94 protein-coding genes (1 of these 94 cut by a window edge) are annotated in these 101,508 nt (G+C 54.7%); 44 read left to right on the top strand and 50 right to left on the bottom strand.

Translation table 11 applies throughout. The features are described from left to right. Both BUB13_RS11365 and BUB13_RS11360 read left to right on the top strand, forming a co-directional pair. Window positions 1-976, top strand: a 976-nt coding sequence (locus BUB13_RS11365) for an ammonia-forming cytochrome c nitrite reductase subunit c552 (RefSeq protein ID WP_139249363.1), incomplete at its 5' end; no start/stop codon positions are given. Between the two features lie 99 nt (window positions 977-1,075). Next, the gene (locus tag BUB13_RS11360) at window positions 1,076-1,987 is read left to right on the top strand and encodes an RluA family pseudouridine synthase (RefSeq protein WP_072908872.1); all 912 of its coding nucleotides are present in this window, start codon (window positions 1,076-1,078) and stop codon (window positions 1,985-1,987) included. Window positions 1,988-1,998: 11 nt separating this feature from the next. Here BUB13_RS11360 and BUB13_RS11355 read toward each other — a convergent pair whose 3' ends face one another. Together BUB13_RS11355 and BUB13_RS11350 are read right to left on the bottom strand one after the other, a co-directional pair. Beyond that, complete coding sequence (locus BUB13_RS11355) at window positions 1,999-2,523, bottom strand: hypothetical protein (RefSeq protein ID WP_072908871.1); 525 nt, start codon at window positions 2,521-2,523, stop codon at window positions 1,999-2,001. Next, window positions 2,520-3,182, bottom strand: coding sequence for an arylesterase (locus BUB13_RS11350; protein ID WP_072908870.1), 663 nt, complete (start codon window positions 3,180-3,182; stop codon window positions 2,520-2,522). The genes BUB13_RS11355 and BUB13_RS11350 overlap by 4 nt, the downstream gene beginning before the upstream one ends. Here BUB13_RS11350 and BUB13_RS11345 point away from each other — a divergent pair. The 3 genes from BUB13_RS11345 to BUB13_RS11335 are packed head-to-tail and all read left to right on the top strand — an operon-like array spanning window position 3,181 to window position 7,660. Beyond that, complete coding sequence (locus tag BUB13_RS11345; RefSeq protein ID WP_072908869.1) at window positions 3,181-3,870, top strand: ABC transporter ATP-binding protein; 690 nt, start codon at window positions 3,181-3,183, stop codon at window positions 3,868-3,870. The two genes, BUB13_RS11350 and BUB13_RS11345, sit on opposite strands and share 2 nt — an antisense overlap. After that, on the top strand, window positions 3,867-6,395 hold the full coding sequence (locus BUB13_RS11340; RefSeq protein WP_072908868.1) for an ABC transporter permease: 2,529 nt from the start codon (window positions 3,867-3,869) through the stop codon (window positions 6,393-6,395). Before BUB13_RS11345 ends, BUB13_RS11340 begins: the two co-directional genes overlap by 4 nt. 17 nt (window positions 6,396-6,412) lie before the next feature. After that, complete coding sequence (locus tag BUB13_RS11335) at window positions 6,413-7,660, top strand: DUF945 family protein (protein ID WP_072908867.1); 1,248 nt, start codon at window positions 6,413-6,415, stop codon at window positions 7,658-7,660. Here BUB13_RS11335 and BUB13_RS11330 read toward each other — a convergent pair whose 3' ends face one another. Further along, window positions 7,661-8,398, bottom strand: coding sequence for a hypothetical protein (locus tag BUB13_RS11330; RefSeq protein ID WP_072908866.1), 738 nt, complete (start codon window positions 8,396-8,398; stop codon window positions 7,661-7,663). 179 nt (window positions 8,399-8,577) lie between these two features. On the opposite strand from BUB13_RS11330, the gene BUB13_RS11325 reads away from it, so the two are divergent. Next, the gene (locus BUB13_RS11325) at window positions 8,578-9,621 is read left to right on the top strand and encodes a GGDEF domain-containing protein (protein WP_072908865.1); all 1,044 of its coding nucleotides are present in this window, start codon (window positions 8,578-8,580) and stop codon (window positions 9,619-9,621) included. Between the two features lie 2 nt (window positions 9,622-9,623). On the opposite strand, the gene BUB13_RS11320 is transcribed toward BUB13_RS11325, so the two are convergent. Next, complete coding sequence (locus tag BUB13_RS11320; protein ID WP_072908864.1) at window positions 9,624-10,367, bottom strand: SDR family NAD(P)-dependent oxidoreductase; 744 nt, start codon at window positions 10,365-10,367, stop codon at window positions 9,624-9,626. A 210-nt stretch (window positions 10,368-10,577) separates the two neighbouring features. On the opposite strand from BUB13_RS11320, the gene BUB13_RS11315 reads away from it, so the two are divergent. Next, window positions 10,578-11,084, top strand: coding sequence for a C40 family peptidase (locus BUB13_RS11315; RefSeq protein ID WP_072908863.1), 507 nt, complete (start codon window positions 10,578-10,580; stop codon window positions 11,082-11,084). Window positions 11,085-11,090: 6 nt separating this feature from the next. Here BUB13_RS11315 and BUB13_RS11310 read toward each other — a convergent pair whose 3' ends face one another. Both BUB13_RS11310 and BUB13_RS11305 read right to left on the bottom strand, forming a co-directional pair. Continuing rightward, window positions 11,091-11,906 carry a ZIP family metal transporter gene (locus BUB13_RS11310; RefSeq protein ID WP_072908862.1) on the bottom strand — a complete coding sequence of 272 codons (816 nt, stop codon included), beginning with the start codon at window positions 11,904-11,906 and terminating at the stop codon, window positions 11,091-11,093. A 128-nt stretch (window positions 11,907-12,034) separates the two neighbouring features. Continuing rightward, window positions 12,035-12,916: an ATP-binding protein gene (locus tag BUB13_RS11305; protein WP_072908861.1), complete on the bottom strand. Its 882-nt coding sequence runs from the start codon at window positions 12,914-12,916 to the stop codon at window positions 12,035-12,037. Between the two features lie 307 nt (window positions 12,917-13,223). On the opposite strand from BUB13_RS11305, the gene BUB13_RS11300 reads away from it, so the two are divergent. The 4 genes from BUB13_RS11300 (at window position 13,224) to BUB13_RS11285 (ending at window position 19,771) form a co-directional block, all read left to right on the top strand. Next, window positions 13,224-14,969 carry a sensor histidine kinase gene (locus tag BUB13_RS11300; protein WP_084092037.1) on the top strand — a complete coding sequence of 582 codons (1,746 nt, stop codon included), beginning with the start codon at window positions 13,224-13,226 and terminating at the stop codon, window positions 14,967-14,969. Then, complete coding sequence (locus BUB13_RS11295; protein WP_072908859.1) at window positions 14,962-16,332, top strand: sigma-54-dependent transcriptional regulator; 1,371 nt, start codon at window positions 14,962-14,964, stop codon at window positions 16,330-16,332. The genes BUB13_RS11300 and BUB13_RS11295 overlap by 8 nt, the downstream gene beginning before the upstream one ends. A gap of 207 nt (window positions 16,333-16,539) precedes the next feature. Next, on the top strand, window positions 16,540-17,565 hold the full coding sequence (locus tag BUB13_RS11290; RefSeq protein WP_139249362.1) for a TAXI family TRAP transporter solute-binding subunit: 1,026 nt from the start codon (window positions 16,540-16,542) through the stop codon (window positions 17,563-17,565). Between the two features lie 64 nt (window positions 17,566-17,629). Beyond that, complete coding sequence (locus BUB13_RS11285) at window positions 17,630-19,771, top strand: TRAP transporter permease (protein WP_084092035.1); 2,142 nt, start codon at window positions 17,630-17,632, stop codon at window positions 19,769-19,771. Window positions 19,772-19,861: 90 nt separating this feature from the next. Here BUB13_RS11285 and BUB13_RS11280 read toward each other — a convergent pair whose 3' ends face one another. Further along, a complete protein-coding gene (locus BUB13_RS11280) occupies window positions 19,862-20,434 on the bottom strand; it encodes a class I SAM-dependent methyltransferase (RefSeq protein WP_072908858.1) in 573 nt (190 codons plus the stop codon). A 177-nt stretch (window positions 20,435-20,611) separates the two neighbouring features. Between BUB13_RS11280 and BUB13_RS19060 the strand changes: the two genes are divergently transcribed. Continuing rightward, window positions 20,612-21,220, top strand: a complete 609-nt coding sequence (locus BUB13_RS19060; protein ID WP_072908857.1) for a hypothetical protein — start codon at window positions 20,612-20,614, stop codon at window positions 21,218-21,220. 18 nt (window positions 21,221-21,238) lie between these two features. Here the strand turns inward: BUB13_RS19060 and BUB13_RS11270 are convergent, their stop codons facing one another. The 7 genes from BUB13_RS11270 to BUB13_RS11240 form a co-directional block, all read right to left on the bottom strand. After that, a complete protein-coding gene (locus tag BUB13_RS11270; RefSeq protein ID WP_072908856.1) occupies window positions 21,239-22,105 on the bottom strand; it encodes a tetratricopeptide repeat protein in 867 nt (288 codons plus the stop codon). A gap of 165 nt (window positions 22,106-22,270) precedes the next feature. Beyond that, complete coding sequence (locus BUB13_RS11265) at window positions 22,271-23,716, bottom strand: DegQ family serine endoprotease (protein WP_072908855.1); 1,446 nt, start codon at window positions 23,714-23,716, stop codon at window positions 22,271-22,273. After that, window positions 23,713-24,135 carry a response regulator gene (locus tag BUB13_RS11260; protein ID WP_208610156.1) on the bottom strand — a complete coding sequence of 141 codons (423 nt, stop codon included), beginning with the start codon at window positions 24,133-24,135 and terminating at the stop codon, window positions 23,713-23,715. Before BUB13_RS11260 ends, BUB13_RS11265 begins: the two co-directional genes overlap by 4 nt. A gap of 413 nt (window positions 24,136-24,548) precedes the next feature. After that, window positions 24,549-25,913, bottom strand: a complete 1,365-nt coding sequence (locus BUB13_RS11255; RefSeq protein ID WP_072908853.1) for a sigma-54-dependent transcriptional regulator — start codon at window positions 25,911-25,913, stop codon at window positions 24,549-24,551. Between the two features lie 5 nt (window positions 25,914-25,918). Next, the gene (locus BUB13_RS11250; protein ID WP_072908852.1) at window positions 25,919-27,391 is read right to left on the bottom strand and encodes a sensor histidine kinase; all 1,473 of its coding nucleotides are present in this window, start codon (window positions 27,389-27,391) and stop codon (window positions 25,919-25,921) included. A 56-nt stretch (window positions 27,392-27,447) separates the two neighbouring features. Continuing rightward, window positions 27,448-28,356 carry a DMT family transporter gene (locus BUB13_RS11245; protein WP_072908851.1) on the bottom strand — a complete coding sequence of 303 codons (909 nt, stop codon included), beginning with the start codon at window positions 28,354-28,356 and terminating at the stop codon, window positions 27,448-27,450. Next, the gene (locus tag BUB13_RS11240; RefSeq protein ID WP_072908850.1) at window positions 28,353-29,066 is read right to left on the bottom strand and encodes a 16S rRNA (uracil(1498)-N(3))-methyltransferase; all 714 of its coding nucleotides are present in this window, start codon (window positions 29,064-29,066) and stop codon (window positions 28,353-28,355) included. The genes BUB13_RS11245 and BUB13_RS11240 overlap by 4 nt, the downstream gene beginning before the upstream one ends. A gap of 268 nt (window positions 29,067-29,334) precedes the next feature. On the opposite strand from BUB13_RS11240, the gene BUB13_RS11235 reads away from it, so the two are divergent. The 3 genes from BUB13_RS11235 to BUB13_RS11225 all read left to right on the top strand — a co-directional run bounded on the left by BUB13_RS11235 (window position 29,335) and on the right by BUB13_RS11225 (window position 33,161). Further along, a complete protein-coding gene (locus tag BUB13_RS11235) occupies window positions 29,335-30,312 on the top strand; it encodes an ABC transporter substrate-binding protein (protein ID WP_072908849.1) in 978 nt (325 codons plus the stop codon). 70 nt (window positions 30,313-30,382) lie between these two features. Further along, a complete protein-coding gene (locus tag BUB13_RS11230; RefSeq protein WP_072908848.1) occupies window positions 30,383-31,468 on the top strand; it encodes an ABC transporter ATP-binding protein in 1,086 nt (361 codons plus the stop codon). Between the two features lie 7 nt (window positions 31,469-31,475). Continuing rightward, on the top strand, window positions 31,476-33,161 hold the full coding sequence (locus BUB13_RS11225) for an ABC transporter permease (RefSeq protein ID WP_072908847.1): 1,686 nt from the start codon (window positions 31,476-31,478) through the stop codon (window positions 33,159-33,161). A 103-nt stretch (window positions 33,162-33,264) separates the two neighbouring features. Here the strand turns inward: BUB13_RS11225 and BUB13_RS11220 are convergent, their stop codons facing one another. The 3 genes from BUB13_RS11220 to BUB13_RS11210 form a co-directional block, all read right to left on the bottom strand. Beyond that, a complete protein-coding gene (locus BUB13_RS11220) occupies window positions 33,265-35,907 on the bottom strand; it encodes a cytochrome ubiquinol oxidase subunit I (RefSeq protein ID WP_072908846.1) in 2,643 nt (880 codons plus the stop codon). Continuing rightward, window positions 35,907-36,977, bottom strand: coding sequence for a hypothetical protein (locus BUB13_RS11215; RefSeq protein WP_072908845.1), 1,071 nt, complete (start codon window positions 36,975-36,977; stop codon window positions 35,907-35,909). The genes BUB13_RS11220 and BUB13_RS11215 overlap by 1 nt, the downstream gene beginning before the upstream one ends. A gap of 172 nt (window positions 36,978-37,149) precedes the next feature. After that, window positions 37,150-37,659: a Pycsar system effector family protein gene (locus BUB13_RS11210; protein ID WP_072908844.1), complete on the bottom strand. Its 510-nt coding sequence runs from the start codon at window positions 37,657-37,659 to the stop codon at window positions 37,150-37,152. 110 nt (window positions 37,660-37,769) lie between these two features. Between BUB13_RS11210 and ilvA the strand changes: the two genes are divergently transcribed. Further along, a complete protein-coding gene (ilvA, locus tag BUB13_RS11205) occupies window positions 37,770-38,981 on the top strand; it encodes a threonine ammonia-lyase (protein WP_072908843.1) in 1,212 nt (403 codons plus the stop codon). 76 nt (window positions 38,982-39,057) lie between these two features. Here the strand turns inward: ilvA and BUB13_RS11200 are convergent, their stop codons facing one another. Both BUB13_RS11200 and BUB13_RS11195 read right to left on the bottom strand, forming a co-directional pair. Beyond that, complete coding sequence (locus tag BUB13_RS11200; RefSeq protein ID WP_072908842.1) at window positions 39,058-39,633, bottom strand: cob(I)yrinic acid a,c-diamide adenosyltransferase; 576 nt, start codon at window positions 39,631-39,633, stop codon at window positions 39,058-39,060. Beyond that, window positions 39,630-39,848 carry a hypothetical protein gene (locus BUB13_RS11195; protein WP_139249361.1) on the bottom strand — a complete coding sequence of 73 codons (219 nt, stop codon included), beginning with the start codon at window positions 39,846-39,848 and terminating at the stop codon, window positions 39,630-39,632. Before BUB13_RS11195 ends, BUB13_RS11200 begins: the two co-directional genes overlap by 4 nt. Window positions 39,849-40,483: 635 nt before the next feature. Between BUB13_RS11195 and BUB13_RS11190 the strand changes: the two genes are divergently transcribed. From BUB13_RS11190 to BUB13_RS11180, 3 genes are all read left to right on the top strand, one after another. Further along, on the top strand, window positions 40,484-41,764 hold the full coding sequence (locus BUB13_RS11190) for an L-lactate MFS transporter (RefSeq protein ID WP_072908882.1): 1,281 nt from the start codon (window positions 40,484-40,486) through the stop codon (window positions 41,762-41,764). A gap of 224 nt (window positions 41,765-41,988) precedes the next feature. Next, the gene (locus BUB13_RS11185) at window positions 41,989-42,300 is read left to right on the top strand and encodes a hypothetical protein (RefSeq protein WP_072908840.1); all 312 of its coding nucleotides are present in this window, start codon (window positions 41,989-41,991) and stop codon (window positions 42,298-42,300) included. Between the two features lie 208 nt (window positions 42,301-42,508). After that, entirely contained in the window at window positions 42,509-42,916 is a 408-nt protein-coding gene (locus BUB13_RS11180; protein ID WP_072908839.1) for a rhodanese-like domain-containing protein, read from the top strand. A 153-nt stretch (window positions 42,917-43,069) separates the two neighbouring features. Here BUB13_RS11180 and BUB13_RS11175 read toward each other — a convergent pair whose 3' ends face one another. The 8 genes from BUB13_RS11175 to BUB13_RS11140 all read right to left on the bottom strand — a co-directional run bounded on the left by BUB13_RS11175 (window position 43,070) and on the right by BUB13_RS11140 (window position 51,845). Next, window positions 43,070-44,023 carry an FG-GAP repeat domain-containing protein gene (locus tag BUB13_RS11175; RefSeq protein WP_072908838.1) on the bottom strand — a complete coding sequence of 318 codons (954 nt, stop codon included), beginning with the start codon at window positions 44,021-44,023 and terminating at the stop codon, window positions 43,070-43,072. 312 nt (window positions 44,024-44,335) lie between these two features. Continuing rightward, window positions 44,336-44,728, bottom strand: coding sequence for a hypothetical protein (locus BUB13_RS11170; protein ID WP_139249360.1), 393 nt, complete (start codon window positions 44,726-44,728; stop codon window positions 44,336-44,338). A gap of 84 nt (window positions 44,729-44,812) precedes the next feature. Beyond that, window positions 44,813-45,412, bottom strand: coding sequence for an acetate uptake transporter (locus BUB13_RS11165; protein ID WP_072908836.1), 600 nt, complete (start codon window positions 45,410-45,412; stop codon window positions 44,813-44,815). A gap of 358 nt (window positions 45,413-45,770) precedes the next feature. Further along, window positions 45,771-47,135, bottom strand: coding sequence for a sigma-54-dependent transcriptional regulator (locus BUB13_RS11160; protein WP_072908835.1), 1,365 nt, complete (start codon window positions 47,133-47,135; stop codon window positions 45,771-45,773). Window positions 47,136-47,222: 87 nt separating this feature from the next. After that, the gene (locus BUB13_RS11155; RefSeq protein ID WP_072908881.1) at window positions 47,223-49,190 is read right to left on the bottom strand and encodes a cache domain-containing protein; all 1,968 of its coding nucleotides are present in this window, start codon (window positions 49,188-49,190) and stop codon (window positions 47,223-47,225) included. A gap of 117 nt (window positions 49,191-49,307) precedes the next feature. Continuing rightward, complete coding sequence (locus BUB13_RS11150) at window positions 49,308-50,699, bottom strand: dihydrolipoyl dehydrogenase family protein (RefSeq protein ID WP_072908834.1); 1,392 nt, start codon at window positions 50,697-50,699, stop codon at window positions 49,308-49,310. A gap of 53 nt (window positions 50,700-50,752) precedes the next feature. Beyond that, complete coding sequence (locus BUB13_RS11145) at window positions 50,753-51,103, bottom strand: hypothetical protein (protein WP_072908833.1); 351 nt, start codon at window positions 51,101-51,103, stop codon at window positions 50,753-50,755. Window positions 51,104-51,209: 106 nt separating this feature from the next. Beyond that, window positions 51,210-51,845 carry a LysE family translocator gene (locus tag BUB13_RS11140; RefSeq protein ID WP_072908832.1) on the bottom strand — a complete coding sequence of 212 codons (636 nt, stop codon included), beginning with the start codon at window positions 51,843-51,845 and terminating at the stop codon, window positions 51,210-51,212. A gap of 389 nt (window positions 51,846-52,234) precedes the next feature. Between BUB13_RS11140 and thiM the strand changes: the two genes are divergently transcribed. Beyond that, window positions 52,235-53,044, top strand: a complete 810-nt coding sequence (gene thiM, locus BUB13_RS11135) for a hydroxyethylthiazole kinase (protein WP_072908831.1) — start codon at window positions 52,235-52,237, stop codon at window positions 53,042-53,044. Further along, a complete protein-coding gene (gene thiE / locus BUB13_RS11130) occupies window positions 53,041-53,667 on the top strand; it encodes a thiamine phosphate synthase (RefSeq protein WP_072908830.1) in 627 nt (208 codons plus the stop codon). Before thiM ends, thiE begins: the two co-directional genes overlap by 4 nt. 99 nt (window positions 53,668-53,766) lie before the next feature. Here the strand turns inward: thiE and BUB13_RS11125 are convergent, their stop codons facing one another. Further along, on the bottom strand, window positions 53,767-54,462 hold the full coding sequence (locus BUB13_RS11125) for a response regulator (protein WP_072908829.1): 696 nt from the start codon (window positions 54,460-54,462) through the stop codon (window positions 53,767-53,769). 414 nt (window positions 54,463-54,876) lie between these two features. Between BUB13_RS11125 and BUB13_RS11120 the strand changes: the two genes are divergently transcribed. From BUB13_RS11120 to BUB13_RS11110, 3 genes are read left to right on the top strand one after another with little or no spacing between them, the layout of a single operon-like run. Continuing rightward, window positions 54,877-56,319, top strand: a complete 1,443-nt coding sequence (locus BUB13_RS11120) for a sensor domain-containing diguanylate cyclase (RefSeq protein WP_072908828.1) — start codon at window positions 54,877-54,879, stop codon at window positions 56,317-56,319. Between the two features lie 36 nt (window positions 56,320-56,355). After that, window positions 56,356-57,228 carry a ribosome biogenesis GTPase YlqF gene (ylqF, locus tag BUB13_RS11115; protein ID WP_072908827.1) on the top strand — a complete coding sequence of 291 codons (873 nt, stop codon included), beginning with the start codon at window positions 56,356-56,358 and terminating at the stop codon, window positions 57,226-57,228. Continuing rightward, window positions 57,225-57,560 (top strand): RNA recognition motif domain-containing protein, encoded by a 336-nt coding sequence (locus BUB13_RS11110; RefSeq protein WP_072908826.1) that lies wholly within the window; start codon window positions 57,225-57,227, stop codon window positions 57,558-57,560. The genes ylqF and BUB13_RS11110 overlap by 4 nt, the downstream gene beginning before the upstream one ends. Here BUB13_RS11110 and BUB13_RS11105 read toward each other — a convergent pair whose 3' ends face one another. Further along, window positions 57,561-58,094 carry a TrmH family RNA methyltransferase gene (locus BUB13_RS11105; RefSeq protein ID WP_072908825.1) on the bottom strand — a complete coding sequence of 178 codons (534 nt, stop codon included), beginning with the start codon at window positions 58,092-58,094 and terminating at the stop codon, window positions 57,561-57,563. A 192-nt stretch (window positions 58,095-58,286) separates the two neighbouring features. Here BUB13_RS11105 and BUB13_RS11100 point away from each other — a divergent pair, with 192 nt between their 5' ends. Beyond that, window positions 58,287-58,700, top strand: coding sequence for a response regulator (locus BUB13_RS11100; RefSeq protein WP_072908824.1), 414 nt, complete (start codon window positions 58,287-58,289; stop codon window positions 58,698-58,700). A 245-nt stretch (window positions 58,701-58,945) separates the two neighbouring features. Further along, the gene (locus BUB13_RS11095; protein ID WP_072908823.1) at window positions 58,946-59,344 is read left to right on the top strand and encodes a tautomerase family protein; all 399 of its coding nucleotides are present in this window, start codon (window positions 58,946-58,948) and stop codon (window positions 59,342-59,344) included. Between the two features lie 7 nt (window positions 59,345-59,351). Here the strand turns inward: BUB13_RS11095 and BUB13_RS11090 are convergent, their stop codons facing one another. After that, entirely contained in the window at window positions 59,352-59,795 is a 444-nt protein-coding gene (locus BUB13_RS11090; protein ID WP_072908822.1) for an NUDIX domain-containing protein, read from the bottom strand. Between the two features lie 181 nt (window positions 59,796-59,976). Between BUB13_RS11090 and BUB13_RS11085 the strand changes: the two genes are divergently transcribed. The 4 genes from BUB13_RS11085 to BUB13_RS11070 all read left to right on the top strand — a co-directional run bounded on the left by BUB13_RS11085 (window position 59,977) and on the right by BUB13_RS11070 (window position 64,240). Then, on the top strand, window positions 59,977-61,146 hold the full coding sequence (locus BUB13_RS11085; protein WP_072908821.1) for an aldo/keto reductase: 1,170 nt from the start codon (window positions 59,977-59,979) through the stop codon (window positions 61,144-61,146). A 15-nt stretch (window positions 61,147-61,161) separates the two neighbouring features. Further along, window positions 61,162-61,563: a phage holin family protein gene (locus tag BUB13_RS11080; protein ID WP_072908820.1), complete on the top strand. Its 402-nt coding sequence runs from the start codon at window positions 61,162-61,164 to the stop codon at window positions 61,561-61,563. Window positions 61,564-61,684: 121 nt separating this feature from the next. Then, window positions 61,685-62,608: an FAD-dependent thymidylate synthase gene (gene thyX / locus BUB13_RS11075; RefSeq protein ID WP_072908819.1), complete on the top strand. Its 924-nt coding sequence runs from the start codon at window positions 61,685-61,687 to the stop codon at window positions 62,606-62,608. 330 nt (window positions 62,609-62,938) lie between these two features. Next, a complete protein-coding gene (locus tag BUB13_RS11070) occupies window positions 62,939-64,240 on the top strand; it encodes a DEAD/DEAH box helicase (RefSeq protein ID WP_072908818.1) in 1,302 nt (433 codons plus the stop codon). Between the two features lie 61 nt (window positions 64,241-64,301). On the opposite strand, the gene BUB13_RS11065 is transcribed toward BUB13_RS11070, so the two are convergent. From BUB13_RS11065 to BUB13_RS11045, 5 genes are all read right to left on the bottom strand, one after another. After that, the gene (locus BUB13_RS11065) at window positions 64,302-64,883 is read right to left on the bottom strand and encodes a flavodoxin family protein (protein WP_072908817.1); all 582 of its coding nucleotides are present in this window, start codon (window positions 64,881-64,883) and stop codon (window positions 64,302-64,304) included. Window positions 64,884-64,965: 82 nt separating this feature from the next. Continuing rightward, window positions 64,966-65,985: a glycine betaine/L-proline ABC transporter substrate-binding protein ProX gene (gene proX, locus BUB13_RS11060; protein ID WP_072908816.1), complete on the bottom strand. Its 1,020-nt coding sequence runs from the start codon at window positions 65,983-65,985 to the stop codon at window positions 64,966-64,968. A gap of 35 nt (window positions 65,986-66,020) precedes the next feature. After that, entirely contained in the window at window positions 66,021-66,860 is an 840-nt protein-coding gene (locus BUB13_RS11055; RefSeq protein ID WP_072908815.1) for an ABC transporter permease, read from the bottom strand. Beyond that, complete coding sequence (gene proV, locus BUB13_RS11050; protein ID WP_072908814.1) at window positions 66,860-68,107, bottom strand: glycine betaine/L-proline ABC transporter ATP-binding protein ProV; 1,248 nt, start codon at window positions 68,105-68,107, stop codon at window positions 66,860-66,862. The genes BUB13_RS11055 and proV overlap by 1 nt, the downstream gene beginning before the upstream one ends. 437 nt (window positions 68,108-68,544) lie before the next feature. Then, window positions 68,545-69,717, bottom strand: a complete 1,173-nt coding sequence (locus tag BUB13_RS11045) for an iron-containing alcohol dehydrogenase (RefSeq protein ID WP_072908813.1) — start codon at window positions 69,715-69,717, stop codon at window positions 68,545-68,547. A 186-nt stretch (window positions 69,718-69,903) separates the two neighbouring features. On the opposite strand from BUB13_RS11045, the gene BUB13_RS11040 reads away from it, so the two are divergent. The 6 genes from BUB13_RS11040 to BUB13_RS11015 all read left to right on the top strand — a co-directional run bounded on the left by BUB13_RS11040 (window position 69,904) and on the right by BUB13_RS11015 (window position 74,580). Next, window positions 69,904-70,785 carry an AraC family transcriptional regulator gene (locus BUB13_RS11040; protein WP_072908812.1) on the top strand — a complete coding sequence of 294 codons (882 nt, stop codon included), beginning with the start codon at window positions 69,904-69,906 and terminating at the stop codon, window positions 70,783-70,785. An 81-nt stretch (window positions 70,786-70,866) separates the two neighbouring features. Continuing rightward, on the top strand, window positions 70,867-71,307 hold the full coding sequence (locus BUB13_RS11035; RefSeq protein WP_072908811.1) for a MarR family winged helix-turn-helix transcriptional regulator: 441 nt from the start codon (window positions 70,867-70,869) through the stop codon (window positions 71,305-71,307). 10 nt (window positions 71,308-71,317) lie between these two features. Then, window positions 71,318-72,685 (top strand): dihydrolipoyl dehydrogenase family protein, encoded by a 1,368-nt coding sequence (locus BUB13_RS11030; RefSeq protein ID WP_072908810.1) that lies wholly within the window; start codon window positions 71,318-71,320, stop codon window positions 72,683-72,685. 129 nt (window positions 72,686-72,814) lie between these two features. Then, window positions 72,815-73,255 carry a MarR family winged helix-turn-helix transcriptional regulator gene (locus BUB13_RS11025; protein ID WP_072908809.1) on the top strand — a complete coding sequence of 147 codons (441 nt, stop codon included), beginning with the start codon at window positions 72,815-72,817 and terminating at the stop codon, window positions 73,253-73,255. Window positions 73,256-73,308: 53 nt separating this feature from the next. Continuing rightward, a complete protein-coding gene (locus tag BUB13_RS11020) occupies window positions 73,309-74,022 on the top strand; it encodes a pirin family protein (RefSeq protein ID WP_072908808.1) in 714 nt (237 codons plus the stop codon). Between the two features lie 18 nt (window positions 74,023-74,040). Continuing rightward, window positions 74,041-74,580, top strand: coding sequence for an NADPH-dependent FMN reductase (locus BUB13_RS11015; protein WP_072908807.1), 540 nt, complete (start codon window positions 74,041-74,043; stop codon window positions 74,578-74,580). A 41-nt stretch (window positions 74,581-74,621) separates the two neighbouring features. Here BUB13_RS11015 and BUB13_RS11010 read toward each other — a convergent pair whose 3' ends face one another. Continuing rightward, a complete protein-coding gene (locus tag BUB13_RS11010; protein WP_072908806.1) occupies window positions 74,622-75,284 on the bottom strand; it encodes an SDR family oxidoreductase in 663 nt (220 codons plus the stop codon). A gap of 180 nt (window positions 75,285-75,464) precedes the next feature. Here BUB13_RS11010 and pdxA point away from each other — a divergent pair, with 180 nt between their 5' ends. Together pdxA and uvrA are read left to right on the top strand one after the other, a co-directional pair. Beyond that, window positions 75,465-76,463 carry a 4-hydroxythreonine-4-phosphate dehydrogenase PdxA gene (gene pdxA, locus BUB13_RS11005; protein ID WP_167366814.1) on the top strand — a complete coding sequence of 333 codons (999 nt, stop codon included), beginning with the start codon at window positions 75,465-75,467 and terminating at the stop codon, window positions 76,461-76,463. Window positions 76,464-76,623: 160 nt separating this feature from the next. Beyond that, window positions 76,624-79,434, top strand: coding sequence for an excinuclease ABC subunit UvrA (uvrA, locus tag BUB13_RS11000; RefSeq protein ID WP_072908804.1), 2,811 nt, complete (start codon window positions 76,624-76,626; stop codon window positions 79,432-79,434). Between the two features lie 21 nt (window positions 79,435-79,455). Here the strand turns inward: uvrA and BUB13_RS10995 are convergent, their stop codons facing one another. Further along, complete coding sequence (locus tag BUB13_RS10995) at window positions 79,456-79,863, bottom strand: hypothetical protein (protein ID WP_072908803.1); 408 nt, start codon at window positions 79,861-79,863, stop codon at window positions 79,456-79,458. A 255-nt stretch (window positions 79,864-80,118) separates the two neighbouring features. Between BUB13_RS10995 and BUB13_RS10990 the strand changes: the two genes are divergently transcribed. From BUB13_RS10990 to BUB13_RS10980, 3 genes are all read left to right on the top strand, one after another. Next, a complete protein-coding gene (locus tag BUB13_RS10990) occupies window positions 80,119-80,763 on the top strand; it encodes a PspA/IM30 family protein (protein ID WP_072908802.1) in 645 nt (214 codons plus the stop codon). A 25-nt stretch (window positions 80,764-80,788) separates the two neighbouring features. Continuing rightward, entirely contained in the window at window positions 80,789-82,141 is a 1,353-nt protein-coding gene (locus BUB13_RS10985) for a hypothetical protein (RefSeq protein ID WP_072908801.1), read from the top strand. A 307-nt stretch (window positions 82,142-82,448) separates the two neighbouring features. Beyond that, window positions 82,449-82,841 (top strand): PEGA domain-containing protein, encoded by a 393-nt coding sequence (locus BUB13_RS10980; RefSeq protein ID WP_072908800.1) that lies wholly within the window; start codon window positions 82,449-82,451, stop codon window positions 82,839-82,841. Window positions 82,842-82,935: 94 nt separating this feature from the next. On the opposite strand, the gene BUB13_RS10975 is transcribed toward BUB13_RS10980, so the two are convergent. Further along, window positions 82,936-83,388 carry a hypothetical protein gene (locus BUB13_RS10975; protein ID WP_072908799.1) on the bottom strand — a complete coding sequence of 151 codons (453 nt, stop codon included), beginning with the start codon at window positions 83,386-83,388 and terminating at the stop codon, window positions 82,936-82,938. 158 nt (window positions 83,389-83,546) lie between these two features. On the opposite strand from BUB13_RS10975, the gene BUB13_RS10970 reads away from it, so the two are divergent. From BUB13_RS10970 to BUB13_RS10960, 3 genes are all read left to right on the top strand, one after another. Next, window positions 83,547-83,879, top strand: coding sequence for a hypothetical protein (locus tag BUB13_RS10970; protein WP_072908798.1), 333 nt, complete (start codon window positions 83,547-83,549; stop codon window positions 83,877-83,879). Between the two features lie 120 nt (window positions 83,880-83,999). Next, window positions 84,000-85,418: a cardiolipin synthase gene (gene cls, locus BUB13_RS10965; protein WP_072908797.1), complete on the top strand. Its 1,419-nt coding sequence runs from the start codon at window positions 84,000-84,002 to the stop codon at window positions 85,416-85,418. Window positions 85,419-85,425: 7 nt separating this feature from the next. After that, window positions 85,426-85,584, top strand: a complete 159-nt coding sequence (locus tag BUB13_RS10960; RefSeq protein ID WP_072908796.1) for a bacterioferritin-associated ferredoxin — start codon at window positions 85,426-85,428, stop codon at window positions 85,582-85,584. 61 nt (window positions 85,585-85,645) lie between these two features. Here BUB13_RS10960 and BUB13_RS10955 read toward each other — a convergent pair whose 3' ends face one another. The 12 genes from BUB13_RS10955 to BUB13_RS10900 form a co-directional block, all read right to left on the bottom strand. Further along, window positions 85,646-88,234: a hybrid sensor histidine kinase/response regulator gene (locus tag BUB13_RS10955; RefSeq protein WP_072908795.1), complete on the bottom strand. Its 2,589-nt coding sequence runs from the start codon at window positions 88,232-88,234 to the stop codon at window positions 85,646-85,648. A 99-nt stretch (window positions 88,235-88,333) separates the two neighbouring features. Continuing rightward, complete coding sequence (locus tag BUB13_RS10950; protein WP_072908794.1) at window positions 88,334-89,404, bottom strand: protein-glutamate methylesterase/protein-glutamine glutaminase; 1,071 nt, start codon at window positions 89,402-89,404, stop codon at window positions 88,334-88,336. A 14-nt stretch (window positions 89,405-89,418) separates the two neighbouring features. Beyond that, window positions 89,419-89,820 carry a response regulator gene (locus BUB13_RS10945; RefSeq protein WP_072908793.1) on the bottom strand — a complete coding sequence of 134 codons (402 nt, stop codon included), beginning with the start codon at window positions 89,818-89,820 and terminating at the stop codon, window positions 89,419-89,421. Window positions 89,821-89,841: 21 nt separating this feature from the next. Further along, complete coding sequence (locus BUB13_RS10940; protein WP_072908792.1) at window positions 89,842-93,198, bottom strand: response regulator; 3,357 nt, start codon at window positions 93,196-93,198, stop codon at window positions 89,842-89,844. 24 nt (window positions 93,199-93,222) lie between these two features. Further along, complete coding sequence (locus tag BUB13_RS10935; RefSeq protein ID WP_072908791.1) at window positions 93,223-93,711, bottom strand: chemotaxis protein CheD; 489 nt, start codon at window positions 93,709-93,711, stop codon at window positions 93,223-93,225. After that, window positions 93,708-94,547: a CheR family methyltransferase gene (locus BUB13_RS10930; RefSeq protein ID WP_072908879.1), complete on the bottom strand. Its 840-nt coding sequence runs from the start codon at window positions 94,545-94,547 to the stop codon at window positions 93,708-93,710. The genes BUB13_RS10935 and BUB13_RS10930 overlap by 4 nt, the downstream gene beginning before the upstream one ends. 67 nt (window positions 94,548-94,614) lie before the next feature. Beyond that, window positions 94,615-96,654: a methyl-accepting chemotaxis protein gene (locus BUB13_RS10925; RefSeq protein WP_072908790.1), complete on the bottom strand. Its 2,040-nt coding sequence runs from the start codon at window positions 96,652-96,654 to the stop codon at window positions 94,615-94,617. A gap of 172 nt (window positions 96,655-96,826) precedes the next feature. Continuing rightward, the gene (locus BUB13_RS10920; RefSeq protein ID WP_072908789.1) at window positions 96,827-97,312 is read right to left on the bottom strand and encodes a chemotaxis protein CheW; all 486 of its coding nucleotides are present in this window, start codon (window positions 97,310-97,312) and stop codon (window positions 96,827-96,829) included. A 43-nt stretch (window positions 97,313-97,355) separates the two neighbouring features. After that, window positions 97,356-99,488 (bottom strand): chemotaxis protein CheA, encoded by a 2,133-nt coding sequence (locus tag BUB13_RS10915; RefSeq protein WP_072908788.1) that lies wholly within the window; start codon window positions 99,486-99,488, stop codon window positions 97,356-97,358. A gap of 11 nt (window positions 99,489-99,499) precedes the next feature. Continuing rightward, entirely contained in the window at window positions 99,500-99,859 is a 360-nt protein-coding gene (locus BUB13_RS10910) for an STAS domain-containing protein (protein ID WP_072908787.1), read from the bottom strand. Window positions 99,860-99,889: 30 nt separating this feature from the next. Next, the gene (locus BUB13_RS10905; protein WP_072908786.1) at window positions 99,890-100,252 is read right to left on the bottom strand and encodes a response regulator; all 363 of its coding nucleotides are present in this window, start codon (window positions 100,250-100,252) and stop codon (window positions 99,890-99,892) included. 29 nt (window positions 100,253-100,281) lie between these two features. Beyond that, on the bottom strand, window positions 100,282-101,508 hold the 3' portion of the coding sequence (locus BUB13_RS10900; RefSeq protein WP_139249359.1) for a coiled-coil domain-containing protein. The gene runs 918 nt beyond the window's last position; the window shows 1,227 of its 2,145 coding nt (coding positions 919-2,145); the start codon falls outside the window, past its right edge; its stop codon occupies window positions 100,282-100,284.

Here is a 101,508-nt window from a genome sequence, read left to right as displayed (position 1 = left end):
CGTCACCCGCGATTATCTGAAGCGCGCGCTTGATGCCGAAGGCAGCATGCCGTTCGCCGATGCGACCCATCAGGAGATGCGTTCCCTGGTCTGTGCCCAGTGTCATTCCGAGTACTACTTCAAAAAGACCCCATGGACCGACGCCAACGGTCAGGAGCAGACTGCTGCCGTGGTCACCTTCCCGTGGAACAATGGTTTCTCCGCTGAAGATATCGAGAAGTACTACGATGAGCGCAGCTTTGTCGACTGGACCCACAAAGTCAGCAAGACCCCGATGCTGAAAGCTCAGCACCCCGGCTACGAAACCTTCATCACCGGTGCCCACGGTAAAGCCGGTCTGGCCTGTGCCGACTGCCATATGCCGTACGTTCGTGAAGGCGGCGTCAAGTACTCCAACCACAACGTCGGCAGCCCGCTCAAGGACATCGCCAACACCTGCCTGAACTGCCACAGTGGTACCGAGGAAGAGTTCAAGAAGACTGTTGAAGACAAGCTGGCACGGAAAGATGAACTGCACAAGAAAGCCACTCAGGTTATCGCCAAAGCTCACCTGGAAGCTGGCAAAGCCCTGGAACTGGGCGCGACTGACGAAGAAATGAAGGCGGCCCAGACCGATATCCGTCATGCCCAGTGGCGTTGGGACTACTCGATCGCTGCCCACGGTTCTTTCTTCCACGCACCAGAAGAGACCCTGCGTGTGCTCGGCAGTGCAATTGAAAAGGGCCAGGAAGCACGTATCAAGCTTCGCACCCTGCTCGCCAAGTACGGTGCTGCTGATTTCGAAGCACCTGACTTTTCGACCAAGGAAAAAGCACAAGCCGTTATCGGCCTGCCGTTCGACAAGCTGGTTGACGACAAGAACCAGTTCCTCAAAGGCCTGAAGCAGGAGTGGTTCCAGGAAGGTCTGGAAAAGGGAATCTACGATCCGAAGAGTCGTGAAGGCATGACTCTGAAGGTCTCCTACCCGACCAACTAAAGATTCAGCGATAGCTGATCTGTTTCCGGCCCTGTTCACTGCGATGAGCAGGGCCTTTTTCTTGTTGCTGCATCACCGGCAAAAGCCTATCTTCTGCGTATGCCCATCTTTAACGTCGATAAGAAAGATAGCGACTCTTCCCTGCTGGAATTTCTGCAGCAGCAGATACCTGCTGCACCCCTGTCATACCTGCGGCAAATGGTAAAAAAGGGAAAAGTCAGCAACCACTCCGGTTTGCTGACGCTGGATTCTCCGCTGAGTGTCGGTGATGGCATCCGCCTGCCAGATAGCGGTCGCCTGCAGGAATTTCTTTCAACACCCCCAAGTGAACAGACGCCGTTGCAGATCCTCTATGAAACAAGAGAGATTCTTGTGGTGGACAAGCCGGCCGGGCTGGCGATCCACAGCAGCGTTGGCCATGAAACCGACAACCTCACCACGCGCGCCGGGCAGTTGCTGAAACAGCGTGGCTCGAAATTCAGCATCGCTCCCGTGCACAGGCTCGATCTGGGAACCTCCGGTCCGGTGTTGTTCGGCAAAGGGAAAAAAGCTTGCGCCGAGTTGGGGCAACTGTTCATGCGCCATGAGGTGGAGAAATACTACCTGGCGTTGGTTGCGGGAAAAACCAGCGGCAGCGGTCGGTTGGAGTCTGTGGTGAAAGCGAAGGGGAAAAAGAAACTTGCCAGCACGGAATTTCGCGCCCTTGCCAGAAACGAACAGGCATCCCTGCTGGAGTTGCGTCTGCATACTGGTCGCCAGCATCAGATCCGACAGCAACTGGCGCAACAGAAGCATCCACTGTTCGGCGACCAGCGTTACCACGGCCCCTGCCCACAAGAGCTGCCACGCATGTTCCTGCACAGCTGCTGTCTCGCTTTTGTCGACCCTTTCAGCGGGGCGCCGATCAGCATCAAGTCGCCTTTGCCGGATGAGCTGGAAGCGTTTCTGGTACAGGTTGGGCTAGGTGCAGAAGATAAAGGTGATGGGGGGAAGGCAGAACGCGGCTGCTGAGTTTCCAATTCTCATCGGGTTTTATTTAAAATACGGTCTGCCTGTTCCGGAAAGTTTTTCTTTAAGCATTCTGGGCAAATTGAGTGGGTAAAATCTGCAGAGGTTCGATCAGAAATAAATACTTCAAGAGGTTGCCAGGATGCCTGGTTTTTCGGGTCGCTGTTTTGACTCCGCATCTTTTTGCATGAAGAGCAGATGGGCAATAATCCGCTTAGAGTGTTTTTCGCTTCGATCAGCATTTTGGTTTGAATGCGATTGCTGATAAGGACAAATACGGCGCCCCCAAAGAAGACAACACCAACAAACAATTCACCCAAAATATTTATTCTACTGATAAATGAGATTGCAACGATCCCATATCCCAGCAGGAAAAAAAGCATGAGGCCCTGCAGCAGATGAATCTTTTTTGTCAGGGGCAGTTGTTTGTTTTCCGGCAAAAAAGGAATCATTACCAGCAGCTTTCTTGATTCCCACAGACTGAGTCCCATGATGATCCCCCCGATGATGATCATGGCCGCGCTAAAAAAGTGAGTCATTTTTTCCCTTTATTTTTCCCTTTATTTTTTTCCGGGGCAATCTCTTCCAGCACTTCTTCCAGCAATGGCAGCATTTTATCGACTATCACATTGACCCCGATCATTGTCGGGTGAATGCCGTCCGGCTGGTTCAGCTCGGGAATTCCAGCGACACCATCGAGGAAAAATGGATAAAGCGGCACCTGATGTTGCTGTGCAAGCTCAGGGTAGATGCTGTCAAAGCTGTTATAATAGGCCTCGCCCAGGTTGCGCGGGGCTTTCATCCCGGCCAGCACAGCACGGATATTCTTCTGCTTCAGCCGGTGCAGGATGGTATCGAGATTCTGCCGGGTCTGGATCGGTTGCAGGCCGCGCAGGGCATCGTTGGCTCCCAGCTCGATGATCACCAGGTCGGGTTGGTCGGTCAGCGCCCAGTCGAGCCGGCTCAGGCCGCCGAAGCTGGTGTCGCCGGAGACCCCGGCGTTGAACACTTTAACTTTGTGCCCACGCCCCTGCAGGGCGATCTCCAGTTGCGCGGGGAAGGCGGCCTGTTGCGGCAGCCCGTAGCCGGCGGTTAAACTGTCACCGAGGACGACAATCCGTATCGGCGTGGTTTCCGCCCGCAGCGGATTCAGCCCGCAGCATAAAAACAGCAAAAGCAGTAAAGAAGGAGCTTTCATGATCGATCCGATTGTTGAGGTTGCAGATCTACAACTCAGTTTAGTTGGCGGCGCCGGCCCGGTCAATATCCTGCGTGGCGTCGACCTGCAGGTTGCCGCTGGCGAAACCTTGAGCATCGTCGGGCCTTCGGGGGCTGGGAAAACCAGTCTGCTGATGGTGCTCTCCGGTCTGGAACAGGCCGATGCGGGGAGGGTGAAAATTGCCGGAACCGACTTGCGGCAGCTGGATGAGGATGGCCTGGCCCGTTTCCGTCGCAGGCAGGTCGGTATCGTCTTTCAATCCTTTCACCTGGTGCCGACCATGACGGCGTTGGAAAATGTCGCTCTTCCGCTGGAATTCGCTGGCGTCGATGACGCCCTGCAGCAGGCTCATCAGGCGCTTACTGCTGTTGGCCTGGAGCAGCGGCTGCAGCATTTCCCCGGTCAGCTTTCCGGTGGTGAGCAGCAGCGGGTCGCTTTGGCGCGGGCCTTTGTCGCCAAACCGAAGCTGATTCTGGCTGACGAGCCGACCGGGAACCTGGATGGCGAAACGGGCGAAAAGGTGATGGAGCTGTTGTTCGGGCTACAGCACGAATTCGGTACCACCCTGGTTCTGGTGACTCATGATCCGAAGCTGGCCGGTCGTTGTCAGAGAACAATTCAGATGATCGACGGTTGTCTGCAACCTGTTGACGGGATGGTCGCGTGAGTCGGTTCGCTTTTTTACCGCAGGCGCTGCGCCTGGTGCGTCGTGAACTGCGTGGTGGACTGCGCGGTTTCGGCGTTTTTCTCGCCTGCCTGTTTCTCGGGGTCTTTGCCATCAGCGCCATTGGCAGCTTCAGTGCGGCCGCCCGGTCCGGGCTGCTGGCGGATGCCGGGGCGCTGCTCGGTGGCGACCTAGAGATCCGGTTGTCGCAGCGTTCGCTGACGGATGAACAGCGTGCTTTCATTGAGCAATTCGGGCTACTTTCCAGTGTGCTGGAAATGCGCACCATGGCGACGGCGGTGGCAACACAGCAGAGTGCCCTGGTCGAGCTGAAAGCGGTCGATGGCGCATATCCGCTTTACGGCGAGCTGCCGATTGTGCCGGAGCAAAAGTCTGAGACTGCTCTGGCCGGTGCGGGGGTGCGTTTTGGCGCACTGGTCGAACAGAGCTTTTTACAGCGTTTCGCGATCGCAGTTGGCGATCGTGTGAAGGTCGGCGCGGCAGAATTTACGGTTCGCGGCATATTGCAGAACGAACCGGATCGCACCGTGCGCGCATTTCATCTCGGACCTCGGTTGCTGGTCAGTCAAGCCGCTTTGCGGGCAACTGATCTGCTGCAACCGGGCAGCCTGGTGACCTACCGATATCGCCTGAAACTGCCCGATCGGGAGCAGGTTGAAGCTGTCAGCAGCGCGTTGCAGCAACGCTTTCCCGATGCCGGCTGGCGGTTACGGGATTGGCGTAAAGCAGCGCCGCGGGTGAGATTTTTTCTCGATCGGATGAGCACAAACCTGACCTTGCTCGGTCTCTGCGCCCTGCTGGTCGGGGGGCTCGGCGTGTCGGGTGCGGTGCGCGGTTATCTCAACGGCAAGCTGGAGCATATTGCCACCATGAAATGCCTCGGTGCGTCCAGTCGGGTGGTTTTTACTGCGTACCTGCTGCAGGTTCTGCTGCTCGGTTTTGTCGGCTCCTCTCTTGGCCTTCTGCTTGGTGCGGCTGTGCCCTGGCTGATTGCCCGTTTTGCCGGCAACCTGTTGCCGATCCCGCTGCAGGCCGGTTTTTATCCCCAGGTGTTGCTGGTTTCTGCTCTGTTCGGCCTGTTGATCGCGCTGCTTTTTTCTCTTAAAGAACTGGGAATCGCTCGCCGCGTGCCGCCGGCGATGCTGTTTCGTGGCTATGTCGACAGCGGGCGCAAAAATCCGGGGAGGACTATCTGGCTGGCGGTCGCTGCCAGTGGACTGGCGTTGGCGCTGGTCGCGCTGTTCAGCAGTAGCGACAAGCAACTGGCGGGCTGGTTTATCCTCGGTGCGGCGATCTGTTTTCTCCTGTTCCGCGTGCTGGCAACGCTGGTCATTCGGCTCGTTGCGAAACTGCCGCAGCCGGGAAATCCACGCGTGCGTCTGGCTTTGGCGAATATCAAGCGGCCGGGCGCACCGGCGGTCAGCATCATTTTTTCACTCGGCCTGGGATTGACGGCACTGGTGATGATTGCTCTGGTGCAGGCCAACCTGAACGATATGGTGCGGGATAATATTCCGGCCGATGCGCCCGACTTTTTCCTGCTCGATATTCAGCCGCAGCAGGTTGCTGCTATGGAGGGGAAAATTGCAGAATTTCCTGGTGCTCGGTTGGAGCGTTCACCGACCCTGCGCGGGCGTATAACTTTTATCGACGGGGTTTCGGTGGCGGACGCAACGATCGCGCCGAATGTCCGCTGGGCGGTACGAGGCGACCGCTTTTTCAGTTACAGCGGTACGTTGCCATCTGGGACCGTCTTGACGGCAGGGGAATGGTGGCCGGAGGATTACAGCGGGCCACCGCTGCTCTCGCTCACGGCAGATCTGGCTGAGGGTTTTGGAGTCGGCCTCGGTGACAGCATCAGCGTCAATATTCTTGGTCGTGAGGTGACGGCAGAGATTGCCAATATTCGCGAGGTCGACTGGTCGACTCTGCAGCTCAACTTCGCCCTGCTGTTCGCCCCCGGCTTGCTGGAGAGCGCACCACAGACACACCTGGCCGCCGTGCATCTGCCGGACGGTGTTGAAGAGCAGTACTATCGTAGGGTGACGACTGAGTTTCCGAATATCTCCCTGATCAGCACGGCTGAAGTGCTGAAAAACGTTTCCCTGACTCTTGGACGCATCGGTGCTGCTTTTCAGGGAATGGCGGCGGTGGCTTTGCTGACCGGGTTCTTGGTGCTGGCCGGGGCGGTTTCCGCCGATCAGCACCGGCGGATTCAGGATGCTGTCATTTTCAAGGTTTGTGGCGCGACGCGGCGTGATATCCTGACGACCTTTGCCGCGGAATTCGCCCTGCTCGGTTTGATCGCCGGAATGATCAGCGCCCTGACTGGTGGCTTGGCCGCTTTTGCTATTTTGCGTGGCCCGCTCGATGTGCCTTTCAGTCCTCACCCGGAAGTGATCCTGCTAACCCTGGCGGCGGGGATCGGGCTGACCCTGCTGCTTGGCCTGAGCGGAACCTGGAAAGCTTTGGGTAAGCGGCCCGCAGGTTATCTGCGTCATGACTAGATGTGCTTGGAGTTCGCATGAGAAAAGTTGTTTCTGCCCTGCTGATATTGACCCTGATCCTGTTGTTTGCAGCTACTTACGTTTGCAGCAGTAAAACGGAAACTGTTTTTGCAGAGCAGGTGGCCGAGATCAATCAACTGTATCCCGGTTTAATAAAGCTCGAGTTGAGCGATTATCAGCGTGGATTTTTGTTATCGACGGCCAGGACCCGGGTCGATCTGCGGGGAGAGCAGCTTGAGCTATCTCACCAGATTCGCCATCTTCCCTGGAAAGTGCAGATTTACACCAGCTTCTCTGAAGGCTCCGAGTTAGCCGAAAGGCCGCAGCTGCAGACCGATGTTAGCCTGCAGGGCGCGGTTGAAAGCCGGCTGGGGCTGCCACTGCTTGCTGTTGCCGCTGATGACACGGAAGTACGGCTGGAGGGCTTGCAATTCTCTTGTCGTTTGCAGCCGGGTTTGACCGATGGCGATGTCAGCCTGCAGTTGACCGAGTTGACACTGATTGAGCGGGGCAACGGTGAGTTGCATTTGGGTGACCTGGATTTACAATCGACCATCAGCGATCAGCAGGGTTTGATGATCGGCGCAGGCAAGATGTCCCTCGGCTCCTTGCAGGTGCAGGCGGAAGAGCAGAGCTTTGCCCTCGAAGGGGTGCGGTATACAGTTGAAAACACGCTGCAGGGCGAGGCGGTTGCAGGTGCCTTCGAGCTTTCCCTGGACAGACTGCAACTTGCGGATGAGGAGTTCAACAACGGGCGCTTGCGGATGAGGATCGCCGGGCTCGATGCAGAGACCTTGCGAGAGATGCAGCAGAGTGCGCGGGACCTGCAGCAGCAGTTCGCTTCCGGGCAGAGCGATCCACTGATGTTGCAATTGCAGCTTTTTGCTCTTTACGGACAACTGTTTCAGCAGGGCCTGATACTCTCGATCGAACAACTGGAACTGCAAAGCGATGAGGGTGCTGCCACTGGTAAAGGCGAGTTTGCCCTGGCACAGGGAGATGTGTCCGGGCTGATGGCATTCGAGCAGTTGAACGGAGATTTCCAGCTGCAGCTGGATCAGACTTTTTTCAGCGCCGGATTCCGTATGCTTGATCGCCTGCAGAGCTCTGTGGTGCGCAACCGGGCGGTTCTTAACGAGCAGGCAGAACAGTTGGCTGGAGCGTTTGTGCAGAAAGGCATTTTGCAGCAGACGGATAGCGGCTATCGTCTCGATTTCGCCGTCAGGCAGGGGCAGCCACTGTTGAACGGTCAGGTTCTGAGGTAGTTAAATCGATAGGCTGAGCGATTTGTCGGAGTAAAGTCCGTAGCCTTTGCTTTCTGGTCGCTGGTAAAAGATTGCCCGGCGGCCGTTCTCATCAACTTCGACGGCACCGACTTTAACGCTGATGACCAAGTTGAGTTTGTCCCAGTCGAGGGCGGATTCGTCCGCTGGCCGGCTGAAGTCGAGCTTGATCCGACCATGGTTGATCTGGTAACGGCCGTGGTTCGTAATTTCATCGACCAGCAACTGGTTCTGTTTGCCGACTTTCACCAGTACCGACTCGAAGCACATCAGGTATTCCGCCAACTCTTCAACGAAAACCGGGAACATGTTGGTCTCGCTGGTCATATCGAGACCACTGACGAAGTTTGGGGTCTCGCTGCGGTGCTGCAGTTGCCGGACGATGTCATCGATGCTGTCGAGGGGAACTTTCAGTTGCAGCAGCAGCGAAATCAGCTCAGCTTCTGCGAGCGCCAGCCCGATGTCGAGCAGCTCTTGATTGACGGTATTGAAATCGACCCGGCTGATATCTTCACTGCTCCGGAGTTTTTCGATCAGCTCACGCATGGCGGTAAAACGCCTGCGGGCAGGAGCCGGCTGTTCATGTTTCCTGGGTTGCTGGCCGGGGTAGCCTTCGTGGCGGTCCTGTTGTGGATCGATGCGCGGATAGGGGGTGACCGGTGCAACTTCGCGATGCGGATCACCTCGCCTGTAAGTAACTCTTTTGACTTCTTCCAACATATTCTGACCCTCCGTGGTATAGCTGTTCCCGTCAATGGGACGTTTTCTTTGGGTCTCTTATCGACAGTGTTGGCGAAAAAGTTTAATGAATCAAGTATTTATTGCTTGTGATGATTGACTTCTCGCGCGCCCCCGCTTAAATTAGTAAAGCTAAATGTAAAGGACGCTGTGGACCGGTCATGACTGCTGAGCACGTAAATCTGGTCGAATCGGGGCGGCTCTCGGACGAGCTGGAAACCCTGATCGACATCGGCAAGGCTTTGACTTCACACCTGGAGCTGGAAGATGTTTACCGGGTGGTGATGGATAAAGTCGGGAATTTGCTGCGCCCGCAGGCTTGGTCATTGCTGATTCTGGATGAAGGCAGCAACGAACTCTGTTTCGAAATCGCCATTTCTCCGGCGTCCGGAGAGATGGTCGGAACCCGGCTGAATGCGGACGAGGGGGTGCCCGGCTGGGTGGTCGCCACCGGGATGCCTTTGCTGGTCCCGGATGTGAGCAAAGAGCCACGCTTCTCCAGCCGCAGCGACGAACAGGTCGGCTTTGAAACCCAATCGGTCCTCTGTGTCCCGCTCGTTTCGAACAACCGTATTATCGGCGTTATCCAACTGCTCAATGGTGTCGGGCAGAGTCAGTTCACCGAGCAGGATCAGCGCATTCTTGCCACCATCGCCGATTTCACTGCCATCGCCATTGAAAACTCGCGGCTGCATCAGCAGGTCAGCAGTTTAACGATTACGGATGATCTGACCGGTCTCTATAACGCGCGTCACTTCCAGACCCTGTGCGATTACGAGATGGAACGGGCCAGCCGTTACGGAAACGAACTGTCGATGGTGTTCCTCGACCTCGATCATTTCAAACAGGTGAATGATACCTACGGCCATCTGACTGGCAGTCGCTTGCTCAAAGAGGTCGGGGCGCTGTTCAAAAAGGTGATTCGGGTCGTCGATCATGCGGCCCGCTACGGCGGCGACGAGTTTGTCTTTCTGCTCCCATCGACCAGCAAGAAGGGGGCTCTTGCCATGGCGCAAAACCTGCTCGATACCCTGCGTAGCACCGAGTTTAAGTCGGATTGTGGCCAGGCGATGAAAATTACCGCCAGTCTCGGTGTTGCCACCTACCCAACCAATGCCTACTGCATTCAGGAACTGATCAAACTGGCCGATGAATCGATGTACGAGGTGAAGCGCGGTACTCGCAACAACGTCATCAGCGCTTGACCTCAAATATCTCGATTCACCGCCAAGTGTCCCCATGACTGGTCAAGGCACATCGCCTCCATGTGGTTGATGTTGACGTGTGGTGGAAGGTTGGCGAGCCACCAGATCATCTCGGCGATATCTTCCGGACGGAGCGGTTCGGTTCCCTTGTAAACCTGACTCGCTTTTTCCGTATCCCCTTTAAAGCGAACATTGGAGAATTCGCTCTCTGCCATTCCGGGAGCGAGGGTCGTCACCTTGACCTTTTTCCCCAGCAGGTCAGCCCGCAGGTTGCGGCCGAACTGTTCGACAAAAGCCTTGGTGCCACCGTAAACATTACCGCCGGGGTAAGGCCAGCGGCCGGCTGTCGAACCGATGTTGATGATCTGACCGCTGTTGCGTTCAACCATCTGTGGCAAGATGGCACGAGTGGCGTAAATCACCCCTTTGATGTTGGTTTCAACCATGTTTTCCCAGTCGTCCGGGTTGACCTCCCAGGCCGGTTCCAGCCCCAGCGCCAGTCCGGCGTTGTTCAGCAGCAGGTCGATATTCTCCAGTGTCCCCAGTTTGGCAAAGATCTGTTCACGATCCTGCATGTCGAGGGTGATGATGTCACGAACGGCATCGCCGAGTTCGGTTTGCAGCTGTTGCAGTCGCTCGCTGCGGCGACCGGTGAGAACCAGTTGCCAGCCTTCGGCGGCGAAACGACGAGCAGTGGCTTCTCCAAAGCCGGATGTGGCTCCGGTGATCAGGATGGTTTTTGACATATTGGACTCCATTATTCGGTAGCAGTTCAGCGATCTATGCGCCGTTTTTTGTCAATTTACTGCTCGATCCGGCAAATTTTGCAGATTCGAAACCTGTTATCTTCTCAGAGTTTTTTTCTAACCTATTGAAATTATGTAAAAGCAAAAAGAGATTGTCAATGGAACAAAATTTGCTTTTGCTAATAATAGTCGTTCGATTGGAGGTGACAGATGCTTTTTATCCGCTGCAGCCTGTTTTTTGTTGTCCTTTTGCTGCTGTCCGCATGCGCCGGTCATCAAACCGTGCAGCAGTTCGATCGGCCGTCTGTTGTTTCTACCACCGCGTCAGCTCCAGAGTTGAACACAGCGCCTCCGAAGCCACTAACGGTCATTGCAACCGCGCGCCGCATGCTCGGAACTCCGTACCGTTACGGGGGCGCTGATCCCCGCGGGTTCGATTGCAGTGGGCTGGTGTCCTATGCTTACCGCAGTGTCGGCATCCGCGTACCGCGGACCTCAAGCGAGCAGTTCCGTCAGGCCGAGCCGGTCAAAGCGAAAAACCTGAAGTCAGGCGACCTGCTGTTTTTCCGTCTCTCCCCGCCAAAAGTTTCACATGTTGCCATTTATGATGGCGACGGGCGGTTCATTCACGCACCCTCTTCCGGCAAGCGGGTGAGTTACGCCTCTCTTGAGAATCCTTACTGGCGCCAGCATCTGGTTGGTGCCGGCCGTTTCTGATCGCGATCAGCCGAGCGATACGTCAAGCAGCATCATCACGGAAAAGCCGATCATCGTCGCCATGGTAACCAGGTCAATATTCGCCTGAACCCGCTGCGATTCGGGAATCAACTCTTCGACGACGACGAAAATCATCGCGCCGGCGGCAAAACAGAGGGCGTAGGGCAGAACCGGTTGCATCGTCAGAACGAAAACCGCACCTAAAACACCGAAAATCGGTTCCACGATGCCGGATGCCTGTCCCATCAGGAAGCTCTTATGGCGGCTGAGCCCTTCACGACGAAGTGGCATCGAAACCGCTGTCCCTTCCGGGAAGTTCTGAATGCCGATGCCGATAGCTAGGGCGATTGCCCCACCGATGGTGGCAGATGGTAGATCCGCGCCGACGGCTCCGAAGGCGACACCAACGGCTAAGCCTTCTGGGGCGTTATGCATAGTAATCGCGACCACCAGCAAGGTGCTACGCTGCCAAGAGGTTTTCACCCCTTCGCTCTGTTCCATTTTCAGCCCCGGGTGTAGGTGGGGGAGAAATTTATCAGTCAAACGCATGAAAATGCCGCCGCCGAGAAAACCGATAACCGCTGTCAACCAGGGAATCTGACCCATTTGCTCGGCCATTTCAATGCCGGGGTTCAGTAGTGACCAGAAACTGGCAGCGATCATGACGCCGGCAGCGAAACCGAGAGTGGCGTCAAGATGTTTTGGGTTGATTTCATTTTTGACATAAACAGCTGCAGCACCGGCAGCCGTCATCGCCCAGGTGAAGAGCGTGCCAAGCAATGCCTGCGTGACCGGGCTGAGTTGCAGAAAGGCATCAATCATCGGTAATCCTCCTGAAATCTACTTCAATTTATCTTTGGGCAAAGAATACCGAAAATGTAGCATAAATTTTAGGCGGCGGGCGCAGCAGATAAAAAAAGAGGCCGGGGGTCTTAACCGGCCTCTTGTTGTTATTTCATCAGGTATTTACCGACCCAGTTCTTGGAAAACTGGTAAGCGGTGCGACCGCAGCGCTTGCTTTTCTGATGGCTCCATTTGATCGCGGCCTGCTGCAGATCGTCACTCCAGGGGACCGGGCGACCCAATTCTTTGCTCCACCTTTCGACGCAGAGCTTGACCGCCTCGAGATAGCGCTCCTGGCTAAAAACGTGGAAGGGAACCCAGAGGCCGAAGCGATCTGACAGCGAGCTCTTCTCTTCCTGAATTTCACTCTGCTGCAGTTCGCCTTTGACGTATTTACCGCCCAGGTGGTCACCGTCGTACTCCGGCAGCAGGTAGCGGCGGTTACTGGTGACGTAAATCAGTACATTGTCAGGTGCCGAGTAAACAGATCCGTCCAGTGCGCTTTTCAGCATCTTGTAAGCCAGCTCACCCGTCTCGAAAGTCAGGTCGTCACAGAGCAGGATGAAGCGGTAGGGCTCCTCTTCGATGGCGGCGAAGATTTCCGACAGGTAGATCAGATCTTCTTTTTCCACCTGGATGATGCGCAGCCCCTGGTCGCCATACTCGTTCAGCAACGCCTTGACGATGGATGATTTTCCGGTACCGCGCGACCCCCACAGCAGGGCGTTGTTCGCAGGCAGCCCCTGCAGGAATTGCCGGGTGTTGTTGACCATGATCTCTTTCTGCTCTTCGACGCCGAGCAACTCTTCCAGCCGGGTGTTGTCGGTCACCTTGACCGGTTCAAGATAGCCGGAAAAGGAATGGCGGCGCCAGTTGGCGGCGTGACATTTCGACCAGTCGACCGGTTTGCTGGCACGCGGCAACAACATCTCCACCGAGCCGAGAACACGCTCCAGCTGGGCAACAACTTCAGGTTTCAGGTTCATCATCATCTTTCTCCTTCACAGGGTACAGATATACTTAAGCGACAAAAGTCGGGAAACGAACTGCAAATAATCTGGCTGAGGGGTGTCACAACGCGAAAGGCGGGACCTGCCGGACAATCATGCAAATTTCTGAATCGACTGTATACGCCAGAACAGCGTTTGCTGTCAAATTCCCATCCTGTAAAGCGGGAGGAATAATGATATTTCCCTGTATGGGCAATCAATTTGCATTGGGGGATAGAAGTAATATACAAATCGACTAACGAATAAAAGGAGGACGGCCATCAAACAGGTCAAGCCGCTGTGGCTTTTGTTTATCGTTATTCTGATCGCTGTTGGCTGTGTCTGGCAGGCGGTGAGCTGGTCCTATCGTGCGGAGCTGGTCAAATTACAGCAAACCGGCGAAGAACGGTTGGCTCTTTATACCGGAACCCTGAACAGCTTGTTGACCCGGATGGAGAACCTGCCCTACGTGATGGCGCATAATGATGCGGTGGCCCGGCTGTTGCTGCATCAGGACAATCTCGATCAGCTTAACCGTGACCTTGAATCCCTCAACTATTGGGCCGGGACCGATTCGCTCTACGTGATGGATAACGAAGGCAACATTGTTGCCTCCAGTACCTGGCGTGAACCGGTGAACCTGATCGGCAGCAACTACGCCTTCCGGCCCTATTTCAACTCGGCGAAAGAAGGCGAGCAGGGGCGCCTCTTTGCTATCGGGCTGGAATCGAATCAACCCGGCCTCTTCATGTCTCACGGGGTTTTTCGTGAAGGACGCTTCCTTGGCGTGGTGGTGGTTGAGGCAGCACTCGACCCGCTGATCGAAGATTGGCGCGAAGGCGGCGAAAACCTGCTGATCAGCGATGCCAACGATGTCGTCATCCTGGCCAGCAACAGTGCCTGGACATTTACCAGCCTGAAGCCGCTCGACCCGGAACAGCGGGCCCTGCTCAGTTCCAGCCTGCTTTACAGCGATCAACCGCTCAGCCAGACGCCGTTGGAGTTTGGCATAGAGCTGGAAGAGGGTGGTCGACTGGTGCGTGCCGACAATAACCGTTACCTGATGGTGTCACAACAGAATCCGCAACTGGGCTGGACTCTGTCCTACCTGGCGCCTTTGACCGGGGTTGTTCAACAGACCAGGTCGGTTTTGATTATCGGTACCGTGCTGGCCTTACTGGTGTTGGCGGTGGCGATGTACAGCCGTGAACGGCGACAGAAGAAACTGTCGCGAAAAAAACTGAAAGAGGCGGAGATCATCAAACAGATCAACCTGCGCTTGCAGGAGGAGATCGAAGAGCACCGTCGCACCGAACAGGCGCTGCGTGATGCCCAGACAGAGCTGGTGCAGAGCAGTAAGCTCGCTGCTGTCGGCCAGATGGCGGCCGGCATTGTCCACGAGCTGAACCAGCCGATCGCGGCCATCCGTACCCACGCTGCCAGCGGGCGCTTATTGCTTGAGCGTGAGCAGCCGGAGAAGTTGCGGGAAACACTGGCAGCGGTGACTCGGATCACTGAGCATATGGCTTCGATCACGGCACAGTTGAAAATTTTCGCCCGCAAGGTACCGAAGAAAAAGGAAAAAGTGCTGGTCGAGAACTGTCTCGACGCAGCCATGAACATGTTGCAGCCGCTGCTCGATGAAGCTGATGTCCGGTTGCAAAAACAGATTTGCGATGAACCGCTTTACATCCGTGGCAGCCAGGTGCAGCTGGAGCAGGTTCTGGTCAACCTGGTTCGCAACGGTGTCGACGCTATGCAGCAGAGCGCGGACAAAAGTCTGCAGATTGTCCTCAAACGCAAAGAGCAACGACTGGAACTGCAGGTTCTCGACAGCGGCAGTGGTATCGCTGAAGAACATCTGGATGAGCTGTTCAACCCTTTTTTCACGACCAAAGAGGTCGGTCAGGGGATGGGGCTTGGGCTGTCGATCTGCTACCGTATCGTTAGCGATCTGGGTGGCAGTATCCGCGCAGAGAATAATCCGCAAGGCGGGGCTATTTTCAGCGTCAGTCTGCCGCTGATTGAAGAAACAGGAGCAAAAGATGACTGATTCCCTCGGCCGGGTCTGCCTGGTTGATGACGATGCCGACCTGCGGGCCGCAACGGCCCAGTGGCTGGAACTGGCCGGATATCAGGTCGATACTTATGCCGACGCACCCAGCGCCCTGGCCCGACTCGATGCCGGGATGGAGGGGGTGGTGGTGAGCGATGTGCGCATGCCGAAGATGGACGGCATGGAGTTTCTCGCCCGGGTCAGTGCCCTCGACAGGGATCTGCCGCTGGTGCTGATCACCGCTCACGGTGATGTGCAGATGGCAGTCAAGGCGATGCGACAGGGGGCCTACGATTTCATCGAGAAACCGTTCGAGCCGGAGCAGCTGCTCGAGGTCCTGCAGCGGGCCAGTGAAAAGCGTCGGCTGGTGATGGAAAATCGTGAGCTGCGCCGTCGTTTGAGCGCCGGACCGGCCATCGAGCAACACCTCATCGGCAACAGCCCGGTGATGCGACGGCTGCAGCAGGAAATTCTCGATGTTGCCGATACCAAGGCACCGGTCCTGATCGTTGGCGAAACAGGAACAGGCAAAGAAGTGGTCGCCCAGTGCCTGCATCAGTTCGGCAAACGTAAGCAGGGCAAGTTCGTGCCGGTGCATTGTGGTGCGATCCCGGAAAACATGGTGGAAAGTGAGCTGTTCGGTCACGAGCGGGGCGCTTTCACCGGGGCCGATCGGCGACGGATCGGACGACTGGAATATGCCAAAGGCGGCAGCCTGTTTCTCGATGAGATAGGGACCATGCCGCTGGCTGCACAGGTCAAACTGTTGCGCGCGTTGCAGGAGCGGGAGATCGTTCGCCTCGGCAGCAACGAGTCGCTCGCGATCGATGTCCGTCTGATCAGCGCCACCAACCGTGACCTGCTGGCTGAATGCGCTAAAAAGACTTTCCGCGAAGATCTCTACTACCGGGTCAACGTTATCGAGCTGAAGGTGCCGCCGCTGCGGGAACGGGAAGAAGACATCCTGCTGCTGTTCGATTACTTCTCGGCCCAGGCCGCAGAAAGCTATCAGCGCAATCTTGAACCCTTGCCGACTGGTGATGTCAGCCTGCTACTGAGTCACAACTGGCCCGGCAACGTGCGCGAACTGAAGAACATCGCCGAGCGCTTTGTTCTTTCCTCCCTGCCGATTTCAGAACGGCTTGCAACGCTGATCGGGGGCAGCAGCGAAGCTTTTCAGTCACCGGAGAACAGCTCGTTGCAGGAGAAGTTACGTCACTACGAGCGCACGTTGCTGGAACAATCACTGGCCCGGCACAAAGGAGAGATACAGGCTGTGATGGAAGAATTGCAGCTGCCGCGTCGTACCCTGAACGAAAAGATGACCCGCTACGATCTCGACCGCAAAGATTTCGCCTAGTACGTTGCCTGCCCGCTGAATCGGCAAGATCTTGCCGATTCAGCGGGAAATGATCGGCAAATATCTGCCGGTTCCGTCCTGCTGAAAAACGAAGAACCCCGTTTTATTCATTTTTCTTCTGCTGGCATGCTCCTTGCCACTTATCCGCAGTAAAGAGCGAAAATTTTCATCAACCGCTGGATAACTCAAATCTTCGAGGAGGAACTGATGCTGCGTTTCAAAAAAATCATGTTTGCTTTGGTCGCTGTCGGCCTGATCATGGGCACTTTCACCATGCCATCGGCGCAGGCTGCCGAAGAGCGGAACTACCTGATGGCCACTGCCTCAACCGGTGGCACCTTCTACCCGGTCGGTGTTGCCCTCTCGACCCTGGTCAAAGTCAAGCTGCAGCCGAAGCAGAAAATCGCCATGTCGGCGATCAACTCGGCTGGCTCCGGTGAAAACGTCAAGCTGCTGCGCGATAACGAAGTTCAGTTCGCCATTCTCCAGGGCCTCTATGGCGACTACGCCTGGAACGGCACCGGTCCGATCAAGAACGACGGCCCACAGAAGAACCTGCGCTCGGTCACCATGCTCTGGCAGAACGTCGAGCATTACGCCGTGCTGAAGAAGTTTGCCAAAACCGGTACCGTCAGCGACCTGGTGGCGATGAAAGGCGAGGCAATGTCGATGGGTAAGAAGAACTCCGGCACCCTCGGTTCCAACACCGTCATCCTGAAAAACCTCGGCGTCGACATCGACAAAGACTACGACCTGATTCATGTTGGCTACGGTCCGACCGCCGATGCCTTGCAGAACGGTCAGATTTCCGGTTTCGGTATTCCGGCAGGTGTCCCGGCCAGCGCCGTGACCAAGGCCGTTGCCAACCTCGGTGACGATATGGTTATCCTCGATTTTACCGATGAGCAATTGCAAAAAGCCGATGCCGGTAAAAACCTCTGGACCCGTTACGTTATTCCGGCCGGGACCTATCCGAGTCAGAAAAAAGACATCAACACCATCGCCCAGCCGAACTTCCTCGCTGCCCGTGCCGACCTGGATGAAGAAGCCGTTTACCTGATCACCAAGACCATCTACGAGAACCTGCCGTTCCTCAACGCGATCCACGGTGCGACCAAAGTGATGGCGATTGAAAAAGCGATTTCCGGCCTGCCGATGCCGCTGCATCCGGGTGCTGCCAAGTACTACAAGGAAGTTGGCATTCAGATTCCTGAGCGTCTGATCGCCAAGTAAGGTTGCACAGTTTTTCCCGCGGCCGACCGAAACCGGTCGGCCGCACATCGTCAGGAGTCGAGCGATGAATGCATCAGAAAATGAAAGCCGGACAGAAACCAGTCGCCTGCTCATGGTGCTCGGGATCGGCGTTGCCGTCATGCATATCTGGTTCAACGTGGTTACCGTGCTGCCGAGCCTGTGGCAGAACTCCCTGCACTTTGCCGGTTTCGCCCTGATTGCGGCGCTGGTTTATCCCTTGCGCAACAACCCGACTCTGCCCTGGAAAGTTCTCGATATGGCACTCGGCGTTCTTGCTGCCGGGTCGGCGGTCTACCTGATTGCGATGGAAGATGCGATCTACGAACGCGGCGTGACCCTGGCTCCGGCCGAGTGGGTTGCCGGGATTATTCTCATCCTCTGTGCTCTCGAGTTCACCCGCCGCGCCGCTGGCTGGTTCATCCCGGTGCTGATCATCATCGCTCTGAGTTATGTTGCCTGGTGGGGCAAACTTGTCGGTGGTGTTTTCAAGTTCGCTGGATTAAGCCTGGAAACCATCCTCTTCCGCAGTGTTTATGGTGACGATGCCATGTTCGGCACCATCGCCAGCATTTCTTCGACCTACGTTTTCATGTTCATCCTGTTCGGCGCATTTCTGCTGCGTTCCGGTGCTGGTGAATTCGTTATCGACCTGGCCCGCGCCGTCGCCGGGCGGATGGTCGGTGGCCCCGGCCTGGTGGCGGTTATGTCCTCCGGCCTGATGGGAACCATCTCCGGTTCCGCCATCGCCAACACCGCCTCGACCGGTGTCATCACCATTCCGCTGATGAAGCGGGCGGGGTTCCCGGCCAAGTTTGCCGCCGGGGTGGAAGCGGCAGCGTCGACCGGTGGCCAGCTGATGCCGCCGATCATGGGTGCCGGTGCTTTCGTTATGGCCACCTACACGCAGATTTCCTACAACACTATAGTGCTGGTCAGTATCCTGCCGGCGATCCTCTACTTTGCCACTGTCGCCTTTTTTGTTCGCATCGAAGCCAAGCGCAGCCATGTCCACGCGCTTGACGGCGAAAAGGTTTCTGCGCTTGAGGTGCTGAAAAAAGGTGGCATCGTCTTTCTGCTGCCGATCGGCGTGCTGATCGCGCTGCTGATTTACGGATTCACACCGACCTACGCTGCAGGTCTGAGTATCGTTTCGGTGGTGGTTGCTTCCTGGTTCTCGCCGAACAAGATGGGGCTCAAAGCGATTGTTGAAGCGATGGTGCTCGGTGCCCGTAACATGGTCATGACGGCCATCCTGCTTTGCGCAGTTGGTTTGATCGTCAACGTCATCGCCACTGCCGGTGTCGGCAACACCTTCTCGATGATGATTACCGAGTGGGCCGGTAGTAGTATGCTGATCGCCATTATCCTGATTGCGCTGGCATCGCTGGTGCTCGGCATGGGCCTGCCAGTGACCGCAGCCTATATCGTTCTCGGTACTCTTTCCGCGCCGGCACTGCACGCCCTGATCGCTGACGGCATGCTGGTCGATGCCCTGGCGGCCGGCCAGATCCCGGAAGCGGCGAAGGCGTTGTTCATGATTGCCGCGCCGGACAAACTGGCAGAGATCGGTAACCCGATGACCGTCGAAGCAGCGCGGGCCATCATCAACGCGATTCCGATCGATATGGCCGGGATGGTGCGAGAAGCTGTCATCAGCTCGCACGACATGACTTTCGCCCTGCTTTCGGCGCACCTGATCGTTTTCTGGCTGAGCCAGGATTCCAACGTTACGCCACCGGTCGCGCTGGCTGCTTTTACTGGTGCTGCCATCGCCGGAACCAAACCGATGGAGACCGGAATCCAGTCGTGGAAGGTTGCTAAAGGCCTGTATATTGTCCCGCTGCTGTTTGCCTATACCTCGTTGGTTGGCGGCGCCTGGAGTGAAGTTTTCACGATTTTCTTCTTCGCCCTGTTCGGCCTCTATGCGTTCACGGCTGCTTTGCAGGGGTTCATGGAAACAAAGCTCAGTTGGCCTTTGCGACTGCTGTCGCTTGCTTGTGCTGCCGCGCTGCTCTGCCCGGTTTCAGTGATCATTCACATTGCTGGCCTTGCTGTGCTGGCGGTGCTTTTCACCCTCAACTTCAAAGCATCTCGGCGGAAGAGTCGCGAGGGGGTCAATCTGCAGACAAAAGGCGTGCAAATGATGGCAACTTCGATGGCTGCACAAAACGGAGAAAATCAATAAAAAACAGAACCGCGCCGTTCGTTTGATAACGGGCGGCGCGGTTGCAGGTGAACGCGGCAAAAGATCTTTTCACTTTCAGCTGGCAACTGATCAGTCTTTTTGTCCCACAAGCAGAAAGTGTTTCGCCAGATCGTCACAGACCCTGAGTTGCTTGAAGCCAGTTTTTTGCAGCTGATTTTTAACCTCTTCTGTTGTGCAGCGGATCTCTTCCGGTGGCCCCTCGGGCATACCCTGTTTTTTCCAGTCGACGATAAAGATTTCCCCGCCCGGTTTCAGCAGGCGATAAGCCTCGTGTAACGACTTCTCCGGTTGCTCCAGTTCGTGGTGCAGGTTGATCATGAAAAGCAGGTCTGCTGCAGCCCCGGCCAGAGGAATTCGGTCTTCGTCAGTTTTTACCGGAATAATCGCAGGGTACTTGGGGGCCACGTTTTCCTGCATCCAGTCGATCATGGTGGCGGACAGGTCACATGCGTAGATACTGTCCGGCTTACAGTGCTGCAGAAATGCGATGCAGAAAAAAGCCGTACCTGCACCGATTTCTATCAGTGTTCGTGGGTTTTTATTGATAAGCCTGTTACTGATTATCTGTGGAGGAATATCCTTCAAGCGCTGCGGGTTGTTCAGCTTCTGCAGTTTTTTTGCATCAAATTTTCGATTACTCATACCTTATATCTTTCCGGTAAATGGACGTATATATTAGCTGCTTAACATGTGCAGAGGAGGGAGTCAATTCGCAGCAGTATGTTTTGATTTCTAGGGTTTGAATAAATTAATTCTTCAAAATCAAGCAGTTGCTCGCATCAAGATGTTGTGTTTAAATGATCGAATGGAGGTGTAATTATGATGAGCTTACGCAAAATATTTTGTCTGTTTCTTTTCGCTCTATTCGTTCTAGCGCCATACTCGCTTAGCTTCGATACCGGAAAGCTGGTCACAGCAGATGCCTTTGCCAAGGGCGGCAATGGCAATGGTAACGGTAACGGAAATGGTGGTGGCAATGGCAACGGGGTAGGGAATAGTAATGGCCACTCACATGGGCCTTCGCACGGTAATGGCTTAGGCGCAGCAAAAGAGAGCGGCTCGCTGGGTAAAGCCGAAAAAAACATTGCAAGCGCGAGCAAATTAGGACGCTTGAACGCAGCGCATGCGTCTGCAACCGCACGAGCTAACGCTTCACCGAACTCCGCTGTTGGACGTATTGCCGCATATGAAGCAGCTGTTTATGGTCGGATGGATGCACAAAGCCAACTGGAGGCATTGCAGAGTGATCCCTCGACTCCACAAGCGGAGCTCGACGCTGCCTTGACAGCTGTCGAAGTTGCCGTTCAGGCTGAAATGGAAACTCTTGCTGCAGCAGCAAACAAAGATGTTGATCAGGATGTTGCCCAAGCCGTTAATGACCTGTTGGGGATAGACGAAGGAACCGAAGAAGCGGCAGCCGCTCTGTAGTGCTCAAAGTATGTCGGTTTATTTTTTGCCGCGCAGCTGTTCCATTGTTTCATTGAGGGAACTGCTGTGCGGCATTTTGTTTTTTATCCGGTAGTTTTTCAGTGCATTTTGCGTTTTCGGACCATCTTCTCCGTCTTCAGTTCCTGCGGAAAAGCCACGAAAGTTCAGCATCGTTTGCAGGTAACGAATTTTGGGAGTAAGGAATAGCCCGTCCAGGTCTTTGCGTGAGGTTTTCAGGAACAGGTTCTCCCCGATTTTTATCGATTGACCAGAGAAGTTTTCTGTCTGTCGCAGGGCTTTGGCGGCCAGCTTATTGCCGGATAGTTCAGACCTTTTCAGCCAATGCCAGGCTTCCGATAGATTCTTTTTGCCACCGATCCCTTTACTGAAAAGCGCTGCGAGTAAAAGCTGCCCTTCGGCATGTCCTGCCCACGCTGCTTGTTCGAGCCAGTAGCGCCCCCATACAGTCTCTTTTTCAGTGCCGGTGCCATTCAGGAAAGCCTGGGCCAGTTGATATTGCGCCCGAGCGTGTCCTTTGTTCGCGGCACGTTCCAGCCAGGCAACGGCCGCGGGTTGATCCTGCAGTGTTCCCCTGCCAACGAGAAGCCCCATTGCCAACATGTACTGGGCATCAACATGTCCAGCTGCAGCCGCCTTTTTGAAATACCCATGAGCCCGCCACTTATCCCAGGTCCATTTAGCGCTGGTACTGTAGTGTAGACCCAACTGGTACTGACTCTCGGCATCACCAGAGGCAGATTTGCCCTCAAGTTGCTGCAGGTATCTCTGCTCAGGGCCGTGTCCTTGCTGAATTGCACAGCCTGAAAGTAGAAGCAGCAGAAGCCAAACAAGCGGTGAAGGAAATTTATATTGTACCGATTTCACTCTCTTCCTTTGAAGCGATAATTCGATTCTATATTTTAGCCTGAAAAGAGAACAAAAAAAGGGGAACCCTGCTGTGGTTCCCCGGATTTGAGCGTTGGAGGTAACGTTCATGGAATGCTGTGGAACTCCGCCGCCGCTGAGCAGAACGGCGACGGAGCCGGTAGATTAGTCGCTCAGTTTGAGCGCCAGATAACGACTGGCGTCTCCTTGCCGCACAAGCAGCAGAACAGTCTTCTTTTCCGATTCCTTGATCAGCTTTTTCACCTGGTGAGCCTCAGAGACAGGCTTGCGGTTGACCTCTTCGATCAGGTCGCCTCGCTTGATTCCAGCACGAGCGGCGATCGAGTCTGCTTCTACCGCGGTGACCAGAACACCTTTGGCCCCTTCGTAGCCGAACTGTTCGGCCAGGTCATCAGTCAGCTTTTGCAGGCTCATGCCCAGTTTCGGCAGTTTGTCTGCACTGACCGGCTGACCTTTTTCGTCGGTTTCCAGCGAGCCGATTGTGACCTTGACGGTTTTCTTCTTGCCATCCCGCAGAATCAGCAGTTTGACATCCGTGCCGGGGCGAGTCAGCGCGATCGTGTTACGGAACTTGGCAACCTTGTTTACCGTTTCTCCGTTCAACTTGAGGATGACATCCCCCTGCTCCAGTCCTGCTTTTTCCGCCGGTGAGTCCTCTATCACCTGTGCGACGAGGATGCCGTCGGTCTGTTCAAGATCGAAAGAATCGGCCAGGTCCTGATCGATATCCTGTATGTAAACACCGAGCCGACCGCGGGTGACGCTGCCATGCTCAACCAGTTGCTCACGGATGTTTTTCACCATGTTGATCGGAATGGCGAAGCCTATGCCCATGTAGCCGCCGCTGCGGCTGAAGATAGCGGTATTCATGCCGATCGCTTCACCGTCGAGATTGACTAAGGGGCCGCCGGAATTGCCGGGGTTGATCGCTGCGTCGGTCTGGATAAAGTTTTCATAGTCGGTCAGGCCAATGCCACTACGCCCCTTGGCACTGACGATTCCAGCTGTCAGCGTGTGAGAAAGGCCAAACGGGTTACCGAATGCCAGCACCCAGTCGCCGACTTCCATCTTGTCGGAGTCGCCCAGTGGAATGAAGGGTAGCTTCTCATCCGCTTCGATTTTGATCAAAGCGACATCGGTTGGCGGATCGGTACCTATGGTCTTGGCTGTGAATTCGCGACCGTCAAGCAGCTGTACAGTGACCTTGTCGGCATCGCCAACGACATGGTTATTGGTCATGATATAGCCGTCGGCGGAGATGATAAAACCGGATCCCTGCCCCATCGACTGGCGTTTTTTCGTCTGGCCATGCGGGTTCTGTTTCGGGCTTGGTTGGCCGAAGAAACGGCGGAAGAATTCATCGCCAAAAGGCGAGTTGCCGAACGGGTTGTTCATCTGCTGCTGCTCGACCTCTTTTTCTACCTGGATATACACAACGGCAGGAGAGACTTGCTTGGCGACACTGCGAAAAGCCTTGCCTGACTCGCGCAGGGCGGAGATACCTTCATCCTGTGCCAGCAACGTTGTTCCGCCGGCGGTGACAAGCAGCAGGGAAGCAAAAAATAATAAAAGCAGTTTAGAGAGTTTCATTTTTCGACTCCTGTGGTTTGGGAAGTTTTGGGATTGCGGAGGCTGGTGTCCTGCACAAGTTCGATCATTTTGTCGAGATCAAAGGGTTTGTCGATTGTCGCGGCTGCGCCCAGGCTTCTTGCCTGTTCGTGAGTTTTACGGTCGCCGAATGCAGTCATGCAGATAAAGGGAGTTTGATGCCGCTTTTCCAATTGAGTCTCGAGGACCTCCAGGCCAGTGAGTGCGGGCATGCGCAGATCGCTGATGATCAGGTCGAAGGGATCGCCTTCTTCCAATCGCTCCAGCAGATCGAGACCATTGGTACAGCAGGTGACCAGGTAACCGGCACGGGTCAGGGCAAAATCGAGAAGTTCGCGTAGCGCTTCGTCATCCTCAGCAAGCAGGATGTGTGGATGAGTGTCGAGACAGACAGCTTCCATCAAAATTTTCTCCATTGGTTATGGTTTTACAATTTCTCTTTCGCAACCAGCGTGCCAATTTACGATTCAGAAAAATCGCAGATTTAGGGCATTTCTGCTTGGGGCAAAGTGCCACTATGGGGCAAAATGCCCCGAATCAATAACTGTGTTTTTCATTCCAGGAAGACTGTGGGATTGCTTGGGGTGGGAAATAAGAAAGCGGGGAACCCTGCTGAAGTTCCCCGCTTTCATGCGTTGGAGGTAACGCCCACTCGTTGAACCCCGACTTGTCGCTGAGCAGGACGGCAAGTCAGGATTGCTTGTTGACACTATTAATTAGCAATCAGCGTGCCAAGATGGTTTTGCGTGAAATCAGGGAGTTAGGGCGTGTCAAAATGGGGCATTTGACCACAATGGGGCAAATTGCCCCGTTATTAGTGTTTCAATTTGCGATAAAGGGTTTTCCGGTCGACGCCGAGAGCTTTGGCGGCCAGAGTGCGATTGCCGTCGAGCTGGTCAAGGACCTGATGGATGTAGCGGCGTTCCATCTCCTCCAAGGGTAAAATAGCGCCCGGCTCGACCAGCCTGGCAGGCAGCGGGGCGTCACCGGCCGGGTGACGGACCTGTTCCGGCAGGTCCTCGACGGTGAGCAGATCATGGACGCTCAGTGCCAGCGCCCGTTCGATGACATTGTGCAGCTCACGGACGTTGCCGGGCCAGTGATAATTGAGCAGGCAGGCCGCAGCTGGTTGAGCCAGCCCGGTGACCGATTTTCCGAGCTGCTGGCTGAGTTGACGGACAAAAGCGAGGGCCAGCAGGAGAATATCGTTGCCCCGCTCGCGCAGCGGCGGCAGGTGCAGGTTGATGACGTTGAGACGGTAATAAAGGTCGCTACGGAACCTCTGCTGTTCTACCGCTTCGTCGAGGTCACGGTGGCTGGCGGCCACCACCCGCACATCGCAGTCGATCTCCTGCGCACCACCCAGTGGCCGGACCTTGTGATCCTCCAACACGCGCAGCAACTTGGGCTGCAACGCCAGCGGCATTTCGCCGATTTCATCGAGGAACAGGGTGCCACCACTCGCTTCGACGAACAGGCCTTTACGTGCTTCACGGGCATCGGTGAAGGCCCCGCGGACGTGGCCGAACAGCTCGCTTTCGAGCAGACTTTCCGGCAGCGCCGCGCAGTTAATCGCGACGAAGGGGCCGTCACTACGATTACTCTGGCGGTGCAGGGCGCGGGCAACCAGTTCCTTGCCGGTGCCGCTCTCGCCGCTGATCAGCACGGAGGTGTCGATACCGGCAATGCGGATAATCTGTTCTTTGATCTGTTTTAGTGCTGTGCTTTCACCCAGAAGTTCGTCATCAGGCTGCTGGCGCCGAACCTGATCCTTTAGCAGGCGGACTTTTTCCTGCAGGTGGCGATGCTGCAGCGCGCGGTTGAGAGAGATGCTGAGCAGATCGAGATCAACCGGCTTGGTGACAAAATCGTAAGCTCCGGCGCGCAGGGCGGCGATGGCGGTTTCCAGACTGCCGAACGCGGTCATGATCACGACCGGGAGATCGGGTCGGTTCTTCTGTAGCTCGGCACAGAAGTCGATACCGCTGGTCCCGGGCATATTCAGGTCGGTCAGCACGATATCGATCTCTTCTTTGTGCAGCAGTTCACGCGCGTCTTCGACTCGCAATGCGCTGTGCAGGCTGTGTCCACGCCGGCTCAAATCCTCGACGAGCAGTTCGCAGAGCGCCTGATCATCGTCGAGCACCAGTATTCGGCCTGGTAGTTTGCTATCGGTCATTATTCTTATGCCTCACTCTTTTCAAGCGGCAGATAAACTTTGAAACAGCTTCCTTCGTTTAACCTGCTGTCGACATCGATCCAGCCGCCATGTTCTTCGGCGATACCGTAGGCGATCGACAGTCCGAGGCCGGTTCCCTGACCGATCTCTTTGGTGGTGAAGAAAGGGTCAAAGATATGGTTCAGGTCTTCTTCGCTGATCCCGCTGCCCTGGTCGCTGACCTGGAGATAATACCAGGCACTGGCGGGCTCAACCGAGTCCGGCGGCTTGATGTCTTCAGCGACCCCGGCGATGAGTTTCAGCGTGCCGCCAGTTGCCATTGCTTGAATGCCATTGAGAGCCAGATTGAGCAGAACTTGCTGCAGCTGGCCTGGGTCGGCGCTGACGTTAAGTGGCTGTTCGGCTTCTTGCAGCAGGATCTCAACCTGATGTTCTTTGCGTGCCGGCTCAAGCAACGGCAGAACGCTGCGCAGAAGGTTGTTCAGTTCGACCTGCTGTTTGCGGGTTTCACCCCGCCGGGCAAAGCTGAGTAGTTGACGCATGATGCTGGTCATCCGCTCTGCCTGCTCACCGATAATTTTTGCCGAACGGGCAATATCTTCTGGAGGCAGGTCGGCGCTGCCGATCAATTTGGCGCGACCACTGATGACGTTGAGTGGGGTTCCCAGTTCGTGGGCCATGCCGGCGGAGAGTTTGCCGAGGGTCGCCAGCCGTTCGGTGTGACGCAGCTCTTCCAGTGCTTCAATTTTTTCCTGGGTGGCAGCCTGTTCTGCTGCTCTGGCCTCGGCCAGTTGGCCGCGCATCCGCTCGATGGTTTGACCCAGCTCGGAGAACTCATCGCCTCCCCCAAGAGTCAGGCTGGTGCTGAAATCTCCGGTTCCGATCCGTTCCGCCTGAGCATGAAGGCGGCGCATCGGTCGACCGACCCAGAAGCTACCTAGGGTGCCAACCAGCAACAGGCTGGTCACCACCATGGCGCCAACCACGATTGCTGAACGGCGCAAGCTTTCACTGACGTAGTCGTGCATTTCTTCCATTGATTCAGACAGCTCGATAGCGCCAACGCGTTTGCCGTTATCGATCAACAGGGGCAGGTAGGTGAGGAGGAAGTCGCGACCATCGCCTGAAGCCGCCAGCAAGGCAACAGTTTCCTCCTCGAAAAGTTCATCCAGCTTGTCGATCGGGACCCGTGGGCTGAAGGTGTCCGGAGTATCCTCTTCTATCCAGACCCAGCGGACCAGCATTTCACGATGGACCTGGTTGGCACGATTGACAAAGGCGATCGCTTCTCGCTCACCCCGCTGATGCCAGATCTCGGTGACCATGACACGGATGCTTTCACCCAAATGACGGGCTTCACGGCTGAGGCTTTTTTTCAGCTGTTCGCGCTCACGCTGGATCGAGAAGTAGCTGTAGATAGAGAAGATCAGCGCGACGCCGAGGAGAACAGCCAGGGTTATTTTAACGGTCAGGCGCATTCAGAAATCCTGGGATAAAGGTTGCGCATCTATCCTGCTGTGCAGTCCAGATCTTGTCAAGCCGTGGTTTTGTCGGGCCAGTTAAAGATCAGCAGTCCGCTGACGATCAGCAGAATGCCATACAGATGATAACCCTGAAACTGCTCGCCGAGAAAGATGATGGCCATCAGCGAAGCGAACAGTGGAATCAGGTTGATATACAAGCCAGCCTTGTTGACGCCGATCTGTTCAATCCCGCGGTTCCAGAAGAGGTAGGCGAGAATCGAAGGGCAGAGGCCGACGTAAAGCAGGCTGAACAGCACCTGCCGATTGAATTCCAGTGGTGCTGCGTAGCTTAGCTCCCAGAGGTACAGGGGGAAAAGGCTGACGACACCCACCATAAACGTCACCGTAAGGAAGCTTAACGGGTGAACCTGCGGACGTTTGCGCAGAAGCACAGAATAGAGGGCATAAAAGCAGACAGCCAGCAGCATCAACAGGTCGCCGGTGACGAAATTCAGTTGCTGAAGCCGTTCCAGATCGCCATGGAAAACAATGATGATGGCCCCGGCAATGCAGATATGCACGGCGATGAATTGCCGACGGCTGATCCTGTCCCGGTAAAACAGGTAGCTGAGTCCGACGATGATTGCTGGCATCACCGATTGGGTCAGCGCGATATTGAGCGCCGTGGTCGACTGTGCTGCGGTGTAAAGCAGGGTGTTGAACGACGAGATACCGAACAGGCTGATCAGCAGAGTGATCTGCCAATGTTGCCTGATCTGCGGTAAATCTCTAGCGACCTGTTTCCAGGTAAAGGGGGCAAGCATTGTCAGTGCCAGGGTCCAGCGCCAGAACGACATGGCAACAGGCGGAATCAGGTCTGCGATGCCCCGTGCCAGCACGGTGTTTCCGGCCCAGAAGAGCGGCGGCAAAAGCAACAGCAGGTAGGCGGCATTGAAATCCTTTTGCGAAAATAGTTTCATAGCGGCAGCAAGCGCGAGAGCAGGACAGGCACTGCTGTTTCGACCCGCAGGATCCGTTCACCAAGACTGAAAGCGGTAAAACCGCATTGCTGCAGTTTCTCGATTTCGTAAGGGATAAAGCCCCCTTCCGGGCCGATGGCGAGGGTTGTCGGTATGCTGGGTCCTAGTGGCTGGGCCGGTTCGCTGGTCGGATGGGCGACCAATGCCCGCGTTTCTGCGCAGAGTTGCGGCAGTTCGTCTTCGACAAAAGGTTTGAAGCGCTGGCGCAGGTGAACCTCCGGCAAAATGGTGTCACGGGCCTGTTCCAGTCCGAGCAGCAGATGTTCGCGTAGTTTCTCGGTGTGCAGTAGCGGACTCCCCCAGAAGCTTTTTTCCACCCGGTAGCTGTTGACCAGGTAGATCTGCTTGACGCCGAGAGAAGAGACCGATTGCAGGACCCGTTTAAGCATTTTCGGTCGCGGCAATGCCAGCAGCAGGGTGACGGCGAGGGGAGTCGGCGGATCGATAGTCAGCGCAATTTCAAGCTCAACCGCATCAGTATCGATGCGACGAACTTTACCGCTGCCGATCTTGCCGTTGAGCAGTCCGACGCGTAATTCCCGCCCGGCTTCCGCCTGATGCACACTGCGGATATGTTGCAGTCGGCGGCCGCTCAGGCGCACCAGGTTTTCAGCGATGAAATCTTTCTCTTCCAGCAGGATCAGGTTCATGCCGCGCAGTCTAGCCGGATTGAGAGTTCGGCGAAAGCATATTTTGTCGAATTTGTGGCCTGTTCTTCAGCTGCAAATCAGCAAAAGAAAGGCCTGCTTATTTTTGTCGGCAGCAAAACTTTACGCCCTCTTTTCTCCGGCAACTTATCTGTTAAACTGAATTTTATGCGCTCATATTGTTAGCCTGCTAATTCATTTATTGCCTTGCCACGAACATTTGCCTTCACCTGACGAGCAATTTATCGAGTCTCACGAAAGGAGATGCGTCATGAAGAAGTTGGTTGTTCTGTTGCTTGGTCTTGTCCTGCTTCCCGGTCTGTGTGCAACTGTGATGGCTGCGGAAAAAGTCAACCTGTATGCGAACATCACTGCGATCGAGCCGATCATGGCCGACTTTAATGCCGGTCAGAGCAGCGAGGAAGGGATTTATACCCGGATTTCGACATCCAAATACCTGGCCACGGTGCTGACCGAGTTTTCCGCGGGAAAACTGCGGGCAGATGTGCTCCAGGGACCGCTGCCGATCCTGCAGATGCTAAAGGAAAAAGGAGTGCTGGCCCCCTATAAATCATCCTCTGCCAGTGGCTATCCGTCTTGGGCGACGGAGGACGATACCATCGTCCAGTTCGGCATCGAATACGTTGCCCCGATTTACAACAAGGAACTGGTTAAGGCCGAAGATGTGCCGACCAGTTATATGGATCTGACCGATCCCAAATGGTACGACAAGATAGTCATGCCCGATCCGGCCTCCCACGCAACGACCATTTCCTGGCTGATCGGTCTGAAAGAGGCCAAAGTTTTTGGCGATGACGACGGCTGGATGAAGTTCATCAAGGGGCTGGCCGCCAACAGGCCGATGTTCGTTAAATCCTTTGGCCCGTCTCCGGCACCGATCGAAAGTGGAGAAAAACTGCTCGGCATTTCAATGCCGAAGTACATCATCACCAAGGCTCCGGCACCCCTTGCCTGGGCGCGCGTCGATACCCTGTTCGGCACGACCCGCGCCATGGCCTTGGCCGCCAAAGCTCCCAATCCGGCAGGTGGCAAGGTCTTCATCGATTACTGGTTGAGTAAAAAGGCGATGCAGCTGCTGGCCGACAAGGTTGGAGAATACGTTCTGACTCCCGGCGTTTATCCGCCGATTGAAGGGGTAGACAAGGTCAAGGTGCTGCCGATTCGTCAGCTTTCCGACGAGGAAATCCGCCACTGGGGTGACGAATTTCAGAAGATTTTCTATCAATAGTTTTTGCTGCCTGGCACCTGATTGCGGCCGGAGTCTCTTATTCGGTTCCGGCCGCTTGTCTTGAGGTCTTATGGAAATTCGTATTCAGGATCTGGTGAGGACGTACTCCTCCGAGGGGAAGCAGATCAAGGCTCTTGATCATGTCGATCTGACTATTCCCGCCAACCGCATTTTCACCCTGCTCGGTCCCAGCGGCTGTGGCAAGACAACGCTACTGCGCTGTATCGTCGGTCTTGAAGTTCCGGATGGCGGCGAGATCTACATCGGTGACGAGCTGGTCTGGTCGAAAGAGAAGAACATCTTCGTCCCGCCGGAACGGCGCGGTCTCGGCATGGTCTTTCAGACCTACGCCATCTGGCCGCACATGAACGTTTTCGACAATGTCGCCTACCCGCTGCAGACCCAGAAAATGGCAAAAGAGGAAATTCGGCGCAAGGTCGCAAAGGTACTAGATTTCGTTCAGCTGTCCGGATACGAGAACCGGCCGGCGACCAAGCTGAGCGGTGGCCAGCAGCAGCGCGTGGCCCTGGCCCGCGCCCTGGTGGCGGAGCCGAAGGTGATCCTGTTCGATGAGCCGCTCAGTAACCTCGATGCCAAGCTGCGCGAGGAGACGCGCAAGGAGCTGCGCAGCTTCCTCACCGAGCTGCAGATCACCGCCATCTATGTTACCCACGACCGGGTAGAGGCGCTGGCCCTGTCCGACCTGATCGCGGTTATGCGTTCCGGCAAGATCATCGAAATCAACGAACCGAAGAAGATCTATTTCAACTCGGACAGCCAGTTCGTCGCCGATTTCATCGGTCGGGCCAACCTGATTCGGGGAACCGTAGAAGAGCTCGACGGCGATCATGCGGTGTTCGCTTCAGAAATCGGTCCCGTCCGCGCTCTCAACAGCCAGCAGATTCCGCTCGGTCAGGAGGCTTTCCTGTGTGTGCGACCGGAATTCATCCGACTGGCAAAAGAACGGAAGGAGGAGCAAAACAGCTACAGCGGCAAGGTGGAAACGCTGATCTTTATCGGCGAGGCCTTTGAAGGGGAGATCCGCATCGGCGAGACGTTGCTGACAACCACCGTGGAACCGACCGCTGATTTCCGCGAAGGGGACAGCATCGCCGTTTCCTTCGATCCCGACCACTGTTTCCTGCTGGCATCATAGGCTCGCTATGTTTAAAAAACCGACCCTGACCACGACTCTGATTATCATCGTTGGTTTTCTGACCCTGTGTCCGGTCATCATGCTGCTGCTCGGCAGCTTTTCGAAGGACTTTGTCAGCTTCGGCCAGTTCACCACCAGTAAGTACATCGCCGCCTACACCGATCCCGATTTCGCCGACATCCTGGTCAACACGGTCATCTTTACCGTCGGTTCGGCGCTGCATGCGACCCTGCTCGCCCTGTTCCTGGCTTACGTCAATACCCGCACTGATCTGCCGTTCAAGTTCATATTCAAGATCATCTCGATCATTCCGATGATGATCCCGCACATTCTTTTTTCGGCCAGCTGGGTGCTGCTGCTCAACCCGAGCAACGGCATTCTCAACCGCCTGTTCATGAACCTGTTCGAGACGCGCGAAGCCCTGTTTAATATCTATTCGCTCAAAGGGATGATCCTGGTCGAGGGGTTGCTCGACCTGCCGATTGCCTACCTGATTATCGCCCCGGCGATGAGCGCCTTCGACGTCTCGCTGGAGGAGTCGTCGAAGGTCTGTGGCGCCTCCAACCTGCGCACTCTGTTCAAGGTGACCTTGCCGGTCCTGCGTCCCGCTATTCTCGCTTCGGCGATCCTGGTCATCGTCAGGAGCCTGGCTTCTTTCGCCGTTCCCTCGGTGGTCGGCATGCCGGGACGGATATACGTGCTCTCGACCCACATCTATCGCAACATCTCGAGCGGCTTTGCTGCCGACTACGGCCTTGCCGCGGCGATTGGCATGAGCGCCCTGGTGGCATCAATCACTCTGATCTATGTTTATCGCTACCTGACGGCGGAGAGTGGCAAATTCGTTACCATCTCCAGCCGTGGTTTCAAACCGACGCTGCTCCGGCTGAAGAAGTGGAAATATCCGCTGCTGGTCATCGTCGGCATTCTCTCTTTCGTTCTTATCCTGCTGCCGGTGCTGGTGCTTTTCTATATCTCGATGCTGCCCTACTCGATGCCGCCAAGCGCCCGCGCCTTCTCGCTGATGTCGTGGAACAATTGGATTGAGGTGCTGAACGACCCGATTTCCCTGCTGTCGCTGAAGAACAGCCTGTTCCTCGGCGTGGTCGGCGCGACCCTGGGAACGATCCTGTCGATCTTCGTCTCTTACGTCATCGTCAAGATCCGTACGACCGCCTCAGGGATCCTCGAATCGCTCAGTTTTCTTTCTTTCTCTTTTCCCGGCATTGTCATCGGCGTCGGTTTCATGTGGTTTTTCGTTCGCACCCCACTTTACGGCACCCTGACGGCCCTGATGATCGGCTACATCGCGACCTACCTGCCGTATGGCATTCGCCCACTTTCCAGCGCTTTTATCCAGATTCACAGCACCTTGGAGGAGTCCTCGCGAGTCTGCGGCGGTTCTCCATTCTACACCCTGCGCCGGGTGATCATTCCGCTGCTGATCCCCGGCATTGTTTCCGGTTGGATCCTGATGGCAAGCATGTTTCTGCGCGAGCTGACTCTGTCAGTGGTACTTTCGCGGCCCGGCACCGAGGTGCTGGCCGTGCAGATTCTGCGCTTTGCCGAGGACGGCCTTTGGGGCAGGTTGTCGGCCTTGGGCATCATTATGATTCTCATCTCATCGCTGCTGGTGATTATTGCGGCATTGCTGGGGAGCAGATTTTCCAAGCTGGAAGTGGTGGACAGGTAGGACTGTTGGCGGCGAGGTGAAAGTCTAGGCTGGCTGAACTGTTGAGATTTGGCATTTAAAAAGGCCCGACGCTTAAGTCGGCGTCGGGCCTTTTTGCTGTTTGCTACAGTCGTAACGAGTTCGGGTGATGCCCTTCGAACTCCGGTTGGACGGTGTGACAGGTGGTGCAGGGGTTGCCGATCGGGCGGTCGTTGCCCTGGTACTGCAGCGGCTGGATGCTGTCGCGGTTGGCCCCCAGTTTATTGTTGGTCGCCGGATAGACGGCGTGGGTGCTGCCGTGGCAGGCTTCGCACATCATTGCGCCCATCATGTCGTGGCGGTTGCGGAACAGTTCATCAGCACCGTCTGTCCAAGTGTTGAAGGCATCGACGGTCATGCCCATCTGGAAGTCCTCGTGGCAGTTGAGGCAATCCGGCATGTTGATCCAGGGGGTGCGGCCGTTGATCTGTTCCAGTGAGTCGACGTTGCGTGGTTTCAGTCCGGCCATCAGCCGGGCGGCCCCCTTTTTGCCCGCTTCCTGTTCCTTCTTCAACAGGCTGAGGGCGTGATCTTCCATGGTGCCGTGGCAGTTGGTGCAGTCCATGAACATCGAGTGATGGCTGCGGAAGCATTGGCTTGGGCCGTCCGGACGTGACGGGTGACAGGCAACGCAGGCGTCCATGCCTTCACGATCGGTGAGGAAGTTGGCATGCCAGCCGTGAATCGCTGCCGGGAAGTTAAGCAATTCCGGATTGCCTTCAGTGCCGAGGACCGGGTCGGCGTGGCAGGACTGACAGAGCATCGGTTGCCCGTTCTTTGCCCGCTCGACCAGGTTGGTGCCGCTGTTTTTGTCATGCGCTGCCAGCACGTCGAGGCTGGTATCATCAGTAAACCCGGCGACACCGGCAACCCGCCAGCCACCGCCGTGACAGTTTTTACAGCCCATTTCGGTCGAGGTGGGAGCGACTGTTTTCGTGGTTGCCAGGATTTCGCCACTGTCTTTGTCGACCGCAGTGACGGTGAAGATTGGGTACGGGTTGAAACTGCCATCCGACGGGTAAGGCACCACCGGAATCAGTGACGCTTCGTAGGCGCGTTTCTCTGCATCCAGATCGAGGGCACCGTTCAAACGTTTGCCACTGAGACCAACCCCGGGGCGCAACTCAGCGCCGAAAATTTCGTCAGCGAACTCCCAGAAGCGGACCTGTTTTTCCGGGAATTCGAAGCCTTTTTCCACCGCATAGCGGATCTCCACTCCTTCGGTAATGATCTCCGGCGAATCCCCCCGCTTGACCAGTTGCGCGAACAGGTCGTTGGCTGGTGGCAGCAGCACCCAGTAGGGATCGCTGTCAGAAATGCAGTGCATGCCGAGGTTGTTCCACGCCAGCAGCACGTACTCGTCTTTATCCTTGTTGAACGCCGGAATCTCCAGTGGCAGCTCTTTTGCTTCGACCACCGGGTTGGCCGGGATACTCAGGTCGATGCCGTTGATCTCGCTGACAATATAGCTGGCGAGCGCGTTACGCTCTTCGGCGTTGCCGAAGAAGTGCGGCATATAGGGATTCAGTTTGCCGAGGCCGTTCAATTTGGCATCCATGCCAAAGACGTTATCGTATTTTTTCACCAGTGGAGTGATGTCGTTGAGCAGACCGCCAACCGAGTGGCAGGCGCTGCACTGGTAGCGGAACAGTTCTGCGCCGATCTGCAGCTGGTTGTCAGTGGTGATCTCTTTGGCCGACATCCATTTTGCGTTGGCGAGGAACCCGGCTTGCTGAATCTTCGGCACATCATCGACATAAACCTGGTTGGAATACATGTGGTCGTAGATGATGAACGGGCGACGGCCCGCTTCGCGGACGAACTCGAAAGCGCCAAAGTAGATCAGGGCGATGGCGATGACGGCGAAGCTCATGTACTTCTGCAGGCTCTGCGGCAGACGCAGCGCCATGAAGACGCACGTCAGCAGAAGAATCGGTACGAACCAGCCGAGGGTTGTCAGATAGGCGCCGATCTCCGGTGACTTCTCGAAGATGATCATCTTCGGGATTTCCGGCAACGCCTTGATATACCAGGCTCCGCCGATCAGCATGATGCCGAAGGGCAGCGCGGCCCAGGCGGCGCAGGTGCGCATCAGGTTCTGGCGCAGTTTGTCGTTTTTTAAAAAAGCGGCGGTGACGAAACCGAAGACGCCGCAGAGGACCAATGACAGGCCGGTGCGGAAGACCAGCGACGGCCAGAAGGTCGGGTTGAAGAAGCCGGACCAGAAGTTGTGGTTTTCGATCCAGGCGCCGGGGGTGAGCATGAAGTCGATGATGCCGTTGATCAAAAACAGCGACATCCAGGCGCAGATGAAATAGATCCAGCCGATGATCAGGTGATTCTTCCGATCCATTCGACCGAAGGTGTAGTAGTAGATGAACAGGGCGACGATTTCGCCGACGAAAAAGACCCATTCGGCCGCCCAGCCGAAGACGAAAATGTGGATCAGGCTGGAAGTGGCCGCGGGGTTGAGCAGGGCGATGGTCCACCAGATACCGACGCCGGTCATGCCGCCGAAAACCATGGTCAGCAGCATGAAAAATTTGCTGTGCTTCTTTACGTAGTCGAGTAGTGCCGGGTTTTCTTCCCGGTAGGCTTTTTTCTCCAGCGTGACCAGGAACAGGCCACCGCCGACAGCGAAGTGAGATACCAGCACGTGAACAATGGCGATCAGGGCGATGAGGAAACCGCCACCGTAGGTTGTCAGATCCCAAACCGGATAATTCATTACGCCACCTCCTTCTTACAGCCGAGGGCCAGTTTGATCATGTAGCCGATCAGCACCAGGCCGATGGCGAAGACCACCAGGAAGAAGATCAGTGGCGAGTACTCCGGGGTGACTTGCAGATCTGCTGGGTGGAAGTAGGGTTTGAGATAAGCGAAACGGGCCAGGTCTCGCATCAGGATCATCACCACCATCTGTATCAGGGCGACGACCGAAGTGAGCAGCAGGTTGCGCTTGAGGCCAAAATAGACCAGGGCGACAGCCAGCACCAGGCCGATGGTCAGCAGTGCGGTGCCGTAAGCGCTCTTGCCCATGAACACCATCATCACCTCTTTGGGGAGTGCAACCAGAAACCAGAGGCCAATAAAAATTTGGATGATCGTTGCTTTGGTGAAGTAGCTCATCCCGCGTTCAATCAGGGTTGCCGGATCGACCTTGCTTTTGGTGAAACCGAAATGGCCGACCAGGGCCAGGAACAGGCCGGCGATAGCGACGGCACCGATGACGAAATGCAGGTAACGCGGCCAGAGGGTTGGGTCTTCAGCGTTGAGCAGGGTGCCTCCGGGATTGCTGAGATAAGCCACCCATTTCTCCGGCTGCAGCATCAGGGTCATGTTGTTGCTGAACATGAAACCGATAAACAGCAGGATGCCGACCGAGAAGATCAGCACCAGGGTGCGCAGCCCCTGCAGGGCGTCGAACTTGAAATCGTAAATATAGGCCGCGTAATAGGCAAGGATCAGCAGGCCGATGATTGAGAGCCACCAGACCGCCATCATTACCGAACTGCTGTAAATGAACTGACCGAACAGCACCTGTACGAACAGCAGCGGGGCCACACCCATGTTGACGGCGAAGGCGATGGTGTAAGGCAGCTTGTAGCCGACCTCTTTGCCGAGCAGGTTGTTCTGCTCACCACCTTGAAACAGGCTGAACAGGGCGATGATACCGCCGCCGAGCATGGCGTTCATCACCAGCAGGTGGAGCAGGAAAGTCACCATTAGCAGCACATAGAACCAGCCCCAGTCAACGGGGATGGCATCGGGGGTGGGAATCAGGGCAGCGAAATCCATCGTTCCTCCTTTTTATAAAACGGTTCAGCGATGTTCTTGTTTTTTATGCATCAAATAATAATAAAGGATGAAATCCGTTTGTCACATAATTAGCGAAGAATACCGGGTTAAACCTTGGATTTCAATGAAATAATTACAAAAAAGGTCACCTATCTGACGCCCTGCTGATCGCTTAGACGAGAAGATGAAAATATAAAGCGTAGACTGTGGCGCCGAGTAGACCGACCAACAAGGACCAGAGTCCGTTGCGGATCAAGCGGTATTTCCGCGTCAGGCGGTGAGTGCCGAGATAATAGATTTCGTGCATGTAGGCGTCGTAGAGCTTGTCGCGGTCGGTGATGGTGGCTTTGAAGTTGGTCTTAAACTCTTCTTCGCTCAGGTCGGCGAAGGAGCGGAAGTAAAACAGGTTAGTATGGTCGCTGATGTGCAGCGGTGGGATGATTGCCAGAATTGAGAAGATCACAGCCAGCAGTCCGCCGCCGGCCAGCAGCAGGGTTGAGGCCAGCGGCAGCTTTTCATATTGGGTCAGAGTGATGGTGATCAGCAACGACGAAGCCGTCATGATCATCGCGGCTTTGGAGTCGGCCATCTGGTTCAGGATCATATGTTTGGTCAGGTTGGCGCGCAGGGCGTTGCTCGCCAATAACCTGGGAATGATCGGTTCCTCCGGTAAATCTGCCATGAAAAATCTCCTTATTGCAGTTTCCAGAAATATATCAGTTTGTTGAAAGAGTGCAGGAAAAAAACAATCTGCTAACCTGTTTGTATGCTTTGAATCTCCGGGAGGTGAGGATGCTGACACGTGAGCAGATTGAATTTGCTGCCGAAAATCTCAAAGGCGAGGTCAGGCGCACGGAATTGATTCATTCCCCCTATTATTCCAGTAGTTTGGGTGTGCCACTTTATTTCAAGTGCGAAAACCTGCAACACACAGGATCCTTTAAAATCCGCGGTGCGTATCATTGCCTGTCACAAAAAACACCGCAACAGCTGGGAGCGGGGGTCATCACCGCATCGGCGGGGAATCACGCACAGGGGCTGGCGTACGCGGCCAGGTTGCTCGACTGTCCATGCCATGTGATTATGCCGGAAGGAACCCCGCTGGCGAAGGAACTGGCGACTCTCGATTACGGTGCCGAGGTTGAAATTCACGGGGCCAATTTCGATGAAGCCGTCATTTATGCCAAGCAGCTGGCGCAGGAGCGGGAACTGTTTTATGTTCCGGCGTTCGATGATGAACTGATCATGGCCGGCCAGGGAACCATTGGCCTGGAGCTATTGGAAGATTTGCCGGAGCTCGATACCCTGATTGTGCCGATCGGCGGCGGTGGCTTGATTTCAGGAATCGCCACAGCAGTTTGCGAAACAAAGCCTTCAGTGCGCGTAATCGGTGTTGAAGCGGCCAGCGTTGCCAGCGCACAGCTGGCGCGGCGTAAAGGGCGGCCGGTGAAGGTGCCAACAAGGTGTCATTCGCTGGCCGACGGTATTGCCGTCAAGCAGGTTGGTGACCTGACTTTCCCGATCATCGAACGCTATGTCGAAGAGATCGTGACCGTGGAGGAAGAAGCGATCGCCATGGCGATCGTCAGCTTGATGGAGCGGGGCAAGCTGGTGGTGGAAGGCTCCGGCGCAGTCGGACTGGCAGCAATGTTGTTCGGACTGAAAACCATCCACAAGGGAACGACCGTTTGTTTGCTCTCCGGCGGGAACCTCGATGTGCAGACGATGGCGCGCGTGGTTGAGCGCGGCATGCTGGCGGAAGGTCGTTATCTGAAGTTGCGACTGGAGATGATCGATATGCCGGGTGCGCTGGCAGAACTGACCAAGGTCCTCAGCGAGATCGGCGCAAACATCTTCCAGGTCAGTCACGACCGGCATAAATCATCGCTGCCCCTTGGCGAGGCGGAAGTCATCCTCGATCTGGAAACCCGCGGCCCGGGGCATATCCAAGAGATACTTCTGGTTCTCGAAGAAGAGGGGTATCGGCCGGAGGTGCTGCACTAACGGCGACGTCGAGGCAGTCCGCGAGTCGCGGATTTTTCCGGTCCCTTGAGGTCGTCAAGTGGGCTGCAGATGCGTTTTAGTCGTCGATGTGCGGCCCCGGCTGCCAGCGCACATCGCTTCTGCCGTTATCATTACATTGTCGAGCCCAGACAAAACAGAGATCGGAAAGCCGGTTGAGGAATTTCAGGCAGCAGGGGTTGATCTGCTCACCGCTCTCTACCAGGGCAACGAGCTGCCGTTCGCAGCGGCGGGTGACGGTGCGGGCCAGATGCAGGGCGGCAGAAGCGCGGCTACCACCGGGCAGGACGAAGGTCCCGGCCGGTTCCAGCTGATCATTCGTTTCTTGCAACCACTGCTCCAGCAGGTCGACCTGCTGCTGGCGGACATTCGGGATATTTTTAGCCATGGCACTTTCTGCCGGGGTCGCCAGCTCGCAGCCGAGATCGAAAAGTTCATTTTGCAGCTGCAGAATTTTATCGTTCAGACCATCCGGAAGGTTTTCACAGCGCACCAATCCCAGCACTGAGTTCAGCTCATCAACAGTTCCATAGGCGTTGACACGTAACGACGATTTGGCGATGCGGCTACCGTCGACCAAGCTGGTTTCCCCTTTGTCTCCGCCGCGAGTCATGACTTTATCTTTCTTCGTCATTGGTTTTCTCCTTTAACGCTGATTTTCGCTTCGCTCTGAACCAGTGGAGGATCATATGGCTCGCAGGCTTCTTTGCCGCCATTCACCCACTGGTACAGGTTAGCGGAACGCTGGTTTGTTTGCCAAGTCTCAATACCATTTTGCCTCTTTGGGGCTTCTTGCTCTTTTTTTGCAATTACGCAAAACAGTCCCCAAAGGCTTTTGCGCAATTGCAAAACCCTGTTTTCTGTATACGTGTAAATTTTTAGTGAGCCTGTAAATCCCCTTTTTATGCGGCTTTCACAGATATGATAATGCTCTGAGATAGCTGTTCGTCCTCTCTTTTGGTCTCATCTCGCTTTTTGCACAGATGCAAAAACATCCTGCGCTAAAACAACTTTAGAAAAACACAGAAGCTACTTTAAGTGCTTATAATGACAGGCCAATTTATTTTTTTTTGTGAGTTGGTATGGCGCTTGTAGTAAGGGGAGAGTGACGAATAGGTCGTCGAAGATTTTTCGCTGTGGAGTATCGCATGTCAGTTTGTCCCTATTACGGTCGAGGAGAAAATTTCTGTGATGTCGGAGCAGATTATATCTCTCCGCATGATGTCGAGGCGATCTCGCATTATTGCTCTGGCCGCTATAGCGAGTGCGAGAAATTCCAGGAGCTGGTCGCCCGGCACCCGGAAGAGCTGAATCATCAACCGGCTGCTGCTCGTTTCAGAACAGATCAGCCAGCTGCCGCAGAAGAAAGAAAAACCGCCCAGGTAAAAATCGCTTTTCGGAACAAATGGCCGTTGCCTTATCGCCTTCGTTATTTAAGTGCGAATAATCATTCTATCGAAGCACAGAGAGAGGAGAAAGTTGTTATGAGTCAAAAAACTTCAAATGCCCGTGGTTGGACAGTCGTCTTGGCAGGTACCGGTATCAACCTGGCCCTAGGTGTTCTTTATGCCTACAGTATGCTCAAAGGTGAAATCGGAAAATTGTTTGATGGCGCTGGCGACCCGTACGCAACTGCATGTCTCGCTTTTGCTTTGTCGATGATTATCGGCGGTAAGATGCAGGATAAAGTTGGTCCGCGTCTGACTGCTATTCTCGGTGGTATTCTGGTTGGTGCGGGTTTCATCATCTGTTCCCAAACTTCCAGCTACTGGGGCTGGATTGTTGGCTTCGGTCTGGTTGCTGGTACCGGTTTCGGCTTCGGTTACTCGGCAGCGACTCCGCCGGCTCTGAAGTGGTTCTCGTCGGCGAAAACCGGCCTGATCGCTGGTATCGTTGTTGCCGGCTTTGGTATTGCCCCGGTTTACCTGGCCCCGATCGCAAAAAGCCTGCTCGCTTCTTACGGTCTGCAGCAGACTATGATGTACCTCGGTATTGCCTTTGTGGTCGTTGTCTGTGGTATGGCAATGCTGGTTGCTAATCCGCCGGCAGGTTTTGTCCCGGCTGAAGCTGCTGCTAAAAAAGGTGCACCTGCTGCTAAGAAAGTTGCTGTTGAAGACAAGACTCCGTCCCAGATGCTCAAAGATGGTCGCTTCTACACTTGCTGGTTGACTTACTTCATCGGTGCCGGTGCTGGCCTGATGGTTATCGGTAGCATCGCTGGTCTGGCCAAGCAGAGCATGGGCGAGATGGCTTTCATCGCTGTCTGTGTCATGTCGGTCGGTAACGCTTCCGGTCGTGTTGTTGCCGGTGTCCTCTCTGACAAAATCGGTCGCGCCGCAACCCTGACTATCATGCTGGTTTTCCAAGCTGCCCTGATGTTCGCAGCAATCCCGGTCGTTACTGGCGAAGGTTCCAGCGCAGTACTGGTGACCCTGCTCGCATCCTTCATCGGCTTCAACTACGGTACCAACCTGTCCCTGTTCCCGTCCTTCGCCAAGGACTACTGGGGCAGCGCAAACTACGGCATGAACTACGGTATCCTGTTCTCCGCATGGGGCGTCGGCGCATTCGTTCTGGTCAAACTGTCCGCCTTCCTGTCGGCTAAGTTCGGTGGCATGAGCACCTCCTTCACCGTCGCCGGTGTGATGCTGCTCGTCGGTGCTATGATGGCCCTGACCCTGCGTCCGAAAAAGGCCGCTGTCGAGGCGACCGAAACCGTTACCGCAGAAGAGGAAGATCTGGTTCTGCAGAACGCTCAAGACTAATATCGAGTTTCAATAAAAGATCGATCAAAGGGCTCCGCCAAGTGCGGGGCCCTTTTTTCGTTCTGGCGGCGACTTGCCGGCAGAGGGAAGAGATATATAATAGTGGAAAACTAAACAATTTCGTGGATGGATGAGGGAAGAGAGCGAAGTCGGAGCAACAGCGGATTTGCCGCTATAAATTTATCTTCAAAACGCGAGCAGAGGCCGAGCATGGAGGTATTAGCATGAAGAGAGTGGTTGTTTCGCTGATAATTTTCACTTTTGTGGCCTCAACAGCGTTCGCCATATCGGGTGGAAATCCGTACAAAGGAAGGGTGCTGTTCAAGAAAAGCTGTGTGCCCTGCCACAAGATGGGCACCGAGGCTGGCACTCTTTCCCCTTCTGACAAAACGATGGCGCAGTGGGACAGATACTTCAACGTCAAGAAACGAAAACATCCAGGGAGCGTCTTTGTTGATTTGTCTCAAAAGGACAGACTGGATATCTGGCAGTTTGTATATGATTTTGCCGCTGACACTGATCATCCACAAACTTGAGATCCAGAGCCTTAAGTGCCAAGTTTTGGTACGAAAAAATCTGCACAGCAAAGTTCGATCTGGATATATGGAAACAGTATAAGCTCTTACGTTCAATCAAGAGGCACCGCCAAGTGCGGGGCCTCTTTTTCGTTCTGCTCCGACTTGTCAGCTCTGCCGGTCGGCTTATACAATAGTAGAAAACTCGACAATTCAATGGAGGATGAAAATGAGGTCGATTCTTACGTTACTGCTCCTTTTGTTGATAGCGTTATCTGCTCAGGCTGAGGTGAAACAGCTTGATAACGCTCAACTGGAAACCTTGCTGGCAGAAGGCGTGCCAGTTGTCGATATTCGTCGGGCGGAAGAGTGGAAACAAACCGGAGTTGTTCAAGGCAGTCATCTGATCACTTTCTTCGATGCCGCCGGTAACTACGATGCCCGTGCCTGGCTGACGCAGCTGGCACCCATCGCTGGCAAAGATGACCCGGTTATCCTGATTTGTCGTACCGGTAACCGCACCGGGATTATCAGCCAGTTTCTTGATCAGCAGGTTGGCTTCTCCCGGGTCTATAATGTCACCAAGGGGATTACTGACTGGATTGCCAGAGGCTACCCGGTTATCGCGCCGGAGTAGTGTTCTTATGGCTTGAAGCGTTTATTCCGTGTGCTGTGCCTTCCAGGTCTCTATGATGTGAAATCTGTCAGTGGCCATGAAAAAGTATGCTAAAAACCTCTGCTTTGCAAAGATGAAGGCATACAGACGCTTGCGAAGTGCTGGCAGGAAAAATCAGAATTCCGGGCAGGAAACACCACTCTGAACAACTTTGCTGAAGTTGTGCTGTCGTACCAGCGGGGTTGAGAAGTTCACTGGCTGCGAGATGGTTTTTATTTTTTTCATGGTGTTATCTTTTAGCTGAAAGCCTACGATCTGGCGGCGATTTTGTGCTGGAACATAGAGGAGCGTGGCGTTTTCCTCTTGGGCTACCAGGGAGAGGCAGAGGTTTCTTTCACCAATGCTGTGGTTGCTGTAGGGGGAGCTTTCCGACAGCGCGACGAGCTTTCCTGGACGAATCCTGGCGACTTTTAAAATGCCACCGATGTGGGGTGTCTGAATCCATGCCATTTCAACGCGTCCATCGCCATCCAGATCGTAGATAGCTGCTATGTTGAGCCATCTCGATGCAGTTCCTATCTCTTCAATCCAGGCAAATTCAGTCAGTGCATCGTTCTCGATCTTGTAGATCATGATGCCGGCGCCTTTTTTGATGTGGCTCCTGATTGTGACAATCTCCATCTGCCCATCATTATCGACATCGAAGAGACGGGGCTTGATATCTTCAAAAACGTACTGCTCTGCAAGAGTATGCTTATAAAAAGTTCCATTCCTGGCGACGATCAACTGTCCAGCCTCGATAGCGTCACCCAGAATTCCGTGCTGATAGCGAGTGGTTGGCTGAGAGTATTGGGCATAAACAGCACCATCCTCGCTAACGCTGATCTGTTTTTCCGGAAGTTGAGAAAATTCGTCCGTCAGGGCTCTGATAACAGCTTTATCCGCTTTCAGGGCAGTTAACGTTCTGTCGGTTGCCAATTTGACATCGCTGGCATTGGCAGGGAAAAGAAAAGCAAGCGTTATCAGGTATCCCGCAAGGGTCCTCGAAAGCCAGAAGAAAAAAGGGCGACTGCGGCGAGAAGCGGTTGTTTCTGGTCGCCTTATAGTCGATTGCTTGCTAAATGACATCGTCGATTCTCTCCTTGCTTCGCTAAAATGGTAGTGGAGCAGAAAGATCCTCTTCTTTGATCTCCCGCCAGATCCCGTGGGCCATGCTGGAAGGGCTATCTAACTATCAATTTAGCTGATGCAAGGCTATTTCATCAAGGCCATGGACTTTTATTCATGGTTGGATTTATGGCCAATATTTTACAAGCGACAAGGCCACAAGGTGTTCCAGCAGGGGTGGTAAATGTCTCGAGCTTTTACAGTTGGTCAGAAATAAAAAAGCCCTCGGCAATTGCTTGCGGAGGGCTTTGGTTTATTAATTTTCAGCTTGGGCTAAGGTATGTGGTCCGAATAATATGGGTGCGAATCGGGTTTGTACTGTTTGATCGCATCGATTATCGAAACCCCGACCGGTTTCATGATCCAGAGGGCCAAGGCTCCGAGAATGATCAGCGCCATCGCCCAGTTGAGAAATTGGCTCATCCAGTCCCAGTCAGTTTTGGGCCGCTCCTGCTTGCGTTTTTCCTTTTCCTCGTCAATCTCTTTTGGCGGCAGTTTTTTCGCTGCCATCCGCATTAAGCGACCGGAGGAGAGAAAGATAACGGCAGAGACCATGAATTGCGGCATGACATCCATCCCGACGACACCTGTCGCCAGCATGACGGCATAGAAGACCATGGCCGCAAGTCCCAACAAGGTCATTTGTTGACTTAAATTCACGTTCACCCGAAAACCTAATAGAATGCTGTTTTATAACTTTAACTGGCTCAAATTACCCCAATTCAAACTTTTTTTCAAGAGGGGAACGGTTTAGTGAAGGTCGTTTTCCAATGTGCCTTGCCATTGCCCGGTGGGAAAGATTGAGCGACCCATCCACTGGTTGAACAGCTGAGCCATTGCGGTATAGCAGGCTGCTGCGCCACAGATGAGACCGGAAACTCCACCAATCAGCAGGAATACTGCGTTGTCGCGCAGTTTGCCCATGGCAAGGAACAACAGACAGAACATCAGCGTTGAAAAAACCAGTTGCAGGGCACGGCTTTGTTGAAAACTGCCGAGGAAGAGGATGGCAGCGAACAAGCCCCACATACTCAGGTAGGCGACCATTGTGACGGCTCCCGGTGTTTTGCCGAGGCCAAGTTTCGGGAAAACTTCAAAAGCAATCAGAGACAGCCAGAAGAGACCGAGAGGGAGCATGGTTGCCGTGGCTGATGGGCTCCCGGCATTACGTGAGCGGATGCCGGCCATGATTTGTAGCCCACCACCCAGTAACAGGGCGGTTCCCAGGGTAGCCGCAGGTGTTGACAGGTAGCCGGTCTGGCTGATGGCGTAGGTGGTTATACTAAGAGCCAAGGCAAGTAGGCCGAGGCTGGGGATTTTGTTTTCGGCAACGGGGAAATCTCTTGTCATGATTTTATCCTCCGAAAAAAAAATTGGGGGGAGGACGGATTCAAATCCAACCCGCCCCCCTAAAAAGAGGTTTTTCTATGCTCTGAAGAACTAGCAATGGCTGTGCCCATTTTTGTGACTTCTCTGAAAAAAGTGAGAAAGCCCGCTATTTAGCAGAGCTTGTATGGATTCTCAGTGCTCAGACGTTTGCTTTGATAAGCTGTTTGCTTTGCAAATGTGCGAAAACAGGACGGGTAGAAGCAGGGGGGAAATTTATCTACCAAAAGTAGAACGCTGTATGATGTTGATTTTGTGGGGTTTTAGGAATTTTTTGCAGTTTTGCAAATCCAGATTTCGCAGATTTCCAAAACTGCAAAAATCAGTCGAGGATGTCTTCCTTGCGCAACCCGTACTTCTTCAGTTTGCGGTAGATCGTTGCCATGTTCATCCCTGCTTTCTGGGCGGCATCTTCGATATTTCCATCAACGGATCGAAGCAGTTGCCGCAGATAATCGATCTCAAACCGGCCGAGCGCCTCATTGTAGCCATCCTCTTCAGTTGGTACGGCATCGGTTTCGATGAACTGCGCCAGGGTGGACAGATCGATCTGGTCTCCCGTCTCGATGGTGATACAGGCTTCGATGACGTTGCGCAACTGGCGAATGTTGCCGGGCCAACTGTACTCGCTCGCAGCGCGTTGGGCCTCGGCTGACAAGCCTTTGATGCTGGTGTTGAACTTTTTGTTCTGTTCGGCGATGAAATGGGCTGCCAACAGGGGAATGTCCGCGCGTCGCTCACGCAGTGGTGGTAGGTGCAGGTTGATGACGTTGAGGCGATAGAAGAGATCTTCGCGGAATTCACCTTTCTCGACATCGGTGGTCAGGTCAGCGTTGGTAGCGGAGATCAGGCGCACGTCAACCCGCGTTGATTCGGTGTCGCCGATGCGGCGGAACTCCTGCTCCTGCAGAAACCTGAGCAGCGTTTTTTGCACGTTAAGCGGCAGGTTGCCAATTTCGTCGAGGAAAAGAGTGCCGCCATCGGCTGCTTTGAGCAGACCTTCCTTGTCGCTGTCAGCCCCAGTAAAAGAGCCCTTTTTATGGCCGAACAGCTCGCTTTCCAGAACCGAATCGGGGATGGCTCCGCAGTTGATGGCGATAAAGGGTTGCTCTTTACGTGGAGAGTTGTAGTGGATTGCCTGCGCGATCAGCTCCTTGCCGGTTCCCGATTCGCCGGTGATCAGAACCGAGGTGTCCCGGATGGCGACCTTTTCCACCTTGTCCAGCAGTTTCTGCAGGGCCATCGAGGCGCCGATGATATTGTCGAAATTAAATTTACCAGCCAGTTCTTCACGTAGTTGTTTATTTTCGCTCTGTAACTCGTTGTGAGTTAGAGCATTTCGCACACGAAACAGGAGCTCGTCCGGTTCGAACGGCTTGGTCAACATGTCGTAAGCGCCCTTACGCAATGCCTGAATCGACATTTCTACGGTGGCAAAAGCGGTTATCATGATTACCGGGATGTCCGGTTCGACCGCTTTGATCCGTTGCAGCACTTCGAGTCCATCAATGCCGGGCATTTTGATGTCACTGATCACCAGATCCCAGACACCGGGGCGGAACAGCTCGACCGCTTCCAGTGGATTGGTGAAAGAGCGCACGGCGTGACCGTCATCCATGAGGACGGCTTCCATCATGCGGCAGAGGCCTTCCTCGTTGTCAACAATCATGATTTTTCTTGCGGGCATGATTTTCTCTCTCTTTAGCACTTTCTAGAGGGGAGCTCGCTTGTCGGGGCGATTCCCAGCGGTTCTACATTCAACGTTCCAGGGGGATCAATATTCCTCGCGCACCAGCGGCAACCGGATCACCACGGTGGTGCCGACTCCAATTTGCGAGTCTATATACATTTCCCCTTGGTGCATATCAATAATCTGCTTGGTAATGGCCAGGCCAAGCCCTGTGCCACGGGCTTTGGTCGTGAAAAACGGCTCAAAAATCTTTTCCAGGTTCTCTTCGGGAATTCCCTCTCCGTTATCAGCCACTTCAATGCGGATGTAATGATCTTCATCCAGAATTGTGCTGACACGGATTTCTCCGCCATCCGGCATCGCCGCACCTGCGTTCAGCAACAGGTTGATCGCGACCTGACGGAGTTGGTCGCCGTCAGCAGGGACGGAGGGCAGGTGTTGTGACAGCTCCTGCACAATTTTGATGTGGTAGAGATCGGTGTGGTTGCCGGCGAAATCGATAATCTGCCGCAGCAGCCGGTTCATGTCGGTTGTTTCCAGCACCGGCTTCGGAGTACGCGCGTAGCTGAGAAGGTCCTGAACGATTTTCTTGCAGCGCTTGCTCTCCCTTTTGATCTCGTTGATGAAGGTGTAATTCGGGTCATCCTCCGGGATCTTTTTCTCCAGGTAGCCGGCGTAACCGAGAATAACGCCGAGAGGGTTGTTGATTTCATGAGCGACGCCAGAAGAGAGCACACCGAGAGAGGCCATCTTGCCCTGCTGGGCCAGTGCTGCCTCCATCTCTTTGTTTTTTCGCAGCATGCGGGTCATGCGGTTGAAGGCGATGGCCAACTCACCCAGTTCGTCGTGCGTCTCCACCGGGACCTGTTCGTCGAGTCGCCCCTGTTTGACCCGGCGGATGACCGTGATCATTTCGTGAATCGGGTCGGTCAACACCTTGGCGGCGAGGAAGACCAGCGCTGCTGAAATCAGGCCAATGAACAGCGGTAGCAGGAAGACATGGGTCGCAATACGCCATTTAAGTTCGTTGGCCGCCTGGTAGAATTCTTCTTCGTAGCTGCCGACAGCGACAATCCAGTCCCAGGGTTCGAAATAGCGGTAGCGGACAATCTTCATCCGCTCTTTGCTTTCACCCTGGTTGCGCCAGGGGTAACGGATCCAGCCGTTTTTCTGCTCCAGCATTTCGGCGATAAAGGGGCGGTATTCCGAGTCGCGGGCGTTGCTGATGTTACGTCCTTCCGCATCTGGATGAATGGTCAGGGTGCCGCTGCTGTCCATACAGAAGATGTAACCGGTTTTGCCGACTTTCTTGCTCTTGATCTGTTGTGCCAGCGTTTTCATGGCACTTTGCTCAAACATGGGATCTTCGTAGGTTTCATCCAGGTAGCCGCCGGCGGCGACCACCCAATCCCAGCGCGGGCAGTAGCGGAACGCGACGATTTTTTCCCGCGGTTGTTTGTCTCCCAGTTCTTCGTTGCGCCAGGGGTAGATAGTGAAGCTGACCTCAGACGGCTCGACTTCAAGTGATTGCTCAATCATCTCGCGAATAAAGAAGCGACCGTCTTTATCCTGGGCGTCGATGACGTTTTTCCCTTCCAGCGCCGGGTGGACTTGGAGCATGCCATCGGTGTCGATGGCAAACAGGTAGCCGCTGCTGCCGATGCTGACGTTTTTCAGGCTGTTGCGGGCCGCTTGCTGCGCTGCCTTTAAGCTGATTTTCCCCTCATTCAGCTGACGTTGCTGTTCGTTGATCAGGGTGTAGGCGAGGTCGACCAGCGACCTCATCTCCTGCTGGACGATTTTTTTCTTGTCCTGCCGGTAAACCTGGAACTGGCGGTAGTGACTGTCAAGCAGGTCGAGAGTGAAGCTGGCCATGTGATCGAGATCAGCCTTGCTGGTTGCCGTGATGCCTTGATAGGCCTGCTCCGTCGCAATGTAGCCGATCAGTCCGCCGAGGACGAAGATGGGAACCACGACCAACGGCAGGATAACCACCAGCATCTTCCAGCGTATCTTCATTTTATTTATGAATGAAAACAGGTGTCGGGCCATAATCATCAGTCATGAAAGGGAAAATTTGATTTTTCTGGTATGCAGTATACACAAAGAGGCGAGGGGGTAAAACAGGAAAGAAGGGAAAAATTATAACAGGGGTTTAGCGTTCTTCTACTAAAGCAGTCCCTGGACGAAAGCGTTGTCGCGCGCAGCTTGACGCAGCCCGTCACTGATACTCGGATAAACATGGACTGTCGTCGTCAGGTCGACAACACTCAGGCCGAAACGAATGGCGAGAGTCGCTTCGTGGATGATATCGGCAGCGCGTGGGCAGAGCATCTGTACACCGAGAACCTTACCTGAGCCTTTCTCAGCGTTGAGCAGGAAGCCGCCCAACTCTTCTCCCATGACATGCGCTTTCGGTACCCGGTCGAGGCCAAGGTAGGTTGTGACCACTTCATAGCCCTGTTGTTCGGCCTGCTCGCGATTGAGACCGACTGTGGCGAACTCGGGATCGACGAAGACCGCCATCGGTGAAAAACGGTGGTCGATGGTGAATTCCTGATCCGGGTGGAGGATGTTTTTGGCTGCGATCTGTGCTTCACGTGCTCCGGCTGGGGCAATCATCGGGTTGCCGGTCACATCTCCTGCAGCCCAGATTCCTTCGACACTGGTGCGCAGGCCGTTATCCACCTTGATAAAACCGGCCGCATCGGTTTTGACGCCGATTTTCTCCAGGCCGAGACCTTCCGTCGCCGGAGTGGTGCCGATCGCCAGCATGAAGCGCTCGGCGGTGATGCCGATCTCGGCCCCGGCGACACGGGCGTAGAGGCAGACGCCGTCCGCTCGTTGTTCGATCCGTTCTGTCTCTGCGTTGAAGAAAATTTTTACCCCTTCCCGCTCCAGCATGGCGCGGAACTGTTCAGTCAGGCGGGGGTCGAATTCGGCCAGCAGTTTCGGGCCACGTTCAAGAATGGTGACCTGGGTGCCGAAGCGGGCAAACATCTGCCCCATCTCCAGCGCAATGACGCCACCACCGAGAATGATCAAGGATTTCGGGAAGCAGGGCAGATGCAGGGCGCTGTTGTAGGTCAGGTACTTGACAGCTTCAAGACCGGGGATTGGCACCACGCGGGCTTGGCCACCTGTCGCGATGAGGATGTCAGGGGCCGTGAAGCGGCCGTTTTCAGTGGCGACCTCGTTTTTGCTGACAAAATACGCACGGCCGTAGTGGATGTCCATGTTCGGAGTTTGTGCCAGCTCCTGCTTGTAGTGCTGATCGCGCAGGGTTTCAACAGCGGTACGTTTTAACTGCATCAGGGTGGTGCAATCAGGTTTTCCCGCTTGCAGGTTGAGCCCCCAGAACTCTCCTTTGCGAGCTGCGTGGTACATTTCAGCTTTGTGGATCAGGGTTTTGCTCGGAACGCAGCCCCAGTTGACGCAGGTCCCACCGACGTGTGACTGGTCGATCAGCAAGACTTTTTTGTCCCGCGCAGCAACCATTCGCCCTGCGGCGAATGCAGTCGTACCGGCACCGAGGATGATCAGGTCATAGGGCTGGGGCATAAACTCCTCCACTGTTTCGACAACTCATCAAAATATAACAGTAGCATATGGAATCAGTTCTGCTGCTGTAATTCGTAGCGCAACTCACATATCATCATGCGTGACATGCAGAGATCGAAAAACAGTTGGTTGGAGCGTTGGCTCATGCGCTTGTTGTGATCACCGATGGTCTCCTGAATGCCATGCTCGATAATGCGGAACTGCTCTTCTGTGAGATCGTTCGGCAGAACCAGAGAGAGAGTCATCTCCTGGTCACTGAAATATTTTCTGATCAAATCGGTCATTTCGATTTTCAGGCAGCGGAGGATTTCCGGCGGCTTGTGCGGCATACGCTCGGCGATGATTTGGTCTACAATTTTACCGGCCTGTTTCCGGCTCTCCGGAAAAGGAATGACTTTGGCCATAGAATTACCTCGTTAGTACTGAAGAGGATTGGGTTTATTGATAAATATAACTGAAATGGTGCTCAATTGACAGGGTGAGAGGAATATTTTGCCTGGGGTGTAAGAGTCAGGAGCCCTGTCCGGCCATCGCCAGCCGGGCACCGAAACCGAGAAACAGAGTTCCGGTTGCCCAGCGCAGCCACTTCTGTGCCCGGCCGGAGGCTTTGATACGGCGGGAGATTTCGGCCGAGAAGAAAATCAGGAACGTATGCAACAGGCCAGCGACCAGCGCGTGCAGCGAACCGAGCAGGGCCAACTGCAGTTGCGGGTTGTTACTGTCAGGGGAGACGAACTGTGGCAGCAGGGCAACCATCAGCAGGAAGATTTTCGGATTGAACAGGCTGACGAAAATACCGTTGAAGAAAATTTTTCCGAGAGAGCGTTTGTTGCGTCGTGTCTCTCCAGTATCGAGCAGAGAGTTGCCACGAAAATTCCGCCAAGCAAGGTAGCAGAGGTAGAAAACACCGAGAAATTTCAACAGGTGAAAGGTGGTAGAGGAATATTGCAGGAGTAAAGAGAGGCCGAAGCCTGTTGCCAGGGCATGGCAGAGTATACCGGTTGAGTTGCCCAGGTTCCCCGCCATTCCCGCACGCCGCCCCTGGCTCAACGTGGTGGAGATCGTGTAGAGCCAGCTTGGCCCGGGGGAAACCGCAATCAGAAAACTGACGGTTAAAAAGGGCAGTATGGTGGTCACGCTGAACATGCTGTTGCCCTGCCATTGGGAGTTGTTATTGCGGGGAATATAGAAGATAGCGGGCTTTTTGCCAAGGGCGAATCAGGTGCGTTTTACGATGAATCTGGCCAGTCAATATGATCGAAATCAGTTGCTCTGAAAAAACTTCAAGGAGATTCGCAATGAGTTTCCTGTTTCTTGGCGGCAAAATTTTGCAGGGGAGTTCTTAGTTTTCAGGGTAAGTTAGCGAATAATTCGCCGCCAACTAAAAAAATGTTTGACCGTTTAGCGGCTAGGGACAACATGAAACCCTAACCTATGCCGAGGCTTTTCAACTGCGGAAGCAAGAGAGTAGACATCGGCGGGTTGGTATGATAGAGCGCTTAATCAAAGATGAGATTTTTTCAGGAAGGATGCCCATGAAACTGAAATTTAAAAATTTATCTGACGACCTGCAGAAAGTACGAGACACTGCGCCGCTGGTTCACAACATCACCAACTATGTCGTCATGAACAATACGGCTAACGCCCTGCTCTCCATCGGAGCATCGCCGGTGATGGCCCATGCCGCTGAAGAAGTTGCTGAGATGGTGACACTGGCCTCGGCGCTGGTAATCAATATTGGGACACTTAGCAAGGAGTGGATTTCCGGCATGGCCATTGCGATGGCTGCAGCGCATGAGAAAGGAATTCCTATTATTTTCGATCCGGTCGGGGCCGGTGCAACCGAGTTCCGAACCCGCACCTGCCTTAGCTTGCTTGAGAGGGCCGCACCAGCTGTCATCAGGGGGAACGCCTCAGAGGTTATGGCGTTGGCTGGTGATTGCGTGCAGACGAAAGGGGTCGACAGTTCGGCGGCGGCGTCTGATGCCGAGAGTGCTGCTTTGGCTCTGGCAAAAAAATATGATTGCGTGGTCTGCGTCAGTGGTGCGATCGATTTAATCACGGATGGCCGTCAAACCATGAGGGTGCGCAATGGCCACGCGCTGATGCCAAAGGTCACAGGGCTTGGCTGCACAGCGACAGCCCTGATCGGTGCCTTCTGCGCCGTCAACAAAGATATCCTTGTGGCGACCAGTCACGCCATGATGGTCATGGGGATTTGCGGGGAACTCGCCGCAGCACAGGCAACGGGTCCGGGGAGCTTCCAGGTTCATCTTATCGATGCCTTCTACAATTTAAATGCGGAACAGGTTGAAGCACACTGGCTTGACCCGGAGGCAAAATGAAGCCGCTTGATTTAAGCCTGCACCTTGTCACCGATCGCAACCTGTCTCTTGGCCGGGATCTCCTCGATATCGTTCAGGCTGCCGTTCAGGGAGGCGTTTCTGTCGTGCAGTTGCGCGAAAAGGAGTGCGCAACCCGGGAATTTGTTGAACTTGGACGCGCTGTTTCTTCCTTGTTGCAACAATCGTCTGTTCCGCTCCTTATTAACGACCGGGTCGATATCGCGCTGGCGATCGGAGCGGATGGAGTGCATATCGGTCAAAGCGATATGCCTTATGCTGATGCGAGACGCTTACTGGGGACTGATGCAATCATCGGCCTTTCCGTTGAGTCGGAAGCCCACGCGCAGGCCGCCGAAATTCTGGATGTTGATTACCTGGGCCTGAGCCCTGTGTTCACAACCCCGACCAAGTGCGAACTGACAGAGTCGCTTGGACTTGAAGGCGTTGCCAGCATTCGGCGGTTATCGCGCCACCGGCTTGTCGCCATTGGCGGCATCCATCACGAAAATATTTCAGCAATTCTTAAATCGGGAGCTGATGGCGTTGCGGTCGTTTCCGCAATCTGCTCTGCCTCTGATCCATTGCAAGCGACGCGGCAGTTGCAGCAAAAGATCGCAGTATGAAATGGGTTGAATTTCCAAGACACAATCGTGCCTTGATAGTAGTGAGTTTTTTGAAGAGCCGCTACCTCGTACAAAATGGGGTGGCGCACCGGCACTAAATCAGCAGAACTGCACCCCAGCGCGGCAGATGTGGTTGTCCATCAGCGCGGTCCAGGCAACCACCCCGCTTTTGCTGATGGAGCCGCCGGCAAAACGGATCGACTGTGATTTTTTCAGCGGGTACTTGGTGACCAGTCCGAGACCACCGTCAGAGACATCTGTCAGTGTCGCCCTGACCGATTTCTCTTCTTTGTAGCCACTGTCGGCCGCATCGATAAGCAGCTGGATTGTTTGGACGTGCGAGCTGCGCAGGTAGCAGCGCTTTTCGTGCCCCTCGCTATCCTGTTCTTTGCTGATCTGGTCGCGCTCCTGTTCGTGCAGGCAACGTTCAATCAAGACGGTAAGGATATCGAGGTTGAAGGGTTTTTCGATCAGTTGCCAGGTGCCGTGTTTTCTGGTTTCCTCAATTTTTTCGAGCAGGCTGCAGTATTCGGTTGCGCCATTGGTCATCAGAATAACCGGTGCTTCGGGGAAACGTTCATCGATTGTCTTCAGAAGTTCGAGGCTTTCGACATCCTTAAGATCGAGGGCCAGCAGGAACAGGTCGAAGCTGAAAATATCCATTTTGGTCAGCGCTTCTTTGTTGCTGGCTGCCGTGATGAAGTAGGGCCCTTTGTCCCGATATGCCTGCGAAACTGCCAAATGAATCAGCATTTCGCTGTCGATGAGCAGAACTTTCCTTGGCGCGATTTTCATTTCCCAACTCCTGATACAAAACACAGATTAAAAAGACATCTGCAACAAAAGCAATGACAGCAAGAGCCATTCCAAGTTTTACCAGCTTTTTATGTGTTTTTATGCTGCTGGTAAATGATTTAGGGATGGCAAGGCTTTAGCCCACAAAAAGGGAAAAATCTTTTTTTTCTTGAGTGCGGCACAGGTGAAAAATGTTGTCTAAATCTGGGAAATCCTCAATTCTGTGACAGGGGTTTCAGGGATATCCCCAATCCTGTTTAGCCAAAAGCCCGACTATTCATATAGAGCGATTGTTTGATTGTTGTGCCCCAGGCAGCTTTACAGGCGATCCTAAATCGATAAGCTGTAAAGCAGAGGGGCTCTGTGTTATAAACAGCTCCGGAAGTGATCAACCATAGAAATGACAGGGGGCTTATGAATCTGGAACCTCGCCGCTTTGGACTGGTTTCGATAGTAGGGCTGATTATTATTCTCGGCTTTTTGTTTACCAGTGTCTCCAGCTATGTCGTGGCGACCCGCACCGTCAAAGATGCGATTCTGACTGGTGAACTGCCGTTGACCAGCGACAATGTTTTTTCGGAGATTCAGCGTGATCTGCTGCGGCCGATTTTTATCTCTTCGCTGATGGCGAGCGACACTTTTGTTCGCGACTGGGTGATTGCCGGGGAGAAAGATGCCCGTCAGATCAGCAAGTACCTGTCCGAGATCAAGGAGAAATATCACACGGTCAGTAGCTTCTTTGTCTCAGAGCAGAGTCGTAACTACTATTATCCTGAAGGAATTCTCAAGGGGGTTGATGAAAAGGAGCCCCGCGATGCCTGGTATTTCCGGGTACAGCAGATGGCCGGTGACTACGAGGTTAACGTTGATCTGGATATGGCGAACGCCGATGTCATGACCATCTTCATCAATTATAAAAGCTACGATTACCTGGGAAATTATATTGGCGCAACAGGTGTTGGCCTGACGGTTCATTCCGTCAAAAACCTGATTGAAGAATATCAGCAGCGCTTTGGTCGCAGCGTTTATTTTACTGATGCCAGCGGCTCTGTGGTGTTGCATGGGCGAGATTACAGCGGGCCGCAGACATTGCAGGAACGCATTGGGGAAAGTCTGCAGGCTGCCGATCTGCGGCAGGAGCAGCAGTACGAATTCAGAAGCGGCGGTGAAACCATCCTCTTGAACTCTCGCTTCATCCCCGAGTTGGACTGGGTTCTGGTGGTCGAGCAGGCCGCGACAGATGCTCTTGCCGATTTCCGGCTCAACCTGCAGTTGAACCTTGGGGTTTGCGCTTTAGTAACCTTGCTGGTGGTACTGCTGCACTGCAGGACTCTGCGGCGTTTTCATGACCGGCTGTCCGGGCTGGCACTACAGGATGGTTTGACCGGAACTGGTAATCGGCGGGCGTTCAAGATCCACTTCGAGCAGATGACGGCAGTGGTCAAGCGGCAGCACGAATCATTGAGCGTACTGCTCATCGATATCGATCATTTCAAAGAGGTGAATGATCGTTTCGGCCACCCGGTCGGTGATCAGGTTATTCAACTGACAGCGGAAAAGATTCAGCGGCGCCTGCGTGCTGTTGATCAGTTTTGTCGCTGGGGCGGCGAGGAGTTTATCGTGCTGCTTAAAGGAGCCGATTTGCAGGCTGCGGCCTTGGTCGCGGAAGAGATACGTTCGACCGTTGAGGAGATCGATTACAGTACGATCAGACCGGAGATCAGGATCACCGCCAGTGTTGGTGTCGCTGAGTACCGGCGGAGTGACACCGAGGCAACTCTGGTCGACCGGGTCGACAAGGCGCTTTATGACGCGAAGGAGCAGGGACGTAACTGCGTTAGCCGGGAGCAAAACTGAGCACCATCAAGGAACGAGAATTTTTGGAGAGATGAGATGATTATCGACTGGTACCCGGGGCATATGAAAAAAGCCCGGGCTCAGATTATTGAAGTATTGCCGAGTATCGACCTGTTTATCGAGGTCCTCGATGCCCGTTTGCCTGACAGTAGCTCGAATCCGCTGCTGGAAAGGCTGCGTAAAGATAAGCCTTGTATAAAAGTGTTGAACAAAAGCGACCTGGCCGACCCGACCATCACCAAAGCCTGGGTGACGCATTTCGACAAGCAGCAGTCGGTGCGTGCGCTGCCGCTGGAGGCGACCGACCGGCGCAATGTCGGCCTGTTGCCAAAACTCTGCCGCAAACTGGTGCCGAACCGGGGTAACAAGGGGCAGAAACCACTGCGGGTGATGATTATCGGCATTCCGAATGTTGGCAAGTCGACCCTGATCAATACCCTGGCCGGGAAAAAAATTGCTCGTGTCGGCGACAAGCCGGCGATCACCACCTGCCCGCAGCAGATCGACTTGCGGAATGGTATCCTGCTGTCCGATACCCCGGGTTTACTCTGGCCAGTACTGGAAAATCAGGCTGGCGCTTGTCGCCTTGCTGCCAGCGGTGCGATTGGTGATAACGCTTTCGATACGACGGCGGTTGCTATGGAGACGGCTGCCTATCTCGCTGAGCGCTATCAGCCGCTACTGCAGAAGCGATACAAGTTGCAGGAGTTACCTGCCGGCTCAGTGGAGCTGCTGGAAGAGATTGGCCGCCGGCGTGGCTGTCTGGTCAGCGGCGGAGATGTCGACCTGCATCGTGCTGCCGAGCTGTTGCTACGCGAGCTGCGTAGCGGCAAGATCGGTCGCATCAGCCTGGAAAGACCGAGCGACATTGTTGTGGAAGCTGCACCTGACAAAGAAGAGGATTTATGAAAAACCGGGCCAAAAATAAAGATCTGTTCGTTGGCGAGATCTCCTTCGAGGCGGGTGAAGAGGATTTACGCAAATTGTTTGCCGTTTGCGGCGAGGTGAAAAGCGTCAAGCTGCTGACCGATCAGCGCAGCGGCAAGTTCACGGGGCGTGCCTTTGTTCGCATGGGCACCGATGCACAAGCGAAAGATGCCGTGCAGACCCTCGATGGCGCCCTGCTGATCGACCGCTGTATCCGCGTTTCTGCGGCCAAGGATAAGCCGGAGAAGACGCTTGAGCAGGAAGAAACCACAACGCGCAGGCGGTCGACAGGCCGGGGGCGCAGACGCTCTTGATCAGCTTTCTGGTTGAAACTGTCGCACGTACTCGTACATCACAACTGATGACGCCACTGACACGTTCAAACTTTGCACACTGCCATATTGCGGGATGCTCAATGACCTAATTGCGGGGAACTCTGCTGGTTCGAAGCTGCAGCCGAACTCCTCGTGGCCGAGGATAAAAGCACTCTTTTCCGGCAGTTGGCAGTTGCACAAACTCTCTTCTGCATCCGGCGCCAGTCTGAACAGCTGGTAGCCGTCCTCTCTTAACTGTTGATAGCAGCTTTCGAAATCATCATGGAATGTCGCCGGTACTTTGCGGAACGACCCTTTGGCGGGTGCGGGATCAAAGGGGCCGATATCGACAAGGTGGATTCCCGCTGCCCCGAAAGCTTCAGCGCTGCGAAAGATTTTCGGCACGTTAAAGCCAGGTTTGAGGTGGTCAAGCACCAAAAGAAATTGATGCTCCCCCGGCTTGGCCAGGACGTTCTTCTGACGCTCTTTCTGATAACGCAGCAACATATTGCGGACGTTGGTTTTTTTGCTCATGGCTTGCTCCTGAAAACTGCTGCACACCTTAACCGGTTGCCATGATCGAAGCAAGGATTCCGGAGTTTTTAAGAGGTTGGGAAGAAATATGAAAGAGTATTAAAAATATTGACAAGCATATATCTCAATATTTATATTTATTGGTATTCAGGAAGGGGGAAACTCATTTATAACTTTTCGAGGTTTAAGAGAATGTTGTCAGCGAAAAATAGACCCCTGAGTTTCAACACGCTTGTCTTCGGCAACGGTGAAACGGTTCTTCTGGTTGAGCGTGAAGAGAATTTGCGGCGACTCGGCAAGGACGTACTGGAAAAATTGAACTATCAAGTTGTAACTGCCTCGAGCCAACAGGAATTGTGCTGCCGCGAAGATGTGTTGCAGCAGATTGATCTCCTGATTCTGGATGGAGCGGCTCCAATCCGCGAGAGCAAAGAAATTGTTCAGCGGGTGCGTGAGTTTTATCCGCAGGCAAAGACCTTGTTTTCCAGTGTTCATGATACTCAGCTGGAAACCGAGTGTGGGCGCAAGATTGCCAGTGAGCGGATTATAAACAAGCCTTTCCTGATTGAAGATTTCAGTCAGATTGTCTATCGAACGTTACACTGAGGTGTAGCGGGAAAAGCCTCTCGAATTTCGAGAGGCTTTTTTATTTCTCGATCGCCCGCCAGGCAAAGTTCTTTGTTTTTCTACTGGTGATCTGTCTCCCCAATTTTTCTCTTTCTCCCCCTGCAGTTGTAGCTTCGCTGAATGATGCTTTAATTGTTGGAGAGCGAATCGTACTGGCAGATCATGTCGTGCCGCGACAGATCTTTATCGGAGTTTATTTGCTGCAAAAGAGGATAGGAGTCCCCATGCCACACCTGCAATTCGAATTTAACCGTAGCCTGACCGACAGTGATAAGATCGAGTTTGCCGAAGATGTTCGTCAGCTGTTTTCCGATGTGATGGACACCGGCACCGACCACATTAGCATATCGATCCGCGAGTATGGCACGTACAATCTGTCGATCGGCCGGGCCGACGAGCCGAAGAAGGGGATCGCGGTGGTCAATGCCGATATCCGCGAGGGACGGACAATGGAGCAGCGCCGCACCCTCTGCCTCGGTTTTATGGACCTGATCGAGGATCGCTGGAACCTTCCGAAAGAGCAGATGTACGTTACCCTGACGGAGCACAAGGGTGAGGATTTTCATCTGCTGGAAAGGTATCTGGCAAGCTGGCAGGAGGGAGAGGATCCGCTGGCGGATTGATTCGATGTCAATCCGCCGAGAGTGATTGACGGTAATCTTCCAGAATTTCAGCGTGGTCGAAGCAGAGCTTTGGCAGATCGTTTAGGCTGAACAGCTGCGCCTGTGCTGCATCGTCACCCCCGCACAACAGCCCTTCGCCGTCCGCGGTGAAAACCAGCGAGATGTTGTGTTGTCGCGGGTCACGAGCGGGGTCGGAATAAGCGCGAAACTGCTGCAGGTTTTTCAGTGTCAGGGCCGTTTCTTCTTTCGCTTCACGCACGGCGGCCTGCTCGAAGCTTTCACCGTAATCAACAAAACCACCGGGCAGCGCCCAGCCGAAGGGTTCGTTTTTCCGTTTGATCAGGACAATTTTGCCTTCCTGCCGGATGATGATATCAACAGTTGGAAAAGGATTGCGGTAGGCTTTAACAACGGTGTTGCAGTTGGGACATTTAAGGTTGTCGGCAGGCATATTTGCTCCTTTAACACTAGGATTGCACCGCCCAAAGGTTAATACACAAAAGCCGAAATAGAAACAGGCAAGTTATCGGCAGGAACATGTCTGGGAAATCTGTGTCGGACAATTCAGCCTGCTCTGCTAAAATGGCCTATCAGACCAAGATCTGGCGAAAGATCTTTGCGGAGGAGAGTCGATGCTTTACAGGAAAATGGGCAAATGTGGCGACGAAGTTTCGATCCTCGGATTCGGTTGCATGCGCCTGCCGATCATCGACGGTGACACCAGTAAGATCAACGACGAGCTGGCGATTCCGTTACTGCGCAACGCCATCGATGCCGGGGTCAATTATGTCGATACAGATTATCCTTACCACGGCAACGATATGACTGTGCCAGGGGAGTCGGAGCCTTTTGTTGGTCGGGCGCTCAAAGGCGGTTACCGTGAAAAGGTGAAGATTGCCACAAAACTACCGTCGTGGCTGATACAGAGTCATGACGATATGGAGCGGATTCTCGATCATCAGCTGGAGCGGCTGCAGACTGCCAGCATCGATTATTATCTGCTGCACGCGCTGAACAAAAATTTCTGGGCCAACCTGCAACAGCACAAGGTGCTCGATTTTCTCGACAAGGCGCTGGCCGATGGTAAAATCAAGCGGGCCGGGTTCTCCTATCACGAAAATCCGGAACAGTTTCAACCGATCGTCGATGCCTATGACTGGGATTTCTGTCAAATCCAGTACAACTATCTGGACGAAGAGACCCAGGCCGGAAAAGCAGGCTTGGAATACGCGGCGGAAAAAGGTCTGGGAATCGTCATCATGGAGCCGCTGCGGGGCGGTAACCTGGCGGGGAAATTGCCGGAAGAGGCTGAAGCCGTTTTTGCCGGGGCAGAGACCAAACGCAGTCACGCCGAATGGGCGCTGCGCTGGTTGTGGAACGATGCCCGTGTCACAACACTGCTTAGCGGTATGACCGAAGCATCGCAGGCGGAAGAAAATCTGAAAATTGCCGCTGAAGGCTACGCCGACTCGCTGACGGCAGATGAGCTGGCGCGGGTCGAGCAGGTGAAGGAGATCTACCGTAGCAAGCAGCGGGTGCCCTGCACCAAGTGCGGCTACTGCATGCCCTGCCCGGTCGGGGTCAATATCCCCGGCAACCTGTCCCTTTACAACGAATATCACAAGTTCGACAGCGACGGCAGCCGTCACCTGGCCCGGGCTTTGTTTAACATGACTCTGGAGCCCGGAGCACGTGCCGATCAATGTACCGAATGTGGCCAATGTCTGCAGCACTGCCCGCAAAACATTGCGATACCGGATGAGTTGAAGCGGGTGGCAGAGACTTTTACTCCACAACAGTAAAGAGGTCGTTTACTTATGAAAGGACTTATCCTTCGTTGGCTGATCCTGTCTGTTGCTATTATGATCTCCGCTCATCTTTTTGCGGGTATTCATGTTGATGGCTATGGAACAGCCCTGGTTTCCGCCTTGGTGTTGGGTTTTCTCAATGCCTTTTTTCGACCGATCCTGTTTATTCTGACCCTGCCGATCAATGTATTAACCCTCGGCTTGTTCACTTTTGTCATCAATGCCGTGCTGTTGCTGATGACTTCTGGAGTTATCGGAGGGCTCGTTGTTGATGGATTCGGCTACGCTTTGCTGGGATCATTGATTATCAGTCTTGTCAGCCTGCTGCTGAGTTCATTTATCAGCGATCGGGGCCGGGTTGAATCTCTCGATATCGAACTACGCCGTCGCCGCGGTGGACGTTGGGAATAGGTTTTGAATTTGAGGCCAATCCCAATGGCCGAAACTTTAATGCCAGCAACGCATCAAATCAGCAGATCTGTTTCAGTCATGAGGTCGCAGCCGATGACTAACGGTCATAAAGGACGCAAGCATGAAGCCATCATTTGAAAAACTTTCTCGCCCCGTCAGCCCGCAGTTGGACGACATTCTTGGCATCCCGTTCCCGGTTCTCGATGATGGTTTTGTGCGGGTTATTGACTATATGGGCAATGACAGTTCAGTTGTTCAGGCGGCCAGGGTCTCTTATGGTGCAGGAACCAAGAAGGTTTCAGAAGACCGCGGGCTCATCCGCTATCTGCTGAGAAACTTTCATACCACCCCTTTTGAGATGTGTACGATCAAGTTTCACTTGCGGGTGCCGATGGACGCATGGCGGCAATGGATCCGCCATCGGACCGCTTCAGTCAACGAATACAGCACCCGTTATTCACTCGCCATCGATCAGGCAGTACAAACCGGCGCTGATCAGTGGCGCAGTCAGTCGACCGACAACAAGCAGGGCAGCGGCGATTTTCTGCCTGTTGCAACCGGCGAAAAACTTACTGCTGCCGAACAAGAACTTTACCAGCACGCCCGCACTGTTTACCGTGATCGGATTGACGCCGGGGTTGCCCGCGAACAAGCCCGCAAAGATCTGCCGTTATCAACCTACACCGAAGCTTACTGGGAGATGGACCTGCACAACCTGCTGCATTTTCTTGCCCTGCGCATGGACCCGCACGCCCAGTTGGAGATCCGCCGATATGCCGAAGTTATCGGCAAGGAAATAGTCAGCAAGTGGGTGCCTGCAACCTGGGAGGCCTTTATGGACTACCGGATGGGGCAGATATCGCTGTCTCAGCAGGACCAGGACCTGCTCTCTCTTCTGATTGCCGGCAACCACGAAGGAGCTAAAAGCTGGTTGCTTGAAAGAGGTTGGATCGGCAAGAACAGCAAGCTCTCTCGGGAAGGGTCCGAGTTTGTGGCCAAGGTTGAAAAGCTTGGGATTGCAGAGCCGTTTAAGGGTTTTATTTAGGCCTGTTATTGGTGATCGTCTGGCATCGACACAGAGGTCCGGCCGCCAGCTGGATTTTTTGTTCGCTTGATTCGTTTCAGGACACACTGCGGCACCGGTTTGCCTGATTTGTCGTTCGGATCTTTAAAAAACGCGATATTTCTTGCATTTAACCCACAGCTCCGCTAATATCCACAAATCTCTGTGCCCATCGGTCGGCACTATGTACGTGCTCTCGGTAGTTTCTTTGCGATATTCCCCTGACACCATCTAAGAGTTTCCAGCCTACAGACCGTTCCTTTGTTTAACGCATCGGATGGGCCGGTTCCATTTTCGGAGTTTATATATTTCATGACGTTTAACGACCTCGGTCTTGCGACCGAACTGCTTCGTGCTGTGTCTGAACAGGGCTACAGCCAACCTACACCCATTCAAAGCCAGGCGATCCCGGTTGTCCTCAAAGGTGGCGATCTACTCGCTGGCGCCCAGACCGGCACCGGTAAAACTGCCGGTTTCACCCTGCCACTACTGCAACGATTACATGCGGCCCAACCGCAATCTGCTAAACGATCAGTGCGTGCCCTGGTCCTCACCCCGACCCGCGAACTTGCCGCCCAGGTGGGAGAGAGCATCAGTGCTTACGGCAAATTTCTGCCGCTGCGCTCGAGCGTAATTTTTGGCGGTGTCAGTATCCGCCCGCAGATCGACCGTCTGCGTCAAGGAATCGATGTCTTGGTCGCCACGCCGGGCCGACTGCTCGATCATGTCAACCAGAAAACCCTCGATTTGTCCCAGGTAGAAATACTGGTGCTGGATGAGGCGGATCGGATGCTCGATATGGGGTTCATTCGAGATATCCGCAAAATTCTGGCTCTGTTGCCAAAAAAACGGCAGAACCTACTGTTTTCGGCCACCTTCTCCAACGAGATCAAAAAACTTGCTGATAACTTGCTTAACGAGCCGGCCATGATCGAGGTCGCGCGACGCAATACTGCTGCCGAGGCGGTCACTCAGTCGATCCACCAGGTGGAGAAAAGTCGTAAGCGCGCCCTGCTCTCGCACCTGATCAGTAACAACAACTGGCAGCAGGTGCTGGTTTTTACGCGGACCAAGCACGGTGCCAACCGACTGGCCGGGCAGCTGGCGAAGGATGGTATCAGCAGCGCCGCGATTCACGGCAACAAAAGCCAGGGTGCACGCACTAAGGCCTTGGCCGATTTCAAAAAGAATGCTGTGCGGGTGCTGGTTGCCACCGACATCGCCGCGCGTGGCCTCGACATCGATCAACTCCCGCAGGTGGTCAATTTCGAGCTGCCGAATGTTCCCGAAGACTACGTCCATCGTATCGGCCGCACCGGACGTGCCGGCCGCGCGGGAGAAGCGGTTTCGCTGGTTTCAAGCGATGAGATGAAGTTGCTCAAGGATATTGAAAAACTTCTGAAGAGGAAACTGCCGAAGCTGACGGTGACGGGTTTTGAGCCGGCAGCCAATGTCGCTGCTGAACCGGCTCAGACAAAGAGACCACACCCGCCAGGAAAACCCCGTAGAAATAACCGCAACCATGGCAATGCCAAGGCGGCTGCGAATCGTCGTGACGAAGATCCGCGCAGAAGGCGTAGCGGGAGCAGGAAATCCAGCGGGAGAGAGTCTTAACGTTTCTCAGTGTTAAAGATCAAAAATCGCCTGCAAACATCTGCGAAAGGTGTTTGCAGGCTTAACTCTTCTGCCGGGCCAGTTTGTTCCCCGCCAGTTCTGCTTGCTGCAGGACAGCGCTCTCCTGCTTGATGCTGCCGGCCTCGAAACAACGAAGTGCAGCAACCGAATCGAGCAACTCCAGCCCGATATCGCGAGAAAAATCACTCAACAGTGTCAGGGTCGTGCCCATCATGGCTTCTTCATGCTGTTCACAGACCGCCGCAGTCACGCATACTTTTCCGCTGTTTTGATACTTGCCGATCCACTGCTGACGGGTCTTGGGAAACTGGATCAAACTATAGCAGCGGTCGAGGAAGCGCTTCATGTCTGAAGTCACCGTGTACCAGTAGGTTGGCGAACCGAAGACAATGCCATCTGCATGATCCAGCTTTGCGATAATCTCGGCAAAGTCATCCTTGATGACGCAATCCCAAGATTTACTGCAGCCCTCGCAACCAGTGCAGGCTTCGATGCGATAATCGCCGAGAAAGATCTGTTCCGTTTCGATGCCAGCCGTTGCTGCCGGTTTTAAAATGGTTTCCAGCAAAATCCTGGTATTGCCTTTTTTTCTGCGGCTGCCATTGAGGGCAATAATTTTCATGTAGACCTCTGCCGGAATTTAATCCTGAAAACAAACGGCCGGTGGAGATCCCACCGGCCGTTTAGTGACAATGCTGCTTGGGCTACTTGGCTGCCTTGCGAGCAGCCTCCAGCCAGCCATTCCAGGTTTCCTGATTTTTGGCGATCCACTCTTTGACGTGGCGATCGATATCTTCTTTCGATTTTTCACCATTTTCCATCCTGGTGTTCTGCTCGCTAATGTCGGCCAGCGGCAGGGTGAAAACTTCGAAGAATTTCTTCGCAGCCGGGTTGTTCTCCAAGAAGCGCTTGTTGGCGACAATGCGGATATCGGCGGCAATAAAGCCGAGCTTGACCGGATCGGTCACTGCGCCAACGACACCACTGGCAGTCAGGCGATCAGCCTGTGCTTTTTGAGCTTCGGTCGGCTTGATTTCCGGAACGTTCATCCAGAGAACATCCTCGCCCGGCTTGAGTTTGAAGATGGTCCAGTTTGGCGCCCAGGTATAGAAGAAGACCGGTTTGCCGGATTGGTAGCGACCGAGGGCATCGGCCATACTGGCGGAGTAACCGGCTTTGATCAGGTTGATGTGATCTTCGAGGCCATAAGCCTCCATGTGGAAGCCGATAGTTTTCTCACAACCCCAGCCCGGAGGGCAGGCGGTCAAATCGGCCTTGCCGTCACCGTTGGCGTCAAAGGCTTTTTTGACTTCCGGCCGCTTGAAATCATCCAGCGATTTGATGTTGTATTGCTCGACTTCTTTTTTCGATACCAGATAACCTTGCAGGCCGCCGGCCTTGGCGACGTAGCCGACCAGTTCCATCCGTTTTTCATGGTTCTTCGGCATCTGCGCATAATGAATCGGGAACCAGCCGTTGGTCCAGTAATCGAGATCGCCCAGGGCGACAGATTGGTAGAAGAGCGGGTTCTGCAGTTCCTTCGGATCTTCAACCTCGTAGCCCAACTCTTTTAAACCGGTGCGGACCAGGGCCTCCTGGAAGTAGCCGGTGTTCCAGGTTGCGCGGCCCGGCTTGACTTCGACCCCCTTGCCCGGCTTGTGGCCATCTGCAAATGCGGGAACCGCAAGGCAGAGCATCATTGCCAATATAATCAGACGTTTCATCGATTTCTCCTTTTCATGGAATGGGTGATTAAAATTTATTTCTGCCCGAAACTCTGGGTGATTCGATCAAGCATCATGGCAAGCATGACGATCGCCAGACCGCCGATAGTTGCCAAACCAATTTCTAGTGTGTTCAGCCCCTGCACGACCGGGTTGCCGAGTCCGCCGGCACCAATCAATGCTGCGATAACGACCATCGACAGGGCCATCATCAACGTCTGGTTGAGGCCGGCCATGATAGAGGGCAGCGCCAGCGGGAACTGGACTTTTCGCAGCACCTGCCAATCGGTGGCACCGAAAGAGAGAGCCGCCTCGATCAGTTCCGGGTGGACCTGACGGATGCCGAGGCTGGTCAGTCGCACAATCGGCGGCAGAGCAAAGACGATCGTTGCCAGAATCCCCGAAACAGTGCCGATGCTGAACAGCATGACCACCGGCACCAGGTAGACAAAAGGCGGGATGGTCTGCATGGCATCGAGCGCTGGTCGCAGGAATATTTCGAAGCGATCACTGCGTCCGGCCATAATGCCGAGTGGGATGCCCGCTAAAGCGCAGAAAAAGACCGAACTGACCACCATCGCCAAGGTGACCATAGTATCTTCCCAAAGTCCCAAGTAGCCGACCAGTAAAAGTGTGATAAGGGTAAAGGCTGCTACTCCCTTGCCGGCGTAGCGCCAGGCAACGGCGATAAAAAACAGAATAATCACCAGCGGCGGCAGTGACGTGAAAACCCACTCAAAACCATTCAGACAGAGCTCGATTGGAGCTTTGATCGCCTGAAAAATATCCCGGTGGTTGTAAACCAGCCAGTCGACCAAGTCCTGAACCCATTCGTCCAGAGGGATCAGTTTTTCTTTAAAGCTGAAAAAGTTCATTACTGAGCTCCGTTCGTGGCGGGTTCCATATCCGCGGGTTCATCACTTTGGTTGCGATGCAGGGTTTTCAGAAACAGGTTTTTCGAAATGGCGCCCAGATACCTGCCATCATCGTCGAGGATTGGCAGTGGCCAGGGGTGTGCTGCCACTTTTGGCAGAATGTCCTGCAGAGAATCATCTTTATGCGCGGCCACGACCTCTTCGAGGTAGGCGTTCGGGATCAGGTGAGGAACGTTGTCATTTTCAAGCATGTCACGCAGGGAGTCGGTCGAAACAACACCTTTAAAGGTTTTTTCGCTGTCGAGCACATAGGCGTAATCGCGATCGTTCTTTACCAGTCGCTGCAGGCCTGCCCGCGGGTTTTTGCCGTCGGTGATCGGGATTGTGACCTGGGTTTGCGTGGCGATGTCGCCGGCAGTGAGAATGTTGGTCGGATCGACGCCGCGGAAGAACGCGCGGACATAATCGTCGGCCGGGTTCTGTAAAATTTCTTCCGGCGTGCCGACCTGGACCACTCTGCCGCCTTCCATGATGGCGATCCGGTCGCCGATGCGCATCGCCTCATCCAGATCGTGGGAAATGAAGACGATGGTCCGCTTCGCTTTCGCCTGTAGCTTCAGCAGTTCGTCCTGCATCTCGGTGCGGATCAGCGGATCGAGGGCGGAGAAGGCTTCATCCATCAGCAGAATGTCGGGATCGACCGCCAGCCCGCGGGCTAGTCCGACTCGCTGCTGCATGCCACCCGACAGCTCGTCCGGCATGCTCTCAGCCCAGGCCTCCAGACCGACTTGCTCAAGTGCTTGCAAGGCGCGCTGCTCACGGGTTTGTTTGTCGACTCCGTCCATCTCCAGGCCGAAAGCCGCATTCTGCAGCACGGTCATGTGCGGCATCAGAGCGAAAGATTGGAACACCATACTCAATTTAGCGCGTCGTACTTTGACCAGCTGATCATCATTCATGGCAACAATATCTTCGCCGTCGATCAGCACTTGGCCAGAGGTCGGTTCGATCAGCCGGTTGAGCATCCGCACCATGGTCGACTTGCCGGAACCGGAGAGGCCCATGATGACGAAAATCTCGCCTTTGAAAATCTCGAAACTGGCGTCCTGCACGCCGACCGTGGTTTCGGTTTTTTCAAAAATTGCCTCTTTGTCCAGCCCTTGTTTAAGCAGGGCCATGGCCTTTTTCGGCTGTGGGCCGAATATTTTGTATAGATTTTTGACTTCGATCTTGACTGGCTCAGTCATAAATTCCTCTTTAACTTCAATGACTTATCAGGAATGTTTCAGTTGGATTTATGGTGTTGGTAAAGACCTGATAAGAAAGTAACAACACCAAGGAGCACAGCCGAGAGCGAGCGGAAGAGGGGTGGAGGTCTGCAATCAGCAGCGTCCCTGAAAATAAATATTAAGTTTTATAACGGACAGAGCGACCCGCGACCCGGTAATGCGGGAACCACAGAACCAAGCGCAACTCTGATTGGAAAGAAGATCTGCGAAGCATCACACGGGGCGATGTTCTTAACGATCTTCTTGCGGGACAAGGTCGGAACACCCTGGCGGGGTGCCGCCTAGCCCTATGACCATAAACGAGGATGGATGGAGATGTCAAATGAGGAGATGGTAAAAGGGAAGAGATTGAGAGAACGCCCACAAAATTGTTTGTGGGCGTTCTCTACAGATGATTACAATGCTTTCTGGAGGATTTTCCGGGCAACATCGGGGGTGATGTCGCCGTGCTCCGACAGCTTGACCATACCGTGTTTCTCCAGGTTCTGGATGATTCGTTCGATACCGGCCTCATTGATGCTGTGGTCGGACAGCCGGGTTTTGATGCCGAGGCTGTGGAAAAACTCTTCCGTTCTGGCGATAGCGGCGTCGATCTTTTCATCCTCGGACCCTTCCGCGATATTCCAGACCCGTTCGGCGTACTGCAGCAGCTTCTCCCGTTTCTGCTCACGTCGCATGCGCCACATCGCCGGGGTGACGACGGCCAGCGTCTGCGCATGATCGACATGGAACAGTGCGGTGATCTCGTGGCCGATCATGTGGATGCTCCAGTCCTGAGGCACGCCGGCACCGATCAAGCCGTTCAACGCCATGGTCGCGCACCAGACCAGGTTGGCACGGGCATCGTAGTCGGTCGGGTTGTCGACGGTGGTTTTGCCGATCTCGATCAGGGTCTGCAGGATCCCTTCAGCAGTGCGATCCTGAAAACGCCCCTCCGCCGGGTAGGTGATGTACTGCTCCACCGTATGCACAAAAGTGTCGACCACGCCGTTGGCCACCTGGATTTTCGGCAGGGTGTAGGTTAATTCCGGATCGAGGATGGAGAACTTCGGGAAGGTCAGTGGACTCATCACCGGCATCTTGTCCTCGCCTCGGCTGACAACTGCTCCCATATTCATTTCCGAACCGGTCGCCGGCATTGTGACAACGGTTCCGAGCGGAAGGGCGCGTTTTACCGGAACCGGGCCGAAACCGAAACCGAGGATTTTTTCTTCTTCTCCCTTGAATTCATCGGCGACCGTTGCAATGGCGATAAACTTGGTGCCGTCCATCACCGAGCCACCGCCGACGGCGAGCAGGAAGTCGACCTCTTCCGCGCGGGCGATTTCGACTGCTTTCATCAGGGTTTCGAATTTCGGGTTCGGCTCGATGCCGCCGAACTCGATGACTTCGCGTGGTGACTTGGCCAGTTCGGTTTTGACTTTGTCGAGTACGCCATTTTTGATGACGCTACCGCCGCCGTAGGTGATCAGCACCTTGGAGTTCTGCGGTATCTGGCTGTCGAGCTGTTTCATCTGGCCCTTGCCGAAGATAATGCTGGTCGGGTTGTGAAAATTGAAGTTCTGCATCTCGCTTATCCTTTCACTTGGTGTATGGGCTGTTTTGATAGTTTAGAGTATAGGCAGGCGAAAGCCGGTTGCAAATATTGAATCCTGTCAAAGAATTGCCTATTCCTGCTTGAAGATGCCTTTTTAAATCTAAATATGGTAGATTTCTTGTCGAATCATCTCTTTTGATACAAAAAGGAATCTGCGATGAGTGAACTTGGAAAATTGCTGCAGCAGCTCACACCGAGGGACGGCTTTACTGAAACTAGGCTGGCCGGAGTCCGCCTGTTCAAAGCCTCGCGGCCGATTCCTCGTTGCCCGCTGATTTACGATCCCGGTATCTGCATTGTTGTCTCCGGCAAAAAAATTGGCTACTTGGGCGGTAAGTCCTTTCCCTACAATGCCGACAACTACCTGGTCACCTCGGTGACCATGCCGTTCGAGTGCGAAACCCAGGCGTCGCCGGAGAACCCGGTACTGGGTATTTATATCGATATCGACCTGCCGCTGTTGCATGAACTGATCGCCCAGCTGGGGCAGGATCACGAGGTGACGGTGCGCAGTGATAACGTCCTGCCGCGGGCCATCGGGCCGGCGCTGCTGGAACCGGAAATGAGTGCAGCTGTTGGCCGTTTGCTGAAAGCACTGCAGAGCGAAACTGAAGCGAAGATTCTTGGCCCCGGATTGCGCAAAGAGATCCTGTTTCGCGCCCTGCAGGGGCAGCAGTCCCCGGTACTGTACGCGTTGGCCTCCCACAGTGGCAACTTTGCCCGTGTCGCTCGTGCTTTGCAATTGATCCAAAAAGATTTTGCTGAAAACCTTGATGTCGATCGCCTGGCGCAGCAGGCGCACATGAGCCCTTCCGCGTTCCACCGCGCATTTAAAGAGGTGACCTCCGACTCGCCGCTGCAGTACTTGAAAAAGATCCGCTTGAGTAAAGCGCGCGATTTCATCGTACAGGATGGTTTGAAAGCCTACGTTGCCGCCGACCGGGTCGGCTACGAAAGCCCGTCGCAGTTTAGCCGAGAGTTTAAACGTTATTTCGGCCAGAGCCCGGCAGAGATGATGCGGGAACTGCGGATCGCTTAAGAGCTTCCCTAATAAGCTTGACAATAGATAGCCTGCTATGTAATTTTCCATAGCAGGCTATCTATTTTGCGAGGTCGGACGATGGAAGACAGTAAAAATGACAATCTGGCTTACAAGCTTCACTACCTGAATCGTCTGCTGATGCTTCAGCTGAATGACCAGATCAAGCCGGAAGGTGTGTCCCAAGGGCAGCTGCCGGTGCTTTGCTGTCTGCATGATCTGGAAGGTCAGACCCAGGCCGAGCTCTGTACCCGGATCCAGGTGGAGCAGCCGACTATGGCGAATACACTGCGGCGGATGGAGCGGGATGGGTTGATCCGGCGGATTCCCTGCGAGCAGGACAAACGCCAGTCGCGGGTCTACCTGACTGATCGCATCAGGCCGACGGTGGAGGCGTTGCAGCAAAAGCGTGACGAGGTGATCGGTAAAATGACTGGTCGTATGTCGGTGAACGACATCTCAGATTTCCACCGGCTACTCGACAGTGCCCTGCTGGCACTGGAAACAAATAACGAAATTTAAGGAGATAAAGATGAAAAGCTTTGATGTTGTTGTTCTTGGCGGTGGCCCAGGCGGACTTACCGCGGGCATGATGTTGACCGCGATGGAAAAATCGGTCGCCCTGGTTCAGGCCGAGCATGACGATTTTGGCGGTGTCTGCCTCAACCGCGGTTGCATGCCGACCAAGGCCTTGCTCAAGGCTGCGACGGCTTATCGTTATGCCAGGCAGGGCGAGAAATACGGTCTCGATTTAAGTGCCGGTCCGGTCGATCTGAAACGTTTGCGGGCGGTCGCAGATGCTGACCTGGATAAGTTGAAGGGTATGATCCAGGGATCGATTGACCCGTCTCCGGTCACGATTTTCCGCGGTCTCGGCTCTTTCCAGTCGGAGCACGAAATTCTGATTACAAAAAATGACGGCAGCAGCGAAATCATTCGAGGTGAGCAGATTATTATCGCAACCGGTTCCGAATCGGTCGAGCTGCCGTTTGCCCCATTTGATGGAGAATATATCCTCTCCAGCGATCATATGCTGAAGAACACCGAGTTGCCGGAAAGGTTGTTGATTGTCGGTGGCGGCGCGATCGGTTGCGAGTTTGCTACCATGTATCACAGTTTCGGCAGTCAAGTGACCCTGGTTGAAGCCTTTGAAACCCTGTTGCCGCGTGAGGATGCTGAAGCCGGCAAAGCGTTGGCTGATGCTTTCGAAAACCAGGGGATCAGCGTCAAAACCGGAACCATGATCGAAGCCTTGCAGGTGGAAAACGGGCAGGTTGTGGTCAAATACAAGGGCAGCGAGACGACTGAGATCGTCGATAAAGTTCTGGTCGGTGTCGGTCGCAAACCGATGGTTGCGGGGCTCAATCTCGATGCGGCCGGGGTTGAAGTCGAAAAGGGTGCGATTAAAGTTTCTCCGGCGATGCAGACCAGCGTGCCGCATATCTTCGCCGTTGGAGATGTCACCGGGGGGCTGATGCTGGCCCATGCCGCCGAAAAGGCAGGCGCGATACTTGCCATGAATATGGCAAAAGGAGCTAACGCATCGCTTGATGAAGATGGCGTGCCGCGCGTGGTTTTCAGTTATCCGGAAGTCGCCGCCATCGGTGTCAGCGAAGTAAAAGCAGGGATGAAGAGCTTCACCATGTCGCCGGTTCCGAACGGGCGCTCGGTGGTCGACAAAGTGGCGCCGGCATTCGTCAAGCTGTTCGCCGAAGAAGAAAGCTCTGTCATCACCGGTGCCATCATAGTCGGTGAAGTAGCGACCGAGATGATTCACGAGCTGGCTTTGGCCGTGGATAACAGGCTGACGCTGGAACAGGTCGGCAACACCGTGCATGCGCATCCGACCCATTCGACCAACGTCGTCAAAGCGGTGCACCATTTCCAGTACCAGGCTTAAAGTGAAGGCAGGAAACGGGCGTGATTTTTACATCGCGCCCGTTTTTTAATACCAGGGTATTGATTTCTTATCGGAGCAGGCTTTATGCTGAAGTTAAATATTTCGATGTCGAAATAATTGGAGCGGAAAATGAGAAAACAACCCGAGAAATCGCAGCGCCAGGCCCTCAATCTATATGTCAAGTTGATGCGGGCCACCAACCGGGTCACAGGCGATATTCACCGGCATCTTGCGGCGGACAAGCTGACTCACAGCCAGTTTGCCGTGCTGGAAGCTCTCTACCATCTCGGCCCTTTGAGTCAGGGCGAATTGGGCGCAAAGATTTTGCGCAGCAACGCCAACCTGACCACCGTTGTTGACAGTCTGGAAAAAAAGGACCTGGTGCGGCGGATGCGAGCTCCGGAAGATCGGCGGCGGGTGACAGTAACATTGACCGATGCAGGCGAAAAACTGATCGGCAGGGTTTTTCCACGCCACGCCAAGATTGTTGAGCATGAATTCAGCGTATTGAGTGCGGATGAACAGGAACAGCTGGCGACGTTGCTGAAAAAACTGGGTAAAGGGAAATAATTTTTAAGTTATTATTTCGACGTCGAAACATTCTGCAGAAAAGGATAAGGATAATGACACAGGTACTGCACAAAGCGGAAACGCGAGGACTGGCAGACCACGGCTGGCTGCACAGTCGGCACAGCTTCAGTTTCTCTGACTACCAGGATCCGGAGCGGATGGGTTTCGGCCTGCTGCGGGTGATCAATGACGATATCGTCAAGCCGGGCATGGGGTTCGGTACTCATCCCCACGCCAACATGGAAATCATCTCGATTCCCTTGTCCGGCTCGTTGCGCCACCAGGACAGCATGGGCAACAAGCATGTCGTTTCAGCCGGTGAGGTGCAGGTGATGTCGGCCGGTAGCGGCGTCACTCACTCGGAATACAACAACTCCGAGCAGGACGATGTTAATTTTCTGCAGATCTGGATTTTTTCCAAAGAGCAGGATATCGCTCCGCGCTATGGTCAGCAGCGCTTTGACCCCCAGCAGCGGGTCAATCGCTTTCAAACATTGGCCTCCCCGGAAAAGGGGATGGACACGATCTGGATCAACCAGAACGCATGGCTGTCATTGGCTAAACAGGGCCCCGGCAGCGAGCTGGTCTACTCAAAGCAGCTAGAGACGAACGGGGTCTATTTCTTTGTCCTTTCCGGAGCTCCGACCATTGCCGGGCGACAATTGGCAGAGCGGGATGGACTTGGGCTTGTCGAAGGTGGCGAGTTTTTGATTAAGGCCGACGATGCTGCGGAAATACTGGCGATTGAAGTGCCGCTGAAAAGCTAACAGAAACAGGAGGAAACGATGAACGTTCTTGGAATCAATGGTAGTTTGCGAAAAGACTCAACCAACATGGGGTTGCTTCGTTATGCCCAGGATAACGCGCCTGAAGGGATGGAAATCGACATTGCCGATCTGACAGAAGTGCCTTTTTACAACTCCGATATCGCGGAAAAACCGGCGGCAGTTGAAACGTTATTGCAACAGCTTGAGCAGGCCGATGCGCTGTTGCTGGCCTGTCCCGAATACAATTATTCACTGGCACCGGCATTGAAGAATGCCCTCGACTGGGCATCGCGTGAACCGGACAACCACCTGCTGGCTGGCAAGCCGGTGGCGATCCTTGGTGCCGGCGGTGGGGTGGGGACCGCCCGAGCGCAGTATCACTTGCGGCAGGTCTGTGTCTACCTTGATTTGCATCCGCTGAATAAGCCGGAGGTTTTTGTCAATGCATTTGCCGGTACGTTCGATAACGCCGGGGCACTCACCAGTGAAGATATTATGCGCCAGGTTGAAGCGTTGCTGTCGGCACTTAAAAGCTGGACGGAAAAGGTAACAGAATAATCTGCTTCCGGTCGGGTCGTGGACGACCCGACCGGACAATTTTACCAAGGCAGTTCTTCACCATTGCTGTGCCAGAATGAGCCGCTGTTTTCCAGGTTGAGGTTGTCGATCAGCTTGATCAGGCCCTCGACCGATTCCTTCGTCGTGATCAGGCCGCCGAAATCGACCATGCGGGTTTTGACATAGCCGGGGTGCAACTGCGCCACGGCTATACCACGTGGTTGCAGATCGACCGCCAACGATTTGCCGAAAGCGTTGAGCGCCGCTTTCGAGGCGCGGTAGCCGTAACGGCCGCCGGAATCGTTGTCGGCGATGGAGCCCATGCGGCTGGTGATGTTGGCGATCTTGCTGCCTGCTTGCAGGTTCGGCAGCAGCGCTTCGCTGATGCGCAACGGTGCGTAGGCGTTGATCTCCATCTGCAGGCGGATGGAATCGTAGTCGATGGAACCGAGCACTTCATCCTGCAGCAGGCCTGCGTTGTTGATCAGCAGGTCGATGCTTTGCCCGCTGAGGCTCGCCACCAGTTTGTCGACATCTTCTTTACTGGTGACATCAATGTTGCTGATAACCTGCTCGGCTGCGGCATCGAGCTCGGCAGAACTTTCTCTGCAGACTCCGGTCACTTTCCATTTTTCAGCGTGGTAGTGCTGGGCCAATTCCAGACCGATACCCCGGTTGGCACCGGTAATGACGACATGTTTCATCTATTTTTTCTCCTTTTTGTTATGGATAATTAGCTTCAGCATAGCGTCTTTTCGATCATGGGAAAACCAATCACACAATTTTAACACTTCGCAAATATTCTTCAGAAAATGTATACCGCCCCAGCTATTGTTTTACCCTGACCAAATCGGTTAAACTTACGCTTTTGCGAGATTCGAAAGGTGGTTGCATTGAAGCCGTTACTGATAACCATGGGTGATCCGGCCGGGGTTGGGCCGGAATTGATTATCAAAGCTTTGCTGGCCGGTGAGCTGGATCGTTTCGAGCGACCACTGCAGGTGGTGGGAGATGCCGCCGTACTGCAGCGGGCAGCAAAAGTTTTCGACTGTGAAGCCGAGTTGGAGCAGCATTCGCACCAGGATTGGACGCTGACCTGCGGAGAACGCAGTCTGCCGGTGGTCAATCTTTCTTACCTGGATGAAGAAAAGGTTGAGTTCGGCTGCCCCAAACTACCCTGTGGGCGGGCAATGGCCGATTACATAGAGTGGGCGGTGGCGCGTTGCCTGGTCGGCTTGGCGGCCGGGATGGTGACCTGCCCGATCAACAAGGCGATCATCAACCAGGCCGGGGTACACTTCCCCGGGCACACCGAGCTGCTGGCCGAGCGCTGCGGGGTGGAAAAGGTGGTGATGATGCTGGCCGGTGAAAAGCTGAAAGTGTCGCTGGTGACCACTCACCTTGGTCTCAGGGATGTGTCGCGGGTTTTGAATACGGCGGAAATTCTGCAGACGATTCACATTACCGACCAGAGTCTGCGCAACCAGTTCGGTATCGCCGATCCCAAGCTGGCGGTGCTCTCTGTCAACCCGCATGCCGGGGAGAGCGGGCTGTTCGGCGACGAGGAGGAGCGGCTGATTGCTCCGGCCATTGAGCAGGCGCGCAGCTATGGCATCAACGCAAGTGGCCCGCACAGTGCTGACACCTTATTCCATTTCGCGGCCAAAGGGGAATACGATGCGGTCGTTTGCATGTATCATGATCAGGGGCTGATTCCGCTCAAGCTGCTGCATTTTGATGACGGCGTCAACGTTACCCTCGGTCTGCCGATTATCCGTACCAGCGTGGATCACGGCACCGCTTACGATCTGGCCGGAACCGGTAAAGCGAATACCGCCAGCCTGATTGCAGCGATCAAGATGGCGGAAGAGATGACCAAGTAAAAGTCCCCTCCCCCTTGAGGGGGGAGGGTTAGGGTGGGGGTGGCATAAGCGCCCCCCCCCCCCCCCCCCCCCCCCCCCGGGGGGGGGGGGGGGGGGGGGGGGGGGTGGCATAAGCGCCCCCTCCCCTTAATCCCCTCCCTCGAGGGGAGGGGAAAACGTTATGATCGACAAAATAAAAATCCGCGGTGCCCGCGAGCACAACCTGAAAAATATCGATATCGACATCCCGCGCGACGAACTGGTGGTCATTACCGGCGTCTCCGGCTCCGGCAAATCGACTCTCGCCTTCGACACCATTTACGCCGAGGGGCAGCGCCGTTACGTTGAAAGCCTGTCGGCCTATGCCCGCCAGTTCCTTGAGCAGATGGAGAAGCCGGATGTCGATCAGATCGACGGCCTCTCACCGGCGATCTCTATCGAACAGAAAACCACCTCGAAAAACCCCCGTTCCACCGTCGGTACCGTAACAGAAATCTACGATTACCTGCGCCTGCTCTACGCCCGCGTCGGCGAGATTCTCTGTCACCGTTGCGGCGAAAAGATCAGTTCGCAAACTGTTGAGCAGATGGTCGACCGGGTGATGCAGATGCCGGAGCGGACCAAGCTGCTGGTGATGGCGCCGATTGTGCGCGAACGTAAGGGCGAGTACCGCAAGGAGATGGCCGAGCTGCAAGCGGACGGTTTTGTCCGCATTCGTGTCGATGGAGAGATGCGCGAACTGGGTGAAGAGATCGAACTGGATAAAAAGAAAAAGCACACCCTTGAAGTCGTTGTCGACCGCTTGGTGATCAAAGATGGTATTCAGTCGCGGTTGGCTGATTCGATTGAAACCTCGCTGCGGCTGGCTGACGGGCTGGTGCGGATCGAGGTGCCGGATGGGGATAGTTACATTTTTTCCGCCAAGCACGCCTGTATTTCCTGCGGCCTCTCCTATCCCGATATCGAACCGCGCATGTTCTCCTTCAACAACCCGCACGGAGCCTGTCCTGACTGTAGCGGACTGGGAACGCGCAACTATTTCGACCCGGAGCAGGTGGTGCCGAACCCCGATCTCTGTCTGCGTGACGGTGCCATCGTCCCTTGGGATACCCGTACCGGCTATTATTACCAGGCACTGCTTGAAGCGCTGGCGATGCACTACGAGTTCGACATCCGCAAACCGTTCAACAAGCTGCCGAAAAAGCTGCAGGATATTATCCTCTACGGCTCCGGCGAAGAGAACGTGCGCTTCTTTTACGACCAGGGCGAGCGGCGGCATTTCTACGAAAAACCGTTCGAGGGGGTGATTACCAACCTGGAGCGGCGCTATCGCGAGACCGACTCTGACGGCGTGCGTGAGAACCTCGAACGTTTTATGAGCGTGATTCCCTGCCCGACCTGTGAAGGGGCGCGGCTGCGGCCGGAATCCCTTTACGTCATGGTGGCAGGGAAAAATATCCAGCAGACCTGCGCCATGTCGATTGCGGATGCGGAAAAATTCTTCACCGAACTGGAACTGCCGGGCAAGCAGGCGGAGATCGCCCGGCGGATTCTCAAGGAGATTCGCGAACGCCTTTCATTCCTGTCCCACGTTGGCCTCGGTTACCTGACCCTCGACCGTAGTTCCGGCACGTTGAGTGGTGGCGAAGGCCAGCGGATCCGGCTGGCGACCCAGATCGGCTCTTCGCTGATGGGCGTGCTCTATATCCTCGACGAACCCTCTATCGGTCTGCACCAACGGGACAACCAGCGCTTGCTGGCAACGTTGCGGAGGTTGCGCGATCTCGGCAACACGGTGTTGGTGGTGGAGCATGACGAGGAGACTATTGCCGCTGCCGATTATGTCATCGATATGGGGCCTGCCGCCGGTATGCACGGCGGTGAGGTGGTTGCCGCGGGCACGCCGGAAGAGGTGATGGCGGTCGAGGAGTCGTTGACCGGGCAGTACCTTTCCGGTAAGCGGCAGATCATGGTGCCGAGCGAGCGCCGGACAACCGAGCGCTGGCTGGAAATCCTTGGTGCACGGGCCAACAACCTGCAGGATGTCGACGTGAAAATCCCCCTCGGCGTACTCACCTGTTTCACCGGTGTTTCTGGCTCCGGCAAGTCTTCTCTGGTGATCGAGACCCTCTACAAAGCGCTCGCGCAGAAGCTGCACAAAAATCGCGAGAAAGCCGGACCGGTCAAGGGAATCAAGGGGCTGGAGCAGCTCGATAAGGTGATCGATATCGATCAGTCTCCCATCGGCCGCACCCCGCGCTCAAACCCGGCGACTTACACCGGTGTTTTTACCGACGTTCGTGAACTGTTCGCTCAACTGCCAGAGGCGAAGATCCGTGGTTACAAACCGGGCCGCTTCTCCTTCAACGTCAAAGGCGGACGCTGCGAGGCCTGTAGCGGTGACGGTATCATCAAGATTGAAATGCATTTCCTGCCTGATGTCTACGTTCAGTGTGAAGTCTGTAACGGGGCGCGCTACAATCGCGAAACCCTGGAAGTGAAATACAAGGGCAAGAGCATCGCCGATGTGCTCAACATGACCGTCAACCAGGCGAGCCGTTTCTTGGAGAATATCCCGAAGATCAGCGGCAAGCTGCAGACGATCCGTGATGTCGGTCTCGGCTATATCAAGCTGGGACAGAGCGCGACCACCCTGTCCGGTGGTGAGGCGCAACGGGTTAAACTAGCGCGCGAGCTGGGCAAACGGGCGACCGGCAAGACGATTTATATCCTCGATGAGCCGACCACCGGTCTGCATTTCGCCGATATCCACAAGCTGCTGGAAGTGCTCAACCGATTGGTCGAAACCGGCAACACGGTGGTGGTGATCGAACACAACCTCGATGTAATCAAGACCGCCGACTACGTCATCGATCTCGGCCCGGAAGGGGGTAGTGGTGGTGGCCGCGTCATAGCGGCTGGGACCCCGGAGGATGTGGCGCAGGTTGAAGGTTCCTACACCGGTGAGTTTTTACGCCAATACCTGACGTGATCTGGAAGGTCCGGTCCAAGGCTACTCGGGCCGGGCTGCCAGCTTTTCTTTGACCTCGAGCATCTCCTGCTCGGTTAGCGCCTTGTAGCCTCGCGGAAATGGCCATCCATAACCCCAGCGGAACGAGGTTGGCAAGTGAGGTGTGCCGCCGACCCGGACGCCTGCCAGCATCAGCTTGGCTATTTCCGGCTGGCCGACCTTGGTGACGCATTTTTTCAGCTTTTCATCCGCGATTTCTCTTTGCTCCTCGGTTCCTCCCGCCCAATAAGCCTTGTCATGTTCCACGCAGCACTCCAGCCACAGGTTCTGCTGTGCGATGGTACCGTCTGGAAATGAGCTGCAACCATCGGAGGTGAAAGGTTTCAACTCGCCGGCGATGGCGCTGGAGCTGATCATCGTTAGGACTATTATGGTGACAAGGCTCTTCATTCTCTGCTCTTTCTCAGGGGCTGTTCCAATCAAGCTTAGCATGAAAGCTTGCTCCTCTGCCCCGATATCTTTTTCCCATCTGTTCAAAAAATGAATACTTAATATGCAATTTATGTTTATCAGTTTTGTTTCGATGTGAACTTGCAATATTCGCTTTTAATGGAAAGCTCTTTTTTTTCAGTGGTTTGTGTCGATTCGTTCAGTCTGGCATGGCTCCTGCGATGTTGTTTGCAAACATCAAAAAAGGAGAAAATCATGAAAGCAATCAAGCGTTGGACAACCGGAATTTTTTCACGAGTCGATTGGGCCGTCAGCCAGATCGAAAACCAGGAAGCGCTGATCAACAGCACCCTGAAAGAATCGCGCGAGGCGGTCGCCAAGGCCAAGGTTCGGTTGGGTCGCCTCCGCCAGGATGGCAACAAACTCCGCCAGCGGCTGCAGAACGAAGAGCAGAACGTTGAGCGTTGGCGCGAACGGGCGGCACAGGTGGCAAAAGCCGACGAAGCACGGGCGATTGACTGTTTGCGCCGCGGCAGACAGGCAGAGCAACTGCGGAGTCAACTGCAGAAACGGGTCAGGGAGCATGAGCAGGTTGAGGCACAGCTGGGCAAAGAAGTCGCTGGCATGGAGGAGCAACTGGCCGAATTGGTGGAAAAGCGCAACATGATGCGTTCCCGGCAGTCCTGTGCCGAAGCGCTGTCGAGCATTCAGGTCGGCAGCACCGACATCGGCAACGAAGTAGACGATATCTTCGATCGCTGGGAGATCCGGATTACCGAAAAAGAACTCAGCAGCGAGTGCGCGATCAATATCGACCCGCTGGAAGAGTCTTTTGCCAGCGAAGAGATAGAAGCGGAACTCCGCGAAGAATTACAGCAGCTGATCGATACGCAGAACTAGACACCGGCTGAGACAGGAGGCAGTTATGAACAACCAGAGCGGACCAGATTTTATTTTTGAAGTTGAAGACGAAAAGGCCAAGCCGCAGGATACTTTTCGCCTGACCGATACCAAGACCATTTCGCGTATTTTGCGCAGCCTCGGTGCTATTATTATTGTCGCTTCGGCATCGACCTTTCTTTTTCAGCACTGGACACCGGGCAGCGACCTGCAGCGCTTTCTGCTGCTGCTCGGCTTTACTGCCATCCTGTCGCTGGGCGGTCTGTTCTGCGGTCTGCGCCTGCAGGAGAGCAAAGGGGCCAGAACCCTGCTCGGCCTGACCCTGGCGGTTACGCCGATCAACTTCTCTATCATGGGCGCTCTCCTCTTCTCCCAATTTTCCTGGGATGGCTCCTTTGCACAACTTCCGGGATATGCGACCTGGGTTGCATCCAGCCCCGGCATGGCCCTGTTGATGGCGTTAGGTGGAATTGCCGTGCTGGCCCCGCTGGGACATTTCTCTTTCATGACCCTTGGTCACAACCGGGCCAAGCTGCTTTCAGTGACCTTTCTGATAAGCAACCTGACGTTGCTGCTGCCGACCCGACAGCCGAATGCAATCGCTGCAGTTTTTATGTTGCTGATCGCGGCTCTGACCTTCAACGAAATCAGTGCTTTCCGAAAAGAGACTTCTTTGCGCACATTTGAAGGCATTCTTTCGCGTACCGCTCTGTGGATTCCTGCAGCTATTCTGATCGGCCGTGGTTGCTACTTCTACACGCCAAACCAGTTGTTCGTCTCTGCCATATTGATTGCTGTTGCGGCCCTCTTTTTCGTCATTCTGCCACAGTTCACCGGCCGTGCCTCCTGGCAGAGAGCTTCGCAGATTTTTGGCGCCATTGTCGCCAGCGTTGCCTGGCTGAACCTGGCGGAGCTGCTTGATCGCAGCTGGCGCATCGGATCAGATTGGGAACTGCTGCTGGCAATTATGCCGATTTCCGGGATCCTCTATCTTCTCTCCAGATTTTCCCTCTGCAGCGGGCGCAACTACCGGCGTGCCGCAGCTATTGTCGCCATCCTCGGCGGCAGCGCGAACCTGCTGTTCCACTCCGGTCTGCAAGCGGCACTTTTCTGCCTTTTGATTTCGATCAGCGTGCTGGTCTACGGCTATCTCTGTGAGCAGAAAATCATCTTTTTCAGTGGGGCTCTCGGGACTCTGTTCGGTTTGGGCTACCAGGTAAAAGCTGCCCTGCACCATTTCTCGCTGGCCGGCTGGAGCAGTCTGATGGTCATCGGTGTGGCGATAATTATTTCGGCGTCCTTCCTCGAGCGCAACGGCGGTCGGCTGCGCGCAAGGGTGCAGCATGTTCGTACCCGCCTCAACCAATGGGAACGGTAAACGCAATAATTAAATTTCCCGGGAGCAGGATATGTGCTCCCGGGGGTGAAAAAACAGAAGCTCTTGCTCCCACCCCGCTGACGCAAAAACTGCACATCAGTGGCAAAAAGTGTCGCAAAAATAACTCCTTAAGTTTATGTGAAGACAGGTCGATAAGCATTTAGATTCTTATTTTGAGTAATTTATCCTGCTGATATTACACCGCTTGTCCTTCACTTTTCGCAGTCAGACCGCGTAAGCTCGAGCGGCGGCACAGGCATTGCACAAATAGATCTGCCGGCAAGTCGGTTCGTAAAGGAGAACTTAAATGAAAAGTAAACTGCTAACCCTTATCGTATTGTGCGCGTTTCTCTGCGCCTGTGCCCCCCATCAGGCACTGATCCAATCAGAACCGCCCGGAGCTGTCGTAACTATTGATGGTAAAGAAATCGGGGAAACCCCGGTTCGCTACGATTACGCTCTGAGCAGTGGAAGTCAGCATCAGGTGACCATTTCGCAGCAAGGTTACGAACAGGTCGATCTGACCATCAAGGCTGACAAAACTGATTCCGGCGCTATGAAGCGCTGGTTGGCGGCGGGCGTGGTCTGGAGCCCCCTCTGGCTCGGGACCCTGTTCACCAAAAAGCTGAAAGAAAGTTATCTGTTCGTCATGAAACGCAGCAGCCCGCAGATGACAGCGAAACTCGATGTAGAGCCATAAATCGTTCTTCTCGTCATCTGCCAGATTTGCCGGCAAAAAAGAAGGCCAGCCCCTTGCGGGACTGGCCTTCGCTCATTTTAATGCTTATTTTCTCTCAATCGATCAGCACGATATTGCGAACCAGATGGCGATTGACCAGGTAGCTCTCTCCTTCAGCAAAGAGGGGGAAAAACTCGCTGCCGCCGTTGATATAGTCGGTCAGCCGGGCGGCATGTGATGGCAGATCCATTTTGACGATTCCCTGCAGTTCAACACCGCCCGGAAAACAGATACGGACATTGCGTTCACTGTAGCCAAGGGCGTCGTCCAGTACGACCGGGCAGCAGACGTGGCTCAGCATCCTTTTGCGTATCAGGTGGAATTCGCCGTCCGTCGATTTGGCCGGGAGGAAGGGATCTTCTTCCAGCAGCAGGTCGAGAACAGTTTGTTCGCCGGAGTGAAACATGGCGTATTGGGCGAGAAAAACGGTGGCGCTCAGTTCAAAGCCATCAGCCATGAACAGGCGGATCTGCTCTTCCCTTTTTTCAACGCGGAAATCGTTGGTCATCAGCAACTCCTGCACAATTATTAGAAACAGCTAAACTAGAATAGCAGTAAGTGTCATCCAAGACAAGCGGTATCGACTTCTTCTTGGCAATCCCGCCGTGGTCTATTATTATTGAAGTTGACTATCTCGACGATCAACAACGACAACGGAGTCGAACGATGGCAAAAAAATGTCCCAGCTGCGGTGAAGAGTTAAAAGGTGAATACTGGTGCAACAACTGTAAAAGGGTCTTCAAGTGCCCGATCCCCGGTTGCGAAGCGATTATTCACAAGCCGGGCACAGCGGAATGCCCGCGCTGTGGCTTGTTTTTTGAGGATTACCTGAAAAATCGCAAAATGTATCGGCGCTGCCCGAAGTGTAAAAAGAAACAGGGCCTTTCAGAGCAGCAATGCCGTTTCTGCCGCCATTGGTTCAATTGCCCGACCTGTGGCGATAAGATTTCCACCAATACAGTTCTTACCTGTGCCCGTTGCGGTACCTCTTTACGTTAGTTTTCCTGCGGATCGCTTTAGCGATCCGCTTAACCGCTCCTTCTTCAGGTTCTGGACAACCTTGGTTTCACCTGTTAACCTATTGAAAATGTTAAATATCTCCTCTTTTTCGGGGGGTCCATGCTGAACATGCTACTGGTTGTTCTCTGGCTGTTTTCCTTCTTCTCGGCCGGTCACGCGCTGCTCTCCAAGCGTGATCCCCGCGCCGGACTCGGCTGGATTGTGACCTGCCTTGCAGTCCCGGGAGCAGGGGCACTGTTTTACTGGATGTTTGGAGTCAACCGCATCCGCACCCGCGCGTTGGAACTGCAGCGGCAAGGGCAGGGGATGCATTGGCTGAATGACGATACCCCTCCAAGTGATCTCGATTCCTGCTATTTCCCGGAAAGCACGACCAGTCGTGCCCTGATTCACCTCTCCGATGCTGTCACCCGTCGCCCCTTGGTTTGCGGCAATCGGGTCAAAGTGCTCTATAACGGCGAACAGGCCTACCCGGCAATGTTGGAAGCGATCCGCTCGGCCAAGGATTCGGTGTTTTTTTGCAGCTATATTTTCAAGGCGGATCGGACCGGACAGCTGTTCGTCAAGGAGCTGGCTGATGCCACCCGGCGTGGCGTGGATGTCCGGGTGCTGATCGATGCCTTCGGCCAGTATTACGCTTTTGCCAAAGTACGCAAGCTGCTGGCGGCAGAGGGGGTTAAGTACGCTGTTTTCATGCCGCCCAGTCTGACACGCAGTCTTTATCTGAACATGCGCAATCACCGTAAAATTCTGGTGATCGACAACCAGTGCAGCTTTACTGGCGGGATGAATATCTGTGACAAACACCTGGCAAAAATCAAGAACAACCCCCGCCGCACCATCGACCTGCATTTCCGTTTTGAAGGGCCGGTCAGCCACCAGCTGCGCGATGCTTTCCTGGAAGACTGGCATTTTGCAACCGACGAGAAACGCAAACAGCGGGAATGGCCAGAGGCTCAGGTCGTTGGCAACGCCTGCTGCCGCGGGATCAGTTCCGGGCCGAACGAGCCGCATGAAAAGCTGAACTGGATTCTGATCGGGGCGCTCGCCTGTGCCAAACGGCGTATCCGTATTATGACCCCTTATTTTATTCCTAACCGTGCCCAGCTAGCGGCAATCAACGCTGCAGCACTGCGTGGTGTTAAAGTTGAGATACTGCTGCCAGAGAAAAACAACCTGCCCTATGTTGCCTGGGCGACCAATGCTTTCCTCTTTGAGCTACTGGAGCATCAAGTCGAAATCTATTTCCAGCCACCCCCCTTTGTTCACAGCAAGCTATTGCTGATCGATGACGAGTATGCCCTGATCGGTTCAGCCAATGTTGATCCGCGCAGCCTGCGGCTAAATTTTGAATTTAACGTGGAAATATTCAGTGACGAGAGTATTGATGAACTCTGTGAACACTTCGACCAGTCACGCAAACTATCGCGGAAGGTGACGCTGGAAGAGATCGATCAGCGTTCACTGCCATTGCGCTTACGTGACTCTTTCTGCAAGCTCTTTACGCCTTACCTATAGAGATGTGATGAAGAAAAAAATCTGCTACTGCTTCAATTACAGCGAAGCCGACATACGCGACGATGTTCAGCGGAATAACGGTCGATCAGCGATTCTGGAAAAAATCGTGGCGGAAAAACAAAAGGGAAGCTGTCAATGCCCGGATATGCATCCTGAAGGGCGCTGATGCCTTGCCGACGTTCACCGTGTTGTGAACGACAGTCAAAAAAAGATGAAGCAATAATTGGTTATTTCTTTAATACTCTGGCGATGATGCTGGCCAGCTCTTGGTGCTCCATCGGTTTGGAGACGAAGCCGAGAATACCATTCTGAAGGATTTCTTCGATCTCCTTGTCGCCACTGTAGCCGGAGGCCATGATCACTTTGATCGCCGGGTTAACCTGCTTCATGGCAGCGTAGGTTTCCAAACCGTTCAGTTTCGGCATGATCATGTCGAGGATCACCAAATCAATATTGCGCCAGTTGCTGCGATAGTATTCGAAGGCGGCCTCTCCATCCGGAAAGCACTTCACCTGGTAACCCAACTCTGCCAGCATGGCCGAGGACACTTTTCGCACCAGCTCTTCGTCATCGACCAGCAGGATTTTTCCTTCCCCCCGCGGCAGAGGAGAGTCTGTGTCCAGCACCGCTTCCATGTCCTGTTCGATCAGCAGTGGCAGGTAGAGGCTGAAAGTCGTGCCGATGCCGAGCTCGCTGCTGACCTCGATAAAGCCGTGATGGCTGCGCAAGGTACCGTAAGCGCTGGCCAGCCCCATGCCGGTTCCTTTACCGATGTCCTTGGTGGTGAAAAAGGGATCGAAGATTTTTTTCAGGTTTTCCGGCTCGATGCCGGTACCGGTGTCGGTGATCTGCAGCTGCAGATAGGTTCCTGCGGCCAACTCCTCCGGACGTGTCTGGCAGTATTTTTCATCCAGTTTCTTCAGGTCGGTCTTGAAACTCAGTTCACCGCCATTCGGCATGGCATCACGGGCGTTAATGGCAATATTCAGCAGTGCATTCTGCAGCTGGCTGACATCACCCAAAACCGTGGAGTGGATGGCGTCGAAGTTTTTGCGGATGCGGATCTTCTTGTCGATGCTATGCTCCAGGATAGACGCCACCTCGTTGACCAGCATGTCGATTTTTATCGGCAGTTCCAGGCTGTCTTTTTTGCGGCTGAACGCCAGCAGCTGCTGGGTGACATCCGCTGCACGTTTTGCCGCGATCTTGATCTTTTGGGCGAAGGAGCGGGTCTGATCGTCCTGGGCTTTCAGCTCCATCAGTTCGGCATAGCCGAGCACGGCTGAAAGCTGATTATTGAAGTCGTGAGCGATCCCACCGGCCAGCAGGCCGATCGCTTGCAATTTTTCGCCCTGCAGTAAACGTTCTTCCAGGTCACGCTGTTCGGTAATGTCTAGCGCCAGCGAGAGCAGTCTCTTCTGTCCGGAAACCTCGATAATCTCGCCGAAATAGGAGCATTTACAGACACTGCCGTCCTTGCCGCGGGTCTCCAACTCCATCCCTGCGGCCCGGCCATCGCGGCGCAGAACTTCAATCAGCTGCTCACGGGTTTCCGGGGTGATCCACCCCAGTTCCGTTGATGTCCTGCCGATCACTTCTTCTTTGCTGAACCCGGTCACCTGGTAAAACTTTGCATTTGCATCCAGGTAGGTGCCGTCTTCCAAGTTGCTGATGGTAATCATGATCGGAGCATGGCCGAAAGCGCTGGCAAATTTTTCTTCGCTCAAGCGCAGGGCATCGGTGATGGCTTTTTGTTCGGTGATATCGTTGAAAAAGCCGTGCAGGACCTGCTTTCCATCCATTTCTAAACGGCTGGTTTTGATCTCGACATCACGCAGCTCTCCCCGCTTGGTCAGGACTTGGGTCACCAGGGTGGTGCCGCCCGGTTTCAAAAGATGCTTTTTGAAGCTTTCTGAATAATTGTTGCCGTCGCCATTGGTCGGATGCAGTTTTGCCTGTGGCTGACCAATCAGCTCTTCTTCACTGTAGCCGGTAATTCTCAGCAGCTCCTGGTTGCAGGTGAGGATTTTTCCGGATTCGCTATCTGCAATGCCAACCCCGTAGGGCGCATCATCAAAGAGAACCTGGAACTTCTTCTGTGACGCTTCCGCCGCTTCACGCAATTGACCCTGCTCACCGAACTGCCTGTTGACATAGCGTCGTATCCAGAAGATGGCGCTGATACCAAGCAGCCAGATGGTGCTGTTGGTCAAACTGATGATTTTGAGGTTCTGCAGGTTGGTGGCATTGTAGTTTGCCATTGGTACAGAAACACTGATCCCGCCACGGATATCACCGATTTTGTAGCCCTGGTGAGCGTGACACTTCAGGCATTTTTCTTCCGTGATCATCGGGTAAAGCATGCGCAGGTGCTCTTCATCGGCGATCATGGATATCTGCCAGGTTGGCATTTTCCCCGCGTGAATGTTTTGCAGCTGTTTCTCTTCCCACGGGTCGGGTGTGTTCTCGGGGCGGAGAGGCTTGAGGCTGGTAATGTGCCCTTTTACGCCGTACTGTTCGGCTGAAAGTTCGTGCACCTGGCGGGTCATATAGGCAGGGTTGAGCAGGGTCAGGTGCTGACCCGCTGGTGTTGTGATGTCACGGTTGGAAACGTGGGACAGGTAGGGATTGGGCGGGGTCTGCTCGGTTACCGGAACGTAGACACCGCCATGGTCGGTAGCCCAGCGTCGATAGACCAGGTCCTTATTATAGCTGACCAGGGCCTCTCTTTGTGCCAACTTGAAAACGCCAGCATCGCTAATTCTGATCTGGTTCCAGGTGCTGAACGCCAGCAACAGGGTCCAGATGGCAGCCATGATGCACCAGAGCTTGTTTTTTATCTGAAACCTCTTCCCTGTCATACTTGCCCTTCTGCGAAAACTAATTTCTCGAAGGTCGATGTGAAGCTAATGCCTTTAGCAGGACCGTAGAACTTCCATGCAGATTTTATCAAGCGGCACGATTTTGTCCACACCACCAAGTTTGACTGCTTCTTTCGGCATACCGTAAACCACCGAAGTTGCTTCATCCTGGGCGATGTTGTAGGCCCCCGACTCTTTCATTTCCAGCATCCCTTTGGCACCGTCATCGCCCATGCCGGTCATGATAACGCCGACACAGTTTTTCCCGGCGTAACGGGCGGCGCTGCGGAACAGCACGTCGACCGACGGGCGATGGCGCGAGACCAGCGGGCCATCTTTCACTTCAACATAGTAGCGGGCCCCACTTCGTTTGAGCAGGGTATGTTTGCTGCCGGGTGCGATCAGCGCACGACCACGCACGACTGTATCGTTGTTGGCGGCTTCTTTCACGCTGATGTTGCAGAGTTCATTGAGCCGCTGAGCGAAAGTGGCGGTGAAGTGTTCCGGCATGTGCTGCACGATGACGATGCCGGGAGAATCGGCCGGAAAAGATTCCAGAAAGACCCGCAAGGCTTCTGTCCCACCGGTTGAGGCGCCTACCACGATGATCTTTTCCGTGGTTTGAATCATCGCCTGGCTTTTGCTTGACCCTTTAGACAGCACGGCGTCGGCCGTCAATTTTGGCGCTGCGCTCAGTGTCGGTTTCGCCTGTTTCTGCAGGCGGGCTTGTGCCGCTGCTTTGACCGCATCGCAGATGCGGATTTTCGACTCTTCGAGAAACTGCTTGGTGCCGACCACCGGCTTGGTGATGATATCGACTGCACCGTATTCTAGGGCTTTAAGCGCGGTCTCCGTTCCCTTGCCGGTCAGGCTGGAGCACATCAGCACCGGGATCGGGTGCTGGCTCATGATCTTCTTCAGGAAGGTCAGCCCGTCCATGCGCGGCATCTCCACATCAAGAGTGATGACGTCCGGCACCTCTTCCTTCATCCGGTTGGCGGCGGCGAAGGGATCGTTGGCGGTTCCCATCACTTCGATCTCGGGATCGGAGTCGAGCAGTTGCTGCATGGTCTGGCGCACCACGGCAGAGTCATCGACCACCAGGACTTTAATTTTCTTTGCCATAGAAAACCCCGTATTTAAGTGTTGATCAATCCCAGTTCATCCAGCTTGTCGACCAGTTGCTGTTTCTCGATCGGCTTGACCAGGTAGGAGGAACATCCGCCCTGATAATAGGCTTCGATCACATCTTTCGGCGAATCGAGGGCGGTGGTCATGATGATTTTCGCTTCGTCTTTCGGTGTGATGCCGCGGACTTTTTCCATTGCGCGAATCGATTTGAGCACTTGGTGACCGTCGATACCGGGCATCATGATATCGAGACAGATCAGTTCGTACGGTTTTTCTTCTTCCAGCGCCAGGCGAACGCACTCGAGAGCTTCCTCTCCATTGCTGGCGGTGGTGGTGTCGCCGTAAGCCGAGAGCAGCTTTTGCATCAACTTCATACTGGTGTAATCATCTTCGACGATCAGGATACGCATGGGAAATTCTCCAGCTATCAGTTACAGGTTAAGATGTTTCAGTTCGTTCAGCACTTGCCGCATTTCAGCAGTCAATTGCTGGAATAAAAAGTCGATATCTAATTCGCCCGTACACTGTTCTTCCAACTCTTCAGCCAGCAGGGCGAGCTTTTCGGCGGCAATGTTTCTTGCCGCCCCTTTCAGCGAGTGGGCGTGGCGTTTCAACTCGGCGAGATTGCTGCTGTCATAAGCGTTCTGCAACGCTGCGAGTTGACTGTTACCGCTTTCCAGAAAGGCTTCACAGACCACTTTGATTGCTTCTGTGTCGCCATCCAGCCGCTTGCTGATGATGTCGACAGCGACCGTCGGCTGGGTTCTTTTCCCGCTGCTGTCACCGACCAGTTCGTCGATCTTATCGCGCAGCTCAGCCAGGTCCAAAGGTTTTGGCAGGAAGCCATTCATTCCGGCGGCGAAGCAGGCCTGCCGGTCTTCATCGCCGGCGTTTGCGGTCAGGGCGATTATCGGGATATCCTGTTCGTTCTCCTGGCTCGGCTGGGTCCGGATCAGCTTGGTTGCAGCATAGCCGTCAAGTACCGGCATAACAACATCCATCAGGATCAGGTCGAATTGCTGCTGGTCCAAAGCCTCGACCGCCTTCAGGCCATTTTCCACCAGGGTCGAACGATGCCCCAGCCGCTCCAGCAGGATGCGGACGATTTCGCTGTTCACCAAGTTATCTTCAGCGACGAGGATATTCAATCCCTTGCTGCGATCGACCGGCCCTTTTATGTGGGGCATCTGCTGATTTTGCTCGGGGTCTGTCAGCTGCAGGGTTTTTCTTACTGCCTGTTGCAGCTCACTGGCCGAAATCGGTTTTTGCAGATAATCGATGAAACCGGCTTCCTGCCAACGCTCCGGTGAAATTCCGACACCGCCACTGAGCATCAGCAGGGGGAAATCATCGATTTCCGGGTCGTCTTTTATTTTCTCTGCCAGCTCCAGCCCGTTCAGCCCCGGCATCGAATAATCGATGATCGCCAGACAGACAGATTCACCTTTTTGCCGTTGCTTTTTCAACAGCGACAACGCCTGGTAGCCATCGTGGGCAACCAGTGATTGAAAGCCGAGTGTTGCCAGGATCGCGCTGTAAACGCTGGCGGCGTTGCTGTTGTCATCGACCAGCAGAACCTGCTGCTCTTCAGCCTCTGTCGGGGCCTCTTCCTCCGCTGTTTCGGCGATCAGAATCTGGGCACTGAAAGAGAAGGTGCTGCCCTGGCCCGGAGCGCTTTGCAGTTCTAGGTTGCTGTCCATCGCTTGCAGAATTTGCGAGACGATGGCCAGTCCGAGGCCGGCGCCTTCGTTCTGCCGGTTAGAGCCGTTATCAAGCTGAACGAAACTGCGGAAAATATCCTGCTGCTTTTCTTCTGGAATGCCGATCCCGGTGTCGCGAATGGCAAAGGTGAGCGGAACCTTGGTTCCGGCAACGGCCGGTCCTTTACTGCGGACTTTCAGCTCAACCTCACCGGAGCTGGTAAACTTGATCGCATTCCACAACAGGTTGTAGATGACCTGGCGCAGGCGGCTGGAATCACCGATGACCTGCTGCGGAATATCTTTCGGGACATCGTAAATCAGTTCCAGCCCCTTGCTGCGCGCTTGAACGCTAAGGCCTTTGACCGTTTCGTCCAGTAACTGGGGCAGGTTGAATTGTTCTTCCTGCAATCCCAACCCGATCTGTTGCCAGCGGCTGAAATTGAGGATGTCGTTGAGCAGGCTGGAGAGCGCCTTGGCAGACTTGTTGGCCATCTCCAGGCATTCACGTTGTTCCCGGTCAAGCTCGGTGTCGAGGACCAGCTCGGTCATGCCGATAACACCGTTCATCGGTGTACGGATCTCATGGCTCATGGTCGCCATGAAACGGTCTTTGATCGCGTTGGCCTGTTCCGCTTCATGTTTGGCGTCGATCAGTGCTTGCTGCGTTTTTTTGATCGCGTCGATATTCTCAATCTGGGCAATGATCTGCTTGACCTGACCCTGGTTATCCCGCGTAACCGAGGCGGACACCCGGGCCCGTATTTTTTCGCCCGATTTGCGCAGGTAGTTCTTTTCCATCTGTACATGGTCACGCTCCCCGGAGAGCAGGCGCTGGAAAAGTTCCTGAATGTCGTCGATCTCATCAGCACAACTTAAACCGATGCAGTTCTGTTGTTTCAGTTCTTCCGGGCTGAAGCCGAGCATGTTACACATCGCCTGGTTGGTCTGGGCATAATTTCCGTCCCTGTTGATCAGGGCCATACCGATCGGAGCGTACTCGAAAGCGTTGCGGAACTGGTCCTCACTTTCATGCAGCAGTTCCTGCGTCCTCCGATTTTTAACATTGGCCCGACTCCAGGCAAGGGAGAGCAGGGCCAGAAAGCTAATGGCGAGCAGTGCAATTGCTTGTGACTGAAAGCGGTGCGGCTCAACCATCAACTCCGGTGGGATCCTGGAGACCAGGAACCAATCTTCGCTGACAGAACCTTTCAGTTGTGAGTTGTGCACGTCCTGTAAATGTTTAAAAAGAGAGATGCGGGCATAGCTGTACAGACCGTTATCGGTTGCGAGCTGGCCTCTGGTTCCTTCGCTGATTTTCTGCCAGGTATCAGGAGCGTAACGGGAAAAGGTGCTCTGATTCCGCTCCCTCAGGACAGAGCCCCACTCCTGCTCTGCGCTGGGGCCGATAATAAAATAGCCTGCTTGATTCAGTAAAAGATGTTCCCCGGCCTGCTCGGAAAAAACCTGCTGCAACCGGTTCAACAGGTGCGATGCACGATAGTTCAGCACGATCAGCCCCTGAACCTCTCCCTGCTGATCGGTGATCTGGGCTGTCAGGCGCAGCATCGGCTTAAATGGCAGTTCGACCCTGCCATTTTCCATATTCAGATCGAGAGCGGAAATATAGATGTTGTTGCCGGGGCGCATACCTTCTTGGAAATAGTAACGGTCGCTTTTGTCCTGCAATTGATGTTGCGGGATCAGTTGAGCGCCGTCATCCGGTGTCCAGTCGACACGAATCTGCTCTCTGCCCAGCGGATCGATGAAACGGATCTGGTCATAGATTTTGTTGTTGTTGCTGAAGGCAAAAAAGTCTTCCTGCAGATGGGAGAATCCTTGCGGGACCAAGACACCCTTTTCGATATGTGGCGTCGCCAAAGCAACCAGGACTTTAAGCTCTCCGAGCAAGGGTTCAATGGTCTGGTAGAAGGCCAGTTCCTGCCGCTTCAACAGGCTCTCCTGCTCCAGGGAAACCAGCTTGTCGTAGTCGAACTGGACGTGGCGAAACGTCAGTCCGAAGACCAGGGACAGCCCGAGCAGGATCGGCAAGAATATTTTACAAAACTCTTTCAGCAGTTCTTTCATCGCAACCGTTATATCGGCCTGAAATCAAAAAGTGAGCAATTCTTTTTTTACCCATTTACGCAAGACTTCGCCGGTATCTGAGTAGAATATGAGTTTGCGCCCCTGAGGCCCCCCGATATCGGTGACCATCGGCTCATAGCCGGAGCGGTTGAGGGTAGCGATGGCGCTGCGCACATTTTCGGCTCCGATTGTACCGATTCTGCGGTTGTCTTTAGTGCTGAACATGTCGGCGCCACCGAAAAGTTTGACAATGGTTTCCCGCCGCTTTATTCCTTTGCGCTGGAATTCGGCCAACAGGAATTCAATTGTCTGATCCGCATATTTGCCGGGCTTTATCTCTGTGCCGTTCGGCATGGTGATATGGCACATGGCTCCAATGCGCAGCCGGGGACTGTAGAGGACCAATGAAACGCAGGAGCCGAGAACGGTGGTAATTTCCGTCGGCTCAACCGCGATGGCCAGTTCCCCCGGGTGCAGGAAAATCTTGTCCAGACTCCGACAGGGCAGGCTCATTGCAACTTCCGGTAAATCGTCGGCGCCACCTGGGTAAAGGGTGTCTGGTAGCCGTGCAACGATTCCGAATGACCGAGGAACAGATAGCCACCCCGGTTCAGGTAGCGGCTGAACTTGTTCATCAACTGTTCCTGGGTTTGCTTGTCGAAGTAGATGATGACGTTGCGGCAGAAGATGATATCGACCATCTCCGGCAGGCCGAAATCTGCGGCCATAAAGTTAAGGCGACCGAAGCGGATCTTTTTGCGCAGTTCCGGTACGATGCGGATCTGCGGATTCTGTTTGTCTTTGCCGCGCAGCAGGTATTTGCGCCGATAGAGGTTGTCGACCGGATCAATTCGTTCCATCGGGTAAACCGCGCGGCGGGCGACATCGAGAACTCGGGTCGAAATATCTGTGGCGAGGATATCGAAGCTGAAGCTTTTGTTCTGTTCCGCGACCTCGGCCAGCACCATCGCCATGGTGTAAGGCTCTTCCCCGGTCGAGCAGCCAGCACTCCAGATGCGCAGCTTACGGCGCGGCTCGTAGCGGCGAAGCTCTTCCAGTTCCGGCAGAGCCGTGTTGACCAGGTAATCGAAATGGGAGGGCTCGCGGAAAAAGTCGGTTTTGTTGGTGGTCACCGCGTTGATCAGGTGAACCATCTCCTCTTCTTTGCCTTTGTCACTGAAAAGGAAATCACAGTACTCGGTAAAATTCTTCAGTCGTAATGCCCGCAACCTTTTGTTCAACCGGCCGGTCAACATGGTGGTTTTGCTCGACGGCATTTTTATGCCCAGCTCGTTGTAGATAAACTGACTTAAGCGGTCGAAATCTTTTTGGCTCAGGGTCGCTTGCATAAGGGTGCTCACATGGCAAGAACGGGGAGCGGGCTGGTCGCCCGCTCCCCATCGGATCAATCATGATTTAGAAACGAGTGAATTCATCATCCAGTTTGTCGCCATCGGCGCCCATATCCAGATCCAGACCGCCACCAGTCGTGGCTTGTGGAGCTTTCGGTGCGGGGCGTTTCGGTGACGGTAACGCTGCTTGGGAGACCCGTGGTTGCGGCTTGGCAGCCCGGAAGCCAGCGCCCATGTCAATTTTGAAGAAGCCGATGGTATCCTGCAGCTGCTCGGCCTGGCTGGAAAGTTCTTCCGAGGTCGAAGCCATCTCTTCAGAAGCCGAAGCGTTCTGCTGAATGACCTGGTCCAGCTGCTGGATCGCCTTGTTGACCTGCTCGGCGCCGGTATCCTGCTCCTTGCTGGAGGCGGAAATTTCCTGCACCAGTTCGGCAGTGCGCTGGATGTCGGGCACCATCTTGGCCAGCATTTCACCCGCCTGTTCGGCGACTTCGACACTGGTGCTCGACAGCTCGCTGATTTCCGCGGCTGCGTTCTGGCTGCGTTCGGCCAGCTTGCGGACCTCGGCGGCGACAACGGCGAAACCTTTGCCGTGCTCACCGGCGCGGGCTGCTTCGATGGCGGCGTTCAACGCCAACAGATTGGTCTGGCGGGCGATCTCTTCGATGATAGAGATCTTCTCGGCGATATTCTTCATCGCGGTGACCGTCTGGGCGACCGACTCGCCACCTTCCTTGGCATCTTCCGCGCTCTTGACCGCGATCTTCTCGGTCTGCATGGCGTTGTCGGCGTTCTGGCGGATGTTGGCGGCCATCTGCTCCATCGAGCTGGAGGCTTCTTCCGCTGCTGCCGCCTGCTCGGTCGCACCCTGGCTCATCTCTTCCGAGCTGGAGCTGAGCTGCTGGCTGCCATCGGTGACCTGTTCCGAAGCCATCTTGACGTCCATGACGACCTGCTTCAGCCGGTCGACCATGCCGTTGAGCGCCTGGGCCAGCTGGCCGACCTCATCCTGCTGATCAAGGTCAACGGTCGCGGTCAGGTCGCCGCTGGCAATGGTTTCGGCAAACTGGACCCCCTGGCGGATCGGGTTGACGATGCCGCGGGCGATAACGAGACCAGCGACGACCCCGATCGGCAGGGCGATGATGACCATAATGATGACGCCCCAGCGGGTCTTGCCGGCAGCGGCAAGCATCTGCTCGTCGGTCATCACGTTCGCTTCAACGGTTTTGTTGATATTGCCGAGTATTTCCTGGACGTTGTGGAGCGCCGGTTTGGTGTCAGAAGCATAGATCGTTTGTGCTTTTTGCATGCCTGCCAGCATTTCCGAAGCCCGATCTTTCATTTTGTTCAAGGTACCGGAAGTTTTTTCCAAGGCCACAACAGTTTCGGTTTCAAAGATGTGGTGGGCTCGGTTCATGTCACGACCCGCATCTTGAATCTTTATGGCGGACTCGTGCAGGTGCATATGTGGTTCCTTGATTGCCTCGATCAAGCGCGCCATTTCCGGGTCGGACTTCGCGACCTTGCGCCCTTCCTCGCCGTAGAGAAACTTGCCCAGTTTGCAAGTGTTGTGGTCGGTGTGTACGTTGAGGCGGCCATTGTTTTCAGCTAAGTAGGTGAGGACCACATTCACCCATTTCAGGTGATCCGCCTCTTTTTCTGCCAGAAACTTCGGCAGGTGAACATCGGCCTGATGGAAAGCGTCGCCGATATGGACAGCCGATTCATGCAAGTGTGTGTGGTGCTTTTCGATATCGGCCAGCAACGGGGCAATGGCAGGCACCATCTGTTCGGCCTGTTTACGCCCTTCGCCGTAGTACCATTTACCGAAACCGCACTGTTTCGGATCGGTCTGGACTTCCAGCTTGGTGACTTTTTCGTCGGTCAGCAGCTCATTGACCTTGTTGGCCCAGTTGAGATGGTCGACTTCCCGCTGCACCATGATCCCGCGCAGCTTGTTGCCGTCGATAACCTCAGACGCGTTGCCGACAATCCCGCTGATGCCGAAGATAGACCAAAGACCGACGGCGGTGATCAGAATCAGCATCAGGCCGAAGCCGATACCCAGTTTTTTCCCCAGTTTCAGATTTTTCCAACCCATGTGTGACCTCCTCTAGTTATTAGCTGTTACAGATCCCTGTTTTGTTATGCTTTTTGAGCCCGTGTTTAAACAGTTATCTGCATAGGCCAAACCGGGGAAGGTGCTTATGTGGCTTCGTCTATGCTGTGGTACTTCAATTATTGACGGGCGTACTGCTGACATTTTTTGCCAATCAGGCCGCTGAACTTTTTACTTCGGCAATCTCTTCGACGGAGAAGACCCTGTCGATGTCGAGCAGGATGACGAAGTGCTCCTCCTGCTTGCCCATTCCCTTGATGAAATCGGTCGGCAGCTTGGTCCCCATTTTGGGGGCCGGTTCGATCTGCTCCGGTTCCAGGTCGAGCACTTCCTGAACCGAGTCGGCCAGCGCGCCGAGAACTGTCGTTTCACCGTCCATCTCGATCTCGGTGATGATGATGCAGGTGTTCACGGTGTCTTCGGCCTGCGCCATATCGAACTTCAGCCGTAAATCCATGACCGGCACAACACTCCCGCGCAGGTTGATGACTCCGCGCATGAACTCGGGTGTTTGCGGCACCCGGGTGACGTTGGTGAAGTCGAGCACTTCACGCACCTTGCCGATCTCCAGGCCGAATACCTCGTCATCCAGTTTGAATGTCAGGTATTGGTTGCTGTCGATCCCTTCGGTTTCACCCATTGTTTTCTCCTTTCCAGATACTGATCAGGCAACAAGGTAATGATTAAGCAGCTTCCTGCTCTACTTTTTTGGCTAAATGATTCACATCCAGAATCAGCGCCACTGTGCCGTCACCGAGGATGGTGGCCCCGGAGAGCCCTTTGACGTCCTTGCACATGCGACCCAACGTTTTGATGACACTCTGGTGCTGACCGACCACCTGGTCGACAACGAAACCGACCCGGTTGCCGTTGAGGTTGGTAATGACCACCTGCTCAACGTCGGGCGGCTCACTGATCGCTTCGAACTCCTGCCGCAGCGGGATGTAAGGAACGATCTGGTCACGTACGTTGACCAGGTGACGGCCGTGGGCATTGGCGATGTCCTGCCGGGTCAGCTCAACGCACTCTTCGACGATCGATAGCGGCAGGGCATAGGATTCGTTGTCGACGCTGACCAGCAGGCTTTCAACGATCGCCAGTGTCAGCGGAATGCGGATGCTGATGGTTGAACCGACCCCTTGCTGGCTGTCAATGCTGATACTGCCGCGCAGCGAATCGATCGAGCGCTTGACGACGTCCATGCCGACGCCACGGCCGGAGACGTTGCTGACCACCTTGGCGGTGGAGAAGCCGGGGGCGAAGATCAGGTTATAGATTTCCGTGTCGCTCAGCTTGGCGTCGGCGCTGATCAGTCCTTTTTCCACCCCTTTTTCGAAGATAGCATCGCGGTCGAGACCTTTACCGTCATCCTGGATTGTGATTTCGACGCTGTCGCCGGAGTGTGCTGCCGTCAGCAGCACGGTGCCGGTTGCCTGTTTGCCGGCTGCGGCGCGGACATCCGGGGCTTCGATACCGTGATCCAGGCTGTTGCGGATCAGGTGAACCATCGGGTCGTTGAGTTTTTCGATGACCGTCTTGTCCAGCTCGGTCTCGGCACCGGAGGTTTTCAGTTCGATATCCTTGCCCAGCTCGTTCGACAGGTCGCGTACAAGACGCTTGAATTTGCTGAAGGTGGTACCGATCGGCAGCATGCGCATGCTCAAAGAGTTGTCACGCAGCTCGGCAGTGAGGCGTTCGACCTCTTCGGCGATGGCAACCAGCTCGGAATCTTCACGCATCCCGGCGGCCTGCGACAGCCGCGCCTGCACGGTGACCAGCTCGCCGACCATGTCGACCAGGTAATCGAGCCGTTCGGCCGGGACCCGGACGCTGGTGGCGGTTTCCTGCGCTTTGCGCTGGGTCCGCGCGGCGCGTACCATTTCCTGCTCTTTCAGCGCCGATTCGATCTTTTCCTGCGGCACGACATTGGAGTCGATCAGTTTCTGGCCGATCGGTTTGTTCTGGCCGAGGATTTCGTCCAACTCCTGCTGGGTTATGTCACCGCGGGCGAGCAGGATCTCGCCGATGCGCATGTAATCGACGTCGGCGTCGGGATCTTCGCCATCATCGATGACATCGATTTTCAGCTCGATATCATCTTCGACGAAGATGAAGACGTCCTTGATGGCGTTGAGCCCCTGGTCGGTGGTGAGAATGATATCCCAGTGCAGGTAGCACTCTTCCGGCGCCAGCTGGTCGAGGCTCGGAATATCGCCGGTGTGAGCCACCATCTGGTGCGGCCCGAGTTCGGCCAGTTCGCGCAACAGGCCGTCAGGGCGGGTCCCGGTGTTGATGATGTGACGGTCGAGCTTCAAGCTGATGCGATAGGTGGCATCGGCGTTTGCTGAAGGAGCCTCGGCGACAGGCGCTGGCGGTTCGACAGGCGCATCGTCAAAGAGTCCATAACCTAAATCTTCGGGAGCGGTTTCGACCGGGGCGGCTGGTTGCTGTCCGGGTACCATCTGCTGGAACGCCGTCACCAGCTCTTCGCCGCGCGCTTCATCGATATCTTCACCGCTGAGCAGGCTGCTGATATGGTCGCGCGCTGCCAGCGATTTGCTGACCAGTTCTTTGGTCACCGGGACTTCGCCGTTACGCACCAGGTCGTAGACCGTTTCCACTTCGTGGGTGAAGGCGGCGATGTCATCAAAGCCGAACATGGCGCCGGAGCCTTTGATGGTGTGCATCGAGCGGAACACCTTGGCGACCAGGTCCATATCCTCCGGTGACTCTTCCAGTTCCAGCAGGGAGTCCTCCAGATCGCTCAGCAGTTCGGCAGCTTCTTCGCGGAAAATTTCTTTTTGTTGATCGAGCATGGCTGAGATCCTTAAGAAGAAGAGGTGCAGGACACGGCCCACATACAGCAGACGCCATCAGGGCAGAGGGAGCAGCCATGATCACGCTTCAGGCCGCTCGTGGCGATGGCGCTGACTGCTGCCGGCGACAGGATTCCACTGTAAGTAAAGCTTTTTTCCCATGCGACGGAAGAGCGATGAGCGCTGCAGAGCATCTGCAGGGCGTAGAGATCGATACTTTCGATCGCGCTGCAGTCAATTTGCACGTCCTTGTAATTCTGCAGCCCTTCGAGCAGGGCCTGGTGCAGCTGCGACGCCGTTTCAATCGTGGCGTCCCCTTCCAGTTTGAGCAGCAGGCGATCCTGCTCGACGTCCTGTTGGATATTCAGCATCTCTTTATCCTCGTCGAATGGTGGGATGGTTTAGCCGAGAACCTTCTTGACAACACCAAGTAGCTGGTCCGGGTTGAACGGCTTGACGATCCAGCCGGTGGCTCCGGCAGCGCGACCTTCCTGCTTCTTGTCGCCTTGACTTTCGGTCGTGAGCATGACGACCGGGAGGAACTTGGTTGCCGGGTTGGCGCGAATCGCCTTGATCAGGCCGATACCGTCAAGGTTCGGCATGTTTAAATCGGAGAGGACCAGTTTGACCGCCGGGGTCAGTTTGGTCAGTGCGTCCTGGCCGTCTTCGGCTTCAATCACCGTGTAGCCAGCCTGTTGCAGAGTAAAAGAGACCATCTGGCGGATACTTTTGGAATCATCGACAGTCAGAATAGTTGCGGACATAAGAGTTGTTCTCCCTTTGCTACGAGGTCTTAAAACAGTTCGACGTTGGCGCCGAAATCGTCTTCTTTTTTATTTTTTTTCTTATCGTCTTCTGCCGGATCTGCCTCGGCAGGGGTGTCGTCCCAAAGTTCAATCTCGTTACCGTCGGCGGCAGCTGCAGGCTCTTCCGCAGGAGCGTCATCGTCCCAGAGCTCGACGCTGTCATCAGTCGTTTGCTCTGCCGCCGGTGCACTCGGAGCATCACCCCACAGCTCGACATCATCACTGCTGCTGGCGGCCTCTGTTGCGGGCTCATCGTCCCAGAGCTCAACGTCGTCAGCCGTTGTGGCAGCTGCCGGTGCTGCCGGCTCATCGCCCCACAATTCGACATCGTCGTTGGCCGGTTCGGGCACTTCCGCTGGGGCCGGTGTCTCCCCCCAGAGGTCGACGTCATCGCTGGCAGCTGACGGTGTTGCGGCAGGTTCGTCGTCGAAGAACATGCATTCGCCTGCAGCCTGGTCGTCAGCGAAGAGGTCGATGTCAGCGGCGTCACCACCACGGATCTGCTGATGGATGGCGCGCTCTTCGTTCATGGTATAGCGTTGTTCCAGCTGCTTACCGAATTCGCTACGCATCTTCGCCAGCAGCTCTTTGTTCTGTGGCTCGATGCTGGTGGCGTACCGGCCGAGCTGTTCGGCCTGAATCTCGATGGCATCGCGCAGCTGGGAAATAAAAACCAGCCCCTGTTGTTCTTTTTGCAGGCCGTCTGCCAAGGTGCTGCACTCGTTCGTGCAGGTTTGCAGTTCACTGCGAAAATCTTCAAACACCTGTTGCATCTGCTGGCTGCTGAACCCTTCGCTGTTACCCTGCTTTAAGCCTTCGAGCAGTTGCTGATCGTGCGCGGTCAGCGCGTGCAGTTGCTCCAGGCGCTGATTGAAATCGCTGATCAGCGTGCGCGTATTCTGCGAAGTGGTGACCATCCCCTGCGCCAGCACCTGCAGCGACATACCGGCACGACCGAACTTTGCGGCTTTGATGATGGCGTTGAGCGCGTTGATCTTGACGTTGTTGGCGATGGCGAAGGTGGTTTGGATGGCATCGTTCATCTCGCCGACGATCTGCTCGGCGCGATGCGCACTGGCAGTAATTTTTTCGCCGAGGGAGAGGCTGTCCTGGTTCAGTTCTTCGAGCGATGCGATCCCGCGCATCAAGACTGCAACCGGGTTTTCCGTCCCCTGGGCATCCTGCTCGCTGCCCATGCCGGCCAACCGGGTTTC

Source organism: Malonomonas rubra DSM 5091 (assembly GCF_900142125.1).
GTDB lineage: Bacteria > Desulfobacterota > Desulfuromonadia > Desulfuromonadales > Geopsychrobacteraceae > Malonomonas > Malonomonas rubra.
Note: the sequence above shows the minus strand (reverse complement) of the source record. Positions and strands in the feature narration are given on the sequence as shown.

Excerpts from the sequence above, each read along its gene's own strand:
- BUB13_RS11360 (WP_072908872.1), top strand. The coding sequence starts at position 1,076 with ATGCCCATCTTTAACGTCGATAAGAAAGATAGCGACTCTTCCCTGCTG.
- BUB13_RS11355 (WP_072908871.1), bottom strand. The coding sequence starts at position 2,523 with ATGACTCACTTTTTTAGCGCGGCCATGATCATCATCGGGGGGATCATC.
- BUB13_RS11345 (WP_072908869.1), top strand. The coding sequence starts at position 3,181 with ATGATCGATCCGATTGTTGAGGTTGCAGATCTACAACTCAGTTTAGTT.
- BUB13_RS11350 (WP_072908870.1), bottom strand. The coding sequence starts at position 3,182 with ATGAAAGCTCCTTCTTTACTGCTTTTGCTGTTTTTATGCTGCGGGCTG.
- BUB13_RS11335 (WP_072908867.1), top strand. The coding sequence starts at position 6,413 with ATGAGAAAAGTTGTTTCTGCCCTGCTGATATTGACCCTGATCCTGTTG.
- BUB13_RS11330 (WP_072908866.1), bottom strand. The coding sequence starts at position 8,398 with ATGTTGGAAGAAGTCAAAAGAGTTACTTACAGGCGAGGTGATCCGCAT.
- BUB13_RS11325 (WP_072908865.1), top strand. The coding sequence starts at position 8,578 with ATGACTGCTGAGCACGTAAATCTGGTCGAATCGGGGCGGCTCTCGGAC.
- BUB13_RS11320 (WP_072908864.1), bottom strand. The coding sequence starts at position 10,367 with ATGTCAAAAACCATCCTGATCACCGGAGCCACATCCGGCTTTGGAGAA.
- BUB13_RS11315 (WP_072908863.1), top strand. The coding sequence starts at position 10,578 with ATGCTTTTTATCCGCTGCAGCCTGTTTTTTGTTGTCCTTTTGCTGCTG.
- BUB13_RS11310 (WP_072908862.1), bottom strand. The coding sequence starts at position 11,906 with ATGATTGATGCCTTTCTGCAACTCAGCCCGGTCACGCAGGCATTGCTT.
- BUB13_RS11305 (WP_072908861.1), bottom strand. The coding sequence starts at position 12,916 with ATGATGAACCTGAAACCTGAAGTTGTTGCCCAGCTGGAGCGTGTTCTC.
- BUB13_RS11295 (WP_072908859.1), top strand. The coding sequence starts at position 14,962 with ATGACTGATTCCCTCGGCCGGGTCTGCCTGGTTGATGACGATGCCGAC.
- BUB13_RS11290 (WP_139249362.1), top strand. The coding sequence starts at position 16,540 with ATGCTGCGTTTCAAAAAAATCATGTTTGCTTTGGTCGCTGTCGGCCTG.
- BUB13_RS11285 (WP_084092035.1), top strand. The coding sequence starts at position 17,630 with ATGAATGCATCAGAAAATGAAAGCCGGACAGAAACCAGTCGCCTGCTC.
- BUB13_RS11280 (WP_072908858.1), bottom strand. The coding sequence starts at position 20,434 with ATGAGTAATCGAAAATTTGATGCAAAAAAACTGCAGAAGCTGAACAAC.
- BUB13_RS19060 (WP_072908857.1), top strand. The coding sequence starts at position 20,612 with ATGATGAGCTTACGCAAAATATTTTGTCTGTTTCTTTTCGCTCTATTC.
- BUB13_RS11265 (WP_072908855.1), bottom strand. The coding sequence starts at position 23,716 with ATGAAACTCTCTAAACTGCTTTTATTATTTTTTGCTTCCCTGCTGCTT.
- BUB13_RS11260 (WP_208610156.1), bottom strand. The coding sequence starts at position 24,135 with ATGGAAGCTGTCTGTCTCGACACTCATCCACACATCCTGCTTGCTGAG.
- BUB13_RS11255 (WP_072908853.1), bottom strand. The coding sequence starts at position 25,913 with ATGACCGATAGCAAACTACCAGGCCGAATACTGGTGCTCGACGATGAT.
- BUB13_RS11250 (WP_072908852.1), bottom strand. The coding sequence starts at position 27,391 with ATGCGCCTGACCGTTAAAATAACCCTGGCTGTTCTCCTCGGCGTCGCG.
- BUB13_RS11245 (WP_072908851.1), bottom strand. The coding sequence starts at position 28,356 with ATGAAACTATTTTCGCAAAAGGATTTCAATGCCGCCTACCTGCTGTTG.
- BUB13_RS11240 (WP_072908850.1), bottom strand. The coding sequence starts at position 29,066 with ATGAACCTGATCCTGCTGGAAGAGAAAGATTTCATCGCTGAAAACCTG.
- BUB13_RS11235 (WP_072908849.1), top strand. The coding sequence starts at position 29,335 with ATGAAGAAGTTGGTTGTTCTGTTGCTTGGTCTTGTCCTGCTTCCCGGT.
- BUB13_RS11230 (WP_072908848.1), top strand. The coding sequence starts at position 30,383 with ATGGAAATTCGTATTCAGGATCTGGTGAGGACGTACTCCTCCGAGGGG.
- BUB13_RS11225 (WP_072908847.1), top strand. The coding sequence starts at position 31,476 with ATGTTTAAAAAACCGACCCTGACCACGACTCTGATTATCATCGTTGGT.
- BUB13_RS11220 (WP_072908846.1), bottom strand. The coding sequence starts at position 35,907 with ATGAATTATCCGGTTTGGGATCTGACAACCTACGGTGGCGGTTTCCTC.
- BUB13_RS11215 (WP_072908845.1), bottom strand. The coding sequence starts at position 36,977 with ATGGATTTCGCTGCCCTGATTCCCACCCCCGATGCCATCCCCGTTGAC.
- BUB13_RS11210 (WP_072908844.1), bottom strand. The coding sequence starts at position 37,659 with ATGGCAGATTTACCGGAGGAACCGATCATTCCCAGGTTATTGGCGAGC.
- ilvA (WP_072908843.1), top strand. The coding sequence starts at position 37,770 with ATGCTGACACGTGAGCAGATTGAATTTGCTGCCGAAAATCTCAAAGGC.
- BUB13_RS11200 (WP_072908842.1), bottom strand. The coding sequence starts at position 39,633 with ATGACGAAGAAAGATAAAGTCATGACTCGCGGCGGAGACAAAGGGGAA.
- BUB13_RS11190 (WP_072908882.1), top strand. The coding sequence starts at position 40,484 with ATGAGTCAAAAAACTTCAAATGCCCGTGGTTGGACAGTCGTCTTGGCA.
- BUB13_RS11185 (WP_072908840.1), top strand. The coding sequence starts at position 41,989 with ATGAAGAGAGTGGTTGTTTCGCTGATAATTTTCACTTTTGTGGCCTCA.
- BUB13_RS11180 (WP_072908839.1), top strand. The coding sequence starts at position 42,509 with ATGAGGTCGATTCTTACGTTACTGCTCCTTTTGTTGATAGCGTTATCT.
- BUB13_RS11175 (WP_072908838.1), bottom strand. The coding sequence starts at position 44,023 with ATGTCATTTAGCAAGCAATCGACTATAAGGCGACCAGAAACAACCGCT.
- BUB13_RS11165 (WP_072908836.1), bottom strand. The coding sequence starts at position 45,412 with ATGACAAGAGATTTCCCCGTTGCCGAAAACAAAATCCCCAGCCTCGGC.
- BUB13_RS11160 (WP_072908835.1), bottom strand. The coding sequence starts at position 47,135 with ATGCCCGCAAGAAAAATCATGATTGTTGACAACGAGGAAGGCCTCTGC.
- BUB13_RS11155 (WP_072908881.1), bottom strand. The coding sequence starts at position 49,190 with ATGGCCCGACACCTGTTTTCATTCATAAATAAAATGAAGATACGCTGG.
- BUB13_RS11150 (WP_072908834.1), bottom strand. The coding sequence starts at position 50,699 with ATGCCCCAGCCCTATGACCTGATCATCCTCGGTGCCGGTACGACTGCA.
- BUB13_RS11145 (WP_072908833.1), bottom strand. The coding sequence starts at position 51,103 with ATGGCCAAAGTCATTCCTTTTCCGGAGAGCCGGAAACAGGCCGGTAAA.
- BUB13_RS11140 (WP_072908832.1), bottom strand. The coding sequence starts at position 51,845 with ATGTTCAGCGTGACCACCATACTGCCCTTTTTAACCGTCAGTTTTCTG.
- thiM (WP_072908831.1), top strand. The coding sequence starts at position 52,235 with ATGAAACTGAAATTTAAAAATTTATCTGACGACCTGCAGAAAGTACGA.
- thiE (WP_072908830.1), top strand. The coding sequence starts at position 53,041 with ATGAAGCCGCTTGATTTAAGCCTGCACCTTGTCACCGATCGCAACCTG.
- BUB13_RS11125 (WP_072908829.1), bottom strand. The coding sequence starts at position 54,462 with ATGAAAATCGCGCCAAGGAAAGTTCTGCTCATCGACAGCGAAATGCTG.
- BUB13_RS11120 (WP_072908828.1), top strand. The coding sequence starts at position 54,877 with ATGAATCTGGAACCTCGCCGCTTTGGACTGGTTTCGATAGTAGGGCTG.
- ylqF (WP_072908827.1), top strand. The coding sequence starts at position 56,356 with ATGATTATCGACTGGTACCCGGGGCATATGAAAAAAGCCCGGGCTCAG.
- BUB13_RS11110 (WP_072908826.1), top strand. The coding sequence starts at position 57,225 with ATGAAAAACCGGGCCAAAAATAAAGATCTGTTCGTTGGCGAGATCTCC.
- BUB13_RS11105 (WP_072908825.1), bottom strand. The coding sequence starts at position 58,094 with ATGAGCAAAAAAACCAACGTCCGCAATATGTTGCTGCGTTATCAGAAA.
- BUB13_RS11100 (WP_072908824.1), top strand. The coding sequence starts at position 58,287 with ATGTTGTCAGCGAAAAATAGACCCCTGAGTTTCAACACGCTTGTCTTC.
- BUB13_RS11095 (WP_072908823.1), top strand. The coding sequence starts at position 58,946 with ATGCCACACCTGCAATTCGAATTTAACCGTAGCCTGACCGACAGTGAT.
- BUB13_RS11090 (WP_072908822.1), bottom strand. The coding sequence starts at position 59,795 with ATGCCTGCCGACAACCTTAAATGTCCCAACTGCAACACCGTTGTTAAA.
- BUB13_RS11085 (WP_072908821.1), top strand. The coding sequence starts at position 59,977 with ATGCTTTACAGGAAAATGGGCAAATGTGGCGACGAAGTTTCGATCCTC.
- BUB13_RS11080 (WP_072908820.1), top strand. The coding sequence starts at position 61,162 with ATGAAAGGACTTATCCTTCGTTGGCTGATCCTGTCTGTTGCTATTATG.
- thyX (WP_072908819.1), top strand. The coding sequence starts at position 61,685 with ATGAAGCCATCATTTGAAAAACTTTCTCGCCCCGTCAGCCCGCAGTTG.
- BUB13_RS11070 (WP_072908818.1), top strand. The coding sequence starts at position 62,939 with ATGACGTTTAACGACCTCGGTCTTGCGACCGAACTGCTTCGTGCTGTG.
- BUB13_RS11065 (WP_072908817.1), bottom strand. The coding sequence starts at position 64,883 with ATGAAAATTATTGCCCTCAATGGCAGCCGCAGAAAAAAAGGCAATACC.
- proX (WP_072908816.1), bottom strand. The coding sequence starts at position 65,985 with ATGAAACGTCTGATTATATTGGCAATGATGCTCTGCCTTGCGGTTCCC.
- BUB13_RS11055 (WP_072908815.1), bottom strand. The coding sequence starts at position 66,860 with ATGAACTTTTTCAGCTTTAAAGAAAAACTGATCCCTCTGGACGAATGG.
- proV (WP_072908814.1), bottom strand. The coding sequence starts at position 68,107 with ATGACTGAGCCAGTCAAGATCGAAGTCAAAAATCTATACAAAATATTC.
- BUB13_RS11045 (WP_072908813.1), bottom strand. The coding sequence starts at position 69,717 with ATGCAGAACTTCAATTTTCACAACCCGACCAGCATTATCTTCGGCAAG.
- BUB13_RS11040 (WP_072908812.1), top strand. The coding sequence starts at position 69,904 with ATGAGTGAACTTGGAAAATTGCTGCAGCAGCTCACACCGAGGGACGGC.
- BUB13_RS11035 (WP_072908811.1), top strand. The coding sequence starts at position 70,867 with ATGGAAGACAGTAAAAATGACAATCTGGCTTACAAGCTTCACTACCTG.
- BUB13_RS11030 (WP_072908810.1), top strand. The coding sequence starts at position 71,318 with ATGAAAAGCTTTGATGTTGTTGTTCTTGGCGGTGGCCCAGGCGGACTT.
- BUB13_RS11025 (WP_072908809.1), top strand. The coding sequence starts at position 72,815 with ATGAGAAAACAACCCGAGAAATCGCAGCGCCAGGCCCTCAATCTATAT.
- BUB13_RS11020 (WP_072908808.1), top strand. The coding sequence starts at position 73,309 with ATGACACAGGTACTGCACAAAGCGGAAACGCGAGGACTGGCAGACCAC.
- BUB13_RS11015 (WP_072908807.1), top strand. The coding sequence starts at position 74,041 with ATGAACGTTCTTGGAATCAATGGTAGTTTGCGAAAAGACTCAACCAAC.
- BUB13_RS11010 (WP_072908806.1), bottom strand. The coding sequence starts at position 75,284 with ATGAAACATGTCGTCATTACCGGTGCCAACCGGGGTATCGGTCTGGAA.
- uvrA (WP_072908804.1), top strand. The coding sequence starts at position 76,624 with ATGATCGACAAAATAAAAATCCGCGGTGCCCGCGAGCACAACCTGAAA.
- BUB13_RS10995 (WP_072908803.1), bottom strand. The coding sequence starts at position 79,863 with ATGAAGAGCCTTGTCACCATAATAGTCCTAACGATGATCAGCTCCAGC.
- BUB13_RS10990 (WP_072908802.1), top strand. The coding sequence starts at position 80,119 with ATGAAAGCAATCAAGCGTTGGACAACCGGAATTTTTTCACGAGTCGAT.
- BUB13_RS10985 (WP_072908801.1), top strand. The coding sequence starts at position 80,789 with ATGAACAACCAGAGCGGACCAGATTTTATTTTTGAAGTTGAAGACGAA.
- BUB13_RS10980 (WP_072908800.1), top strand. The coding sequence starts at position 82,449 with ATGAAAAGTAAACTGCTAACCCTTATCGTATTGTGCGCGTTTCTCTGC.
- BUB13_RS10975 (WP_072908799.1), bottom strand. The coding sequence starts at position 83,388 with ATGACCAACGATTTCCGCGTTGAAAAAAGGGAAGAGCAGATCCGCCTG.
- BUB13_RS10970 (WP_072908798.1), top strand. The coding sequence starts at position 83,547 with ATGGCAAAAAAATGTCCCAGCTGCGGTGAAGAGTTAAAAGGTGAATAC.
- cls (WP_072908797.1), top strand. The coding sequence starts at position 84,000 with ATGCTGAACATGCTACTGGTTGTTCTCTGGCTGTTTTCCTTCTTCTCG.
- BUB13_RS10960 (WP_072908796.1), top strand. The coding sequence starts at position 85,426 with ATGAAGAAAAAAATCTGCTACTGCTTCAATTACAGCGAAGCCGACATA.
- BUB13_RS10955 (WP_072908795.1), bottom strand. The coding sequence starts at position 88,234 with ATGGCTGCCATCTGGACCCTGTTGCTGGCGTTCAGCACCTGGAACCAG.
- BUB13_RS10950 (WP_072908794.1), bottom strand. The coding sequence starts at position 89,404 with ATGGCAAAGAAAATTAAAGTCCTGGTGGTCGATGACTCTGCCGTGGTG.
- BUB13_RS10945 (WP_072908793.1), bottom strand. The coding sequence starts at position 89,820 with ATGCGTATCCTGATCGTCGAAGATGATTACACCAGTATGAAGTTGATG.
- BUB13_RS10940 (WP_072908792.1), bottom strand. The coding sequence starts at position 93,198 with ATGAAAGAACTGCTGAAAGAGTTTTGTAAAATATTCTTGCCGATCCTG.
- BUB13_RS10935 (WP_072908791.1), bottom strand. The coding sequence starts at position 93,711 with ATGAGCCTGCCCTGTCGGAGTCTGGACAAGATTTTCCTGCACCCGGGG.
- BUB13_RS10930 (WP_072908879.1), bottom strand. The coding sequence starts at position 94,547 with ATGCAAGCGACCCTGAGCCAAAAAGATTTCGACCGCTTAAGTCAGTTT.
- BUB13_RS10925 (WP_072908790.1), bottom strand. The coding sequence starts at position 96,654 with ATGGGTTGGAAAAATCTGAAACTGGGGAAAAAACTGGGTATCGGCTTC.
- BUB13_RS10920 (WP_072908789.1), bottom strand. The coding sequence starts at position 97,312 with ATGGGTGAAACCGAAGGGATCGACAGCAACCAATACCTGACATTCAAA.
- BUB13_RS10915 (WP_072908788.1), bottom strand. The coding sequence starts at position 99,488 with ATGCTCGATCAACAAAAAGAAATTTTCCGCGAAGAAGCTGCCGAACTG.
- BUB13_RS10910 (WP_072908787.1), bottom strand. The coding sequence starts at position 99,859 with ATGCTGAATATCCAACAGGACGTCGAGCAGGATCGCCTGCTGCTCAAA.
- BUB13_RS10905 (WP_072908786.1), bottom strand. The coding sequence starts at position 100,252 with ATGTCCGCAACTATTCTGACTGTCGATGATTCCAAAAGTATCCGCCAG.